At 36.0% G+C, this 115,343-nt stretch carries 110 protein-coding genes, 1 tRNA gene and 1 riboswitch (2 of these 112 running past the window's edge); of the genes, 95 read left to right on the forward strand and 16 right to left on the reverse strand.

Translation table 11 applies throughout. The features are described from left to right. The 7 genes from AC6R0T_RS04715 to AC6R0T_RS04745 all read left to right on the forward strand — a co-directional run. On the forward strand, positions 1 to 1,020 hold the 3' portion of the coding sequence (locus AC6R0T_RS04715; RefSeq protein ID WP_206903122.1) for a phospho-sugar mutase. It extends 708 nt beyond the left edge of the window; the window shows 1,020 of its 1,728 coding nt (coding positions 709-1,728); its start codon lies beyond the left edge, outside the window; its stop codon occupies positions 1,018 to 1,020. Between the two features lie 20 nt (positions 1,021 to 1,040). Beyond that, the gene (locus AC6R0T_RS04720) at positions 1,041 to 1,328 is read left to right on the forward strand and encodes an ArsR/SmtB family transcription factor (RefSeq protein ID WP_206903121.1); all 288 of its coding nucleotides are present in this window, start codon (positions 1,041 to 1,043) and stop codon (positions 1,326 to 1,328) included. A gap of 182 nt (positions 1,329 to 1,510) precedes the next feature. Next, positions 1,511 to 2,788: a homoserine dehydrogenase gene (locus tag AC6R0T_RS04725; protein ID WP_303754378.1), complete on the forward strand. Its 1,278-nt coding sequence runs from the start codon at positions 1,511 to 1,513 to the stop codon at positions 2,786 to 2,788. A gap of 2 nt (positions 2,789 to 2,790) precedes the next feature. After that, on the forward strand, positions 2,791 to 3,849 hold the full coding sequence (gene thrC, locus AC6R0T_RS04730) for a threonine synthase (protein ID WP_206903119.1): 1,059 nt from the start codon (positions 2,791 to 2,793) through the stop codon (positions 3,847 to 3,849). Next, positions 3,846 to 4,709, forward strand: a complete 864-nt coding sequence (gene thrB, locus AC6R0T_RS04735; RefSeq protein ID WP_230708839.1) for a homoserine kinase — start codon at positions 3,846 to 3,848, stop codon at positions 4,707 to 4,709. The genes thrC and thrB overlap by 4 nt, the downstream gene beginning before the upstream one ends. Before the next feature lie 124 nt (positions 4,710 to 4,833). Beyond that, the gene (locus AC6R0T_RS04740; RefSeq protein WP_303754375.1) at positions 4,834 to 6,105 is read left to right on the forward strand and encodes an O-acetylhomoserine aminocarboxypropyltransferase/cysteine synthase family protein; all 1,272 of its coding nucleotides are present in this window, start codon (positions 4,834 to 4,836) and stop codon (positions 6,103 to 6,105) included. Between the two features lie 2 nt (positions 6,106 to 6,107). Beyond that, positions 6,108 to 7,052 carry a homoserine O-succinyltransferase gene (locus tag AC6R0T_RS04745; protein WP_303754374.1) on the forward strand — a complete coding sequence of 315 codons (945 nt, stop codon included), beginning with the start codon at positions 6,108 to 6,110 and terminating at the stop codon, positions 7,050 to 7,052. Positions 7,053 to 7,129: 77 nt separating this feature from the next. On the opposite strand, the gene AC6R0T_RS04750 is transcribed toward AC6R0T_RS04745, so the two are convergent. Further along, entirely contained in the window at positions 7,130 to 7,978 is an 849-nt protein-coding gene (locus AC6R0T_RS04750) for a pyruvate, water dikinase regulatory protein (protein ID WP_206903115.1), read from the reverse strand. After that, complete coding sequence (locus tag AC6R0T_RS04755; protein WP_526159764.1) at positions 7,971 to 8,126, reverse strand: hypothetical protein; 156 nt, start codon at positions 8,124 to 8,126, stop codon at positions 7,971 to 7,973. The genes AC6R0T_RS04750 and AC6R0T_RS04755 overlap by 8 nt, the downstream gene beginning before the upstream one ends. A gap of 5 nt (positions 8,127 to 8,131) precedes the next feature. On the opposite strand from AC6R0T_RS04755, the gene AC6R0T_RS04760 reads away from it, so the two are divergent. From AC6R0T_RS04760 to glyS, 13 genes are all read left to right on the forward strand, one after another. Continuing rightward, on the forward strand, positions 8,132 to 8,551 hold the full coding sequence (locus tag AC6R0T_RS04760) for a Fur family transcriptional regulator (protein ID WP_206903166.1): 420 nt from the start codon (positions 8,132 to 8,134) through the stop codon (positions 8,549 to 8,551). Positions 8,552 to 8,725: 174 nt separating this feature from the next. After that, entirely contained in the window at positions 8,726 to 8,902 is a 177-nt protein-coding gene (gene rpsU, locus AC6R0T_RS04765; protein WP_002356740.1) for a 30S ribosomal protein S21, read from the forward strand. A gap of 26 nt (positions 8,903 to 8,928) precedes the next feature. Beyond that, entirely contained in the window at positions 8,929 to 9,375 is a 447-nt protein-coding gene (locus tag AC6R0T_RS04770) for a GatB/YqeY domain-containing protein (RefSeq protein WP_206903114.1), read from the forward strand. A gap of 104 nt (positions 9,376 to 9,479) precedes the next feature. Beyond that, the gene (locus AC6R0T_RS04775) at positions 9,480 to 10,472 is read left to right on the forward strand and encodes a PhoH family protein (protein WP_526159766.1); all 993 of its coding nucleotides are present in this window, start codon (positions 9,480 to 9,482) and stop codon (positions 10,470 to 10,472) included. 29 nt (positions 10,473 to 10,501) lie between these two features. Next, a complete protein-coding gene (locus tag AC6R0T_RS04780) occupies positions 10,502 to 12,700 on the forward strand; it encodes an HD family phosphohydrolase (protein WP_282461355.1) in 2,199 nt (732 codons plus the stop codon). Next, a complete protein-coding gene (gene ybeY, locus AC6R0T_RS04785) occupies positions 12,700 to 13,176 on the forward strand; it encodes an rRNA maturation RNase YbeY (RefSeq protein WP_206903111.1) in 477 nt (158 codons plus the stop codon). The genes AC6R0T_RS04780 and ybeY overlap by 1 nt, the downstream gene beginning before the upstream one ends. Then, a complete protein-coding gene (locus AC6R0T_RS04790; RefSeq protein ID WP_206903110.1) occupies positions 13,160 to 13,552 on the forward strand; it encodes a diacylglycerol kinase family protein in 393 nt (130 codons plus the stop codon). The genes ybeY and AC6R0T_RS04790 overlap by 17 nt, the downstream gene beginning before the upstream one ends. A 17-nt stretch (positions 13,553 to 13,569) precedes the next feature. Continuing rightward, the gene (gene era, locus AC6R0T_RS04795) at positions 13,570 to 14,469 is read left to right on the forward strand and encodes a GTPase Era (RefSeq protein WP_206903109.1); all 900 of its coding nucleotides are present in this window, start codon (positions 13,570 to 13,572) and stop codon (positions 14,467 to 14,469) included. A gap of 11 nt (positions 14,470 to 14,480) precedes the next feature. After that, complete coding sequence (recO, locus tag AC6R0T_RS04800) at positions 14,481 to 15,251, forward strand: DNA repair protein RecO (protein WP_282461354.1); 771 nt, start codon at positions 14,481 to 14,483, stop codon at positions 15,249 to 15,251. A gap of 289 nt (positions 15,252 to 15,540) precedes the next feature. Continuing rightward, entirely contained in the window at positions 15,541 to 17,163 is a 1,623-nt protein-coding gene (locus tag AC6R0T_RS04805) for a formate--tetrahydrofolate ligase (protein WP_526159873.1), read from the forward strand. A 335-nt stretch (positions 17,164 to 17,498) separates the two neighbouring features. Beyond that, positions 17,499 to 17,738 (forward strand): hypothetical protein, encoded by a 240-nt coding sequence (locus tag AC6R0T_RS04810; RefSeq protein ID WP_206903107.1) that lies wholly within the window; start codon positions 17,499 to 17,501, stop codon positions 17,736 to 17,738. A gap of 38 nt (positions 17,739 to 17,776) precedes the next feature. Beyond that, positions 17,777 to 18,691: a glycine--tRNA ligase subunit alpha gene (gene glyQ, locus AC6R0T_RS04815; RefSeq protein WP_303754327.1), complete on the forward strand. Its 915-nt coding sequence runs from the start codon at positions 17,777 to 17,779 to the stop codon at positions 18,689 to 18,691. Between the two features lies 1 nt (position 18,692). Further along, positions 18,693 to 20,768, forward strand: a complete 2,076-nt coding sequence (gene glyS, locus AC6R0T_RS04820; protein ID WP_303754326.1) for a glycine--tRNA ligase subunit beta — start codon at positions 18,693 to 18,695, stop codon at positions 20,766 to 20,768. A 48-nt stretch (positions 20,769 to 20,816) separates the two neighbouring features. Here the strand turns inward: glyS and AC6R0T_RS04825 are convergent, their stop codons facing one another. Then, entirely contained in the window at positions 20,817 to 21,761 is a 945-nt protein-coding gene (locus AC6R0T_RS04825; RefSeq protein ID WP_206903104.1) for a membrane protein insertase YidC, read from the reverse strand. A 149-nt stretch (positions 21,762 to 21,910) separates the two neighbouring features. Further along, positions 21,911 to 22,192 (reverse strand): acylphosphatase, encoded by a 282-nt coding sequence (locus AC6R0T_RS04830; RefSeq protein WP_303754325.1) that lies wholly within the window; start codon positions 22,190 to 22,192, stop codon positions 21,911 to 21,913. Between the two features lie 98 nt (positions 22,193 to 22,290). On the opposite strand from AC6R0T_RS04830, the gene AC6R0T_RS04835 reads away from it, so the two are divergent. Next, positions 22,291 to 23,049: a TrmH family RNA methyltransferase gene (locus AC6R0T_RS04835; protein ID WP_303754324.1), complete on the forward strand. Its 759-nt coding sequence runs from the start codon at positions 22,291 to 22,293 to the stop codon at positions 23,047 to 23,049. 117 nt (positions 23,050 to 23,166) lie between these two features. Next, complete coding sequence (locus tag AC6R0T_RS04840) at positions 23,167 to 23,670, forward strand: HD domain-containing protein (protein WP_206903101.1); 504 nt, start codon at positions 23,167 to 23,169, stop codon at positions 23,668 to 23,670. An 86-nt stretch (positions 23,671 to 23,756) separates the two neighbouring features. On the opposite strand, the gene AC6R0T_RS04845 is transcribed toward AC6R0T_RS04840, so the two are convergent. Further along, positions 23,757 to 24,959: a YdcF family protein gene (locus AC6R0T_RS04845; RefSeq protein ID WP_303754323.1), complete on the reverse strand. Its 1,203-nt coding sequence runs from the start codon at positions 24,957 to 24,959 to the stop codon at positions 23,757 to 23,759. A 128-nt stretch (positions 24,960 to 25,087) separates the two neighbouring features. Between AC6R0T_RS04845 and AC6R0T_RS04850 the strand changes: the two genes are divergently transcribed. After that, a complete protein-coding gene (locus AC6R0T_RS04850) occupies positions 25,088 to 25,582 on the forward strand; it encodes a GyrI-like domain-containing protein (RefSeq protein WP_303754322.1) in 495 nt (164 codons plus the stop codon). Between the two features lie 306 nt (positions 25,583 to 25,888). Here the strand turns inward: AC6R0T_RS04850 and AC6R0T_RS04855 are convergent, their stop codons facing one another. The 3 genes from AC6R0T_RS04855 to AC6R0T_RS04865 form a co-directional block, all read right to left on the reverse strand. Beyond that, positions 25,889 to 27,193 carry a serine hydrolase gene (locus AC6R0T_RS04855; protein ID WP_303754321.1) on the reverse strand — a complete coding sequence of 435 codons (1,305 nt, stop codon included), beginning with the start codon at positions 27,191 to 27,193 and terminating at the stop codon, positions 25,889 to 25,891. Positions 27,194 to 27,464: 271 nt separating this feature from the next. Further along, the gene (locus tag AC6R0T_RS04860; RefSeq protein ID WP_206903097.1) at positions 27,465 to 27,611 is read right to left on the reverse strand and encodes a hypothetical protein; all 147 of its coding nucleotides are present in this window, start codon (positions 27,609 to 27,611) and stop codon (positions 27,465 to 27,467) included. A gap of 82 nt (positions 27,612 to 27,693) precedes the next feature. Continuing rightward, positions 27,694 to 28,062 (reverse strand): DUF4828 domain-containing protein, encoded by a 369-nt coding sequence (locus AC6R0T_RS04865; RefSeq protein ID WP_303754320.1) that lies wholly within the window; start codon positions 28,060 to 28,062, stop codon positions 27,694 to 27,696. A gap of 126 nt (positions 28,063 to 28,188) precedes the next feature. On the opposite strand from AC6R0T_RS04865, the gene sfsA reads away from it, so the two are divergent. The 11 genes from sfsA to AC6R0T_RS04920 all read left to right on the forward strand — a co-directional run bounded on the left by sfsA (position 28,189) and on the right by AC6R0T_RS04920 (position 38,645). Then, entirely contained in the window at positions 28,189 to 28,932 is a 744-nt protein-coding gene (gene sfsA, locus AC6R0T_RS04870; protein WP_303754319.1) for a DNA/RNA nuclease SfsA, read from the forward strand. 30 nt (positions 28,933 to 28,962) lie between these two features. Continuing rightward, entirely contained in the window at positions 28,963 to 29,985 is a 1,023-nt protein-coding gene (locus AC6R0T_RS04875) for a Gfo/Idh/MocA family protein (protein ID WP_303754318.1), read from the forward strand. Next, the gene (locus AC6R0T_RS04880; protein WP_303754317.1) at positions 29,982 to 31,250 is read left to right on the forward strand and encodes a DEAD/DEAH box helicase; all 1,269 of its coding nucleotides are present in this window, start codon (positions 29,982 to 29,984) and stop codon (positions 31,248 to 31,250) included. Before AC6R0T_RS04875 ends, AC6R0T_RS04880 begins: the two co-directional genes overlap by 4 nt. A 54-nt stretch (positions 31,251 to 31,304) precedes the next feature. Further along, entirely contained in the window at positions 31,305 to 34,010 is a 2,706-nt protein-coding gene (locus AC6R0T_RS04885) for a sigma-54-dependent transcriptional regulator (RefSeq protein WP_303754316.1), read from the forward strand. A gap of 142 nt (positions 34,011 to 34,152) precedes the next feature. Continuing rightward, positions 34,153 to 34,476 (forward strand): PTS sugar transporter subunit IIB, encoded by a 324-nt coding sequence (locus tag AC6R0T_RS04890; RefSeq protein WP_016172413.1) that lies wholly within the window; start codon positions 34,153 to 34,155, stop codon positions 34,474 to 34,476. An 18-nt stretch (positions 34,477 to 34,494) separates the two neighbouring features. Next, positions 34,495 to 34,827 carry a PTS lactose/cellobiose transporter subunit IIA gene (locus AC6R0T_RS04895; protein ID WP_206903091.1) on the forward strand — a complete coding sequence of 111 codons (333 nt, stop codon included), beginning with the start codon at positions 34,495 to 34,497 and terminating at the stop codon, positions 34,825 to 34,827. A gap of 126 nt (positions 34,828 to 34,953) precedes the next feature. Then, entirely contained in the window at positions 34,954 to 36,375 is a 1,422-nt protein-coding gene (locus AC6R0T_RS04900; RefSeq protein WP_206903090.1) for a PTS sugar transporter subunit IIC, read from the forward strand. 173 nt (positions 36,376 to 36,548) lie between these two features. Then, positions 36,549 to 36,770: a hypothetical protein gene (locus AC6R0T_RS04905; RefSeq protein WP_206903089.1), complete on the forward strand. Its 222-nt coding sequence runs from the start codon at positions 36,549 to 36,551 to the stop codon at positions 36,768 to 36,770. Between the two features lie 30 nt (positions 36,771 to 36,800). After that, positions 36,801 to 37,028: a DUF3188 domain-containing protein gene (locus AC6R0T_RS04910; protein ID WP_407649797.1), complete on the forward strand. Its 228-nt coding sequence runs from the start codon at positions 36,801 to 36,803 to the stop codon at positions 37,026 to 37,028. Further along, positions 37,025 to 37,438 (forward strand): DUF3284 domain-containing protein, encoded by a 414-nt coding sequence (locus AC6R0T_RS04915; protein WP_303754315.1) that lies wholly within the window; start codon positions 37,025 to 37,027, stop codon positions 37,436 to 37,438. Before AC6R0T_RS04910 ends, AC6R0T_RS04915 begins: the two co-directional genes overlap by 4 nt. A 43-nt stretch (positions 37,439 to 37,481) precedes the next feature. After that, positions 37,482 to 38,645 carry a GNAT family N-acetyltransferase gene (locus tag AC6R0T_RS04920; protein ID WP_303754314.1) on the forward strand — a complete coding sequence of 388 codons (1,164 nt, stop codon included), beginning with the start codon at positions 37,482 to 37,484 and terminating at the stop codon, positions 38,643 to 38,645. 32 nt (positions 38,646 to 38,677) lie between these two features. On the opposite strand, the gene AC6R0T_RS04925 is transcribed toward AC6R0T_RS04920, so the two are convergent. After that, positions 38,678 to 38,751, reverse strand: a tRNA-Arg gene (locus tag AC6R0T_RS04925). Between the two features lie 66 nt (positions 38,752 to 38,817). Here AC6R0T_RS04925 and AC6R0T_RS04930 point away from each other — a divergent pair. Then, positions 38,818 to 39,750 (forward strand): DUF7916 family protein, encoded by a 933-nt coding sequence (locus AC6R0T_RS04930; RefSeq protein WP_303754313.1) that lies wholly within the window; start codon positions 38,818 to 38,820, stop codon positions 39,748 to 39,750. Between the two features lie 61 nt (positions 39,751 to 39,811). Here AC6R0T_RS04930 and AC6R0T_RS04935 read toward each other — a convergent pair whose 3' ends face one another. Beyond that, on the reverse strand, positions 39,812 to 41,146 hold the full coding sequence (locus tag AC6R0T_RS04935; RefSeq protein ID WP_206903164.1) for a Y-family DNA polymerase: 1,335 nt from the start codon (positions 41,144 to 41,146) through the stop codon (positions 39,812 to 39,814). Positions 41,147 to 41,323: 177 nt separating this feature from the next. On the opposite strand from AC6R0T_RS04935, the gene AC6R0T_RS04940 reads away from it, so the two are divergent. The 21 genes from AC6R0T_RS04940 (at position 41,324) to AC6R0T_RS05040 (ending at position 65,922) form a co-directional block, all read left to right on the forward strand. Beyond that, the gene (locus AC6R0T_RS04940) at positions 41,324 to 42,445 is read left to right on the forward strand and encodes a baeRF6 domain-containing protein (protein WP_303754312.1); all 1,122 of its coding nucleotides are present in this window, start codon (positions 41,324 to 41,326) and stop codon (positions 42,443 to 42,445) included. A gap of 274 nt (positions 42,446 to 42,719) precedes the next feature. Then, positions 42,720 to 42,920 carry a cold-shock protein gene (locus tag AC6R0T_RS04945; RefSeq protein WP_206903083.1) on the forward strand — a complete coding sequence of 67 codons (201 nt, stop codon included), beginning with the start codon at positions 42,720 to 42,722 and terminating at the stop codon, positions 42,918 to 42,920. Positions 42,921 to 43,136: 216 nt separating this feature from the next. Continuing rightward, on the forward strand, positions 43,137 to 45,887 hold the full coding sequence (dinG, locus tag AC6R0T_RS04950) for an ATP-dependent DNA helicase DinG, 3'-5' exoribonuclease type (protein ID WP_303754311.1): 2,751 nt from the start codon (positions 43,137 to 43,139) through the stop codon (positions 45,885 to 45,887). Between the two features lie 80 nt (positions 45,888 to 45,967). Next, the gene (locus AC6R0T_RS04955; protein ID WP_206903081.1) at positions 45,968 to 46,471 is read left to right on the forward strand and encodes a cell wall elongation regulator TseB-like domain-containing protein; all 504 of its coding nucleotides are present in this window, start codon (positions 45,968 to 45,970) and stop codon (positions 46,469 to 46,471) included. 88 nt (positions 46,472 to 46,559) lie between these two features. Continuing rightward, positions 46,560 to 47,753: a pyridoxal phosphate-dependent aminotransferase gene (locus AC6R0T_RS04960; RefSeq protein ID WP_206903080.1), complete on the forward strand. Its 1,194-nt coding sequence runs from the start codon at positions 46,560 to 46,562 to the stop codon at positions 47,751 to 47,753. Between the two features lie 59 nt (positions 47,754 to 47,812). Beyond that, positions 47,813 to 49,111: an asparagine--tRNA ligase gene (gene asnS, locus AC6R0T_RS04965; RefSeq protein ID WP_206903079.1), complete on the forward strand. Its 1,299-nt coding sequence runs from the start codon at positions 47,813 to 47,815 to the stop codon at positions 49,109 to 49,111. Between the two features lie 128 nt (positions 49,112 to 49,239). Then, the gene (locus AC6R0T_RS04970) at positions 49,240 to 49,587 is read left to right on the forward strand and encodes a hypothetical protein (RefSeq protein ID WP_242595794.1); all 348 of its coding nucleotides are present in this window, start codon (positions 49,240 to 49,242) and stop codon (positions 49,585 to 49,587) included. A 384-nt stretch (positions 49,588 to 49,971) separates the two neighbouring features. Continuing rightward, positions 49,972 to 51,111, forward strand: a complete 1,140-nt coding sequence (locus AC6R0T_RS04975) for a CDP-glycerol glycerophosphotransferase family protein (protein WP_303754310.1) — start codon at positions 49,972 to 49,974, stop codon at positions 51,109 to 51,111. Continuing rightward, a complete protein-coding gene (locus AC6R0T_RS04980; protein ID WP_303754309.1) occupies positions 51,108 to 51,842 on the forward strand; it encodes a WecB/TagA/CpsF family glycosyltransferase in 735 nt (244 codons plus the stop codon). Before AC6R0T_RS04975 ends, AC6R0T_RS04980 begins: the two co-directional genes overlap by 4 nt. A 15-nt stretch (positions 51,843 to 51,857) precedes the next feature. Continuing rightward, on the forward strand, positions 51,858 to 54,239 hold the full coding sequence (locus tag AC6R0T_RS04985; protein WP_282461335.1) for a CDP-glycerol glycerophosphotransferase family protein: 2,382 nt from the start codon (positions 51,858 to 51,860) through the stop codon (positions 54,237 to 54,239). Between the two features lie 60 nt (positions 54,240 to 54,299). Then, positions 54,300 to 56,669: a CDP-glycerol glycerophosphotransferase family protein gene (locus AC6R0T_RS04990; protein ID WP_282461334.1), complete on the forward strand. Its 2,370-nt coding sequence runs from the start codon at positions 54,300 to 54,302 to the stop codon at positions 56,667 to 56,669. After that, on the forward strand, positions 56,656 to 57,669 hold the full coding sequence (locus AC6R0T_RS04995; protein ID WP_303754307.1) for an XcbB/CpsF family capsular polysaccharide biosynthesis protein: 1,014 nt from the start codon (positions 56,656 to 56,658) through the stop codon (positions 57,667 to 57,669). Before AC6R0T_RS04990 ends, AC6R0T_RS04995 begins: the two co-directional genes overlap by 14 nt. A gap of 8 nt (positions 57,670 to 57,677) precedes the next feature. After that, positions 57,678 to 59,156 carry a glycosyltransferase family 39 protein gene (locus AC6R0T_RS05000; RefSeq protein WP_303754306.1) on the forward strand — a complete coding sequence of 493 codons (1,479 nt, stop codon included), beginning with the start codon at positions 57,678 to 57,680 and terminating at the stop codon, positions 59,154 to 59,156. Positions 59,157 to 59,232: 76 nt separating this feature from the next. Beyond that, positions 59,233 to 60,672 (forward strand): endolytic transglycosylase MltG, encoded by a 1,440-nt coding sequence (gene mltG, locus AC6R0T_RS05005; protein WP_303754305.1) that lies wholly within the window; start codon positions 59,233 to 59,235, stop codon positions 60,670 to 60,672. A 106-nt stretch (positions 60,673 to 60,778) separates the two neighbouring features. Beyond that, entirely contained in the window at positions 60,779 to 61,258 is a 480-nt protein-coding gene (gene greA / locus AC6R0T_RS05010; RefSeq protein ID WP_206905472.1) for a transcription elongation factor GreA, read from the forward strand. A 175-nt stretch (positions 61,259 to 61,433) separates the two neighbouring features. Next, positions 61,434 to 62,165 carry a cell wall-active antibiotics response protein LiaF gene (gene liaF, locus AC6R0T_RS05015; RefSeq protein ID WP_303754304.1) on the forward strand — a complete coding sequence of 244 codons (732 nt, stop codon included), beginning with the start codon at positions 61,434 to 61,436 and terminating at the stop codon, positions 62,163 to 62,165. Continuing rightward, complete coding sequence (locus AC6R0T_RS05020; protein ID WP_230708773.1) at positions 62,162 to 63,220, forward strand: sensor histidine kinase; 1,059 nt, start codon at positions 62,162 to 62,164, stop codon at positions 63,218 to 63,220. The genes liaF and AC6R0T_RS05020 overlap by 4 nt, the downstream gene beginning before the upstream one ends. 40 nt (positions 63,221 to 63,260) lie before the next feature. Continuing rightward, positions 63,261 to 63,890, forward strand: coding sequence for a response regulator transcription factor (locus AC6R0T_RS05025; protein ID WP_206905479.1), 630 nt, complete (start codon positions 63,261 to 63,263; stop codon positions 63,888 to 63,890). Positions 63,891 to 63,992: 102 nt separating this feature from the next. Next, the gene (locus tag AC6R0T_RS05030; RefSeq protein ID WP_206905481.1) at positions 63,993 to 64,658 is read left to right on the forward strand and encodes a potassium channel family protein; all 666 of its coding nucleotides are present in this window, start codon (positions 63,993 to 63,995) and stop codon (positions 64,656 to 64,658) included. A gap of 12 nt (positions 64,659 to 64,670) precedes the next feature. After that, on the forward strand, positions 64,671 to 64,964 hold the full coding sequence (locus AC6R0T_RS05035) for a HesB/YadR/YfhF family protein (protein ID WP_206905484.1): 294 nt from the start codon (positions 64,671 to 64,673) through the stop codon (positions 64,962 to 64,964). Positions 64,965 to 64,986: 22 nt separating this feature from the next. Further along, entirely contained in the window at positions 64,987 to 65,922 is a 936-nt protein-coding gene (locus AC6R0T_RS05040) for a glycosyltransferase family 2 protein (protein WP_303754303.1), read from the forward strand. Between the two features lie 92 nt (positions 65,923 to 66,014). On the opposite strand, the gene AC6R0T_RS05045 is transcribed toward AC6R0T_RS05040, so the two are convergent. Both AC6R0T_RS05045 and AC6R0T_RS05050 read right to left on the reverse strand, forming a co-directional pair. Beyond that, positions 66,015 to 66,959, reverse strand: coding sequence for a phosphoglycerate dehydrogenase (locus AC6R0T_RS05045; RefSeq protein WP_303754302.1), 945 nt, complete (start codon positions 66,957 to 66,959; stop codon positions 66,015 to 66,017). A 137-nt stretch (positions 66,960 to 67,096) separates the two neighbouring features. Continuing rightward, the gene (locus AC6R0T_RS05050) at positions 67,097 to 67,906 is read right to left on the reverse strand and encodes a DUF1189 domain-containing protein (RefSeq protein ID WP_206905496.1); all 810 of its coding nucleotides are present in this window, start codon (positions 67,904 to 67,906) and stop codon (positions 67,097 to 67,099) included. Positions 67,907 to 68,062: 156 nt separating this feature from the next. Here AC6R0T_RS05050 and AC6R0T_RS05055 point away from each other — a divergent pair, with 156 nt between their 5' ends. The 5 genes from AC6R0T_RS05055 to AC6R0T_RS05075 all read left to right on the forward strand — a co-directional run bounded on the left by AC6R0T_RS05055 (position 68,063) and on the right by AC6R0T_RS05075 (position 74,180). Further along, entirely contained in the window at positions 68,063 to 68,503 is a 441-nt protein-coding gene (locus tag AC6R0T_RS05055; RefSeq protein WP_303754301.1) for a GtrA family protein, read from the forward strand. A gap of 99 nt (positions 68,504 to 68,602) precedes the next feature. Continuing rightward, the gene (locus AC6R0T_RS05060; protein ID WP_303754300.1) at positions 68,603 to 69,208 is read left to right on the forward strand and encodes a superoxide dismutase; all 606 of its coding nucleotides are present in this window, start codon (positions 68,603 to 68,605) and stop codon (positions 69,206 to 69,208) included. Between the two features lie 64 nt (positions 69,209 to 69,272). Then, a complete protein-coding gene (locus tag AC6R0T_RS05065; protein ID WP_303754299.1) occupies positions 69,273 to 69,752 on the forward strand; it encodes a GNAT family N-acetyltransferase in 480 nt (159 codons plus the stop codon). Positions 69,753 to 69,816: 64 nt separating this feature from the next. Next, on the forward strand, positions 69,817 to 73,005 hold the full coding sequence (locus AC6R0T_RS05070) for a GW dipeptide domain-containing protein (RefSeq protein ID WP_526159783.1): 3,189 nt from the start codon (positions 69,817 to 69,819) through the stop codon (positions 73,003 to 73,005). A 233-nt stretch (positions 73,006 to 73,238) separates the two neighbouring features. Further along, positions 73,239 to 74,180: a glycosyltransferase family 2 protein gene (locus AC6R0T_RS05075; RefSeq protein WP_282461323.1), complete on the forward strand. Its 942-nt coding sequence runs from the start codon at positions 73,239 to 73,241 to the stop codon at positions 74,178 to 74,180. A 605-nt stretch (positions 74,181 to 74,785) separates the two neighbouring features. Here the strand turns inward: AC6R0T_RS05075 and AC6R0T_RS05080 are convergent. Then, positions 74,786 to 75,745, reverse strand: a complete 960-nt coding sequence (locus AC6R0T_RS05080) for an XcbB/CpsF family capsular polysaccharide biosynthesis protein (protein WP_282461322.1) — start codon at positions 75,743 to 75,745, stop codon at positions 74,786 to 74,788. A gap of 140 nt (positions 75,746 to 75,885) precedes the next feature. Between AC6R0T_RS05080 and AC6R0T_RS05085 the strand changes: the two genes are divergently transcribed. The 11 genes from AC6R0T_RS05085 to AC6R0T_RS05135 all read left to right on the forward strand — a co-directional run bounded on the left by AC6R0T_RS05085 (position 75,886) and on the right by AC6R0T_RS05135 (position 88,336). Further along, positions 75,886 to 76,086, forward strand: a complete 201-nt coding sequence (locus AC6R0T_RS05085; protein ID WP_206905513.1) for a cold-shock protein — start codon at positions 75,886 to 75,888, stop codon at positions 76,084 to 76,086. A 99-nt stretch (positions 76,087 to 76,185) separates the two neighbouring features. Further along, entirely contained in the window at positions 76,186 to 76,584 is a 399-nt protein-coding gene (gene tagD, locus AC6R0T_RS05090; protein ID WP_282461321.1) for a glycerol-3-phosphate cytidylyltransferase, read from the forward strand. Between the two features lie 128 nt (positions 76,585 to 76,712). Then, a complete protein-coding gene (locus AC6R0T_RS05095) occupies positions 76,713 to 77,777 on the forward strand; it encodes an ABC transporter ATP-binding protein (protein ID WP_282461320.1) in 1,065 nt (354 codons plus the stop codon). Positions 77,778 to 77,800: 23 nt separating this feature from the next. Next, entirely contained in the window at positions 77,801 to 78,610 is an 810-nt protein-coding gene (locus tag AC6R0T_RS05100) for an ABC transporter permease (protein WP_282461319.1), read from the forward strand. Positions 78,611 to 78,766: 156 nt separating this feature from the next. Further along, the gene (locus tag AC6R0T_RS05105) at positions 78,767 to 79,882 is read left to right on the forward strand and encodes an LCP family glycopolymer transferase (RefSeq protein WP_206905524.1); all 1,116 of its coding nucleotides are present in this window, start codon (positions 78,767 to 78,769) and stop codon (positions 79,880 to 79,882) included. A gap of 371 nt (positions 79,883 to 80,253) precedes the next feature. Beyond that, positions 80,254 to 82,389, forward strand: a complete 2,136-nt coding sequence (locus AC6R0T_RS05110) for a penicillin-binding transpeptidase domain-containing protein (RefSeq protein ID WP_303753500.1) — start codon at positions 80,254 to 80,256, stop codon at positions 82,387 to 82,389. Between the two features lie 127 nt (positions 82,390 to 82,516). After that, positions 82,517 to 82,798, forward strand: a complete 282-nt coding sequence (locus AC6R0T_RS05115) for an AAA family ATPase (protein WP_230708756.1) — start codon at positions 82,517 to 82,519, stop codon at positions 82,796 to 82,798. 3 nt (positions 82,799 to 82,801) lie between these two features. Beyond that, entirely contained in the window at positions 82,802 to 84,841 is a 2,040-nt protein-coding gene (locus AC6R0T_RS05120; RefSeq protein WP_303753502.1) for a cation:proton antiporter, read from the forward strand. Between the two features lie 157 nt (positions 84,842 to 84,998). Then, a complete protein-coding gene (locus AC6R0T_RS05125; protein ID WP_500559739.1) occupies positions 84,999 to 86,822 on the forward strand; it encodes an ABC-F family ATP-binding cassette domain-containing protein in 1,824 nt (607 codons plus the stop codon). 33 nt (positions 86,823 to 86,855) lie between these two features. After that, on the forward strand, positions 86,856 to 87,803 hold the full coding sequence (locus AC6R0T_RS05130; protein ID WP_206905532.1) for a thymidylate synthase: 948 nt from the start codon (positions 86,856 to 86,858) through the stop codon (positions 87,801 to 87,803). Positions 87,804 to 87,835: 32 nt separating this feature from the next. Continuing rightward, positions 87,836 to 88,336 (forward strand): dihydrofolate reductase, encoded by a 501-nt coding sequence (locus AC6R0T_RS05135; RefSeq protein ID WP_282461315.1) that lies wholly within the window; start codon positions 87,836 to 87,838, stop codon positions 88,334 to 88,336. A gap of 77 nt (positions 88,337 to 88,413) precedes the next feature. Here the strand turns inward: AC6R0T_RS05135 and trhA are convergent, their stop codons facing one another. Continuing rightward, positions 88,414 to 89,067 (reverse strand): PAQR family membrane homeostasis protein TrhA, encoded by a 654-nt coding sequence (gene trhA / locus AC6R0T_RS05140; RefSeq protein ID WP_303753505.1) that lies wholly within the window; start codon positions 89,065 to 89,067, stop codon positions 88,414 to 88,416. 137 nt (positions 89,068 to 89,204) lie between these two features. On the opposite strand from trhA, the gene fakB reads away from it, so the two are divergent. The 7 genes from fakB to lepB all read left to right on the forward strand — a co-directional run bounded on the left by fakB (position 89,205) and on the right by lepB (position 94,825). Continuing rightward, positions 89,205 to 90,050 (forward strand): fatty acid kinase binding subunit FakB, encoded by an 846-nt coding sequence (gene fakB, locus AC6R0T_RS05145; RefSeq protein WP_303753506.1) that lies wholly within the window; start codon positions 89,205 to 89,207, stop codon positions 90,048 to 90,050. A gap of 449 nt (positions 90,051 to 90,499) precedes the next feature. Next, entirely contained in the window at positions 90,500 to 91,399 is a 900-nt protein-coding gene (locus AC6R0T_RS05150; protein WP_303753508.1) for an SGNH/GDSL hydrolase family protein, read from the forward strand. A 31-nt stretch (positions 91,400 to 91,430) separates the two neighbouring features. Continuing rightward, a complete protein-coding gene (locus AC6R0T_RS05155) occupies positions 91,431 to 92,084 on the forward strand; it encodes a YpmS family protein (RefSeq protein WP_303753509.1) in 654 nt (217 codons plus the stop codon). 4 nt (positions 92,085 to 92,088) lie between these two features. Next, positions 92,089 to 92,610 (forward strand): peptide-methionine (S)-S-oxide reductase MsrA, encoded by a 522-nt coding sequence (gene msrA, locus AC6R0T_RS05160; protein ID WP_206905559.1) that lies wholly within the window; start codon positions 92,089 to 92,091, stop codon positions 92,608 to 92,610. Beyond that, the gene (locus AC6R0T_RS05165) at positions 92,603 to 92,824 is read left to right on the forward strand and encodes a YozE family protein (RefSeq protein WP_206905564.1); all 222 of its coding nucleotides are present in this window, start codon (positions 92,603 to 92,605) and stop codon (positions 92,822 to 92,824) included. Before msrA ends, AC6R0T_RS05165 begins: the two co-directional genes overlap by 8 nt. A 15-nt stretch (positions 92,825 to 92,839) precedes the next feature. Then, entirely contained in the window at positions 92,840 to 94,270 is a 1,431-nt protein-coding gene (locus tag AC6R0T_RS05170; protein ID WP_303753510.1) for a S41 family peptidase, read from the forward strand. Between the two features lie 15 nt (positions 94,271 to 94,285). Continuing rightward, entirely contained in the window at positions 94,286 to 94,825 is a 540-nt protein-coding gene (gene lepB / locus AC6R0T_RS05175) for a signal peptidase I (RefSeq protein WP_206905566.1), read from the forward strand. Between the two features lie 73 nt (positions 94,826 to 94,898). Here the strand turns inward: lepB and mprF are convergent, their stop codons facing one another. Both mprF and AC6R0T_RS05185 read right to left on the reverse strand, forming a co-directional pair. Next, the gene (mprF, locus tag AC6R0T_RS05180) at positions 94,899 to 97,475 is read right to left on the reverse strand and encodes a bifunctional lysylphosphatidylglycerol flippase/synthetase MprF (RefSeq protein WP_303753512.1); all 2,577 of its coding nucleotides are present in this window, start codon (positions 97,473 to 97,475) and stop codon (positions 94,899 to 94,901) included. A gap of 8 nt (positions 97,476 to 97,483) precedes the next feature. Beyond that, positions 97,484 to 98,236 (reverse strand): alpha/beta fold hydrolase, encoded by a 753-nt coding sequence (locus tag AC6R0T_RS05185; protein ID WP_230708737.1) that lies wholly within the window; start codon positions 98,234 to 98,236, stop codon positions 97,484 to 97,486. A 162-nt stretch (positions 98,237 to 98,398) separates the two neighbouring features. Between AC6R0T_RS05185 and AC6R0T_RS05190 the strand changes: the two genes are divergently transcribed. From AC6R0T_RS05190 to AC6R0T_RS05265, 16 genes are all read left to right on the forward strand, one after another. Beyond that, positions 98,399 to 99,019 carry a lysozyme family protein gene (locus tag AC6R0T_RS05190; protein WP_303753513.1) on the forward strand — a complete coding sequence of 207 codons (621 nt, stop codon included), beginning with the start codon at positions 98,399 to 98,401 and terminating at the stop codon, positions 99,017 to 99,019. Between the two features lie 95 nt (positions 99,020 to 99,114). Beyond that, the gene (locus AC6R0T_RS05195) at positions 99,115 to 99,957 is read left to right on the forward strand and encodes a DUF368 domain-containing protein (RefSeq protein ID WP_303753514.1); all 843 of its coding nucleotides are present in this window, start codon (positions 99,115 to 99,117) and stop codon (positions 99,955 to 99,957) included. A gap of 232 nt (positions 99,958 to 100,189) precedes the next feature. Then, positions 100,190 to 102,055: a DNA primase gene (gene dnaG, locus AC6R0T_RS05200; protein ID WP_303753516.1), complete on the forward strand. Its 1,866-nt coding sequence runs from the start codon at positions 100,190 to 100,192 to the stop codon at positions 102,053 to 102,055. A 24-nt stretch (positions 102,056 to 102,079) separates the two neighbouring features. Continuing rightward, positions 102,080 to 103,186: an RNA polymerase sigma factor RpoD gene (gene rpoD, locus AC6R0T_RS05205; RefSeq protein WP_206905576.1), complete on the forward strand. Its 1,107-nt coding sequence runs from the start codon at positions 102,080 to 102,082 to the stop codon at positions 103,184 to 103,186. A gap of 252 nt (positions 103,187 to 103,438) precedes the next feature. Beyond that, positions 103,439 to 105,370, forward strand: a complete 1,932-nt coding sequence (locus AC6R0T_RS05210; RefSeq protein WP_303753518.1) for a cell division site-positioning protein MapZ family protein — start codon at positions 103,439 to 103,441, stop codon at positions 105,368 to 105,370. A 60-nt stretch (positions 105,371 to 105,430) separates the two neighbouring features. Then, on the forward strand, positions 105,431 to 106,174 hold the full coding sequence (locus tag AC6R0T_RS05215) for an AzlC family ABC transporter permease (RefSeq protein ID WP_268990956.1): 744 nt from the start codon (positions 105,431 to 105,433) through the stop codon (positions 106,172 to 106,174). After that, positions 106,167 to 106,490, forward strand: a complete 324-nt coding sequence (locus AC6R0T_RS05220) for a branched-chain amino acid transport AzlD family protein (protein ID WP_206905777.1) — start codon at positions 106,167 to 106,169, stop codon at positions 106,488 to 106,490. The genes AC6R0T_RS05215 and AC6R0T_RS05220 overlap by 8 nt, the downstream gene beginning before the upstream one ends. A 33-nt stretch (positions 106,491 to 106,523) precedes the next feature. Further along, positions 106,524 to 107,393 carry a CvfB family protein gene (locus AC6R0T_RS05225; RefSeq protein ID WP_230708728.1) on the forward strand — a complete coding sequence of 290 codons (870 nt, stop codon included), beginning with the start codon at positions 106,524 to 106,526 and terminating at the stop codon, positions 107,391 to 107,393. Positions 107,394 to 107,482: 89 nt separating this feature from the next. Next, positions 107,483 to 107,929, forward strand: coding sequence for a ferric iron uptake transcriptional regulator (gene fur / locus AC6R0T_RS05230; protein ID WP_206905589.1), 447 nt, complete (start codon positions 107,483 to 107,485; stop codon positions 107,927 to 107,929). 113 nt (positions 107,930 to 108,042) lie between these two features. Further along, positions 108,043 to 108,933, forward strand: coding sequence for a site-specific tyrosine recombinase XerD (gene xerD / locus AC6R0T_RS05235; protein WP_230708726.1), 891 nt, complete (start codon positions 108,043 to 108,045; stop codon positions 108,931 to 108,933). Between the two features lie 13 nt (positions 108,934 to 108,946). After that, positions 108,947 to 109,702: a segregation/condensation protein A gene (locus AC6R0T_RS05240; RefSeq protein WP_230708724.1), complete on the forward strand. Its 756-nt coding sequence runs from the start codon at positions 108,947 to 108,949 to the stop codon at positions 109,700 to 109,702. After that, positions 109,689 to 110,273, forward strand: coding sequence for an SMC-Scp complex subunit ScpB (gene scpB, locus AC6R0T_RS05245; protein ID WP_303753520.1), 585 nt, complete (start codon positions 109,689 to 109,691; stop codon positions 110,271 to 110,273). Before AC6R0T_RS05240 ends, scpB begins: the two co-directional genes overlap by 14 nt. Beyond that, positions 110,273 to 110,992, forward strand: coding sequence for a pseudouridine synthase (locus tag AC6R0T_RS05250; RefSeq protein ID WP_230708997.1), 720 nt, complete (start codon positions 110,273 to 110,275; stop codon positions 110,990 to 110,992). The genes scpB and AC6R0T_RS05250 overlap by 1 nt, the downstream gene beginning before the upstream one ends. A 52-nt stretch (positions 110,993 to 111,044) precedes the next feature. Next, positions 111,045 to 111,167: riboswitch (FMN riboswitch) on the forward strand. 129 nt (positions 111,168 to 111,296) lie between these two features. Then, complete coding sequence (locus AC6R0T_RS05255; protein WP_303753521.1) at positions 111,297 to 111,902, forward strand: ECF transporter S component; 606 nt, start codon at positions 111,297 to 111,299, stop codon at positions 111,900 to 111,902. A gap of 626 nt (positions 111,903 to 112,528) precedes the next feature. Beyond that, positions 112,529 to 114,031: a YfcC family protein gene (locus AC6R0T_RS05260; RefSeq protein WP_230708718.1), complete on the forward strand. Its 1,503-nt coding sequence runs from the start codon at positions 112,529 to 112,531 to the stop codon at positions 114,029 to 114,031. Between the two features lie 180 nt (positions 114,032 to 114,211). After that, positions 114,212 to 115,343: the 5' portion of a M20 family metallopeptidase gene (locus tag AC6R0T_RS05265; protein ID WP_303753523.1), read on the forward strand. Its footprint extends 209 nt past the window's final position; the window shows 1,132 of its 1,341 coding nt (coding positions 1-1,132); the start codon lies at positions 114,212 to 114,214; its stop codon lies off the right edge, out of view.

Genomic DNA, 115,343 nt, shown 5'->3' on the forward strand with positions numbered 1-115,343 from the left:
ACGCCACTACACGGAACTGGCAAAATGTTGGGAGAAAAAGCTCTAAAACAAGCTGGCTTTGAAAAATTTGCTTTAGTGCCAGAACAAGCGGTCGCCGATCCTGACTTTTCTACCGTAAAATCACCAAATCCAGAAGAACATTCTGCTTTTGAATACGCAATTGCTTTAGGTAAAAAAGAAGATGCCGATCTTTTGATTGCCACAGATCCGGATGCTGATCGCCTTGGAGCAGCAGTACGCTTACCAAATGGTGAATATCAAGTCTTAACAGGTAATCAAATTGGTGCACTCTTTACGGAATATATTTTAGCCGCTCATAAACAAGCAGGGACACTCCCAAGCAATGCTGCTGTCTTAAAATCAATCGTTTCAAGCGAATTGCCAACTGCTATTGCAGCTAAATACGATGTTGCCATGCTCAATGTTTTAACTGGCTTTAAGTTTATTGCCGAAAAAATTAAACAATTTGAAACAGATCATAGCCAAACTTTTATGTTTGGGTTTGAAGAAAGCTACGGCTATTTAGTTAAACCTTTTGTTAGAGATAAAGACGCGATTCAAGCTTTAGTTTTATTGGCTGAGGTTGCAGCTTACTACAAAAAGCAAGACAAGACATTATTTGATGGTTTACAAGATATTTTTGAAACCTATGGCTATTATGCTGAAAAAACTATTTCTGTAACCTTAAGTGGTTTAGAAGGACCAGCTAAAATTAAAGCGATTATGAGTAAATTCCGCACCCAAGCGCCAAGTGAAATTGGTGGCGTAAAAGTCGTGCAGACAGAAGACTTCAAAGCGCGAACAATTATGGGTCTAGATGGCAATGAAGCAAAAATGACAACTCCTGCTTCTGATGTGTTGAAATACGTCTTAGAAGATGAAAGCTGGATTGCCGTCCGTCCGTCTGGTACAGAACCAAAAATCAAGTTCTATATTGGTGTAAAAGGTGAGAATCAAAAAGATGCGATCGAAAAAATTGCTGTCCTTGAAAAAGCAATTAACGAAATAACTGCGGATTAAGAAATAAAAGAGGTGTCTACATGGAGCAAGAAACAGAAATTCTGCAAGTTAGTCGTCTTTTTAAAGTTTTAGCAGATAAAACACGACTTAAAATTTTACTAGCGTTAAAAAAAGGTGAATTGAATGTGACAACTATCGGTGAAGTAGTTGAAATGGAACAGTCAGCAGTCTCCCACCAGTTAAAACTTTTACGAGATAATCGTGTAGTAAAGTCTCGCCGAGAAGGCAAAACTGTTTTATATAGTTTAGATGATCATCACGTATTGGATATATTAGAACAAACCTTTGAACATATTCATCATAGCTAATTATTAATGAAAGACTTTTTGCACAAAATTCATTATGTTTCTTGTCTTTACTGAAAAAAACTAGGACTTTCATTTACGAAAGTCCTAGTTTTTTTGCATCATTTTTGGTATGCTTAAAGAAATTTCTTTGAAAACAACGAATGTATTCTAATTCATTTGAATGACAACTTTTAGGAGGTAGTATGGAAAAGCGATTGAAAATTGGTCTATTAGGTTTAGGTGTGGTCGGTTCCGGAGTAGCAAAAGTGATAGCCCAAAATAGCACGAAAATCTTGTCTGCTACCGGTATTAAACTAGAAGTTGCGAAAGCTTTGGTACGAATCGGAGAAGATAAAAAAACTATTGCAGCTGAACATGGTTTTTCTTTAGTCCATGACATTAAAGACATCACCGATGATCCTGAAATTGATATTGTAGTAGAAGTCATGGGAAAAATTGAGCCAGCGAAATCTTTTATTTTAGCAGCTCTTAACAGCGGCAAGCATGTTGTTTCAGCAAATAAAGATTTGATTGCCCAACATGGCAATGAATTAGTTGCAACAGCCCAAGAAAATGGCTGTTACTTCTATTATGAAGCGAGTGTTGCCGGGGGGATTCCAATTTTACGAACACTCGTAAATAGCTTTTTAGCAGATGAAATCACTGAAGTTTTTGGTATTGTAAATGGGACAACCAACTATATGCTGACGCAAATGCTAGAAAATAATCTTTCTTATGAAGTTTCCTTACAACAAGCTCAAAAACTTGGCTTTGCAGAATCAGACCCAACCAATGATGTTGACGGAATTGATGCTGCTTATAAAGCCGTAATTTTAACCAGATTTGCATTTCATCAGGATTTAGGTATGAAGGATTTTGCTGTTACCGGGATTCGCGGAATGGATTTAGCAGATTTGAAATTGGCCCAACAGTTAGGCTATGAAGTTAAATTAATCGCGCAAACAAAAAACTCTGCTAATGGTGTTTATGCTGATGTCGCACCCAAATTAGTACCAAAGCGTCATCCTCTAGCAAGTATTTACAACGAATTAAATGGTGTCTTTATTAAAAGTTATGGTATCGGAAAGAGTATGTTTTACGGTCCAGGTGCCGGATCAATTCCAACAGCAACAAGTGTCGTAAATGATTTGGCTGTTATTGCCCAGCGCACGGCAGAAAAACTACCGGTAGCGCCTTTTACAGATTACAAAGCACAGGTAAACTTGCAAAATAAAGAAGATGTAACGGGTCGTTTTTATTTAGCTTTAAAAGCGGATACCAAGCAACAGCAAACTCAAATTGCGACAATTTTTTCTGAAATAAACTTGGCTGTTGAACTAGTAGAACAAAAGCAAACCGATGATTTTCGTTTTGTTTATTTAACGCAAAATATATCGTTAGAAAAACGTGATGAGGTAGTAAAAGCACTAGCTGACGTTGATGTAAAAGTAACGCAGATGATGGAAATATTGGAGGGATAAAGATGTACGAAGGCTTATTAAAAACTTTTAAAGAGTATTTACCTGTAACAGAAAAAACACCAATGATTTCACTAGCAGAGGGAAATACACCACTTATTCCTTTAAATAGCTTGTCAAAAGAGTTGAAAATTAACTTGTATGGCAAATATGAAGGCTTGAATCCGACTGGCTCATTTAAAGACCGCGGAATGGTAATGGCTGTAGCCAAAGCTGTTGAAGATGGGGCGAAAGCAATTATTTGTGCCTCAACAGGTAATACTAGTGCGGCAGCGGCAGCGTATGCAACTAGAGCAGGTATCAAAGCTTACGTGGTTATCCCAGATGGTAAAATTGCAATGGGAAAACTAGCCCAGGCAATTATTTATGGTGCTGATATTATTTCGATTCCAGGTAATTTTGATGAAGCTTTAAAAGCAGTCCGTGAAATTGCGGAAACAGAGGCGGTAGCATTGGTAAATTCTGTGAATCCGTATCGTTTAGAAGGACAAAAAACAGCTGCCTTTGAAGTGTGTCAACAATTAGAAAAAGCTCCCGATGTTTTAGCAATTCCGGTTGGGAACGCGGGAAATATTTCAGCTTACTGGAAAGGTTTTAAAGAATGGCATGACGTAAAAGGAACAACTTTGCCACGTATGCACGGTTTTGAAGCAGAAGGTGCAGCAGCGATTGTAAAAGGGGCAGTGATTGCGCAACCTGAAACAATTGCAACGGCAATTCGGATTGGTAATCCTGCAAGCTGGAAGTTAGCTGAAGCTGCCAGAGACGAGTCAAAAGGCTATATTGATTCTGTAACAGATGCAGAAATTTTGAATGCATATAAAAAAGTTGCAGCTCAAGATGGTGTTTTTGTGGAACCTGGTTCAGCAGCGTCTTTAGCCGGGGTAATTCAACATGTTAAAGCAGGCAAAATTAAAGCAGGTGAAACGGTCGTTTGCGTCTTTACCGGCAACGGATTAAAAGATCCTGATACGGCAATTAATGAAACTACAGTGGACATTCATAAAATGAGTGATTTAGAAGAGATGCGTAATCACTTACGTCAAGGAGTGGCAAAACTATGAGAATCCGCGTACCGGCCACTAGTGCCAACTTAGGTCCCGGTTTTGATTCTTGTGGAGTAGCGGTGAGCTGTTATTTGTTTGTGGAAGTTGTAAAGCCAGCTATAACGTGGCAAGTAGAGCATAGCTATGGCGATTTCATTTCATCTGATGCGAGCAATTTAATTGTTCAAACAGCTTTAAAGACAGCGCCAAATCTTTTACCCCATCATATTAAAGTGACGTCTGATATTCCGTTGACACGAGGATTGGGAAGTAGTTCTTCTGCAATTGTAGCCGGAATTGAATTGGCCAATCGTTTAGGAAATTTGGAATTAAGTGAAAGTGATAAAATCAAATTAGCTACTGAGATGGAAGGGCATCCAGATAATGTTGCGCCAGCAATTTGTGGTGATTTAGTTGTTGCAAGTTATCATGATGACAAAACGTACTATCTGAAACATTATTTTCCTGACTGTGATTTAATTGCTTTTATACCTAACACGGAACTGGCAACTAGTGAAAGTCGTGATGTTTTACCTACACAACTGTCTTATAGCCAAGCAGTAACTGCTAGTAGCATTGCCAATGTTATGGTGGCAGCTTTAATGGCAGGAAATTTAGCAGTGGCGGGCAAAATGATGGAACAAGATCAATTTCACGAACAATATCGTAGTCTTTTCGTGCCACATTTAGCGAAAATTCGAGAAATTAGTCATGCTCAAGGTGGCTTTGGCTGTTATTTAAGTGGAGCTGGTCCAACTGTTATTATTTTGGCACCAAAAAATAAAACAGCCCAAATAATACCACAACTAAAAATGCTTGATAAAAAAGCGACCATTGAAATTTTCCAAGTTGATCGTGAAGGTGTTCAAGTTTTTTAAAAGACGGAAAAGACTTTTAAAAGTCATTAATCAAATTAACCAGGACTCGCCTCAGTTGGCGAGTTTTTTGTAAATCAGATTAGTTCAATTATTCACAACTTGACAAAAAAAGGAGGCAGAAAAAATGAAATTTGAAACAAAATGTTTACATGCAGGTTATACGCCACAAAACGGTGAGCCGCGGGTCATGCCGATTGTGCAAAGTACAACGTATACTTATGACTCAACTGAAAGCATTGGCAAACTTTTTGATTTGGAAGAAGCGGGATACTTTTATACACGTTTGGCTAATCCTACCACCAATGCAGTAGAAGAAAAAATTGCCAATCTTGAAGGTGGTGTGGGGGCTTTGTGTACGTCTTCAGGACAAGCAGCAACCTTTTTGGCTCTTTTGAATATTCTTACGGCAGGGGATCATTTTATTTCTGCTGCTGCTATTTATGGTGGAACCTTTAATTTGTTTGCCCATACGTTAAAGAAAATGGGAATTGAAGTTACTTTTGTTGATCAGAATGCTTCGCTAGCTGAATTACAAAAAGCGATTAAAACAAATACCAAAGCAGTTTTTGCTGAAACAATTGCAAATCCAGCAATGAAAGTATTGGATATTGAAAAATTTGCGACTTTAGCTCATCAAAATGAAGTGCCGTTTTTAATTGATAATACTTTTGCCACACCATACTTTTGTCGACCAATTGAATTTGGCGCAGACGTTGTAATTCACAGTACCACAAAATATCTCGATGGACATGCTGTACAAACCGGTGGCGTGATTGTCGATAGTGGGAAATTTAATTGGGCTAACGGGAAGTTTCCGCAACTTGCTACACCAGATGAAACATACCAGGGTATTATCTATACGGAAACTTTTGGAGTCGCTGCTTATATTACCAAAGCCCGTGTGCAATTGATGCGGGATTTAGGTGCGACGCCTTCGCCTCAAAACTCATTTTTATTAAATCTTGGCATTGAAACATTGCCGGTGCGGATGGATCGGCATTTTGAAAATGCGATGAAGGTAGCCGAATTTTTAGCATCAGAAAAAAGCGTTACACAGATTACTTATCCAGGATTAAAGACAGATACTAATTATCAATTAATGCAAAAATATCTACCTAATGGTTTATGTGGTGTGATTTCCTTTGAGATTGGGAAGGATCGCAAAAGAGCTGCTCAATGGTTGGATGCTTTAAAATTGGTTTCTTTAGAGGTGCATGTGGCCGATATTCGTACGTGTGCGTTGCATCCTGCAAGTGCTACTCATCGCCAATTAACAAGTCAAGAGTTGCAACAAGCCGGCATTTCACCGGGTTTAATTCGTCTTTCTTGTGGCTTAGAAAATGCAGAGGATATCATTAAAGATTTAAAACAAGCATTTAGACAACTGGAGGGATAAGCATGCCAATTCGCTTACCAGATAGTTTTCCTGCCAAAGCCATTTTGGCTGCAGGGGATATTTTTGCCATTGATAACAAAAGAGCTAGGACACAAGATATCAGACCACTGGAAATTTTAATCGTTAATTTAATGCCGGATAAAATTACTACTGAAACGCAATTGTTGCGTTTAATTAGTCAAAGTCCTTTGCAAATCAATGTTGAGTTTTTACAAATGAATACCCATGCCCACAAAAATGTCGCAAAAAGCCATTTAGACCAATTTTATTTAAGTTTTAATGAGATTAAAGAACGCTTTTATGATGGCCTAATTATCACCGGAGCGCCGGTGGAAGAGCTTGATTTTGAAGAAGTTGATTATTGGCAGGAATTATGTTTTGTAATGGAGTGGAGTAAGCAAAATGTGACGTCGGTCATTCATATTTGCTGGGGAGCACAGGCGGGGCTTTTTTACCATTACGGGGTGAAAAAAGTGATGTATCAAGAAAAACTATTTGGTAATTTTTGCCAGTACACAATAGCAAATCGACGGCTTTTTCGTGGTTTTGACGATTATTTTTGGGGACCGCAATCTCGTTATACAGGGATTAATTGTGAAGATTTAACACAAGCACCAGTTGCAGTAGTTGCCAAAAGTAAGGAAATTGGGCCAACGATTTTGTTGAGTGATGATGAACATGATATCTTTTTATTAGGTCATTATGAATATGATACAGACACATTGCATCAGGAATTTTTACGGGATCAAAAAAGAGGGCTAAATCCCAAAGTACCTGAAAATTACTATCCTACTAATGATTACACTAAAAAACCGGTTAATAATTGGCGGGGGCATAGTCAGCTGCTGTGTCACAATTGGTTAAATGATGTTTATCAAATAACCCCTTATAATTTAGCTGATATCCCAAAGGAAAATCAGAGGCGTAAAAAAAATACTAAAAAATAAGCGATACCTAAGAAAAAAGCAAGGAGTACAGCAGGCTGTTGCCGCCAGTAATCCTTGCTTTTTTCTGGGTATTTTTCTTACTCTTCTTCCATTGTATAATAACTGTGGTCTTCTAAGTCTAAGGCATTCATAATCATTGAAGCTGTTTCTTCGATTGATAAGGAGGCCACGTTAATCACGACACAACCCAATTTTTCGTATAAGTCATTTGCAAATTCTAATTCAGCCCGAATTTTATCAATATCCGAGTAGGCCGTATCTGGATTCAAACCATAAGCAATCATTCGTTCTTTTCGAATCCCATTTAAAACGTTGGGATCATTCGTGAGACCAACGATTTTTTTCTTATCCACTTCCCAGAGCTGTTTGGGAATATGAGCTTGAGGCACAAGGGGCAAGTTGGCAACTTTTAAGTTTTTATTGGCTAAAAATAAGCTTAAAGGCGTTTTTGAAGTCCGCGAGACGCCTAACAGCACCACATCTGCCTCTAAAAAACCACGAGGATCTTTACCATCATCGTATTTAACGGCAAATTCCATTGCTTCAATGCGTTTGAAATAGTTTTTATTTAAGTGGTGCAGTGCACCTGGTTCACGTGTTGGAGCTACACCGGTTCGTTTTTCAATTTCCAAAACGGGGGCTGATAAAACGTCAAAGCCAAATAAATTACTTTCTTGGCAAAAATCACGAATTAATTGGACTAAATCTTCATTAATCATCGTGTATAAAATCAAGGCGTTGAGTTTTTTTGCTTCTTTTAAGGCTTTTAATAGTGTCTTTTTGTCGCTCATAAAAGTCTTGCGAAATAAATTAAACTCTACGGTGGGGTATTGGGCCATGGTGGCTTGCGCCAATTTTGTAGCCGTTTCTCCGGCAGAATCGGAAATGACAAAAATTGTTAAGATTTCTTCAGCAGCTTTACTCATCTTTTTCCCTCACTTGTAATTTGTTGTAGTTTATTATACCATATCCAAGTAAAACTAATTCGTAATCATTATGATTTGTCTGATACGATAAAGACAAAGTTGCTGTTTTTATCCAAGTAGATGTGTTAGGAGGTTTTTCTTGTGACAAGAGAAATGACAAAAATTGACCAGGCAATGGTAACTTTAAAAGAACATGGCTTTAAAAAAACTAATAAACGAGAAAAGTTGTTAACTTTTTTAGCCAAAAAAAATCGTTATGTGGCAGCTAAAGAAGTCCAAGAATATATGGAAGGCGAATTTGGAAGTATCAGTTTTGATACGATTTATCGCAATCTCCATGATTTTTCAGAAATTGGTTTATTAGAAGAAACAGACTTAAACGGTGAGATGAAATTCCGCTTTCACTGCTGTCAGGATAAAAATCATCATCATCATCATTTTATCTGCACGGTTTGTGGTAAAACCCAAGAATTAGATCTTTGCCCCATGGATTTTTTCAAAGGACAACTTCCCGGTTGCACCATCGAAGGCCATCGTTTTGAGATTTTAGGACGCTGTGCTGACTGTCAATAGTTATTTTTTCATCCTTTTCACGAATTTTCAGGCGAAAAAGATTTTTTTCTTTGCACCATACTCTTGACACTATTTTATTACTTAGCTATAATTTTTTAAGGACAGTGTTGTTTTTTGAAAATGTTTCGATTAACAAAAACGGTTACTTTTTAGGCTCGGAGGGAGGGAATTTACATGTCAAAAACAGTGGTTCGTAAAAATGAATCTCTTGACGACGCTCTTCGTCGCTTCAAACGTTCCGTTTCAAAAGCTGGGACTCTTCAAGAATCTCGTAAACGGGAATTTTATGAAAAACCAAGTGTGAAACGTAAGAAAAAATCTGAAGCTGCTAGAAAACGCAAAAAATTCTAGTTTGCAACAAGATTGGAGCTGGTAGTGTGTCACTACTAAGTACTTTGAACGATGATATGAAGACAGCGATGAAAGCTAAGGATAAAGAGTCTTTGCAGGTGATTCGCATGTTGAAGGCATCGTTGCAAAACGAACAAATCAAAAAAGGTGCAGAATTAACTGACGATGAAGAATTGACCGTTTTATCACGGGAAATGAAACAACGTCGTGATTCTTTAACTGAATTTGAAAAAGCAGGACGAGACGATTTGGCAACGCAAGTAAAAGCGGAAATCAAAGTCGTTGAAAAGTATTTACCAGCACAACTTTCTGAAGAAGAAATTCGTCAGATTGTAACAGATGCAATCAGTAAAACTGGCGCTACTTCACCAAGTGAGTTTGGTAAAGTGATGGGGGCTGTAATGCCTTTAGTCAAAGGGAAAGCTGATGGTAATCAGGTAAATGCCATCGTCAAAGAATTATTGAATAAATAGTTATTTAATCGCAGACTTCTGTCTGCGATTTTTTTTCTTTTAAGTTTTGAATGTGGTATGATAAAACAGAAAACTTACCCATTTAAAACGGGGCAAAAAGGGAAATGACAAGGAGATGTAACTTTTTGACAGAAGATAAAAAAGTCTTGGAATTAAAACTCAGTGCTAAAGATGATATCAGCATGTTGTTAGGTGCCCATGACAAACACTTAAAGTTGATTGAAGAAAATACACACGTTATCATTAACAGTCGCGGCGAAACAATTATGATTGAAGGCGAAGATAGTTTTGTAGCAGTGGCCCAACAAGTAATTACAGCCTTACAAGAGTTAATTAATCGCGGGGTACATATCAGCACCCCTGATGTTGCCCAAGCACTAAAAGCGATTCCGTTACAAGGCGTTAATGCTTTTTTAGCATTATACGAAGAAGAAATTGTAAAAGATCGTAATGGCAAGGCAATTCGGGTGAAAAATCGCGGACAAAAGCAATATTTAGAAGCCGTGAAAAAACACGATGTCGTTTTTGGGATTGGTCCGGCTGGAACCGGGAAAACATTTTTGGCGGTCGTTTTAGCCATTGCAGCTTTAAAAAAAGGTCAGGTGCAAAAAATCATTCTAACGCGTCCTGCTGTCGAAGCTGGGGAAAATTTGGGCTTTTTACCTGGGGATTTAAAAGAAAAGGTTGACCCTTACTTGCGTCCGGTTTATGATGCACTGTATCAAATATTTGGTGTGGAACATACCAATCGTTTGATGGATCGCGGTATCATTGAAATTGCACCCTTAGCTTATATGCGTGGTCGGACCTTAGAAGATGCTTTTGTCATTTTAGATGAAGCTCAAAATACAACGATTATGCAAATGAAGATGTTTTTGACACGACTAGGGTATAACTCAAAAATGATTGTCAATGGTGATACGAGTCAGATTGACTTACCTAAAGGCGTAGTCAGTGGTCTAGTGCATGCTGAACGAACACTAAGCAATATTTCACAAATTGCTTTTGTTAATTTTGAAGCCAGTGATGTCGTGCGCCATCCTGTGGTCGCAAGAATTATTGAAGCATATGACAAAGCTAGTTTAAAAAAAGATTAGTGGTGCTGTAAGAAATAGGGGGAAATAATTTGATTATTGAGCCGTTAAGAAAAATCCGTGAACGTCTGGGACGTTTTTATATTCCGCTGATACTTCTCGTGTTTTTTATCAGCTGTTTTGGTCTTTTATTTACGAGCGTAAAACAAAAAAGTGTCGATTATCACGAAGGTCAAGTTGCCAGTGAGAGTATTCGGGCGAATAAGACAGTCGAAAATAAGGCGGCAACAGATCAAAAACGTCAGCTTGCAGCCGAGGCTGTTGTACCGGAGTATACGTATCAAGAAGATATTTCAGAAACACAACACAGCCGCATTGAAACCATTTTTAACCTGATTGCACAAGTTAAAAAATCAGTTGATGATGAGCACGAGCAGCGTCAAAAACAAGCCAAAGATAAAGAAATTCCAGCGGTTACAACCGATGACTATATTGCCTCATTAAAAAAATCATTTGAAAAGGTAAATGATGAAGATGTTCAGTTTTATCAAGCAATTCCAGCTTCATTTTATGAAATTGCTTTTACTTTAAACAGTGCCGCCTTAAACACTGTGCGAGATAATAGTTTAAATATTTTAGCTGAACAGATGAAAAATCAAGTTCGTGAATCTAATTTAGCGGATTTCAAAAACAATGCTGAAAATGAAGTCGATGCATTAGCAATATCCAGTATGGCAAAAGATGCCATGAAAGAACTATTAAAAAACGCGATTGTCGTAAATGATTTTCCTAATGAGAAAAAGACCGAAGAACTAAAAGAACAAGCTCGGGCTAGTGTGGCACCAGTCATGATCATACAAGGGGAAGTCATCGTCAGAGAAGGCTCTCAAATTGATGCAAGTGCCATTCAAAAATTACAACTTTTGGGATTAACGAGTCAAAATACTTCTTTTTTCCCAATTGTCGCAATGGTGGCCGGGATAATCGTTCAAATTTTAGTCTTACTTTATTTTGCACGGCAATATGCAGACAAAAATAAACGACAAGAGTTTTTAACCTTTTATACATTGGCGATGATTACAAGCATTGCCATGATGAAATTTTTTCAACTCTTCCAAACGGAATTACTACCTTATATCCCGTTATTTTTCCCAGCAGCATTTGTGCCGTTGGTCTTGAATATTTTCGTCAATCGTCGCGCCGGAATTATTGCAGCCATGTTTCAAGTAATTGCAGCTGTATTTTGTTATTATGATGCACTTGGGACCAATCTGTTGACCATCGTCTTATTGACTTATTTATTTTCTGGTTTGATGGGGGCGATTGTTAGACGAGAAAGAATCTCCAAACAAGGTTTTTCAGCTGTCATGTGGTTAATCGTCTTTCCTTTTTTATTAAATATTGTTTTAGTAGTGTTCCAAGGTTTAACCCTAACAGATGCTAGAACATGGACGACGATTATTTGCGGCTTGGCTGGAACGCTTTTATCTTTTCTACTAACGATGGGCTTACATCAGTATATTGAACTTTTGGTGACCGATAATAGTGTGATTGTTTTAAATGAGTTGAGCAATCCCAACCATCCACTTTTGAAAAAATTGTTGGAAGAAGCACCGGGGACTTATCATCACAGCATGATGGTAGCAAACTTATCAGCAAATGCGGTAGCGCTGATTGGTGGTCACTCGCTCTTAACGCGGGTTGCCTGTTATTATCACGATATCGGAAAATTGAAACACGCGAATTTTTTCGTGGAGAATTTACCTGCTGGCGCTGAAAATCCGCATAATTTCTTATTGCCAGAAGATAGCAAGCAGATTATTTTTGGTCACGTTACCGATGGTGCTAAGGTGTTGAAGGAATATAAGATGCCTAAAATGGTAATTGATATTTGCTACCAGCATCACGGCACAACCTTAATGAAATATTTTTATGCTAAAGCAAAAGAACGTAATCCGGAAGTGACAGAAGCCGAATTTCGCTATCCAGGGCCAAAACCCCAGACAAAAGAAGCTGGCGTTGTGAATATTGCTGATAGTTGCGAAGCGGCAGTGCGGGCGATGGATCATCCTACGAATGAAAAAATTCGTCAATTTGTTCATAATTTAATTGTTGACCGTATCTTAGACGGACAATTAGATGATAGTGGCTTGACGTTAAAGGAAATTCATATTATTGAAGATTCTTTAGTCAATGGCTTGTGCAGTACTTTTCACTCCCGGATTAAATATCCGAAGATGAAATCAGAAGCAGAGAAAATGAAAGAAGAACAAGAAAGAAGCGATAAATAATGGATATTACTTTTATGGATGAAACCAATTCCCTTACACCTGAAAAGATGCAAGAAGTGGACGATTTGTTGCAATTTGCGGCAGATTATTTGAAATTACCGCAAGAAACAGAAATGTCTGTTACTTTTATGGACAATGATGCCATTCAAGTTATTAACCGCGATTATCGTGGTAAAGATCGCCCGACTGATGTTATTAGTTTTGCATTAGAAGAAGAAGGTGAAGGCGAGATTCCAGTTGTTTTTGCAGATGGGCAAAATCCACTGCCAAGAGAGCTGGGCGATTTGATGATTTCTTTGGATAAAACAAAAGAGCAGGCCCAAGAGTATGGTCATAGTTTTGAAAGAGAGTTAGGTTTTTTGGCGCTGCACGGTTTTTTGCATATTAATGGTTACGATCATATGACCAAAGAAGATGAAAAAGTGATGTTTGGACTACAAAAGGAAATTTTGGATGCTTATGGACTTAAAAGATAAGAATACAAAGAAAAATAAGTATTTTATTACTTCAGTAGAATTTGCTTTCACAGGTATTCAAACAGTCTTTAAAGAAGAGCGGAATATGCGCAAGCACGTCTTTTTTGGTATCTTAGCCATCATAGCGGGGGGGATTTTTCAGTTAAGTCGCTTTGAATGGTTATGGTTGTTACTCGCGGTCTTTTTAGTTTGGATTGTGGAAATTATCAATACGGTTTTTGAGAATGTCGTGGATATGTTTACGGATTTTCACTTTCATCCGATTGGTAAAAAAATTAAAGATATGGCAGCTGGCGCTGTTTTGTTAACATCCTTTTTTGCGGTAATTATTGGAGCAATTCTATTTTTACCAAAAATTTGGCAATTATTGTTTTAAAAGAAATGAGGAATATTATGTCAGAACATAAATCAGGTTTTGTCGCAATTGTAGGACGTCCCAATGTCGGCAAATCAACATTATTAAATCGAATTGTCGGGCAAAAAATTGCCATTATGAGTGATAAAGCCCAAACGACTCGGAATAAAATTCAAGGTGTTTATACAACCCCAGATGCTCAAATTATTTTTATTGATACACCTGGTATCCATAAACCTAAACATCGTTTAGGTGATTTCATGGTGGAAACAGCCTATAGCGCGCTAAAAGAAGTAGATGCTGTTTTATTTATGATCAGTGCGGATGAAAAACGCGGTCGTGGTGATGACTTTATCATGGAACGCTTGAAAACAAACGACACACCTGTTTTTTTAGTTATCAATAAAATTGATAAAGTACATCCAGATGATTTATTGGGAATTATTGAAGATTATACAAGCCAGATGGATTTTGCCGAAGTGGTTCCTATTTCTGCAACAGAAGGCAATAACTTTGAAACATTAATGAATACATTGATTAAACAAATGCCAGCAGGGCCACAATATTTCCCTGATGACCAAATCACCGATCACCCTGAATATTTTATTGTATCTGAGTTAGTCCGAGAAAAAGTTCTATTATTAACTCGCGATGAAGTTCCCCATTCCGTTGCAGTTGTGGTCGACAGCATGAAACGGAATGAAAACGATAAAGTGCATATTCAAGCCACGATTATTGTCGAACGTAATAGTCAAAAAGGGATCATTATCGGTAAAGGGGGCAAAATGCTAAAAGATATTGGCACTAAAGCTCGCCGTGATATTGAACAGTTATTAGGGGATAAAGTCTTTTTGGAACTTTGGGTTAAAGTTCAAAAGGATTGGCGTGATAAACAAACCTATTTGCAAGATTATGGCTACCGTCCGGATGATTACTAAGGAGTTTTTCCATGCAATTAGCTGAAAGCCGCGGATTGATTTTATTTTCCCGGGACTATAAGGAAAAAGACAAATTGGTAAAAATTTTTACTGAATCAGCTGGTAAGCAAATGTTTTATGTTAAAGGTGTGCATAAGAAAAATAACCCGTTAACTTCTGTATTGCAAAATTTTACCGAGGCGACTTTTATCATGAATTTAAAGGCAGAGGGGCTTTCTTTTTTGAATGGGGCTAAAGATGTTAAGCCACTGACAACAATTCAACAAGATATTTTTTTGGCGGGTTATAGCACTTATTTGTTGAATCTCGCCGATGCTGCGATTGAAGATAAGGTATATGATCCTAATCTCTATCAGTTTTTATCGTTGTCTTTAAATTTAATCAATGAAGGTTATGATGCGGAAATTATCACCAATATTTTTGAGGTACAAATACTGCAGCGTTTTGGTGTGGCACCAATTTTTGATCACTGTGTCATTTGCGGAAAAACTACCGGTCGTTTTGACTATTCGTCTAAATACGGGGGTGTTTTGTGTGAAGCGCATTTTTCAAGTGATGAACATCGGTATCATGCCGATCCTGCTGCCATGCACTTTATCCGCTTGTTTAATCAGATAGATTTAAGTAAGGTCAAGACAATAAACGTGAAACCAGCAGTAAAAAAAGAGATTCGTCGCGTAATTGACCAACTTTATGATGAATATGTTGGCATTCATTTGAAGAGTAAAAAATTTATTGACGACATGCATAATTGGCAAGACTTAATGAAACCAGAGTCTTAGTCTTACGCGGTATAGCTGTAAATTTATCCGAATATTATCGTGGTTTTTTACATAGAGCATTGTGATTGCTCTTTTGTGTGAAAATCACTGCGATAGTATTTGGATATTTTTGTATCTGTTTATTTCACGAACGATTTTAGCTTTATTCGAAATAATTAGTCGTATTAAAAAGACAATTTAAAGGAAATCAAGTAAAATGAAGATATCAAAATTGATTTTTACACAACCGGTGAATAAAGGGGAGAAAGATTTGACGTTATCAGATATTGAAATTGCACAGCAAGTAGAGATGAAAAATATTACAGAAATTGCTGCAACATTAGGGATTGCATCGACAGATTTAGAATTGTATGGAAATTATAAAGCCAAAATAAAACCAAATGCTAAAAAACCGCTAAAAGGAAAATTAATTTTGGTAACAGCTATTAGTCCCACGCCCGCCGGTGAGGGAAAAACCACCACGGCTGTAGGTTTAGCAGATGCTTTAGGCCATATTGGTAAAAAGGCTGCAATTGCATTGCGAGAACCTTCTTTAGGACCAGTGTTTGGTATTAAAGGAGGCGCAGCTGGTGGCGGCTATGCCCAAGTAGTGCCCATGGAAGATATTAATTTACATTTTACCGGTGATTTTCATGCGATTGGAGCTGCAAATAATTTATTAGCGGCTATGCTAGACAACCATATTCACCAAGGCAATGCATTGGAAATTGATAGCCGTCAAATTACTTGGAAACGCGCAGTTGATATGAATGATCGCCAATTGCGCCACATTGTAGACGGGTTGCAAGGACGTTTGAATGGTGTGCCTAGAGAAGACGGTTTTGAAATCACTGTTGCTTCTGAGATCATGGCAATTTTATGTTTAGCGGCTGATTTGGCAGATTTAAAAAAACGCTTGGAAAAAATTGTTGTTGCCTATCGTTTTGATGGCAATCCGGTTACTTGTGGTGATTTAAAAGCCGCTGGAGCAATGACAGCTTTATTAAAAGATGCTATTAAACCTAACTTAGTCCAAACATTAGAACAAACCCCGGCGTTTATTCACGGTGGACCTTTTGCCAATATTGCCCATGGCTGTAACAGTGTACAAGCGACCAAAATGGCTTTACAATATGCAGATTATGCGGTAACAGAAGCAGGATTTGGCGCAGATTTAGGAGCCGAAAAATTTATGGACATCAAATGCCGACTAGCAAAATTAAAACCGGATGCGGCTGTATTAGTTGCAACTATTCGGGCGTTGAAAATGCATGGTGGTGTCGCTAAAAATGATTTAACGAGTGAAAATGTAGCTGCTGTTGTAGCAGGTCTGCCAAACTTAGAACGCCATTTACACAATTTAAAAGATAATTTTGGTTTGCCGGTAGTTGTTTGTATTAACCAGTTTCCACAAGATACGCCAGCTGAATTAGCAGCTGTAAAAAAAGCGTGCGAAGAGCGTGGAGTAGAAGTAGTTCTTTCAGACGTTTGGGGTACTGGTGGTGCTGGTGGCGTAGAATTAGCCCAAAAAGTAGTCGAATTAGCAGATACACAAAGTGATATAACATTCGCTTATGAGACGAATCTTTCTTTAGTTGAAAAAATTGAAACGATAGCAAAAAAAATCTATGGTGCAAAGGGTGTTGAATTTACACCACAAGCCAAACGAGAATTGGCTAAACTAGCAGAACTTGGGTTTTCCGATTATCCAATTTGTATGGCAAAAACACAATATTCTTTCAGTGACAATCCCAATCTACTAGGTGCACCGAAGGATTTTACGATTACTATTCGCTCGGTTAAGGTTTCAGCTGGGGCAGGTTTTATTGTGGCATTAACAGGAAATATCATGACAATGCCAGGTTTACCGAAAAAACCTGCGGCAGAAAACATTGATGTTGATGAATTTGGTAATATTACCGGTTTGTTTTAATTTTTTAATTGACAAAACTTAGGGTAAACCGCTATGATAAACAAAGATTGATACGGTGAACAAGACGAAAAATAAGCAAATGAACAAGCGATTGCGGGAAAGTGGAAGCCGCAAGCAGGAACTTATTTGGGGGCAACTTGGGAGTATCCAGTTGAATATTTTAAAGCTGCTGAGCAATCAGAAGCAGGGTGGAACCGCGAAGAATTCGTCCCTGCATAGATGAAAATCTATGCAGGGCTTTTTGTTTTTCTTAGGGAAAACTTGAAAAATTTGAAACTGTGTCTTGCGACTATAAATTTAGTAAGCTTAAAAGTTGGTCTAAGGAGGGTGAACAAATGCAATTTGATATGGAAATTAATGCCAATGAATTTAAAGAAAAAAAATTAAAAGTTTTAGCTAATGTGCCGCTGAAAGTTGTGATTAGAGATGATAGTGGTCAACTGGTAGAAGAGTTTATTACCAAACCAAGTCAAATGCTTTATGACTTAGCTTTTCTAACGGAAAAAATGGTAGTGGAAGTTCATTTAATTCCTGGCAATCCAGTTGAATTTTATCCAGTGGTAAATGCTCTTTAAATAATTAAAGGAAATTGAAAATAGTAGGAGGAAATAAAATGAGTAAAAAAATGACTGTGCAAAATATTATTTTGACACTGCAACAATTTTGGTCTGGTAATGGCTGTATGTTAATGCAAGCTTATGATACCGAAAAAGGAGCCGGGACTATGAGTCCTTATACATTTTTGCGCGCAATTGGACCAGAACCTTGGAATGCAGCTTATGTAGAGCCTTCTCGCCGCCCTGCTGATGGTCGTTATGGTGAAAATCCGAATCGTTTATACCAACACCATCAATTTCAAGTTGTCATGAAACCATCTCCAGAAAATATTCAAGAGCTTTATTTAGAAAGCTTGAAATTATTAGGCATTGATCCTTTAGAACACGATATTCGTTTTGTAGAAGACAACTGGGAGAACCCCTCAATGGGCTGTGCTGGTCTTGGTTGGGAAGTTTGGCTTGATGGAATGGAAATTACCCAATTTACGTATTTCCAACAAGTGGGGGGCTTGCCTTGTAAACCAGTTACGTCAGAAATCACCTACGGTTTAGAACGTTTAGCTTCTTATATTCAAGAAGTTGAAAGTGTGTATGACTTAGAATGGGCTGACGGGGTTAAGTACGGAGAGATTTTCCGCCAACCAGAATATGAACATTCAAAATATTCTTTTGAAGTAAGTGACCAAGCGTTGTTATTGGGCAATTTTGACCGCTTTGAATCTGAGGCAAAACGTTGCATCGATCAAGATTTGGTTCATCCAGCCTACGACTATATTTTGAAATGTAGTCACACATTTAACTTATTAGATGCAAGAGGAGCTGTTTCTGTAACAGAGCGTGCGGGTTACTTAGCGCGTATTCGTAATATGGCTAGAGCGGTTGCTAAAATTTTTGTAGCGGAGCGGGCGAAATTAGGTTATCCGTTATTAGCACCTGAAGAAGCGGCAAAATTATTGAAGGAGGAAAACTAAGATGGCAAAAGATTTATTATTGGAGATTGGTTTAGAAGAAATGCCTGCTCATGTAGTAACTCAGAGTATGAAACAATTAGAAAAAAAAGTTAGTGAATTTTTAGCTCATGAAAAATTAGCTTTTTCTTCCATCAAGTCATTTAGTACGCCGCGGCGTTTAGCTGTTCTTATCAGTGAAGTGGCAGAAAAACAAGCTGACACAGAAGAAGAAGTGAAAGGGCCAGCTAAAAAAATCGCGTTAGATGGTGAAGGCAATTGGTCAAAAGCGGCAGAAGGTTTTGTTAGAGGTCAAGGATTGACAACAGAGGCTATTACTTTTAGAGAATTAAAAGGGGTAGAATATGTTTATGTAACAAAGTATGCCAAAGGTAAACCGGCTATTGAAGTATTGGCGGGTTTAAAAGAGGTAATTACAAGTCTAAGCTTTCCGGTGACGATGCATTGGAATAAATATGATTTTGAATATATTCGTCCGATTCACTGGATTGTGGCCTTATTAGGCGAAGAAGTAATTCCATTTTCAATTTTAGATGTTGAAACTGGCAATACAACCAGAGGGCATCGTTTCTTAGGCGATGATGTGACGATTGAAACGGCAAATTCATACGAAGAAAAATTAAATGAACAGTTTGTGATCGCAGATCCTTTAAAACGAAAAGCACTGATTGTGGAACAAATTAATGAAATTGCAACAAAAAATGATTGGCAAGTGGGCTTAGATGAAGATTTACTGGAAGAAGTAAACAACTTGGTGGAATACCCAACTGCTTTTGTTGGTAATTTTGAAGATCGTTTCTTATCAGTACCAGAAGAAGTTTTAGTAACTTCAATGAAAGAACATCAACGCTATTTTGATGTCCGTAATCAAGCTGGTTTACTGTTACCACATTTTATTTCCGCCCGTAATGGTAATGCTGTAAAATTGGATAACGTGATTAAAGGCAATGAAAAAGTATTGACGGCGCGTTTGGAAGATGCGGAATTCTTTTATAAAGAAGACCAAAAATTAACAATTGATGCCTGTGTGGAAAAATTAAAAAATGTGACCTTCCATGAAAAAATCGGTAGCATTTATGAAAAAATGCAACGAGTAGCTGAAATTGCCAAAATTGTTGGAAAAACAGTTGGTTTATCACAAGTACAGCTAGAAGATCTAGCTCGTGCAGCTGAAATTTATAAATTTGACCTTGTGACCAATATGGTGGGAGAATTTCCTGAATTACAAGGTGTAATGGGAGAAAAATATGCGTTATTACAAGGCGAAAAACCAGCAGTAGCAAAAGCTATTCGGGAACACTACTTGCCAATTGCCAGCGAAGGAGAACTTCCAGATTCTGAAATTGGAGCAGTGTTGGCGATTGCCGATAAATTAGATAGTTTATTGTCCTTCTTTGCAGTGGGGATGATTCCAAGTGGTTCAAATGACCCGTATGCATTGCGACGTCAAACCTATGGTATTGTGCGTATTATTGAAAATAAACACTGGGCTTTTCCACTGGTTGAATTGCAAGAGGAAATTAGCGCAGCGATTAGCTTAGATGAAAAACGTTATGGAATAAAATTAGCAAGTAGTCAAATTGAAGTCGTGAACTTTGTAAAAGCACGTTTGAAACAATTTTTATTGACGAAAAACTTGCGTCACGATGTGATTGACGCCGTGATTAATGCAGAACAAAGTAATTTAACTGCGCTATTTTCTTCGGCTAAAATTTTACGTCAACATTTAAATGACCCGGATTTTAAACCATCAATGGAAGCTTTGACCCGGGTAATTAACTTAGCGAAAAAAGCAGAAGTAGAAGACTTAAATGTCAAACCAGAACTTTTTGACAATGAGGCGGAAAAAGCATTATTTGAGGCTGTAACTGACTTAGAAAATCGGTTTGTACGTCAAACGATGGCCCAAAACTACGAGGACTTAACTGCTTTACGACCATTAATTGAAAATTATTTTGATCAAACTATGGTCATGGTTGATGACGATAAAGTTCGTCGTAATCGGTTAACACAATTAAATAAAATTGCTAAAATGGCATTGGCAGTTGCCAGTCTGGATGCATTGATTACAAAAAATTAAAAAAAAGCTACAAAGTTTGCTTAAAAGGCAGACTTTGTAGCTTTTTTGTTATTTACGTTTTTGCTTGCCGGCATTGCGACCTTGTTTGCCGCTGTTACGATTTTTATTTTTCTTCGTATAATCGGCTACGTTTTCTTTCACTTCTTTTGGTGTAACATCTTTTCTTGGTGGTGTTACGACTGTTTTTGGTGGATTTTTTTTCATTTCAGCTTGTACTTGTGCTTTAATTCGTGGCTTCATAATAACGTTAGTAATGAAGGTTTGTAGACAGCTGATTAGACCACCGACTACCCAGTACAAGGTTACCCCAGCTGGTGCACTCATGGACATGAAAACAATCATCAATGGTGAAACAATCAGCATAGAACGCATCGTTTTCTTTTGTTCTTCTGGAACGCCAATTTGTGAGATAAAACCTTGAACCAAATAAAATAGACCAGCGATAACAACGAGGGCAATACTAGGATTACCTAAGTTAATGCCCATGAAAGTAGCGCTTTTTATCCCAGGCGTGAAGCGGGCAGTATAATACAACGCGGAGAAAATCGGCATTTGAATTAATAAAGGTAAACAACCCATTCCACCAAACATGCTGACGTTATTTTCTTTATAGACAGCCTGCATTTCTTGTTGTGCTTTCATTTGTTCTTCTGGAGATGTTGCAGCCTTCAATTTAGCTTGGGCTTGATCGATTTGTGGTTTCAAAAATTGCATTTTTTCAGATTGCACCATCGTTTGTTTTGACTGGTGAATTCCCAAAGGCAATAAGATAATTCTAACAATAATCGTGACCATAATAATGGCTAGACCATAACCCCAGTTGAAGTCTTTTGCCAGGTATTGTAAAAATCCTCCTAGTGGTTCCACTAAAATACGGTAAATCATGCCATCTTTATCTGGGTTACCGTTCTTATCAACGGAAACACAGCCAGAAAGGGTAATCATAATTCCAATCAGACCAGATGCCAATAGCCAGTTTTTTAATTTTGTCATTTGCTTCGTCCTTTACTTTGTAAATTTACACAAAAGTAATCATACTAGAAAAACGGGCAACTGTAAACGTGCTTCACAAAATATTCAAGAATAAAGGCTATGATTCACATAAAAAAGTTAGCGTTATCATAAAAAAAGCGGCTTAGCCGCTAATAGCCAAAGGTCACTTCAAAAGTGTTCCGCTCTTTAATCATTGGATCATCGGTAATATCTAAATAAGTTACGTGACCGGCCGGAGAAGGAGAGGCTTTGACGCCTGCAATAAATTTCTCCATTGCCTCTTGTGGGCCAAAAGCTTCAATTCCCACTGAGCCATCTGCTTCATTCCAAACTGCACCATGAATGCCTAATCGATCTGCTAACATTTTAGTTGTATAACGAAAGCCAACTCCTTGCACTCGGCCTTGTACATTCATTCTTACTTTCCGCATGATAATCACCTCATTTTTATCTTAATTTAATGATAGCTTTTTTGCTGACATCCCACAAGCTTTCTGCTGAAAATGCTATAATAAGGCGAGGTGAAACCATGAAAGAAATTCAATCAAATAAAAATCCGTTAGTTAAAACGTTAAAAAAGCTCCATCAAAAAAAATACCGGGATCAACAAGCCCAATATCTGTTAGAAGGTTTCCACTTAGTTGAAGAGGCCCATAAAAGCGGCGCCCAAATTCAGACTATTTTAGTCAACGAACGTGGTCAAAAAGAATGGGGCGACTTTTTGGCAAATTATGAAGCAATTTGCTATTTGGTACCAGAAACCATTTTAAAAGAACTTTCAGAACAACCAACTCCTCAAGGGATTATTGCAGTGGTAGCCAAAATGAAATCACAAGTGCAATTAAAAAAAGGCGCTTGGATTTTATTAGATCGGGTGCAAGATCCAGGAAATGTGGGAACGATTATTCGAACCGCTGATGCAGCTGGTTACGATGGGGTAATTTTAGGAGAAGGTAGTGCGGATATTTACAGTACTAAAGTTTTGCGGAGTATGCAGGGAAGTAATTTTCACTTGCCGGTTATTCCCATGAATCTTGTTACAGCAATTGAAGCGTTAAAACAACTAGGGGTACCCGTTTATGGTACGCAATTAAATAAAGATGCCAAAAAATTCAATGAAGTACCAAAAGGTGATGTGGCTATTTTGGTTGGCAATGAAGGACAAGGTGTCACCCAAGAGTTGTTGGCGTTAACTGACCAAAATCTTTATATTCCAATTTTGGGACAAGCCGAGTCTTTAAACGTGGGAATTGCAGCGGGGATTTTATTATATTACTTTAAATTGTAGCAATTGAAATATTTTAAAGAACTGTTAAGCTTGAGTCCGCTTTCTTTAAATGTTTAAAAAAGGTGCTATACTTACACTTGTACGAAAAAAGATAAGCTAAAGGTGGCTATTTAATAAATGACTGAAAACTGGCGCAAAGATTCTGAATATATGTCTTATGTAGCAGATTTGCTGGCAACACCTGAAGTACAAAAGTTGAGCCAATACAAACAACACGTAAATTCGACACGTTTGGAACATTCATTAAGTGTTTCTTATTACAGTTATAAATTAGCAAAAAAATGGGGCGGTAATGCAAAAGCAACAGCTAGAGCAGGCCTTTTACATGATCTATTTTACTATGATTGGCGCACGACGAAATTTGACGAAGGTTCTCATGCTTATATGCATCCTAGAATTGCCGTTAAAAATGCGGAAAAAATCACTGAATTATCCCCGTTGGAAAAAGATATTATTTTGAAACATATGTGGGGGGCAACAATTGCGCCACCTAAATATAAAGAAAGTTATATCGTAACGATGGTCGATAAGTATTGTGCAATTAAAGAAGCAGCAGAACCAATGACCAAGTCAATGAAAGTCCGTTTCAATCAGTTGTTTGGACATAAAACTTCATTTTAAAGTAAAAAGGCAGAACAAAAGTTAACTAACTTTTGTTCTGCCTTTTTTGTAGTTCAATTAATGCAGCATTTAATCTTACTTAGCTCTTAACCGATAAAAAATGACATGACAGATAAGAAAATAAAAAGTGCCATAATTAAGCCGCAAATAATAAAATGCCGTTTTTTATGCAATGCGACAATTGCGATATATTCACGCAAAAAGGCATTTGGCAAGTAATAAAGGGCAGTTTTAGCTCCAATTCCATCTGCTTTTAAACCAGCTTGATGGGCATAAATTCCAGCACGAAAAATATGGTAATTGTTGGATGTGAAAATTACTTTATAAGGCAATGGCTGAAGTTGGTCCATGATTTTTTTAGAAAACTGCATGTTTTCTAAGGTGGTAGTAGACTTATCTTCAATTAATAAATCAGCAGCAGCTACACCTTTTGCTTGCGCATAGTTGGCCATTGCCACACCTTCTGGTAGTTTTTCATCTAACCCTTGACCACCAGACATTAAAATCTTTGCGTGTTTATCAGCTACTTTTATTTGATGCTGATAAAATTTAATCGCCACGTCAATGCGTTTGGCTAAAAGTGGGGATACGGTATCGCCGTTTAAAAGTCCTGCTCCAAGGACAATAATATAATCTTGATTTGGTTTAGGATGATTAAATTGATACAAAATAGAAACACTTAAAAAGTTAAAAAAGACTAAGGCAAAATAACCCATCATAAATGGTAGTGCAGCTAAAATCATGGTTAGCCATTCAGGTAAGCGTTGGGCGATGAAAAAATCGTAAATTAAGAAAATCGTTAAAAAGATAGCTAGTAACAAGGTTAGCATATTGGCCAATGAGTGAGATTCTTTGCGTAAAACAATCAGTGCATTCCAGTATAGAAAAATAAGTAAAGAAACAAAACCGAAAATTAAAACCGCCGCTAATAAGACAAGAGCGAGACCCAAAAGTCCAAAAGCAACTATGCTAGAGGTAATGCTGACGTTATAGATTAAATAAAAACCAAAGACAAAAATCAAAATATTAAACAAGACCCCGTTTAATAAGCGAGCTTTATTTTTAAAATAGCTCCATAAAAAAACAGCTAAATAAGCAAGGGGTAAGCTAAAAAAGTACCCGCCGTTCAACATTTCAATGCCCGCAAAATAGAAAATTAGACAAATACAGCTCCAGACGAGACAAAAAAAGATCGTATCAGGGTCTGGCTTTTTTTTACGCCATGAAATTGTTGCCAATACTCCCCCAACTAAAAAAATTGCTAATAAAATTTCTGGTAAAAAATTCATATGTTCAACTCCTTAATCATTTTTAGTATAGCGGATTGTAACTGTTTTGGCTTGTCAAAAAGCTATGATTTTTTAAAAAAGTTATTTTCTAGTACAATAAACATAAATGCGTGGAAAGAAGGGATGAAATGGAGTTAGGTGAAATAAGACGTGTGAGTCTACCAGCTTTTACTGTGATCGGCAAAGAAGGCAAAGGCTTAGCAGCAGAAGGTTCTTCTTGGGTACCATTATTATGGGATGGTGTAAATGAACATTTTGAAGAAATAGCAGCAAATGTGTTCGTGGAACCTGAGGAAATTCATTTGTGGGGACTTATGAGCGATCAAAGTGAGTGGTTGTATCCTTGGAGTGAAATCGGACGGTATTTGGCGGGAATGGCTGTACCCAATGATACAAAAGTACCACTGGGATGGCAAAAGTGGGAGATGCCAGCACTAGAGTATTTCGTAATTAAAACCAATGAGGCAAATTTAGCCGACATGACTGAAAAGATGTTGGTAGAAATTTTACCTCAAAATAATGTCACGTTAACAGCAGCCATTCAAGAACATTATTTACCTGATTTTGCACCAGGGGAAGTTGAGCTGTATTTTCCAATTTCAGCAGTTGTTTCAGCAATTTAAGTATAATCGTAATAATCTTAAATCCTATGATAAAATTTTTATGGCGTACTTTTAAGTGTGCCTGTAATAAAAATTACAACTTCAAAAAACAAGGAACTACCCGTTACAAAAAAAGTAGTACGCGTGACACTTTAAAAAGTGTTCCTCGTACTACTTTTTAACTAGCAGAAAGTGTAAAACTTTCTGCTGAATAAATCCCTCTAGGAAAAATAAGCAAAAAACTTTCAAATTTGAAGCAATTTCTGAAAACTGCATGGGTATTTTTCAAAAGTAGAGGGCGGCTTTGTAGCCATTTGTATGTTCATTTTAAAAAATTGATTGGAAAAAGTTCTCAATTTTGCGGCCGAAGATGACAAAGATATTGGCTTTTTCTACAGCTTTGTCAATTACAATAGAGACTTCATGGCTAGGCGCTTTTTCTAAGTAGCCTAGATTATCTCCTTTTAAGCTGACTGTAGCTTTTCCAATTACATCGCCCTTTTCAACAGGGGCTTTGACAGCACCGTCACTGACTTTTTTAGTGTCAAATTTTGGTGTAATGATTAATTCTTCTGTTAAGTCATCTCTGACCCATAATGTAACGGAATCTTTTAATAAAATAGTCGTTTTTAATTGCTTGCCATCTGTAATGGCAATATTTTTTTGTTTAGGCAGTTGACTACCAGCTTTTAAAACTTCTTTTTGCTGCCAGTGATCGTAACAATAGTCCATTAATTTACCTGTTTCGACAAAACGGGCACTGGGATTATTTTTGTGATCGGTCGCATTTAAAACAACGGTTATAATTCGCTGTCCATCTCTTTGAATCGTGCCAACAAAACAAGCACCGGCTAACTCGGTTGTACCTGTTTTAAGTCCGTCTACGCCTTCTTTGGCATTGATAAATCCTGGAAGCATCCAGTTCCAATTGACCATTTCTACGGGCGATTGGGTATTAGCGCCAAACATTTGGGTGGTAGTCGCAGAAACTTTTAAAACATCGGGATAGTCTTTAATTAAGTGGCTGGCAACAATTGCGACATCTCGTGGGGATAAAAGATTTTCTGCATCCGCCGCAGAGCCGGGATAGCGATTGTCACCCAAATACTGGTTATTTAAACCAGAAGCGTTATAAACTTTAGCATCTTCTATGCCCCAATCTTTTAATTGGACGCGCATTTGGTCGACAAATTTGGCCTCAGATCCAGCAATTTTTTCTGCTAATGCAACAATAGAAGCGTTGGCCGATTGGATAATAGCAGAGTCAAATAATTCTTTAACGGTATAAGTATTTTCTTTGTGTAAAGGAACATTGGAAAGATCTGGGGTGACGCTTAAATTAGCGGCATAATCAGAAATCGCAACAGTATCTTCCCAATTTAGTTTCTTTTCTTTGACAGCTTCTTCGACTAAATAAAGACTGATAATTTTAGTGATGGAGGCAATTCCCATCGGCGTGTCGCCAGCTTGACTATAAAGTATCTTGCCGGTTTTAAAATCAACGGCAATCGCTCCTTTGGCGTTGATTTTAAAATTATTATTAGTTTCCTCAGCGGCTACGACATTGGTGGCAAAGCCAAAGGTAAAACAAAAAAGCAAAAGAGTAAGCAGAATTTGCTGTATTTTTTTCATGATAAGCTCCTTTAATTAGACATTACAAGTTGTAATTCTATCAAAGACTAGCAGACAAAACAATTGTTCCCAATAAAGTTTCGTAAAAAATACAAGAAAAATTATCAAAGAAAATCTAAGGAGGAAAATAAGATAGCATAAGCAGATGAGGCTACGATGAAAATTTTAAAAGTGAAAAGCGAGTTCAATTAAAAAAGCCATCAAAATCAAGAGAGAAAATTAACAATTCTACCTTGATTTTGATGGCTTAATTTACTAGAAATAATGAACTTTAATTGCGGTGGTGATTTTTTACGCGAACAGGAACTTTCTCCATTTGATTTTCGTCATTGATATAACGAAAAACTGCATAGGCTGAAATGCCCAATAATACGACCAAACTAAACATTGTAAATAATGTAATCATCGTTGCAAGCATACTCAAAACCCTCTTTCTATAAGTTACTTTGGCTACGGTTACAAATCCTCACAATTAGTATAACAATAATTATGAAATCAAGCTACTGGAATGCCTTTATTTCTTTTTTGGGGGAAGTTGGCGATAAGATATGGCAGCTACCGTCAATTTCGGTTTCATCATAAAAATGAAGGCGTCCATCTTTTAAAACAAACGTTAACTTATAACCCAGTTCATCTAAAAGAATCAAGTGCTCAGGGGTCAATTCAACCAGAGTCGTTTGAATTGGTTTTAAATTTCTTGTGAGCTGCCAGTTGTCATTAATTGTAAAATGAACTTTTTCCAAAGGCGTCTGATAAAACCAACTTCCGATAAAAACTGAAGGTTGTTGTTTATTTTTATGCCAAAAAATAGTGCCCACCAATCCAGTTAATACAGAAATTCCAAGCAATAACGGAAAATGTTTTTTCATCAGGTATACCTCCTTAGCTAGCAGTGATTGCAGTATAGCACAGGGAATTTTTCTAGCCCTCGGTCTAAAGTTGGAGATTGCAGTATTTTTCTCTTTTATGATAAGATTTAGCCGGCAGGTGAGAAGATGCAATACGAAAATATTAGAATGGCGCATTTTATTGTCAGAGTCAACCGTTTTATTTGTCATTGTAAGTTAATTGAAACCGATGAAGTGGTAGTAGTCCACGTTAAAAATACTGGTCGCGGTAAGGAAGTCTTACTAGCAGGCGCTTTAGTGGCCTTAAATTATCAACCAAGTCCGAAACGAAAAACAGATTATGATCTCGTAGCGGTCAAAAAAGATGCGATGTGGATTAATATTGATAGCCAATTACCAAATGCTTTAGCCTATGAAGGTATTTTGACAGGGAAAATCAACTTACCTCATTTTCCTGGAAAGTTAGCTAGCTTAAAAAGAGAAGTTACTTATGGTAATTCCAAGTTTGATTTATTTGCTAAAAGCGATACGGATGCGAAAGCTTTTATAGAAGTAAAAGGAATGACATTGGAAAATAAAGGCATTGGCGCTTTTCCCGATGCTCCGACTTTACGGGGATTAAAACACGTGAAAGAATTGCAAGTGGCCCACGATGCAGGTTATTTTACCTACGTTTTATTTATTGTTCAATTTGAGAAAATTACAAAAGCGACGATTCATGCTGAGATGCAACCACAATTAGCTGAAAATTTCGCATTAGCAATGGCAGACGGCGTTGAAGTTTTAGCGTATAATTGTAAAGTAGAACCAAATCAGGTCATACTTAAAAAGCAAGTCCCCTTTGATTTGGCTTATCCTTTTATTGATCCCAATGAAGTTAACGACGGTTAAGAAGATTAAAAAAGTAAAGGAGCGAGAAATATGATTAATTTAGGTATTATTGGTACAAACTGGATTACCCATCAATTTGTGGAGGCAGCCCTTGCGACGAAAAAATATGATTTAGTCGCGGTTTATTCCCGTTCGTTGGAAAAAGCTCAAGAATTTGGTCGTCGCTACCATGAAGATATCGAGTATGCAACAGATTTGAAGACTTTTTTCAATTTAACCCATTTGCACACTATCTACATTGCTTCTCCCAATGCGCTCCATTTTGAGCAAGCCAAGGCTGCGATTATTGCAGGGAAAAATGTCATTGTTGAAAAACCAGCTTTTTCAACCCCACAAGAAATGGACGAAATTATCGAATTAGCTAATCTCCACAATGTCTTTTTCTTTGAAGCAGCACGCAATATTCATGAAAAAGCATTTGATACAATTAGTGAGTTTTTACCTTTGAAAGATCATATCATTGGTGCCAACTTTACTTTTATGAAATATTCTTCTCGTTATGATGCTGTTTTAGACGGCGAGGAACCCAATATTTTTTCACCGCAATTTTCAGGTGGCGCCATCATGGACTTAGGTGTTTATCCACTATATGCGGCGTTAGGTTGGTTTGGTGTGCCCCAAAAAGCCCATTACTTTGCCCGCAAAATTGCAACGGATGTCGATGGCATTGGCACGATTATTTTACGCTATGATTTATTTGACGTCACCATTTTACAAGGAAAAATTGGCGATTCGTTTTTACCATCTGAAATTTATTTTGACAATGGGACTTTGACTTTAAATGGCATCAATTCTTTTGAAAAAGCAGAGTTTTATGATCGGAATGCTAAAAAACGGCTTTTATTGCCAATTACCTTAAAAGAAAATCCAATGGAGGAAGAAGCACTGGCATTTGCCAATGTAATGAATCATCCAACCGATAAAAATCAAGGTGTTTTATATGAAGAATGGGTTGAATTAGCCCGAAATGTGAACCAATTAATTTACGATTTGCGGCAGCAAGCAGGGATTAGCTTTGCTGCTGATAAAAAAGATGAGGAAAAAAATTCATGATACCAGAAAGTTTACCGGCAACTCTTTTAGAGCAATGGAAAAAAGCCGGCTATGAAAATGCATCACTAATTCAAAAGCAAGTTTTTGAACCTTTAAAAACGCGACAAAATGTTGTAGGCGTGGCACCAACTGGTTCCGGCAAAACAGTTGCTTATTTACTACCAAGTCTAATGCAAGTAACTCCAGGTGGTGGTAATCAATTGCTGATTTTGACTGCTTCCCAAGAATTAGCGATGCAAGTGCTTGAGACGGCTCGTTTTTGGATAGAGAAAACGCAATTGAAGGTACAACCTTTAATTGGTGGTGCCAATACAAAGCGTCAACTAGAAAAGTTAAAAGAAAAACCAGAAATTTTAATCGGTACTGCTGGCCGTGTGTTGGAATTGATGAAAACTAAAAAAATTAAAAGTCATCAGTTACAAACAGTTATTTTTGACGAAGCCGACCAATTGTTAGCTGGCCAGGCCTTAGAAATTGCCAAAGGAATATTGCAACATCTAGATCGATCTTGTCAGTTGAATTTCTTTTCAGCAACTGCTTTAAGTGTCTTGCCAGAAATTAAAACGATTACCAAAGATGATTTTACACTGATTGATGTCACCAAAGAAGATAATAGTCAAGGTGAAGTTGCTCATCTTTATTTAATGACTTCAAAGCGTAAAAAAGCAGATACGTTAAAAAAATTATTACATGTGGCAGATTTTCGCAGTTTGATCTTCTTTAATGAAGTAGCAGAGCTTGGGGCAGTAGCAGAAAAATTGCAATATCACAACCTACCAGTAGCAACACTGGCCTCTGATCAAAATAAAATGTTACGCAAAACCGCGTTACAGGCTTTTAAAGCAGATAAAATTAAGGGATTATTGACTACCGATGTTGCTGCTCGCGGTCTTGATTTAGCTGATTTACCGATGATTGTCAATGTAGAAGTACCTATGGACGATGCTAGTTACCTCCACCGTGCTGGTCGTGTGGGGCGAATGGGTAAAAAAGGGACCGTTATTACGCTAGTGGCAGAAAATGATTTATCTTACTTAAAAAAAATGACGAAAAAAATGGCGTTGCCTTTAAAGGAAGTTTTTCTTTATGGCGGTCAGCTTGTTGACACGCGTCCTGTTATTAATGAAAATGAGAAAAAATCTCAGAAGATGCCGATTGAAAAAGAAAAGCCAAAGCCTAAATTGCACACTAAAGAGAGTATTGTCAAAAAGAAAAATAAGAAACGTCACAAGAAACAAAAAAATATTGGAAAAAGGCGCGTTTAGCGCCTTTTTTTGTGCTATTCTTAGAGTGTAAAAAAATTAGGCAAGGAGCTTGTCATGAATTCACGGAAAGAAGAAATCTTACACACATTAGAAATGCGCAAACAAGGAATGACGGCTGTTCAGATTGCGGAGTTATTAAATATTGATAGAACCAATGCCAGCCGCTATTTAAATGAATTGGCAAAAGAGCAACGGATTGTAAAAAATCCTGGTCGACCAGTAATCTATGAACCCTTATCAGAAGAACAAGTACATGTTGATAATTCTTCTGCAGTGACCTTTGATGCGTTAGTGGGGGAGACAGGTTCTTTAAAGGTAGCCATTCAACAAGCCAAAGCCGCAATTTTATATCCACCGCGGGGACTACATACTATTATTTTTGGTGATACTGGAACAGGGAAGTCACTTTTTGCCGAGTGTATGTATCAGTTTGCGTTAAAATCCCAAACCTTAAAAAAAGATGCTCCTTTTGTATCCTTTAATTGTGCGGATTACGCACAAAACCCGCAATTATTATTTGGTCACATTTTTGGGATTAAAAAAGGGGCTTATACGGGAGCTAATGAAGATAGCCCAGGTTTAATTGCTAAAGCTGACAATGGCATACTATTTTTAGATGAAATTCATCGCCTACCTCCAGAAGGACAAGAAATGCTCTTTACCTTTATTGATAAAGGGGTCTATCGTCCACTCGGAGAAAGTAATAAAACCTATGAGGCTGCAGTCCAAATTATTGGGGCGACAACAGAATCCTCAGAGAATTTTTTGACAACATTTAATCGCCGCATTCCAATGTCGATTACATTGCCAAGTATCAAGGCCCGCTCTTTGGATGAACGGTATGAAATCATTACGCTATTTATTAAACAAGAAGCTAACCGCTTAAAACAAAAGATTGAAGTAGAACAAGATGCGATTATTGCATTTATGTTATACCAAGCTGAAGGTAATATTGGGCAAATAAAGCGAGATTTAAAATTAGTCTGTGCCAAAGCATTCTTACATTACCGAACCAAACAACAAGACAGTCTGTTGGTCCGCAAGGAAGATTTATCTCTGCCGGTCCAAAAAGGGCTGTTAATGCGCAAAGACTACAGCGAAGATTTAAAACAGTTTTTGGAAGGCAAGGGAAACTTACTTAGCTTTGAGCCTGGTGCAACCGAAGTAGTATGGAGTCAAGATCCAGAACGGAATATGCAAGTTTACAATGCAATTGAAGAAAAAGTCACCACATTATCTGACCAAGAGTTAAACAACGTTGATTTAGAGCAATTGATTTTAGGAGATGTGGATGCTTATTTTGAAACATATGTTGAGGAATTAACGCAAAGTACATTGCACAAGGAATTGCTACCTAAAGAGATTTGGCAGTTGACCAGTGAACTTTATGAAGTGGCTGAAGAGCGCTTGGAGCGAAAATACAATGAAAAGGCCCGCTTTGCTTTTGCGCTCCATTTGCAAAGCACGATCGAACGTTTAAAAGATGGGCATACGATTATTCATCCGGATTTAAATAATATCCGAAAAAACTTTAAACAAGAATTTCAAGTGGCACTCGATTTGTCTACTATTATTGAAGAACGCTGTCACATTGAGATTCCTTTTGATGAGATCGGTTTTATTAGTATGTTTTTATCCATTCAAGTGGGACAAAATACCGCATTACCAGAAAAAAACGTTGAGGTTATCGTATTGATGCACGGTAAGCAAACGGCAACTTCAATGTTAGAAACAGCCCAAGAATTATTAGATACTACAACAGGTATCGCCTTTAACATGAGTTTGGATATGGAAGTCCAAACCATTTACAATCAATTGTTAAGCTATGTGCAACAAAATGAGGCAAAACTGACCGGCGGCATTTTACTTCTGACAGATATGGGGTCTTTGAATTCTTTTGGTGATCTAATTTATGAAGAGACCGGTATTCGAACAAAAGCAGTATCTATGACTAGTACGATGGTGGTTTTAGAAGCACTGCGGATGGTGGACATGGGAAGGACTTTAGAAGATATTTATCAAAATACATTGTTGTCTTTTAAAGCAATTGTAAAAGATGAGTTCAATCTTCATAAGAAAAAACAAAAGAAAGCCGTCGTTGTAACCTGTTTTACCGGCGAAGGTGTTGCTAGTAAATTATATGAGCGCATTACACCGGTAGTTGATAAATCTCAAACAGAAGTCATTCAAATGCAATTTATTGAAAAAAATGCTTTCTTACAACACATTGACGCACTAATGGCGGAATATGATATTAAAGCAATTGCCGGAACCGTAGAAATTGATTATCAAAATATTCCTTTCTTTTCAGCTTATGAAATATTTGATAACGAGCGATTGCGTGTATTAAAACAAATCGTAAACGATGATATCCCCCTTGAAAAAATTGGGAAGTCCCTCCAAGAAGCCTTAACGAGTGTGAGTGGGGTCGAACAGTTGATGATGCAATTGCAACAGCTTTTACATCATGTTGAAGGACAAATGCATGCAGTTTTAGAACCAAGTGTGGATGCGGGCATTATGATCCATCTTGCCTTTTTAATTGATAATTTGCGAAATGGCGGAACTTCACGACAATTTGATAATTTAACTAGTTTTCAAAAGAAATATCGCTTGGAGTGTGATTTACTGAGAACGAGCCTAATGCCAATTGCCAAAAATTATCAGGTCGAATTTAGTGATGATGAGATTGCCTATATCGTCCAAATGATCCAACAAAATAAAATCACCAGTACGTATCCGCTTACACAGAAAAATTAGTGTGTAATTTGTGTGTGTGTTCTGTGTATTAAAAAACAACGAGTAAAACGCTTTAATAACAGCGTTTTACTCGTTGTTTTATTTTGGCACACTTCTTGCATTATAGTTAAGTGTAAGATAAATGAAAAAGAGGTGAGATAAAATGGCAAAAGAAACAATTATGTTAGTTTGTTCAGCAGGGATGAGTACAAGTTTACTTGTGACCAAGATGGAAAAAGCAGCTGAAGAAAAAGGTATTGATGCCGACATCTTCGCAGTTTCAGCATCTGAAGCAGACAATATTTTGGAAGAAAAAAATGTTGATGTATTATTACTTGGCCCACAAGTTCGCTTTATGAAAGCGCAATTTGAACAAAAAGTTGCACCAAAAGGCATCAAATTAGATGTTATCAACATGGCAGATTACGGCATGATGAATGGTGAAAAAGTTTTGGCGCAAGCTGAAAAATTGATGAATGAAGAATAATCGTTAGGAGGGAATTTTGTGGAAGAACAACAAAGCTTGGAAGCCATCATGGGTTTGATCATGTATGGTGGGAATGCCAAAAGTGATGCGATGGAAGCAATTCAAGCCGCTAAAAAAGGTGATTTTGAATTAGCAGATAAAAAAATCGCAGACGCGGAAAATTCTCTGACTGAAGCACATCATTCACAAACCAATATGTTAACCCAAGAAGCACAAGGCAAACATGTTGCTGTAACACTTTTGACTGTTCACAGTCAGGATCATTTAATGACTGCCATTGCTGTCACTGATTTAGCAAAAGAAATTATTGATGTTTATCGCAAAATGGCAAAAATGGAAGCCGAAAAATAGGCTTGCTACAGGTTTATTAAATAATTAGCTTACTGCTAGGCAGGTGAGCAGTTTAAAACATCTTTTTTATACGTGGTTGTTTGTTAAAAGGATGATACCTGTAATTTTTTATTAGGAGGAAATAAAATGGATGCATTAACAGCGTGGTTAGAGAAGCACGTGCTTCCGATCGCAGCAAAAATTGGTTCCCAAAAACATTTGGTTGCTTTACGGGATGCCTTTATTGGCACGATGCCTGCTACTATGGCCGGTTCAGTAGCCGTTATGATCAACGCAATTATTCGTGATTTACCAGGGCAATTTATCTCAACTTGGGGTGCCAGCATTGCTGAAGGAAAAGGTATCTTTGCTCTTATTAGTACGATCATTACAATCAATGGTTACGTTTGGAATGGTACATTAGCAATCGCCGGGATTATCTTCGCCTTTTCATGGGGCTTTAACTTAGCTCGTGCTTATGGTGTTAATGATTTAGCCGGTGGTATCGTGTCTCTTGCGGCCGCTATTTCTGGTGTAACGTATTCTTACTCTGGTACATTAGCACAAAAAATGCCTGCAGACTTAGTTGATCAAATCAATGCGAATTCTGCAACAAGCGGTTGGTCTGCAACTGCTGATGGCATTACAGCAAATGCGTGGGGCTGGATTCCATTAAACAACATGGATGCAAACTTCTACTTTACCGCAATGATTGTTGGTTTTGTAGCAAGTATTATCTTCTGTAAATTAATGTTGGCTAATATTACTATCAAAATGCCAGAACAAGTGCCACCAGCAGTTTCAAAAGCTTTTGCCGCAATTATTCCTGCGACAGCTGCTTTATATGCAGTAGCACTTTTCTACTGGATCTTCTCTAAATTAGTTCCAGGTATGACATTATTGGCTTGGATTCAAGAAATGATTGCTAAACCATTGCTTGGTTTCTCTCAAGGTTACGGCGCCGTATTAATTGTGACTTTATTCGTACAATTATTCTGGTTCTTCGGGATTCATGGTACCAACGTATTAGCACCAATTTTAGAAGGTGTATTCTCTGTAGCACAACTTAAAAACGTTAACTTGTTCCAAGAAGGCGGTATGTCTGCCGTTATCGACGATGGTTACAAATGGGTTCGTGGTTCATTTGATATTTATGCATGGTTTGGCGGTGCCGGTGGTACCTTGATGCTTTTGATTGCGATTTTAATCTTCTCAAAACGCGCAGATTACCGTGCAGTTGGTACTTTGGGTGTTGGCCCTGGTATCTTCAATATTAACGAACCAGTTATGTTCGGGATGCCAATTGTATTAAACGCATTGTTATTCATTCCTTATATCTTAGCGCCACTAGTATCTGTTTCAATCGGTTTCTTTGCAACACAAGCTGGTTGGGTAAACCCAGTATCACAACAAGTTGTTTGGGTAACACCACCAATTCTAAATGCATTGTTAGCGACAGCAATGGACTGGCGTGCAGTAGTTGTTTCAATCATTTGTATGGCTGTAACATTTGTAATTTACACACCATTTGTTATTGCAGCAAATAAGATTCAACCAACTGATTTATAAAATGTCGAAGAACTGTTTTCGCTTCCCAAAGAGGTGGAAGCAGTTCTTTTCTTATGAAGGATTTTATGGGAAAATAAAACCGTCAAGGCAGTTTAACTAGGTATAGAAAGCTTTGCTGTAAAAAAGTTAAATGTGCAATCTAGGAGTAATAAATTTATTAAGGAGGAATTTTCATGATTAGTATTGCAAGTGCGATGCAACAAGAAGAAATAAAAAAATTATTGGCTGAGTATAATGAAGCTGGGATCAGCTATTCTTTCAAAGAAAAAAAAGGGATCAAATTATATTTTGAAGTAACTGGTGACCAGGAGCAAGCAGCAACTACTGCAAAACAATTAATTAAAGCACAGCCTTGGGGATCTGTTTTATATTTCCAAGCTGCAGTAGAAGCATAAATAAAAACATAAAGCAGCGCTTTAGAAAAAATGGATTTAACAACAGGTGTAAAAGTAGGAAGTAGGATGATAAATATGGTAAAAAATGGCTTGTTTTTATGTAGTATCGGCTTTTTAATCACTATTTATAGTTTTAGCGGACCATCGCAACAAATGAATGTAGGACGTTTGATAGTAGGGTTAGCGTTTATTTTGGTTGGTGGACTATTATTTCTAAAAGGCAAAACGCCAAAACGTGAAAGAGGCGATAAAGCATGAAAGTAGAAAAAAATTTGAATATTTCAGCAGAAAAATTTTTTGATAAGATGATGGACTCAGTTATTTTCGATGTCAGAAAAGCGACGGGGGAAAATATTACACGCAAACAATTAAAAAATCTTTCCTACGTGAAGCAATTTTCGAAAAATAGCAGTGCCAAAATTACAATTGAAGAATTGGTTGAAAATCAAATATATCAATTTAAAACCTCAACAAGCCGTAACGAATTTGTCGTCCGCTATGAAATTACACCAATTAACGACAAGACTTGTAAAGTCAGCTATAACGAAAATATGCAATCTTTTGGTTTTATGCAGCAAATGAATGATATGATTTTAGGCATTATGCTAGGATTTTTCCGCAAGCGCCAGTTTGGTAAGATGCTAGAAAATATGGCAAATGCCAATTAAAAAGGGGGCTATGGCCACCTTTTTTCGTTTGGAGGGAAAACCGGTGACAATTGTAAAGATGAAATCAGATTTTAATGACCAGATGTTTGACTTGGCGGCTTATGCTTTTGCTCGTGAGAAGAGCGCTACAAAAGTTGAACGTTTTGAATATCTGGCCCGAAATTCTAAAAACTATGGTTCTTTGGCTGAAAAGAAATTGGTTAGTCAAATTATGGCTACGCCTTTTTTAGTCAATTTTTGGAATCAGACGTTTGAAATGAGGGGAATTGGCTATGTTTCCAGTTATCCTGAATTCCGCAAACAAGGTCGTATTGATAAGCTTATGAAACAAGTGCTAGAAGACAGTTATGATGAGGGCGTACAGTTAGCTTATTTAGCACCGTTTTCCTATCCTTTTTATCGCCGCTATGGCTATGAGACAGCATTTTTGCAAATTCGTTATGAGGCTCCAGCAGAAAAATGGCCTTTTGGCGGTCAAAGTCACGGTAAAGTCAGCCGTGTTTCTTTTGAAGTAGCGCAAAAGAATATGGCAGAAATTTATCAAAAAAGTACTGAAAGTATGCGTGGGGGAATGTTGCGGGCTGAGTGGTGGTTTACCTACAAATTTTCTTTGCATAAAAATTTTAACTTTGCACTATATGAAGAAAACGGGGTAATGTGTGGTTACGTTGTTTATCAAATTAGCGTCGATAAATTGGAAATCATAGAATTAGTGGCCTTGTCAGAAAAAGGAAAAAGAAGTTTACATGATTTTATTGCAGCACATAGCGGCACGGTCAAAACAATTCATTGGACGCATCCGTTTGGCGGTACAACCAAATTACTGCAAGTTTTGGATCCACAAGTAGAAGTGAAGATTTTACCTTATATGATGGCGCGGGTTGTCAATGTGGCGACCTTTTTAAAATCATTTCCTTGGCAAGAAAAGATTCTGTCAGATTTCGCTATTGAAATTTATCAGGATAATTATTTGCCAGCTAATAATGGTATATACGAGATTTATCCAGATGGGAATGTTTCCAAGGTTAAAGAAAGTTTGCTGCCAAAGATTAAAGCCACGCCACAAAGCTTTACACAGTTGTTTTTAGGTAGTGTGAAGATCAAATCTTTACAGGCAGAAGAAAAAATTGATGTAACACCAGAGCTGGCTTATGCCTTAGAAAAATTGCTACCATCAGAAAAACCGCTGCTAGCGGACTATTTTTAAAATAAAAAAGAAGCCCTAAACGGACTTCAAAACGTTCCCGACTGGAATTGAACCAGCGGCCTGTCGCTTAGGAGGCGACCGCTCTATCCGACTGAGCTACGGGAACATACTGTTATATTTTAGCCTGAAGTGATAAAGGATGCAAGTCGTCCGTAAAGAAAGAGGAATACAAATGGTAAAACGATTAATTAGTGCTGATTATAGTGATGTAAAAAAAATGAGTGCCAAAGAATTGAAACAATCGATTAAAGCAAGTGAAGGTCGTGTAATTGTAACAGAAACGGTTGTGCAAACAATTCCACAAGCAATGGATGTGACCAATGCAGAGGTAGCATCATCATTTGGCGCTGACTTAATTTTATTAAATGGTTTTGATTGTTTTCGGCCAGTTGTTTTTGGGATGCCGGGCTTAACACCAGAAATGATTTTTGATGAAAAAACAGTGATTGAAAATCCAATCCCAACTTTAAAAAAATTAACAGGACGACCAATTGGCATTAATTTAGAGCCTATTGCCGCCGAGTTGGATTTGATGAGTGAGCAAGTTGTCATTTCTAAGGGACGAACAAGCTCCATTGAAACAATTCAAGAAGCAGAAAAATTAGGTGTTGATTTTATTTGTTTTACTGGAAACCCCGGCACCGGTGTAACCAACGCTGCAATTGCTGATGCTGTCAAAATTGCCAAAAAACATTTTTCAGGCCTAGTGATTGCTGGAAAAATGCACAGCGCAGGCTCAAGTGAACCGGTTGTGACCAAAGAGGCTGTAGCTGCTTATGCCAAGGCAGGAGCAGATATTTTATTACTACCAGCTGTTGGAACGATCCAAGGCTTTTTAGAGCAAGATTTAATTGAAGCGGTAAAATTGGCAAAAGAAAATGATCTGCTAACAATGACTGCCATCGGTACTAGCCAAGAAAGCGCACGTCCAGAAACGCTACGACAAATGGCGATCACTAATAAAATATGTGGCGTTGATTTGCAACATATTGGCGATGCTGGCTATGGCGGCATGGCACCCGCAGAAAATATTTTCGAAATGTCTATTGCAATTCGAGGGATGCGCCACACCATTAATCGTGTATCTCGTTCAATCAATCGCTAAAGTATAAATAAACTTAAAGCCACTATTTTGTAAGAAAACTTACAAAATAGTGGCTTTTTGTCTATAGACCATCTAAACCACCGGCACCGCCGTTATGCCCGCCGACCAAATGACTGCGGGCTAGACTGCGGGCACCATCTAATTTGCTTGTCGCGTGAATAATCGCAGAAAATCCATATTTTGTCCGAATTTTATCGATAATTTTATCTAAACGTTCATCGTTTATTTGAACTTCTGGGGAAGTAAATAAATTCAATTGCTTCGCATTTGTATAAATAAGTTTTCCATAACTAATTCCTATATGACGGACAACTTGCCCCGTATAATACTTACGAAAAATAGTTAGGCAGTAGTGGATTAATTCTTTTGTATTATCTGTGGCTGTAATTTTCATTTGATGAGAAAAGCTGTCTTTTTCACCACCACGACTAGTACCAATATATACAGATACACATTGGCTGAGACAATGGTGACGGCGAATGCGGGCAGCAACTTGTTCAGCCATCTCTTTTATTACAATTTCAATTTCTTTTTGATCTGTATAATCTTTTGGTAAAACTTGACTGTTGCCATAAGATTTCTCTTTGGTAGGAGGTGCTTTTTCGGCAATAATCGTGCGATCAATCCCGTTTGCATGATAGTAAAGTTGCAAACCTAAAATGCCAAAGTGACTTTTTAGGATGATGGGATCACTATTGGCCAATTGTCTAATCGTATCAATTCCTAAATTGTAAAGGCGTTTTTTCATACGGCGGCCGATGCCCCAAAAATCTGTTAGTTCGGGAATAGACCAAACTTTGGTTAAAACATCTTGGTAACGAATTTCAGCAATGAAATTAGGACTGTGTTTGGAAAAATTATCTAGTGCAAGTTTTGCCAGAAGTGGATTATCACCAATGCCAATGGACAAAATTAACCCCAACTTTTCTTTAACCTCATTTTGAATGTGGTGAGCCAAACGCATACGTTTCATATATCGCGATTCTGTCGGATCGGGATAAAATAAATTTAAAGAATGACTAACATCTAAAATAGATTCATCAATGGAATAAGGCAATAAATCTTCATCAGCCACGTATTGCTTGAAAATAGCGTTAAAACGCATATTTTCTTTAATGTACAAACTCATGCGCGGCGGCACTTTTAAAAGGTTGGGATGATCGGGTAAATTGTCAGCTCGGGTCACGTTTGTGATCCCTAATTTATTTTTTGCCGCCGGAGAAGAGGCGAGGATTAAACCGTTACCGGTATTATCTTCACTACTCATTACGACCAAAAGCGTGGTTAAGGGGTCTAAGTTGCGCATCACGCATTCCACGGTCGCATAAAAGGATTTCACATCAATAAATAAAATATCTTGAACAATTTCTTTACGATAATCGAAGTTTGCTTCCATCGAATCACCTTCTTTCATCTTTATTATACGAACGTGTGTTTGTTTTTGTAAAGCGAACAGAAAGTAAAAACTGGTTTGGCTTAGAAATGAACAGAGGCCTTATTACTTTATGTAAAAATGTAAGCGTGTTACACTTTTAATGTAGTGTTATTCATTATTTTTAGGAGGTAATGTTTTATGACCAAAGTTGGAAATGAAGTCTTGCGGCAATTAACTGCTGATCTTGAAAAAGGGCCTTTTGTCACGATTATGCTAAATACTCATGTTGCCCACCAAGATGTAGAAAAAGATCAAATCAAATTTAAAAACTTCGCCAAAGAAGCCAAAAAACGTTTTGAAAAGAAATATCCTGAAAAAGAATGGAAAAAAATTCAAGATAAAATTGATACGCTTTTAGCTGACGCTTCTTTCTGGCGTAGCGGAACAAAAAGTGTTGCCGTTTTCTTGACACCAGAAGAAACGCTTGTTCATCGCTTAAACATTGCTGTTGATGATCAGTATTATGTAGGGGACCTCCCTTACTTACTGGCTTTAATTAAGAATGGTCAGTTTAACTATACGTATTATTTATTGGCTTTAAATCGCGACTCAATGAAGTTATATTTTGTTGATAATAAAGAAATTACCGAAGTGATGTTGCCAGAAGATGCGCCAATTGATGTTAAAACAGCTCTCGGAGATGAATTAACTGGCGGGAGTTTAAATTATAGCTCCCAAGGTAGTCAAACAGGCTCAAAAGAAGGCGTTGCGTATCATGGTGTTAATGCCAAAGATGAAGAAGTAGAAATAGACTGGGTAAATTATTATCAAGCAGTCGATACTTTCTTTAAAGATAAATTTGACAACCCAGCAAATTATCCAATGTATTTATACGCCTTGCCAGAAAATCAAACTATGTTCAAAAAATACGCTAAAACACCGTATTACCAAGCTGATGCTGCTATTTCAGGTTCACCGGCTCAATTAGATATTAAGAAAATTAAAGAAGATTTAGGTGAAATTGCAGACACGTTGTCTCAAGCTGAAATTGCTTCTTATCAAAAATTATTAGACAAAAAATTTGTTGATCAATTGCCAGATGTTGCATTAGCGGCTAAAGAAGGACGCATTTCGGATTTATTTATTGCAACTTCTAATTTAGTGGACGGTTTTGGTGAAGATCCAGATACAGAATATGATCGACGACAAGTTTTGAATAATTTAGTTGCCGATGTTGTTAAAAACAGTGGCCAAGTTTTTGTTTTAGAGCAAAAAGATGCACCAGATGAAAAGAGTTTGACGGCTATCTTACGCTACTAATTCCTTTAACAGCTACGTTTTCTAGCGATTAATTTCGTAAAAAAAAGCTTTGTGCCAAAGAAATGAATTCTTTTGGCGCAAAGCTTTTTAAATTGTCTTAACAATTAGTAAAAATAAATTCGCTTTTATAAATTATTTGTGGTACAATTCTTTTTGTAGTTATTGTAAAGGTAATTAATGGCAAGCTTGTTTCATATTTAAACATCTTCCACTTTTTCACCGGATACAAGGAATTGCACAAATACGTGTGTTTCACACAAGGAGGATTTTTAATATGCAAACAGGTACAGTTAAATGGTTCAACGCAGACAAAGGTTTTGGTTTCATTACAGCAGAAGACGGTAACGATGTATTCGTTCACTTCTCAGCTATCCAAGGCGACGGCTTCAAAACTTTAGAAGAAGGCCAAGCAGTAACTTTCGACGTTGAAGAAGGTCAACGTGGCCCTCAAGCAACAAACGTTACTAAAGCTTAATTAAATCTAACGTATCAGCCTGACGATTTTATCGTCAGGCTTTTTTTTGTCTAAAAACTTTAATCGCCTATTCTTCTTTTGTTCACTTATGCTGGCCGCAAATTTTGCAACGGCCTTGTTAAAAAGCATGTTTTTATTTCGCGGTTATTGAAAAAATAGTATAATTTCAAAAGGGCCTTAGTTCCCATTACGAAATTTATTAGGAGATGGCTTAGGATGAACCAAAATACAACGTATGCCGTAGTGGATATCGAAACAACGGGCACAGATCCCAAGGTTGACCGCATTATCCAAATCGGCTGTGTTTTAATTAGAAATGGCCGTCTAATCAATCGTTTTGCGACAGATATTAATCCAGGAAGAAAAATTCCTAAACCAATTCAAAACCTAACGCATATTTCCAACAGCCGTGTTCAAAAAGCACCCTATTTTGAAGATGTAGCTTTTATTATTGCTGATCTATTGGCGGATACGGTTTTTGTGGCACATAATATCTTTTTTGATTACCAATTTTTAAATGCTGAACTTAAACGTTGTGGTGTGACGCCTTTAAAAATTCCCGGTATTGATACGGTTGAGTTAGCTCAAATTTTTCTGCCAGAAGAAAGCAGCTTTCGATTAAGTGATTTAGCTGAAAGTTTTGGCCTACAACATGACAATCCCCATCAAGCAGACAGTGATGCTGAAGTTACTGGTGCCTTGTTACTTTATATTGAAGCCGTGATGCGGCAGTTACCTTTAGTAACGTTAAAGACTATCAGTGAGCGGGCAACGCTTACTGCGATGCAGACAGGGGAATATATCGCCAATATCTACTTACAACAATTAAAAGAAAATCCACCTTTAGCTGCTGGCCTAGAAGTAATTGACGGAATTGCCCTAAGAAAAAAAGCAGTAACGTTATATGAAGATACTTATTATCAGACAAAGTATCCCCAAAAGAAAATACAAAAAGAAAAGCTTTATCAAAATGAACTATCGTTTCGCAAAGAACAAGCACGGCTCATGAATTTAGTTCATCAGCACTTTACTCAAGATGAAACAAAAGACTTGCTCATTGAGGCTGCTACAGGTATGGGAAAAACGATTGGTTATTTATTACCTGCTAGTTTTCTAGCCACGCCGGAAAAACCGGTGGTTGTTAGTACAGTCTCGTTATTATTGCAAGAGCAAATCATGAAAAAAGATATTCCCTTGTTAAACCGCTTTTTAGAACAAAAATTACAAGCTGTTGTGGTGAAAAGTAAACGACATTATTTGGATTTAGCGCGATTTAAACAAACGCTAAGTAAACCAGTTTCACAAAAACAATACGCTCTTTATCAAATGGCGGTCTTGGTTTGGTTAACCAAAACGACAACAGGAGATTTCGGCGAGTTGAATTTAATTAACTTAAATCATCTTTTCTTTCAAGATGTGGCGCATCGCGGCGTGAATTACTTGTCAAAAAAATCACCTTTTTATCAGCATGACTTTTTAAAGTTTTTAGATAGTCAAATGCAAGAAAGCAATTGTTTAATTGTAAATCATGCTTTTTTGGCACAAGAAAGTTTACGAAAAGAACCATTATTACCTGAATCGCCCTATCTTATTATTGATGAAGCCCATCATTTGCCGACAATTTGTGAAAAAATTGCAGCAGAGTCATTTAACACTTTCTCCTTTGAAAAGCAGGTACAATTAGCGCTTAGTGAAGAAGGGATTTTTGCCAAACTAGACGATTGGCTAGCAGAAGAAATGGCGGCCAAACACTTCATTGCATTACTGCAAGAAGAGTTAAAAGAATTAGTTGCTAGTTATGAAGTGCTGCGTGATTTATTACTACACAAATTAGCTCCAGAACAAGAAATTATAACGTCAGCAGATTTTTTAAAGTTTGATAAAAAGACTTTAAAATGTTTTAAGAAGATTGAACTCTTTTTAAAAGAAAGCAGCGAGATTAAAGCAAGCTGGCAACAATTTCTTGAAAAACGCGAATTTGCTTGGAGCACAGCGGCACAAATTGATTTTGCCACTTTAGCAGATTTGTTAGACGAATTAGAAAAACAAAAACGTATCATGCAACGATTTTGTCATGATTTTGCGCCGCGCTATACCCATTGGATTTTACGAAGAGAAAAACACCCAGGGTTAACTTTTCAAGTCACCGATTTTAACGCCGCAATTTTACCTCAAACAAAGTGGTACCCAAGGTTTGAAAAAATTGTTTACGTTGGTGGCGCGTTAAAACTTACAAAAGATCGCAACCTATTTGCCAAACGCTTAGGGATACCAACAGCAAGTTTAAAGATTGTCCCGGCTCCGTTTGATTACGCCAATCAAACGGAAATTTTAGTACCTACCAAAGCGGCCTATATACCTAAGCTTTCACCAAGTGAATACAGTGACTTTTTGGCCGAAAATTTAACGCTTTTATTAAAAGATTTTAAACGACCAGCCTTGGTATTGTTTACTTCTCACGATGTGCTACAAAAAGTATATGAGAAAATGCATCTAATATTTTTGGAAAACGGTCGAGAAATACTTGCCCAAGGTATAGGGGGCAGTCGAGATAAGTTGTTAAAACGCTTTAGTCAAAGTAATGCTGGGATTTTATTTGGGACAGATAGCTTTTGGGAAGGAATTGACTTACCAGGAGAGCAATTAGAATTAGTAATTGTGACGCGCTTGCCTTTTGAAAATCCCAAACGCCCGTTTATTCACGCGCGCTATGAGTTTCTAAATGCGATTGGCGTAGATCCTTTTAATGAAGAGTCATTACCTAATGCGATGTTGAAATTGCGACAAGCTTATGGACGGCTTATTCGTTCATCTACCGATCGGGGCGTGATGGTGGTATTAGATCGGCGTTTTGTTAACACCACTTATGGCAAAAAATTACGACAGGCAATTCCTAAAAAAGTTACAATCAGTGAAAAACCTATTTTAGAGATAGCTGCAGAGATTACAGAATTTTTAAAAGATTAGTGGATTTTTGATAATGAAAAACTTTTTACTTTGAAATCTGCTATAATTAAAAGCAATTATCACAAAAGGAGCGTCAACCTGTGAAAAAAAACTTGGCAAAAGAAGAGCGCCAGGAACTGATTTTATTTATTATTTCTGGTGTTTTAGTGGTTGTTATTGCTTTGGGTGTATTAGGCTATTTGAAGGCGCAAAGCCCCCTGCAACAAGCCAAAAAAGAAGCAACAACATTAGCAAAAAAACATACCAACTTGGTAAATGTCGACGAATTTTACTGGTACAATCGCAAGCAAACGTACTTTAGTTTAATTGGCAGTGATAAAGATGGAAAAGAAATTGCAGTCATTGTGCCAAAGTCAGGCGATAAAATTACCGTATTGCCGCAAAAAGAGGGCATTACAGCCGATAAGGCTAAAGCCTTGGTCAATAACACCTTTCATAGTCAGACGGCGAAGAAGGCTGAATTAGGCATGTATGATAAAAAACCAGTTTGGGAAGTAATGGCAACAGATAAAGAAGGCCAGATTACTTATTATTTATTGTCCTTTGAAAAAGGGGAAGAAGTAAAAGTTATTAAAGATGTGTAAGTTTTTAAAATTGTTTATTATTCCGAAAAGATTTCGGTTTAAATAACCGCTTCACGAATTTTTTAATTTTATTGAGGAGATGATGAGTATGAAATTATCGCAACGGGCCCAAAAATTAGAACCATCTGTAACGCTGGCAGCCGCAGCGAAAGCTAAAGCGCTAAAGGCAAAAGGAGTCGACGTTTTAAGTTTAACAGTAGGTGAGCCGGATTTTACTACGCCAAAAAATATTAAAGATGCGGCAATCACAGCGATTAATTCCGGTCAAGCTAGCTTTTACACGCAATCTGCTGGTATTCCAGAATTACGTCTGGCGATTGCAGACTATATGGAAAAGTACTACGACCGCAAGTATGCAATTGAAGAAATAATCGTGACCGATGGAGCAAAATATGCGCTGTACAATTTGTTTCAAGCAATTTTGGATAAAGGAGATGAGGTCATCATTCCGGTTCCATATTGGGTTAGTTATGGCGAACAAGTGAAATTGGCTGAAGGTGTTCCGGTGTATGTCGACGGTTTGTTTGAAAATGATTTTAAAGTAACTGTTGCTCAATTAGAGAAGGCAAAAACAAAAAATACCGTTGCATTAATTCTTAACTCACCATCAAATCCAACTGGGATGATTTATACAAAAGAAGAGTTAACGGCTATTGGCAATTGGGCGGTCAAAAATGATATTTTAATTGTTGCCGATGATATTTATGGCCGCTTAGTTTATGACGGAAATGAATTCACACCGATTGCGACACTATCTGAGGCGATTGCCAAACAAACGATAGTAATTAATGGCGTATCAAAGACATATGCTATGACCGGCTGGCGGATTGGTTTTGCAGTAGGGGACGAAAAAATTATTAAAGCTATGACGAACATTGCCTCGCAATCAACCAGTAATCCGACCGCTGCTAGCCAATATGCGGCTTTAGAAGCATTAAGCGGTGATCAGACTTCTGTTGAAAATATGCGGGCTGCTTTTGAAGCGCGCTTGAACAAATTATATCCGCTAGTGGCGGCAATTCCAGGTGTTGAGTTGAAAAAACCTCAAGGAGCCTTTTATCTATTTCCAAATGTTAAAAAGACAATGGAAATGTGTGGTTATGATGATGTGAATGTTTTTGTCGAAGATTTGCTGGAAGAAGGACACGTTGCCTTGGTGACAGGAGCCGGATTTGGTGCTCCAGAAAATGTTCGGATCAGTTACGCTGCTAGTTGGGATATTTTAGAAGAAGCAGTTAGACGAATGCATAAATTTGTTGAAAACAAACGCAATAAAGATTAGAATGCTAAGGGGAAATCCTTATACTAGTAATTATTGTAAATAGAATAGGAGAGACACAAGTGGAACAAATTCAAATTATTGACGCAAAAAACCACGTTGGTGAAATTGTCACAATTGGTGCTTGGGTTGCTAACAAACGTTCTAGTGGTAAGATTGCTTTCTTACAATTACGAGATGGAACAGCATACTTTCAAGGTGTGGTAGTGAAAAGTGAAGTGCCTGAAGAAGTTTTTCAAATGGCCAAAAATTTAAATCAAGAAACTGCTATTTTAGTAACTGGCGAAATTAGAGAAGATAGTCGTTCAAAATTTGGCTATGAAATTGGTGTGCAAAATGTGGAGATCATTGGTGAAAGTCATGACTATCCGATTACACCAAAAGAACATGGTACAGACTTTTTGATGGATCACCGCCATTTATGGTTACGTTCATCTCGTCAGCATGCTATCATGCAAATTCGTAACGAATTAATTCGGGCAAGTTATGAATTCTTTAATAAAGAAGGTTTTGTTAAAATTGATCCGCCAATTTTAACCGGTTCAGCACCAGAAGGAACGACCGATTTATTTGAAACAAATTATTTTGATCAAAAAGCCTACCTATCTCAATCGGGGCAACTTTATATGGAAGCTGCTGCCATGGCATTTGGGAAAGTATTTTCATTTGGGCCGACTTTTAGAGCAGAAAAATCTAAAACACGTCGCCATTTGATTGAATTTTGGATGCTAGAACCTGAAATGGCCTTTATGCATCAAGAAGAAAGTCTAGAAGTCCAAGAACAATATGTGGCTTACTTGGTACAAAGTGTATTAGACAATTGTGATTATGCATTACATGTGTTAAAACGCGACCGTGCGGTTTTAGAAAAATATACGCAATTACCATTTCCACGTATCACTTATGATGATGCAATCAAACTATTACAAGAAAATGGTTTTGATGATATTGAATGGGGCGATGATTTTGGTTCTCCTCACGAAACTTTTATCGCTAACTCCTTTGACCGACCTGTTTTCATTTTGAATTATCCAAAAGCAATCAAACCATTTTACATGAAACCACATCCAACTAGAGAAGATTTGGTAATTTGTGCGGATATGATTGCGCCAGAAGGCTATGGTGAAATTATCGGTGGTTCTGAACGGGCAACAGATTATGAATATTTACTTGAACAAATTCGCGCTCATGGTTTAGATGAAAAAGAATATTCTTGGTATTTGGATTTGCGCAAATATGGATCTGTGCCTCACGCAGGTTTTGGTTTAGGTTTAGAAAGAACCGTTACTTGGTTAGCCGGCATTGAACATGTCCGTGAAGCAATTCCATTTCCACGCTTGTTAAATCGAATTTATCCATAAAAATGAAACCGCCGCTAATTAAAAGCGGCGGTTTTTTTTTATCGGTTTGAAAAATCGTGTTTTTTAGAATTCATAAATTTATTCAAATGCAATTATTTTATTTAAGTATTTTAAACTTGAATTAAAAATTGGTATATAAGTATATACAAGTTAAAAATATTGATTTAAAGCTGATTTATCTTGATTTTAATCCAAAAGGTATGTTATCATGGGTGCAACGTAAGGAAAGAAGAGGGGTTATGAAAGTGATAGCAGAAAAATCAATCGTGTTAGGTAAACAATATATGGTACAGCCCAAAGGATTCCATCGTGCAATTTTAGCAACAGCAGCAAAAGTAGCAACAGACGGCATTGTTTTTAAAGTCGATTTTTGTGAGCTGTGTGACCGCGACCAAGTATCACAAGACAATCCCTATGTAACAGCTACTAGCTATGATGTGAAACGCGCTGTTGGTGAAAATTGTTTCTTTAGCTAATTTTATTGTGAGCTCAAACCACAGTCTTTTAGACTGTGGTTTTTTTGTAGCAAAAAAGTTGATGACCGGCAAAAGAAATTACAGCCTAACTTCAAGCAATTTCGTTGTTGAACTAAATTTTTGAAAAATCAAAAATATCATTTAATCAAAATCCTACCGGTATTAAAAAAGCTTTTTACCAGCTGCACATCTGCTAAGTTTTTTGCCCATGCTTTAAGTTTAATCTCCATTTTCATCAAATACAGGAATGAATTTGCTAGTTAGATGGATAAAAAAATTAATATTCCCCCAAAAGGGCAATCTTAATATGACAGTTTGTTTACAATTATTTTCAATCATTGGCTTTTCATGTACAATAGACCATAGTGTAAAAAAGGAGCAAATATGAAAACTATCAGTGCAACGGTAAAACATGGTTATCTAAAATTAATTCACGTATTAAGCCAAAGAAAAGTGGAAAAGAAGAAAATCGTTTTTTTACTTAGCTTTCCAACAACGAGCGGTATTATTTTAGAGCGCCTTGCACCTTACTTCAAAGGCGATTTAGTTATTGGTTATACGGATAATAGTGCGTCATTAGCACAAACGTATCAAAAATTTGGCTGTAAGATATATTCACTAGCGAAAAAGAAAATTTTTGCTAGCAAAATAATTGCTTTAACAAAAAACGCAGATGTCGTGTTATGTGATAATTATTTTGCTTTTTTAGCAGGACTTCAATTTTCTGAAAATACAGCGGTCTTACAACTATGGCATGCCGATGGCGCTGTGAAATCTTTTGGACTAGAGGCTAAATATGCACTAGCTGCAAGTAGTGAGGATAAAAAGCGTTATCAAGCTGTTTATGAACGTTTTACTCATTACGTGGTGGGATCAAAAAAAATGATGACTATTTTTAAAGACAGTTATCAAACAACTACGGCTGAGTTTTTACCCTTTGGTTATTTACCGACTGATATTTATTTTGATAAAAAAAGTAAACAATTAAATAAAAAAAAGTTTATTGAAAAATTTGGCACAAAAAAGACGCTACTGTATGCTCCGACTTATCGTGAAAATTATGAAACACCACTATTAGATTTTGAAACATTAGCAGCAAAATTAGGGAACCAATGGCAGCTGCTTGCGCATCCGCACCCACACGATAAAGTCTTACGAGCAAAACTTGCTACGTATAAAAACGTGGTGACAGATTTTGAGACACTTTCGCTGCAGGCACTATTGCAAAACGCTGATTGTCTAATATCTGATTACTCATCGGTTCCTTTTGAGTATGCATTGGCAAATCCTAAGGGAAAACTTATTTATTATTGTCCAGATTTTGATCAGTATAATGAAACAGTAGGACTGCAAAAAGATTTTAGTGAGTGGTTGCCAAAAGTTTTAACTACAGATGAAGCAGGGTTAATACAGCTAATCTCAGCGTACCCTTATGAAAATTTAGAGAATTTCAACAAACTTTGGAATACTTACAATAAAGGGGATGCTTGTAAACAATTGATAGAATGGATTGAAAATAGATGAGGGAAATGATTTTAGGGCTGCCCGTTGATCAAATTACGTATGAAGACATTTTAACAGATGTCCCTAAATTTTTAGAAGGTAACCAGAAAATGAGCATCATTAGTGTCAATCCGCAAATTGCGCTTGAAGCTAACAAATATCCCAGTGTAATTGATTTACTTGCCAAAAGTACACATCGCATTCCTGATGGCATCGGCGTTGTTTTAGTCTCAAAAATGACCGGTGGTAAAATTAAAGAACGCGTAGCCGGCTTTGACTTAATGGTAAAACTTTTGGAATATGCCAATAAGACACAAAAAAAGTGTTTTTTTTATGGTGCTAAACCAGAAATTTTACAAGATGCCATCAAAAATATTCAAAAAGACTATCCTAATTTGATCGTTTCAGGCAGCATTGATGGTTATACAAAAATGGATGATCATGAAATAGTGGCGGCGATGAATAAAGTAAAACCAGATTTTATATTTGTTGCTTTAGGTTTTCCCCGCCAAGAACTTTGGCTGGCAGAAAATATGGGTAGTGTCAACGCACACGTCTTTCAAGATGTCGGGGGAAGTTTTGATGTTTTAAGCGGACATGTTAAACGTGCACCAGATTTTTTTATTAAAACACATTTAGAATGGCTATATCGCTCATTAAGCAATCCGACGCGAATTGGTCGAATTGTACAGTTACCGATTTTTGTAGTAAAAAGTTTGTGGTGGAAGATGAGGAATGGGGGAAGAGACTAGTTATAGTCAGATACGATGAAAATTGGAATTATTGGTTATGATATTTTTGGCACCGGCGGAACTCGACGTAGTAATCTAAATTTGATCAATGAATTTTCTATGCATGGTGACGAGGTTATATTTTTTAACTTACTTCCATTCGGTAAAAAGCAGGTTAAAAATATTCAAAGCGAATTGGAGAAACCAAAAAATGTTTCATTCTATTTACTGCAGCAATTTCCCGATGTTGCTGCGTGTAGCAGCTATATATTAACTCGTGAAAGTTTATTCAGTTTTGCTCGATATATCAAGTTTAGGTGGCCTGAAGCAGTCGTTGTAGGAGAAGTGCATGCGCCACTAGATTTAATTGAGCCTGAACTAGACTTAGGTGTTGATGCGGTTGACGTTTATCGAGTCGCTACAGAAAAGATCAAAAAGAGATTTATTAAGCGGATTAAGCAGGATAATGTGATATCTTTTCCAATTAGCGGAAGACATATTGATTTTTCTGTAAAAAAAATTCAGAGTGATAAGCAATCTCTTAATTTTGTAGTGTATTCACGCTTTGATGAACGCCAAAAAGATATTAGCTATGCGATAAAGTTAATCGACTATCTGGTTCATGGTTTAGGAAATAATAAAATAAAACTATTTTTAAATGGAACTGGAAAGGGTGAAAACTTTTATCGTAATTTAGTTGCCTTCTATGAGCTAAAAGATCATATTTTTATTAATCAAACACTTCCGAAAGATTATATTTATCTTTCCACTGCACGATTTGAAACATTAGGGTACTCAATTATGGAAGCATTCGCATCCGGAAAACGAATAGCCTTATATCGCGGAGATGACGGTTCATTAGCGGAAATATATAAAGGTTTTGAGTCGGTATGCTGGTTAAACAAAAATTTGGCAGACGATTCACATGCGTTATTACAATTTTATAGTGAAGATATTTCAAAAGTGGAAGAGAATTTTTTGCATGATCTGACCTTGGCAAAAGAAATTCTTGATACGAAAAACTATGCTTCAGATTATATAGCTAAAATTATGAATGTTTCTTTTTTTAAAAAAGAAAGTCAAGAAAACGTTGATTTTAGTAGAGTTTTTGAGCAAGTTAAAAAGCAAAGTAGTTTCAGAGAAAATAGTTTTATAACAAATGTTTATGTGAAAATAAAAAATGCCCCGTTGTTAGGGAAAATAGTTGGAAATTCTATTGTTAAAGACTCTGCAAAAAAAGTTTTGCATTATTTACGTCCCGCAAATAAAATCGCTGATTTAAATGATATTTCTGGTGAGCTTATGGAAGATTTTTTCTTTATAGAGACTTTCCACGGTAAATCCTTTGCAGGAGATCCAAAATATATTGCATTAGAATTAAGGAAAAAATTTCCTGAAGCATATATTTATGTTAGTTCGGCAGATGAGTGGGTGGATATGGAAATTATGGATTATGGATTTAAGCCAGTACGTGTGGGCAGTGAACAGTATATCCATAAGTTTCGTAAGGCCGCGTACGTTTTTATGAATGGTAATTCTTTGGATAAATCTGGAAAAGTCAAAGGACAAAAATTTATTCAAACGTGGCATGGGTTTCCTTTGAAAAAAATGGTTGCGAATTTAAATGACTTAACTCAACGCCAAGTAGAAAGCCAAGCTTTTCTGCCTCGAATGAAAAAATGGGATTATCTACTTTCATCATCAAAGAAAAATACGGAGTTATTAAAAAGTGCTTTTATGTTAAATGAAAACCATAATTTAAAGATAATGGAGCACGGTGCTCCTAGAAATTCGTATCTTATTCAGCACAAAGATGATGAAACTGAGCGCATACGTCTAACTACTAAGTATTTTATTCGTCCATATGACCCATCAAAAAAATATGTGTTATATTGTCCGACATGGCGTAAAGAAAAGAGAGAAACAGTGGCTACAATGGATTTTAGAAAACTGATCTCACTATTACCAGATAATTATGAAATAATAATTAAGCTACATCCACTTGAGTCGAAGTTATTTGCTCAATATAGAAACTTAGATGAACGTATTCATTGTTTTCCGAATGAAATATCTGATATCCAAGAATTATTTTTATTAAGTGATGTGTTAATAACAGATTATTCATCGGCGATGTTTGATTATGCTCATTTGAATAAAAAAATAATTGTTTTTCAAGAAGATTTGAATGAATACAATAGACAAGTAGGATGGTATTTTGATATAGAAAATCTAACTGATATACGTCCTCAAGAATACAACGAAGTCTCATTATCCAGAGAAATTTTAATGTTGGATAATATGAAATTATATAACAAAAAAATTATTGAAACATTTCTTAATCAAGATACAAGTAGTTCTACCAATCAGTTGTTTGATGAACTCTTTGATTATAAAGGTAGTACTGTGTCTAAGTGTTAAGTTAGTTTAATTGATATTTGATATTAAATAGGGGGAGTGGCATTTTTTGCCAATATGAGTATGAAAATTGGAATAATTGGATTTAATATTTTTGGTGTGGGTGGCACTAGTCGTAGTAATATCAATTTGATTCAGGAACTACAACAGGAAGAGAGTGATATTGTTTTCTTTAATACTAGTAGTTTTTCAGAAGAAGACGTAAAGGAACTTGTTGATAGAGAGTCACTTAGAAAAAATGTATCATTTAGAAAACTAAATGACATTCTGATGGGGGAGGCATTAGATAGTTATATACTGACCAGAGAATCATTGTTTGTATTAGCAAGAGCACTAAAGAAGACGTATCCAAATAGTAAGATTATTGGAGAAGTTCATGCGCCAATCTATAATGTTGAAATAGGGCCAGATTTTGCTGCAGATGCTATCGATATTTATCGTGTTTCAACAATTAATACAGCTAAATTATTAAAACAAAAAATTGGTAAAAATAATGTTATTCCGTTTTCAATTAGTATTCGTCATGTGCTTTTTGTAAATGAAATAAAAAATAAACCAAGTAAGCCGACTAATTTTTTTATTTTTTCTCGGTTTGATGAAACCTCAAAAGATATCGCCTACGCGATATCATTAATGAGGTATTTGGTAAAAGAAAAGCGTATGACTAACTACAAGCTTTTTATTAATGGGCAAGGAATAGCAAGAGTTTTATATAAAAATCTTATTAATGCTTATGGTCTCAATGATAATGTCTTTATTAATTATGAACCACCAACTAATTATATATATTTGAGTACTTCAAGAGCAGAAACTTTTGGATATTCAATTATGGAAGCACTAGGTCAAGGGATGCCCGCAATTTTATACCCTGGTGACGATGGTGTTTTAAAAGAGGTTTATGGTAACCTTAAAAGTGTTGCATGGTTGACTAAAGATATTAAAGAAGACGCTCAAACTGTAATTCGATTTATTGAAGAACCTTGGTTGAACCAAGAGTATCAGTATGATTTACAATATATTAAAACAAATTGCATTACAGAAGGGTATGGACATGAGTATATTGATAAAGTAATAAAAAATGATTATAGTGTTAATTTTAACGGCGATGTAAATGCTTCTGAAATTGTAAATGAAATATACTCCTCACATTTAGGAAATCAAACTTTATGGGGAAAGATTGTTAAAAAAGGAAATCGAAATCGCTATTTTAGGAGAATTTCACAAAGTAAGAAAATACAAAAATATACTTCGAAAATTACTAATTTTTTTAAAAAATCAACCACTAATCCTGGAAATTCTATAATAGAGGAAACTATAAAAGATAATTATATCTTTATTGAATCTTTTCATGGCAAAAATTTTTCGGGAGATCCCAAATATATAGCACTCGCAATAAAGGAGCGTTATCCAGATGTTAAGATATTTGTTAGCTCTATCAATCAGTTGGTAGATATGGAGATATACCAACATCACTTTACTCCAATTAGAACAGGGAGTAACAAATATGTCTCTACTTTTCGTCAATCTCGTTTGATTATTGTAAATGGTAATACTCTTGATAAGGTAGGCAAGCGTGAGGGGCAAATTTTCTTCCAAACATGGCATGGATTCCCGCTGAAAAAAATGGTCGCTGATTTGGAGAACGAAAAAGAAAAGCAGACACAATTGAAAGCATTTCTACCGCGCATGATGAAATGGGATTATTTATTAAGTAGTTCCTCAAGGAATACGCGGTATATTACAAGTGCTTTCCAATTGGAAAAAAATCCAAATTTAAAGATTTTAGAAGTTGGTGCTCCTAAGAACACTTATTTAATAGAAAACAATATTAATTCTGATGAAATCGAACGCTTACATTTAAAATATTTTGGTACTGAACCAAGAGGATTTAAGTATGTTTTATATTGTCCGACTTGGCGTCAAGAAAAACGTGATGATCTATCTGCACTTGATTTGAAAAAAATAATTAATCTATTACCGATAAACTATCACTTAATTGTTAAACTTCATCCTAATGAAGCTTATTTACGACGACATTATGCTAATCTTGATTCACGTATTCATTGCTTTTATAATGACATTACAGATATTCAAGAACTTTATTTGCTTTCTGAAACACTAATTACAGATTATTCTTCTGCTATGTTTGATTTTGCTCATACTAGGAAAAAAATTATTGTTTTACAAGAAGATAAACAACAATATGTTCAGAAAGTCGGTTGGTATTTTGACTTAGAAGACTTAACCGGCTTAATTGGTAAATCTTATTCGGAAGAAGAATTGGTTAGAGAGATAATTGAACCTGAAATGGATTTCTATAATGAAATTATTTGTGATGTTTTAATGAGTAATGATACAGACAGTTCTACTAATGAGTTGATAGAAATTTTAGCAGAAGATATTTTTATGGAGGCGAAAAATGGAGATTGTTAAGAGTAATCAGAGTAATCAACTTTTTAATAAAATTTTTAAGCGTACGAAGATATATAGGATAGATGATAAAATTGATTTAACCCACGATAAAATTGGAGTTGAATTGGATGAATACCATAATTTGTTGAAAAGTGCAACGTTAAATCAAGAGTCTGCAGATTTACTTCGAAAGTTAAATGACAATGGCTATGTTTTGTATTGGTATAAAAAGAGAATAAGCTATTTTGTAAAAAAAGATAAAGTAAATACTATTTGGCAAAGAAATGATTTATTACAGCTTGGTGACTTTCTTTTTACGATAAACGAACCAGAACATTTTTGTAAGTCCGCAGATAATAATTTAATCGTTATTTTTTCTTCGTATCCTAGTAGACGTGCCGATATTCTAAGTTCGAAAATCACAAGAAGAGTATTTCCTGATTTTTTTTCTAATATAGATAATTACATTATAGGAGACTCAGTTGTACTGCGTATTATGGATAGTAGTGGTCTATACGGAAGTGCGTATATGGATACGGAAACTAATAAAGAAATAGAAATAAATGTTCAAAATATAATTTCTGAAGTTAAAGAACAATATGGAATAGCATCAAATAAAGTAATCTTGACGGGGAGCCATAAAGGAGCTTTAGCTGCGCTTTATCATTCGTATCTCGGTAATTATGCAAGTGTAGTTTGTGATCCTCAAGCAAAGTTTGAAACTTTATCCGAAAATAGCGAATTAGACACGTTAGTTGCATATATGCCGAAAATTGATGTTAAAAAGAAGTTTGGTGTTTTTGAAAAGCAAGAAAACAAGTATGTATTATATACAAAAAGTATAAAACCTAAAAAAACAGAAATTTTAAATTCCTATGTGTCGACCAAATTGATACCATATGATTATGAAGATGAAAATCAAAATCTCAATCGTAATATCTGCATAGGAATTAGTTTTTATATTAATCGCTGGTTATTTTCAAATATGAAGTTTTCAGAGAGTGAGTTGACTTGCTCTTGAATATATTCATGAAAAGTTTAAATAAAATCTTCTATTTTTTGACTTTTTTATTACTTATTTGGATTCTTATATTAAATTTGAATGTCAATCAATCATCTTTTTACTGGCTTAATAGCGTGATTACTGTTGTATCTATTCTTTCATTTTTAACTTTCTTTTTTATAAAATTGAAATTTTCAACTAAAGAAATAGATTTAGAAAAAGTATATCAAAAAAATTCTGTGATAAAAGTACTTTATTGGTTGGCTATTTTAATTCTAATTGGTGTTATGGGACAACTGATGCGAGTAAAGTTAAATTGGGATTTTGGTACAGTTCATATCAATGCGTTTTCAATTGCAAAGACAGGAAAGTATTTATCTATTGACTACTTTGCAAGATATCCCAATAATAATGTCATTCTGTTATTTTTAGTTTTTTGTTATAAAGTAATAATATTTTTTTTTAATACTTCCTCGATTGAAGAATCGTATACTTATATGATCTTTATAAATGCTTTTATTATTTGGTTAGGTATATTTTTTTCATATAGGATAATAAGAGAAAATTTTTCTCAAAATTATTCTTTTATAGCATTATTTTCCATGATTTTTACTCTTCCTACATTGTTTTACGCAAATATATTTTATACTGATACCGTTGGTTTTTTCTTTGTTGCTTTTGTTTTATGGCTTATGGGAAGGTATAGTTTTTCATGTGATCATAATAAGAAGATTATGTTACTAATAGTAATTGGTGTAATGATTGCAGTAGGGTATAAGATAAAAGCCTTTGTTGCAATTCTTTTAGTAGCATTTATCCTAAATGTTTTTTTTAATAGCAAGGACAGATGGTTAAGTCGCATTAGTAATATAATTTGTTTAATTATCTCTTTTTTGGCCACACTATTTTTGATTGGTCTGACTACAACTTCAATTATCCCTGTGTCGGAGTCTTTATCTAACGAGAATGAGCTTCCGCTAACACATTGGATTGCAATGGGGTTAAACGAAAAAACTAACGGTGGTTTTAATCAGATGGACTATAATAATATTAAAACATTTCCGAGTTATAAGAGTAAAAATGAAGAGGCACAACGTATTATTAAAAGGAGGATTGATAGTAGGGGAGTTATTGGAACTTCAAATTTTGTGTTGTTCTCAAAATGGACAAGAACATGGGCTGACGGAGATTTTGCAACAAAAGATTATGGATTGTGGGATCCCGCAAGAGATGGAATAATTCAACATTTGCTGAGAAATAGGAGTATTTCGTTTTTATTTCAGTTCACATGGTTTTTCATTTTAGTTTTGATTGCAGTGGGAACCCTTTTTTTTAATAAAAAAACAGATGTTGCGAATATTAGTTATTATTCTTTTTTTGGGTTTGTTATATTTTTAAGTATCTGGGAGTGTAATTCTCGTTACGTATATTGCTTTATACCAATCATTGTTGTTATGGTTATAACAGGTATACGAAATATTAAGTCAATCATTACCAGAAAATAATAAAAAGCATTTCACTCCTTCTTACTTTCGTGTATAATGGTACAAGCTAGTATCATGAAAGTAAGGAGGAGTTGTTTTGTCTAAACAACATCCGGAAGAAGAATCTTTTAAAGACAAGATTTTAAATTCGTTAAATAACTCAGATGAGGAAACTTCAAAGAATGAAAGAAGTTCAACTCGTCAAGGTCAACAAAATAGAAATAGTTCGTCAAATGGTCAACGAGATCGTTTGAATGTTTCCAAAGAATCAGTTGGCGCAAGAAGAAGTGGTGGAGCAAAAAGCAATTCACCAAGGGCTAAAAAAAATACGCCATCAAAAAAGGATGCAAAAGAAGTAAAAAAAGTGCCTGCTAAAAAGCAGCCTAAAAAAGAAAAAGCGGACACGAATACAAAAGTACCACTTAGCACGTCTTCAGATGAGATGCAGCGCAGAAAAATGCGTCAAAAAGAAGACCGCATCGTTAGTAAAATTGTGACGGTTGTTGTGGTTGCCTTATTAGTTATTGGTGGTATTTTAGGCTTTTCTGTTTATCGTTATGTTTCAAGTAGCTTACAACCATTAGATACTGATAGTAAAAAAACTATTGCAGTGGAAATTCCAAGTGGTTCATCGAATAAACTGATTGGTGAGATTTTGCAAGAAGACAAAGTGATTAAAAGCGGTATGGTATTTAATTACTATACAAAATTTAATAACTTGACTGGGTTTCAAGCGGGCAGTTATCATTTTTCTCCGTCTATGACATTAGAAGAAATTAGTAAAAATCTACAAGGTGGGGGCGCCGGAACTGCAGGTGCAGATGCGAAGTTAACCATTCCAGAAGGCGTTGATATTGATAAGATTGGCGATATTATTGCCAAAGATACGAAAATTAAGAAATCCGAATTTATCGATTTGATGAAAAATGAAGATTTCTTTAAGAAAACACAAGCGAAGTATCCTGATTTATTAGCGAGTGCGGCGAAAGCTAAGGGAGTTCGTTATCGCCTAGAAGGCTACTTATTCCCTGCAACGTATGATTATTATAAGACTTCGTCATTAGAAGATATCGTAACCCAAATGATTGACAAAACTAATACTGTAATGTCAGCATACTACGATACAATTAAGCAGAAAAATATGGATGTACAAGAGGTTCTGACCCTTGCTTCTTTAGTTGAAAAAGAAGGGGTAACAGAGACGGACCGTAAAAAAATTGCGCAAGTATTCTTTAATCGGATTGCCGCGGGGATGCCATTGCAATCAGATATTTCCATTTTATACGCTTTAGGCGAGCATAAAGAAAAAGTTTACAACAAAGATTTACAAGTAGACTCGCCTTATAATTTATATACTAATACTGGGTATGGTCCAGGACCGTTTGATAGTCCAAGCGAACAATCAATTAAAGCAGTCTTAGATCCAACACCAAATAATTACTATTACTTTGTTGCAGATATTAAAACTGGTAAAGTTTATTATGCTGAAACATATGAAGAACATTTGGCCTTAGTTGAAAAATATGTAAATAATTAAATAAATGACGTTTACATTTTAAAAAAAGCATGGTAACCTTTTCGATATTAATTGCGAAAAGGTTACTATTTGCGATTTTAGAGTTGAAAATGAAGGAGAAATTACCATGGTAGAAAAAGTTTATCCAATGACAGTTGAAGGTAAAGAAAAATTAGAACAAGAATTAGAAGAATTAAAGACTGTAAAACGAGGCGAAATTATTGAGCGAATTAAAATCGCACGTGGATTCGGTGACTTATCAGAGAACTCTGAATATGAGTCTGCTAAAGATGAACAAGCATTTGTGGAAGGTAGAATTACCACATTAGAAAATATGATTCGTTTTGCCCAAATTATTGACAACGATGGGGTCGATAACGATGAGGTCTCCCTTGGAAAAAAAGTAACGTTTGTAGAACAACCTGATGGTGACGAAGAAGAATATACAATCGTTGGTAGTGCTGAGTCAGATCCGTTTTCTGGCAAAATTTCTAACGATTCACCAATTGCACAAGCTTTAATTGGCAAAAAAGTTGGTGATGAAGTAACAATTCAAACTCCTGGTGGCGACATGTTAGTAAAAATTACAAAAGTTGCACAGGCCTAATTAAACTAATTAAAAAACTTCTGAAGCTTTTTGTTTCAGAAGTTTTTTTCATTCTCTAGACCGATTTTATTTATTCTGATTTTCGTTATGATAAAATAGAAATGTTGTAATGAAAGTTAATGAAATTGTAGGAGAGTTTCTTTATGAATAAAATGATTTATAGGAGGTGGAGAAGTTGAAAAATCCGTGGCGTTTTTTTCTTATAGTAGAGGCACTATTGCTTCTTTATGCTCTTTGGCAAGTTTTCAATAGTCCACCACTTTTTATGCTGCTACTTTTTGGTATCCTTTGTTTGTATTTTGCCAGTCGCGGAAAAAAACGAGGTCGAAGAACGAATTTTCGCTTGGTTGTGGGCTGTTTAGCTGTTTTTATTAGCTTGTTAAATAATCCAGCAGTCTGGTTGATGTTGGTGTTTGGTGTGTTGTTTATTGGTTTAAAAGGTGTAGAGTTAACAGGAATAGATCCGACTAAAAATGCTTTTTGGAAGAAAAAGCAGATGATAATGGTGGAAACAGAAGCTCCAGGGTTACATCCTGATAAGCGCCAACGACAAAATTTGTTTGGAAATGAAAGAATTGGTAATCAAGTTTTCGAGTGGGATGATATAAATATTAATATGATTTCTGGAGATACTATCATCGATTTAGGAAATACGATTTTACCAAAAAGAGATAATATTATTATGTTGCGAAAAGGTTTTGGCAGAACGCGAATTTTAGTGCCTTTAGGTATTGGTATTGCGTTAGAACATGGTGGCTTTATTGGTAATGTGACTTTTGTGGGAGAACAAACTCCGCTTCGCAGCGAGAGAATTACGGTATATAGTGAAGATTATGATACGAGTGAGCGCCGAATTAAGATTTTATCCAGTACGTTGATTGGGGATATTGAGGTGATTCGGGTATGATGGCAAAAATTTCCAAAGGGATGATTGCATTATATACCGGTATTGCAATTTTTATTACGCTGATTTTAGTTTTGTTTTCTTATCTTCATGCCAATAATGTAAAGAATTGGTGGTTGGTTTCCTTACAGACACGTATTTTCTTTTTACCTTTAATATTTTATATTTTAGCGATTTCAGTCGGTTTTGGGATTGTCACCTACATTTTGATTTCTTTATTTCGCAAGAGTTCTTACGGCGGCATCGAAGAAAAATTAAGGTTGTTAGTGGCCGGAAATTATGACTCTGACTTGTTAGGTGAACCATTATCACATTCTAAAGAAAATCATTATTTAACAGCGATTGATCAAGATATTACACAAATTGGCAAAAAAATGAATGAACTTTCAACGGAATTACAGGTGCTAAATAGTCGACCACAATTAATGGACGGCCAAACAAAAGAAGAAATTTTGGAAATTGAACGACACCGCTTAGCCCGGGAGTTGCATGATTCTGTTTCACAGCAACTTTTTGCAGCAATGATGATGTTATCTGCTTTGAATGAGCAGGCAAAAAAAATGGAGCTACCAACACCGCAACAAAAGCAGTTACAAATGGTATCTGATATTATCAACGCTTCCCAGTCGGAAATGCGGGCCTTACTGCTACACTTGCGCCCGGTTAATCTTGAAGGGAAAAGTTTGAAACAAGGTATTGAACAATTATTAAAAGAATTACAATCCAAAATAAAAATCAAGCTAAAATGGGAGGCAGAAGAGATAACTTTGGCGCCGACTATTGAAGATCAGCTTTTTCGGATTGTTCAAGAATTATTATCGAATACATTACGTCATGCCAAAGCAGATGAGTTAGAAGTTTATTTGCACAAAGTTGGTCAAAATGTTTTATTGCGGGTAGTTGATGATGGTGTGGGATTTGATACAAGCGAGCAAAATGCTGGAAGTTATGGTTTAATGAATATTAAAGAGCGTGTCGCCAGTGTTGGTGGAACATGTAAAATTATCAGTTTTAAAGGACAGGGAACCAGTGTGGAAATAAAAATTCCAATTGTCTAATTTTTTATCGTTACGGGTTTCTTTAAAGGAGGATGTTGGTGTGATTAAAGTTTTACTTGTGGATGACCACGAGATGGTGCGTTTAGGTGTATCTTCTTATTTATCCATTCAAGATGATATAGAAGTTGTAGGTGAAGCTGAAAATGGCCAAATTGGTTATGAAAAGGCGTTATCTTTAAAACCAGATGTAATTTTGATGGATTTAGTGATGGATGTCATGGATGGTATTGCGTCAACTAAAGCTATTTTAAAAACATGGCCAGAAGCCAAAATTTTAATTGTTACCAGTTTTATTGACGATGAAAAAGTTTATCCTGCTATTGAAGCAGGTGCGTCTGGTTATTTACTGAAAACATCTACGGCCCATGAAATAGCCGATGCAATTCGAGCGACTTACCGGGGCGAACGAATTTTAGAGCCAGAAGTTACAAGCAAAATGATGAATCGTTTAACGAATAAAACGCCAATTTTACACGAAGATTTAACAAATCGGGAAAGAGAAATTTTATTATTAATTGCACAAGGAAAAAGTAATCAAGAAATTGCTGATGAATTATTCATCACCTTAAAGACTGTGAAAACACATGTCTCGAATATTTTATCAAAATTGGAAGTTGAAGACCGAACGCAAGCGGCTATTTATGCCTTTAAACATGGACTAGCCAAATAAAACAAAACCTCTTCGATAGCACAACGAAGGGGTCTTTGTTATACTAGCTACATAAGTTACGATAGCTGTTTTAAATAAAGTGTACGAATGAAGGAGAATAGAATGAAACAAAATTATGCCATTATTGGTTTAGGGCGTTTTGGAGGCAGTATTTGTCGAACTTTGATTGAATCTGGTCAAGAGGTTTTAGCGATTGATAGTAGTGAAGATCGTGTAAATGAATATATGAATATCGCAACTCATGCTGTCGTGGGAAATGCGCAAGACGAAATGACTTTACGCTCATTAGGCATTCGTAATTTTGATCATGTGATTGTCGCAATTGGAGAAGATATTCAAGCAAGCATTTTAGTTACGTTAATGGTAAAAGAAATGGGCGTGCCAAATGTTTTGGCTAAAGCGCAAAACGAATATCACGCCCGGGTATTAGAAAAAATCGGTGCCGATCGTGTTGTGCATCCAGAAAGGGATATGGGGGTAAGAATAGCCCATAATCTCGTTTCTAAAAATATTTTAGATTATGTCGAATTATCAGATGACTATTCATTGGCAGAAATACGTGTGACCAATCCCAAATTTTATGATAAGACATTGGCAAACTTGAATTTCCGCCAAAATTTTGGTTTAACGGTAGTCGGTATTCGTCGGGTTAACGGCAAAGTTGTTGTTTCTCCTACCGCCGATGAAATCGTTTTAAAAAATGATAATCTTTTGGTGATTGGTGAAACAGACGACGTGGATATTTTAGATGAAAAAATGAATGATTAGTGAGGGATATTAATGAAAATAACAATAACACCAGCAGCGGCAAAATGGTTTAAAACAGAATTAACAGTTGACGAGGGGATGGGCGTTCGTTTTTACGGTAAAGTTTACGGTAAAACGCAAGTGCACGAAGGTTTTTCAGTTGGGATGTCTGTTGATACACCAGAAAATCCAATTGCAAAAGCAACCGCTGATGGGATTTTATTTTATGCCGATGAAGCAGATGAATGGTTTTTCAAAGGCTATGATTTAACCGTCGACTTGGATGAAAAGTTAAATGAACCTAAGTATTTATTTACAGAAGACTAAACTATTATAGGAGTTTAAGCAAATGCTTTTGTCGGTTATTGTACCGTGTTTTAATGAAGAAAAAAGTTTGCCTTACTTCTTTGCTGAAATGGCAAAAATTGAAAAAGTGTTGCCATTAGATGTGGAATACATTTTAATCGATGATGGATCTACTGATAAGACTTTGAAGCTGATGAAAGAATTGTCAGTAAAGAGTGGTGGAAAGGTTCATTATTTTTCATTTTCTCGTAATTTCGGCAAGGAGGCTGCAATATATGCGGGGTTACAAAATGCCAAAGGAGACTATGTGACATTAATGGATGCTGATTTGCAAGATCCACCGCAATTATTAGTGGAGATGTATGATTTATTAGTAGCCCATGATTTAGATAGTGTCGCTACCAGAAGAAAAAACCGCGCTGGTGAACCTAAGCTTAGGAGTTTATTTGCGCGCTTATTTTATTATTTGATGAATAAAATTGGCGAGACTGAACTCGTGTCTGGTGTCCGTGATTTCCGAATTATGACAAGGCAAATGGTAGATGCTGTTTTGAAAATAACTGAATATAACCGTTTTTCTAAAGGTATTTTTAGTTGGGTTGGTTTTAAAACAGAGTACATTGCTTATGAAAATGTCGCACGTGTTGCGGGTAAAACTTCTTGGTCTTTTTGGCAACTTTTAAAATACTCGATTGATGGGATCGTGAATTTTTCTGACTTACCACTAAACATCGCTTCTTTTGTAGGTGCTTTGTCGTGTTTTGGCTCTGGTATTGCCTTGATTTTTATTGTTGTACGGGCCTTATTGTTTGGCGACCCTACCAGTGGCTGGCCTTCTATGGTTTCCATTTTTCTATTTGTGGGGGGCTTACAGTTACTTTGCTTAGGGATTATCGGGAAATATATTGGCAAAATATTTTTGGAAACAAAAAAGCGACCCCATTACTTAATAAAGGAGTCAGATAAAAATAGACCGTAAAACCTTGTTGAAAAACTGACAGTTCGTTAGCTTTTCAACAAGGTTTTTTGCTTTTTAATTGAGCACGAAGACAATACAACTATAAAAAATTTTTAGTAACCTTTTGTAAGATCAACTTGATTTTGGCTGACAGCTTGCGTTTTAACAAAGGAGTCAAGATTTTTCAAAAAGATCCTCATGAATTTTTGCTGGAAATGTGGTACCATGCCAGCAATATGGGGAGTAATCAAAATGTTATCTAGCTCCCATAGGGGACTAGTAGAAGCAAGCGGCTCTTCTTCAAAGACATCTAATGCGGCATAGGCAATTGTTTGTTCTTGTAGGGCTTTAACTAGGGCAGGTGTATCCACGCTGGCACCTCTTCCGACGTTAATAAAAGTAGCACTTGGACGGAGTAGATTAAAAAATTCTGTGTCATACAGATGATACGTTTCAGCGGTGAGGGGAAGAATGTTGACAATGAAATCAAATTGTTGAGCTATTGTTTTTAGTTCTGAAATTGCATGTGTATTCGTGAAATTTTGGGCACTGTGGCCAGAAGTATTAATTCCGGTGGGATGATTACCAAGTATATTCAAAGTTCCAGCGAGTTCTTGGCCAATTTGACCAGTACCAACAATCAAAATTTTTTGTTCTTCTAATTTGCCATAAAAAATAGTTTGTTGCCATTTTTTATGACGTTGGCCAACAGCTGCTTCATTAAAACCTCTAAGGCGCATCAAAATTGTCGTTAAAACGTGTTTACTAATCGCTTCTTTGTGAATACCTTTTGCATTCGTCAACAAAATATTTTGCTTTTTAAAATCTTGAAGTGGAAGATAATCAACTCCAGCGGAAATACTTTGTACCCACTTTAAGTTGGAATTAGGTGCTAGTAATTTATCCCATTTTTTTTGCCAACCGATGGTAATTTCCACTTGTTGCCAAGCTGCAGTTGTAGCGATTTCGGTAACAAAATCATATTCTGGCGCAATTTTTTTTATTTCATTAATCAATTCTGGTTTAAAAGGGCGACTGGATAAGATATATTTCGTCATAAAACTTCCTCCTTTTTGTACATACTTTTATTGTAGCAAAGGAAATTAAAAAAGACGCTTTTCAAGTTTTGTAGGACTCTAAAAGCTAGATTTTTAAGCTAACTTTTAGAGTCACTACATTGAAAGGCGTCTTTTATTTAATTTGATTTTTGTTCTTCTTGCGGGATTTTTTTAATGACTTGATTAAAGATAAATAAAGTTGCAATCAAAATGAACATGGTAGCATCGAAATTCATTGTCACAAAATGGATAATTGCAGTTAAGATCACAGGTAAAGTTGCAGCGAAAACTACAATTTTAAAATTCTCAAAGCTACTTAGTTTTAGCCGTCGCATTTTTGTTTGCAGTGTTGCACCAAGTGTTGCAAACAATAAGGTGACAAGTAAATTCACAACGCTAGGGTAAAGTGAAACTAAAAAAGCAATCAGATACATCCACCAAGGAATCTTAGTGTCTTGTAAATAATCTCGGATATGACTACCAGATAAAGAAGCAAGGGATGCTTCAGAATAAGGTATAACTATTTGATTGTCACCAAGTAGTGCAGAACTTGCGCCGGTACTTGGCATTGCTACAACTAAATCATCTTTTAAAAGACCGATACTAAGAAAGTTTCCCACCATATCTGTTGTAATATCTTTGGCAGTTCGTTTACCTTGCGGATCAAAGGTGAAAATAATCGAATCAGTTTGGTAGATAAATCCTTTTTCTTTTGCATCTGCTGGTTGTAACTGGTTCTTTTCAATTGTAAAATCAGGTAGCTTAGCGGCAATTTTTTGGCCATCATGTTGAATATCGTGAAAAACACTGCTAACCTTATAGGCCAGAGGTAATGTAAGAATAGCGCCTAAGATAAAAATATAGCCAATCACTTTACCAAAGGCTAATTTCTTTGCTGCAAGTAACTCCCGAAACTGGAAAAAAGAACTTTTCATTAAGTGTAACATTCAGAGCAGGACTCCTTTTTATAAGTATTCAATCCATTCTATCGAAGGTCTGGGGCTTTTACAAGGAGAATTGATTAAATATCTTTGAAATTAGTAGAAGAAAAGCTCACATTTGTGTATGATGGAAAACGAAATGAAAAGTAAAGGAGTAATTTTGTGAATTTCTATTTAAAATTTAAACATGAACTAGAAAAAAGGCATTTATGGGAAGTTTTTATCTATCTTTTTTTTGGCGGACTAACAACGTTAGTAAACATAATTATTTATTTCATATTTAGAGAGTGGATAAAGACCAATTATATAATTGCAAATATAATTGCAAATATGATTGCAATTTTATTTGCGTTTATAACTAATAAAGTTTGGGTATTTCATTCGAGAACTGAGAACATTAAAGAATTAATTGTAGAATTTAGTAAATTTGTATTTTATAGATTATTATCTTTCGGGCTAGATATGATTTCTATGATGATTTGCATTGACATGTTACAGACTGGTGATTTATTCGCAAAATTATTTACTCAAGTCTTAGTTGTCATTGCTAACTATCTTTTTAGCAAATTGTTTATTTTTAAATCAAAAGATAAAGTGGTTTAAATGTTGCTCAAATTAATTAAATTGAGGCATATTTTTTGAATAATTGACTTTTCTCTGATAGTGTTTACATTGTAAATAACATTTAGGAGGATTTCGAAAATGGCTTATACTTTACCAGAATTACCTTACGCATATGACGCATTGGAACCTTATATTGACGTGGAAACAATGCACTTGCATCATGACAAACACCACAATACTTATGTGACAAATTTAAATGCGGCTTTAGAAAAATATCCAGAATTAGCAGAAAAAAGTGTGGAAGAATTGATTGCTTATATGGATGAAATTCCGGCTGATATTCGTACCGCAGTTCAAAATAATGGCGGTGGACATGCCAATCATACTTTCTTTTGGGAAATTATGGCACCGAATGCTGGCGGGGCGCCAACGGGTTCTTTAAAGGATGCCATTGATGAAACTTTTGGCTCTTTTGAAGATTTTAAAAATGAATTTAAAACAGCCGCTACAGGACGTTTTGGTTCTGGTTGGGCTTGGTTAGTAGTAGATAATGGTAAATTGGCGATTATATCAACAGCCAATCAAGACTCTCCCTTAATGGAAGGTAAAACACCAATTATCGGTTTAGATGTATGGGAACATGCTTATTATTTAAAATATAAAAATGTACGACCAGATTACATTGCAGCTTTCTGGGAAGTTGTAAACTGGGACAAAGCAAACGAACACTTTGAAAAAGCATAGTAAGTAGTCTAAAATGTGATGAAGGGAAACTTTCGTCACATTTTTTTATTTTGGGGGCGTTGAAGTGGAGAAAAAGAAGGTTGAAACACAAAATGATATTCAGGCTTTATATCCTGTCGTGGTCGAAATTTGGCAAGAATGGTTTACGCCGATAATTGGCGCAAAACAAGTTGATTTTATGTTGCATAACTATCAATCAGAAAAAAATATTGCGGATGAAATTAAAAGCGGTGTGCACTATTTTGCATTAATACAGGAAAATGAAATAATTGGCTACACTGCATATGAAATAAAAAGTGAAGTTATTTATATCAGCAAACTTTACATCAAAAAGCAATTTCGCGGGCAAGGGTTAATGCGTCATATCTTTGATTGGTATGATAGCCTAAGTAAGGCACTAAACTTGAGGCAACAATTGCGGGTAAATCGGGATAACGCACAGTCTGTGGCAATCTATAAGCATCGCGGCTTTAATATTGTTGGCACCAAAGACGATGAAATTGGTCAAGGCTTTATTATGAATGATTATATTTTGGAAAAATAAATCATTTTTTTGTGGCTTACTCATGATAAAATGAAGTATCAATTATGAAGTTTGGAGAATAAAAATGAAAAAAAATTTTTTTAGTTTATTGTTTTTTTGCAGTGTATTTATTTTTTTTGTAACGGGTAAGCATGTCTATGCAGAGAATTTTGGATTGGGAATTGAAAGTGATCCAATTCAACAACGGCTTGATAAATCAAACAAGGAAATGAACCAGCAATCAATAGCATTGCCGAAATTACTTAATACACAAGCCACATACTATTGGGCAACAGACAATTCTTTACCTAATAAAGATTTTATTGATGTGTCATCATGGAATGAATATATTTCAGTAGCGCAGTATCAACAGATGAAAAGGTATGGCTTACGTGGCGTGGTAGTAAAATTAAGCGAAGGGACTTATTATCAAAATAAAACTTATATGTTTTCACAAATAAACAATGCAAAGGCTGCAGGTTTAACTGTTTCTGTTTATCATTATAGTAAGTTTAAAAATAGTAAGGAAGCTGTTTCCGAAGCAAATTTTTTTGCAAATATTGCAGATTCTTTAGAGCTTTCAAAGAATACTGTCATGGTCAATGACATTGAAGATTATACTGTTTTAGGAACAGCGATTACTAATAATTCGCAAACTTTTGCAAAGCAATTGAATTCAAGAGGATACAAAAACGTCATTCATTACACTTCTGCAAGTTGGGTGTGGGGTGCATCTCCACTACTCGATCCTAAAAAAATTGGTAACAATAATTTATGGATTGCACAATATCCAGTAAACCCTAATAAAAATAATTTGTTAAATTCTGCTTATTCGGCTTGGCAATGGGCTTCTACCTTAAAATATCCCAATATAAATACAGGAATAGGAACTTTTGATATAAATATTGACTATAGAGGGCGGTTTACTGGAAAAATATATGATTCTATTAATAAATCATATACAACTGATTTTCCTGTTCAGGTTAAGGGAAAAAATTTATCTTCCAAGCATGGTGTATGGTCGGATGTTTATAATACCAGAGAAGGAATAATAAATTATGGCAATGCTGGACAATATGCGGACAAAATAGGGTTTGTAACTGAAGTAGCAAGTACCAATCGTTCAACATACTGGAAAATAAATTTTAATCAGAAAGATGTATGGATTGATAAAGACGCATTTATTTTGAATCTTGATAGAGTAGTCAGTGATAGCCAGATTGATTATCACTTATGTATTAAAGATAAGTCTATATCGAATCAGTTTACTCTTTGGTCTGAACCATATCGAACTTCTTCTTCGAGTGAATACTTGGGTGAGGCTGGAAATTACGAAAATATAAAATTTAGATCTACCAATGTGGTTAAAACTAATAGTGGCGGAACTTTTTATAAAATTCATTTAAATGGTAATAAGGTTGCCTGGTTAGATTCGAAAGCATTTTATGAGCCAATTATAGCGAATGATAGTACAAGCTATCGGGCTGAGATTCGAAATGATGCAAACAAACAAGGGGTTTGGAGTGCACCATATAATACTGAAAATAATATTAAGTACTATGGTAATGGCGGACAATACGTTGGGCAAACAGTAAGTATTACAAAAGTAGCGAAAACCCCACGCTCAACTTATTTACAATTCACTTTAAATGGTAAGACAATGTGGATGGATAAGGCTGGATTTAACGAGCAACTGTATCCAATTATCGAAAATGAGAATATGCAAGTAACTGGGACGATAAAAACAGATACTGTAGCGAAATCTCAAGGAATATGGCAGGCACCGTGGAATACACAAATAACAAATCAATATTATGGAAATGCAAGTGGGTACGCAGGTAAAACAGTTCAGATAACAAAGCGAGTGAAGTTATCAACGGGAACAGTTTATTATCAATTTAGTCAGGCTGGTAAAAATATTGGTTGGTTAGATTCGAAAGCATTTTATGAGCCAATTATAGCGAATGATAGTACAAGCTATCGGGCTGAGATTCGAAATGATGCAAACAAACAAGGGGTTTGGAGTGCACCATATAATACTGAAAATAATATTAAGTACTATGGTAATGGCGGACAATACGTTGGGCAAACAGTAAGTATTACAAAAGTAGCGAAAACCCCACGCTCAACTTATTTACAATTCACTTTAAATGGTAAGACAATGTGGATGGATAAGGCTGGATTTAACGAGCAACTGTATCCAATTATCGAAAATGAGAATATGCAAGTAACTGGGACGATAAAAACAGATACTGTAGCGAAATCTCAAGGAATATGGCAGGCACCGTGGAATACACAAATAACAAATCAATATTATGGAAATGCAAGTGGGTACGCAGGTAAAACAGTTCAGATAACAAAGCGAGTGAAGTTATCAACGGGAACAGTTTATTATCAATTTAGTCAGGCTGGTAAAAATATTGGTTGGTTAGATTCGAAAGCATTTTATGAGCCAATTATAGCGAATGATAGTACAAGCTATCGGGCTGAGATTCGAAATGATGCAAACAAACAAGGGGTTTGGAGTGCACCATATAATACTGAAAATAATATTAAGTACTATGGTAATGGCGGACAATACGTTGGGCAAACAGTAAGTATTACAAAAGTAGCGAAAACCCCACGCTCAACTTATTTACAATTCACTTTAAATGGTAAGACAATGTGGATGGATAAGGCTGGATTTAACGAGCAACTGTATCCAATTATCGAAAATGAGAATATGCAAGTAACTGGGACGATAAAAACAGATACTGTAGCGAAATCTCAAGGAATATGGCAGGCACCGTGGAATACACAAATAACAAATCAATATTATGGAAATGCAAGTGGGTACGCAGGTAAAACAGTTCAGATAACAAAGCGAGTGAAGTTATCAACGGGAACAGTTTATTATCAATTTAGTCAGGCTGGTAAAAATATTGGTTGGTTAGATTCGAAAGCATTTTATGAATTGGTCTTAAAAGAGGAAAATTATCAGAAAAAGTTTGTAATTAATAGTACTGCAATAAAAACAGATGTGTGGTCAGCACCTTATAATATTCATTCTGGGATAAGAAAAATTGGTACTGGAGAACAGTTTGTTAATCAAGAAGTTCTTGTGCTAAAAAAAGTGATAACAACAAAAGCTGTCTATCTACAATTTAAATATGGAGAAAACAACTACTGGATGGACGAAAATGCTTTTGTAGATATAGTGAGCAAAAAAAATGAAGAAATACCAAATTCTACAAAAACTACTCCTGATAGTATGGAGTCTAATATTATTGATTAATAAATGAGATCACTCTAACCTAGATATTTTTATACATTTGGGAAATATCTGTCAGTATCTTTTCTATTTTATTGATAGATATTTTCTTTTTGATCTTTCTATTTTTTAGTATAATTATGTATTATGATAAAAAATACTGGCTAGTAAAGTTTTAAAAATCAAAAAAAACTTGTGTATCTTCCGTTCTCGGTATATCTTAGAATAGATACTGATAAAAAAGAGGGAAATTATTAATGAAGCAGAAAATTTCAATTGTTGTACCTTGTTATAACGAAGAAGAAGTTCTACCTATTTCTAGTAAAGCATTGTTGACCTTACTAGAAGATATGGTTGAGGAAGGGCTAATTAGTGATGAAAGTAATATTACTTTCGTAGATGATGGAAGCAAAGATAAAACATGGGCTATTATCAATAAATTATCAGAAAGTAATCCACATTTTAAAGGAATCAAATTTAGCCGTAATTTTGGTCATCAAAATGCACTTTTAGCTGGAATGACGGTTATGAATGAGAAATCTGATGCAATTGTAACGATTGATGCTGATTTACAAGATGATGTTAATGCAATTCGAGAAATGGTATCAGCTTTTTTATCTGGATACGATGTTGTTTATGGTGTTCGTAATAATAGAGATAGCGATACTCCTTTTAAAAGAAAGACAGCAAACTTATTCTATTCTTTAATGAATAAGTTAGGTGTAAATACGATACCAAACCATGCTGATTTCAGATTAATGAGTAAACGTGCTACAAAGGTCTTACTAGAATTTAAAGAAGAAAATCTATTTTTGAGAGGAATGGTACCTCTTGTTGGGTTTAGCAGTACAAAAGTATATTATTCTCGTAAAGAGCGAGCTGCAGGAGAATCTAAGTATCCACTGAAAAAAATGGTTAACTTTGCTTTAGAAGGAATTACGTCATTTTCAATTGTTCCTATACGGTTTTTACGTAATTTGGGGATTGGAGTTTTCTTTGTAGGAATTATTTATATGTTGTATATTTTCATACAACACCTTATTGGAGATGTTGTCTCTGGGTGGTCATCGATTATTATTAGTATTTGGCTATTGGGTGGATTACAGTTAATTGGTATGTCAATTGTGGGAGAGTATATTGGCAAAATATATTTTGAAGTGAAACGGCGTCCAAGATTCATTATAGAAGAAACTATATAGTATATAGAGTTTAATAATGAAAATTTTTTACTATATTTAATTACTATGATAGTTATTTATCTGAATAATAAAGTGTTACAAGTATAACATAAGTGAAAATAAAAAAATCAGCTATATCAGTTATTAAACTGAGATTTTTTCTTATCAAGAATCAGTATAAAAATTTGATTATTGTGTAATAAACAGTTATTTACTAATATTTTTTTGAAAGCATTGTATTTTGTAGAGATTATTTTTAAAATATTAGACTGACTTGTTTAGTTGCACATAAAAAATATTCAAGTATATTGTTTGAATAGACTTTCAATCATATTTATCAGTTTTGATTTTCTACAATACTAATAGGACACAAAAAGAAAAACTCCTTTGATTTCATTTTACAGAATTCAAAGGGGTTCTTTTTATATTTAATTTGTTTTGTGGATATTTTCCATTTTATAGGCTAAAACATTTTTTTCCTAATTTGTTAAGTTAATTCCCAAATTATTTTTATATAAAAAATGTTGAAAGAACTTAACAACATCTCCTGGTATAAAAATAATTGTGTTGTATAGGTACTGAAAAATGTATTTATTCTCTAATAATCAAAGCTTAGAAAGTAAATACTATTCTTCCATAAAAAGCTTGTTAATATAATAAATCTGTTCAACTGTTGAGTTTGCTGAAATATCAGGATGAGTGTGTATATGGTTGTCTCTAATGTCCAGTATTGTGATACGATCTTTTTTAAAACTTTGAAATTGTTTAAATGTAAAGGGAACTTGGGCCGAACCTATGATATATTTTGGCTCTTGGTTGATATTTAAAGTGTTAATATCCTTTTCTATCGATAAAGGCCGCACATCTTTTAAGTACATTAAATCATTTTTATTATTATGTTCTTCCAATGTAATAATCGGATCTACAATGCACGCTTTATAGTTACCTAAAAAGCTATGATAGGTTGCACCAGTACCACCTTTAGAGCCTCCGTAAAAAACTACATTCTTTTTGTCAATTTCATATTGTCCCATTATAAAATTAATTGCCCCTTGTACATCTTCTTCAAATTCTGGATAATTTGGTGTGTTAAGATACATACTACCGGTATTCATATTCACATCCATAATTCGCATAATAAGAGTGTTTTTTATGATATGCTTTTGAATGGACGGATAGTTTTGTGTGAAGCATCTATTGGCTATGTTAGGAGACATATAATTATTTCCGTCTGGCATAGATGAAAACATTACTAATAAGTGTAATGGTGCCAAAGTATTAACTTTGTTGTCAGGTACTTTCTGAATTGTATAAAATAACTCTCCGTATTTTATCAAATCAGTCCGTTTCCAGATAGTTTGAATAAGCTTTCGTTTTATAAAGAATGATTGTTTATTTGCATAATAATAGAACATGTAGTCATTTTCCATCAATTTGCGATAAAATGCGTGGGCAGATGAGTCGATTCTTGAAAACTGGATAATATTTTTGTCATTAGGCATTCGAATGATAATTTTATCAATAGTAAAATCAATATCAGTATCACCATATGAATATGTTTCATAGGAAAGATTAATATTTTCCACAAAGTCATCTCCTTTTTTTATTAATTATATCAATTTATCTAACATTTACAATAAAATAAAGTTTGCTACCGCTTTCAAATTTCGTTATAATTAAGTGACGGAATATCCGTTAATTATAATTTTTGGAGGCTACACGAAACATGGAACAAGGAAAAGTGAAATGGTTTAACAACGAAAAAGGGTTTGGCTTTATTACAACTGAAGGTGGCGATGATGTATTCGTACACTTTTCAGCAATTCAAGGGGATGGCTTTAAAGCATTAGAAGAAGGCCAAGATGTTGAATTTACCATCGTTGAAGGCGCTCGTGGCCCACAAGCTGCGGAAGTAACTAAATTATAATTTAGTTTTTAACCGGATTTTGATCCGGTTTTTTATTTGGTTGCCTTTTTAAAGCTTTTTTGCTATCTTCGTTATAAGAAAAAGAAACGAGGGAAAGACATGAAACGTGTTATTACTTATGGAACTTTTGACTTATTACATTATGGGCATATTAATTTATTGCGCCGTGCGAAAGAGCAAGGGGACTATTTAGTAGTTGCTTTGTCAACAGACGAATTTAACTGGGATGAAAAGCAAAAAAAATGTTATTTCAGTTATGAAAAACGCAAACAATTACTAGAAGCAATTCGTTATGTGGACTTGGTTATCCCAGAAGAAGGTTGGAATCAAAAATCAAGTGATATCAAATTGTATCACATTGATAAATTTGTGATGGGAGACGATTGGGCTGGTAAATTTGATTTTCTACAAGAAGAAACAGATGCAGAAGTTATTTACTTACCACGTACGCCAGAAGTTTCTACGACACAGATAAAAAATGATTTAAAACTAAAATAAACAAAAAAGTCGAGATTCTTCTCGACTTTTTCATATTTTTGTTCTATTTTATTAGAGGCAGTTTTGCCCAACAACTAAAATATGGTATGATGTAGCGTGAACTATTTCAAGTCAATATCTGGTAAAGGATGAAGATTTTGGAAAATAATATTAAAGTAAGAAGCACTCTTGTCACCAAAGAGTACGATTTGTACAAAAAGAAATCCGATAAAGTAAAAGCGTTGTTCAAATTTTATCACCGAAATGTCCCACGGTTTTGGGCACTAAAAGGCGTCAGTTTTGAAGTGAAAGCCGGCGAATCAGTAGGGATAATCGGGATAAATGGTTCAGGTAAGTCAACTTTATCCAATATCATTAGTGGAATTATTCCACCAACATCAGGCACAATGGAGGTAAATGGTGATACTTCTATTATAGCTATTGGTGCCGGTTTAAAGCCACAATTAACTGGTATTGAAAATATTCGATTAAAAGCATTAATGACCGGAATGACTAATAAAGAAATCGATGCAAAGATGGAGAAAATTGTTACTTTTGCCGACTTAGGTGATTTTGTAAATCAACCGGTAAAAAGTTATTCTAGCGGGATGAAATCCCGGTTAGGTTTTGCAATTGCCGTTCATAATGATCCTGATATTCTTATTATTGATGAGGCTCTATCCGTGGGGGATGAAACTTTTTATCAAAAATGTGTCGATAAAATTATGGAATTTAAAGAACAAGGGAAGACTATCTTCTTTGTTAGTCACTCACTTTCTCAAGTGGAAAAACTTTGTGATAAGACAATTTGGATGCATTATGGAACTTTAAGAATGTTTGATACTACTGAAAAAGTCATGAAAGAATACCAAGCATTTATTGATTGGTTTAAGAAACAACCGAAAGAAGATCAAAAAAGTTATCAAGATAAATGTAAAGAAGATCAAAAAAGCTTTAGTCTTGAAAAGTTAAATAAATTGCTACCAAAAGATACAGAATTGAACAAGCAGCATCTAGATAAAAATCAGTTGGAAAAAAATCTGAAAAGAATTCCTTTAGGAGATCGGATGACTATCCCAACCAAAATGATTTTGATTAGTAGTTTTATTTTGCTTATGTTTTTATCTTTGGTGTCATTTAGCGGACATTCTGTCACGTGGGCAGTGCGGCACCCATTAGAAATTTTAGCGCGCTATTTCCATTTTTTAAAATAAGTGACTGGTAAAGGAAGATTCAAGTGAAAGAGATATTTGAAGTAATAAAAGAGCAATTTCGCCATTTAGGCATGATTATTAGAATGTCACGTTATGAAGATAAAGCTACATATCAAAGTCATTATCTGGGACTTGCGTGGCAAATCTTAAATCCTGCTATTCAGGTGGCAATCTATTATTTAATTTTTGGTGTTGGGATTAGCGCCAATCGGAAAATCGATGGTGTTCCTTTTTTTGGTTGGATGTTAATAGGTATCACAGCATGGTTTTACATGAATTCGGGTGTTTTAGGAGCGTCAAACTCTATCCATCGACAAGTGGGTATGGTCGCCAAAATGAAGTTTCCTGTAAGTATTTTACCAACGGTTAATATTGTTAGTAATCTGTCTTCTTATTTCCCAATGCTAGCGATTGTAGTTGGAACAATGTTTATTTTTAAAGTTCCGGTGACAATATATTGGTTGCAATATTTTTATTATTTTATTTGTATGATTATCTTTTTGTTTGCTTTTGGCTTGTTAAATGCAACGATAACAGTTTTGATAAGGGATTATCATATTTTTCTTCAATCTGTGTTACGTTTACTCTTTTACGTGTCTGGTCCAATTTGGGATATAAATAATAAAAATTTGCCTATACCATTAGTCAAACTTTTAAAACTTAATCCTTTTTATTATATTATTGAAGGATTTCGGGATTCCTTCTTGAGTAGATCTTGGTTTTGGGAGAAAACGACTTATGGCTTAATTTTTTGGCTTATAACTTTAATTTTATTAATCCTTGGCAGTCATCTGCATATGAAATTCAGAGCACGTTTTGTCGATTATATTTAGTACAAGGAGCGATCATTTTTGGTCGCTTCTTTTCATTTGTGTTGCAAAAATATTAAGTTTGAGTAATAAACGTAAACTTAGATTGCTGAAATAAAAGAAGTGTGGCAAAATTTATACGATATTCAACAAATGAAAAAGTTAACTAAGAGGTGTCCAATGCGTTTATATCAAAAAATTATTTTGGGAATTGTAGGTCTAATTACGGTTGCAGTTTTAGGCGCTACTGCTTATGGCATTAAAATGTATCACGATGCGAATAGTTCGTTTAATGCGATTGTTGAAAAAATTGATCGAAAAAATAGTCGCCACGTTTCAAAAGCTAATATCGATAATACGGAGCCGTTTTCAATTTTATTAATGGGAATTGATACGGGAGCTCTAGGACGAACAGAACAAGGGCGTTCTGATTCTATGATGGTCGTAACGGTGAATCCTGCAAAAAAACAATCAACGATTGTTAGTCTAGACCGTGATATCTATACGCAAATTGTTGGCTATGGTACGATGGATAAATTGAATCACGCCTACGCTTTTGGTGGTGTAGAGATGGCAATGGATTCTGTTGAGAATTTGTTAGATGTTCCATTAGATCATTACGTATCTATCAACATGCAGGGGTTAAGAGATTTAATTGATGCTGTTGGTGGTATAACAGTTGATAATAAAATTGATTTTACGTTAGAAGGAGTCCATGTTCCCAAGGGGAAAATTAAACTCAATGGTAAAACGGGTTTAGCTTATGCCAGAATGCGGAAACAAGATCCTCAAGGGGATATCGGACGACAAAAGCGACAACGTGAAGTTATTACTAAAATTGTCAATAAAGTAATGAGTCTTGATAGTGTCGCAAACTATCAAAAGATTTTAAAAGCGGTAGAAAAAAATACAAAAACAGATCTTTCTTGGGAAGATATGTTAGATATCGCCAATAACTATATTCCAGCCTTTAAAACAATCAAACAAGATCAACTCGAAGGTGAAGGACAAATGATCAATGGCATTTATTATCAAATGCTGGGTCTTAATCAAGTCTTGGAAATGCAAAATAAATTAAAAACGGAATTGAATTTACCGACAAGTGAAACTTTGCCAACTGGTGATGAATATACAAGCGGCTATGCTCAAGGTCAATTTTACGATGATACAAACCAAACTGCAGAAGCTGATGGTTCTGTTCAAAATGTGACCGGAACAGAAAATTATGGTGATGGTAGCCAAGATGGAAGTAATACTGGTTATGATCAAAATTACGATGAGCAAGCGGCCTATTAATTAAACTTAAAGATAATGTGAAGGCAATCCTTTGAAATAGGATTGTCTTTTTTATGTGTAGAGCAATTAGTGGGGGCAGCAGTGATAGGCCTGCTTTGAAAATATAATTATTTTTACTTACCCACAATTTTATAAAAATAAAAGCTTACTAAAAGTAATGTTTCACGCTTTATGAGAAATGATTTGATACTAAAGTCTGAAATTCATGCATTTTGTTTAGATAAAATTAAAAATATAATTATTCTTGTGGAACATTTTAAAAATACTTAGAAAACAAGCTTAAGGTTTTATTTATTTAGTGAATAAAACTGTATTATCAATGTTTTTTTGGTAAAATAAGACGGTACTGATGTTTTGGAAGGATTTGACACATGAAAGATCTTAAAAATAAATTAACACGAGCCCATATTGAAAAAAAATTAAAAGATGGACGAGCACCTTCAAAAACGGCGCCTCGTTCTCATGTTCCGTTTCGCTTGAATTTCCTTTTCTTTATTATTTTCGCATTGTTTATTGCTTTAATTGCGCAATTAGGTTATTTGCAAATTGTGAATGGCGATAATATTGCAACGCAACTAAGAGCCTCGTCGACAATTAAGATTAAAGGAAGTACACCACGGGGCATGATTTATGATGCAACGGGAAAACCATTGGTATCAAACGAAGCAAATCCTGCGATTACCTTTACCCGGGGTAATACTATGTCAGCTGAAGATTTACTAAAAATCGCCAATCGCTTAAATGAATTAATCGACGTTCCAATTGAAAAAACATTGCAAGAGCGCGATTTAAAAGATTATTGGCTGGCGAATCCTGAAAATCTAAAAAAAGCCAATAGTCGTTTGAGTGCAAGTCAAAAGTTGATCACCGATCAAAGTAAACGTTACGCCTTGTTAGTTGATAAAGTTTCGGATAAAGAAATTCAATTTGATACAAAACAAAAGAAAGCTGCGATGATTTTCAAAAAAATGAACAGTGCATCGGCACTAAATACTGTTTATATTAAAAATCGCGATGTTACTGATGAAGAACTTGCTATTGTAGCAGAACGGGCAAGTGAGTTATCTGGAGTTTCTACAGGTACGGATTGGAGCAGAGACTATGCTCAAAAAGGCTCGCTGCGTAGTATTTTAGGCAATGTATCAACTGAGACAACGGGGTTGCCAGCAGAAGATTTAGAGAAATATCTAGCAAAAGGCTATGCTAGAAATGACCGGGTTGGGACAAGCTTTTTAGAAAAGCAATACGAGGATGTTTTACAAGGAACAAAATCTCAATATGAAGTGATATTAGATCGACAAGGTAATATTTCCAGTCAAAAAGAAGTCTCGCCGGGAGCAAAAGGGGATAACTTAGTGTTGTCGCTAAATGCAGAATTTCAAAAACGGGTTGAGAATATTTTGAAAAAAAATTACCAAGGATTAATCGATGCCGGAAAAGCAGACTATTCACCGGGAGCTTATGCTGTGGCGATGGATCCCAATACTGGTGGTGTATTGGCGATGGCGGGTTTCTTACACAAAGAAAAAAGTGATGATTTAGAAGAGCATGCCCTAGGAACTGTGCAGTCAGCTTTTGTACCAGGGTCTGTTGTTAAAGCGGGAACGCTAACGGCAGGTTGGCAAAATGGTGTCTTAGATGGCAATGAAGTTTTGTATGATGAACCTATCAAAGTTAACGGTACCGAAATAAAGGCTTCTATTTACAATAAAGACGGCAGTGGCAGTCGTAATTTGTCTGCCCGTAAAGCATTGGAAATTTCCTCTAATGCTTATATGATGAAAGTAACCTTTAAATTACTGAATATGAATTATCAGTATAATGTTTCAATGCCTTTAATTGATAAACAGGTGAAAGCTTATGATGCGTTACGCAAAGCATTCTCAGAATATGGGATGGGCGTAAAAACAGGAATTGATATTCCCAATGAAGAAGATGGTATTTCTACACCAATTCGTTATTTGGATTCACAAAACAATGGTGGTAGTGTGCTAGATTTGTCTTTTGGACAGTTTGATACGTATACGCCGATGCAACTGGCCCAATATGCAGCAACTGTTGCAAATGGCGGCAAAAGAATTCAACCTCATCTCGTGAGTGGTATTTATGGTAATGATACAAATGGTGGACTAGGTAACTTGAAAAAAGCCATTCAACCGAAAGTTTTAAATACAGTTAATCTTTCGAAAAACCAAATGGATATTATTCAAGGTGGTTTTTACGATGCCGTTCATGGTAACGATCCTTTTACTACGGCTACTGCCTTAGCTGGAGCAAAAATGACGGCCTCTGCTAAAACAGGTACCGCCGAAACGGCTGTTTATAAAGATGGCAAAAAAATTACCGATACCATTAATAGCAATATTGTGGCCTATGGTCCGTCTAATGATGCAAAAGTAGCAATCAGTGTCATGCTACCAAATTTAAAAAATGATGATGACCATGTCAATGTAACAACCGCTAAAGAAATTATGGATGCTTACTATGATCTTTACATGAACAACTAAAAAGTAAGGGGTGTGACAATTTTTGTCAGGCCTCTTATTTTTTTGTTGCCTTATTTGTTGTTGTTACTTGTCAAGTACAGATGTTTGCGCTACTGTTAGGGAGACATTTTTAAAGGGAGTAAAAATCATGAGTAAAGACTTTGAAACACAGCTGAATTTATTACGGACAAAATATGGTAGTTTAACAATGGCAGAAAGACGGCGTATTTTGGAAAAAGTGCGACGTAAAAATCTTTTCAGCTATCGAAAATTGGAACGCTTAAAGCATGAACTCCTACGCTTAGAAGCAAAAAGAGCACAATTGGAGCTTGAAGAAGAACCAGGTGAGTTAACGGAGCTTGAACAAAAAATTGTGGCGCGTAAAGAAATCTTTTTAAAATTATTATGTGAATTTAAACAAAAGGAGTAAGGCATGGAATTAGTTGAATTAATTATTTTAATTGCTGTTGCAATTACTTTTTCAAATATTTTTGCCAAAATTATTCCCACCATTCCTATTTTTTTCATTCAAATATTTTTTGGAATTCTCGTTGGTTTATCGAGTTACGGTCGGACGTTAAATTTTAGGCCGGAAATCTTTCTGGTTTTAATTATTGCTCCGTTGCTATTTCGCGAAGGGGAGCACGCAGATTTGCCGGTAATTTTTAAAAACTTTGGTACCATCTTGTCTTTGGCTTTTGGTGGTGTGTTGGTAACACTTGTGGCAGTAGGTTTGACATTGCATACATTGATGCCGACGATCCCTTTAGCTGCTTGTATGGCTTTTGGTGCTGCATTAGGACCTACAGATGCAGTAGCAGTCACTTCGATTACCAAATCGCTGAAAATTTCTGATCGCGTTATGCGGATATTAGAAGGCGAAGGACTTTTAAATGATGCTTCTGGCGTTACGGCTTTTCAATTTGCAACAGTTGCCCTTATTACGGGGAGTTTTTCATTGTGGCAAGGTTCTTGGCGTTTATTATTTGCCAGTGTCGGTGGGGCTTTAGTCGGGATGATAGTAGTCTGGGGAAAAAGAAAATTAATTCGCTTAATTGAACAACTATCCGCACAAGACGTTACGGCTTATCTACTCATTGAGCTATTGCTTCCTTTTGTAGCCTATGTTTTTTCTGAAATTATCGGTGTGTCGGGAATTATTGCGGCAGTTGTCGCTGGTGTTATGCAAGCTACTGGGCGTCAAAAAGTGACATTGTTTCAAGCAGAACTTGCTAATGTCTCTACTGCAACATGGAATACCATCGTATTTACCTTAAATGGGTTAGTCTTTATCTTTTTAGGAATTGAGATTTCGCAAGTTTTCTCACCGATCTGGGAAAGTGATGTCTATGCAAACTGGCTACTCCTTTTAGTTATTGTGGCAGTTACGGCGATTTTGTTTTTTATCCGTTTCATTTTTTTACTTCTTTTAAATCTTTTTAGTACCAAAAAAGGAAAAGCCAAAACGTGGCAGGAAATCTTACTTTTAACATTTGGTGGTGTGAAAGGAACCGTCAGTTTAGCTACAATTTTTATTTTGCCTACAAGTCTTCATGGTGAAATCTTTCCTGAACGTAGTGTTTTGCTATTTTTGACAGCTGGTGTCATTTTATTAAGCCTCGTCATTAGTTTAGCTGTTTTACCGCAATTAGCTGATGGTGAAGCGGAGGTTCCCGTGGATGAAAAAGGATTGGCTATTTTAGCTGAAGTCAAAAAAGAATTACGGATAGACCAAAAAGAGACAACCTTAACTGAAAGTGAACAAATTGCCTTAAAAGCGGTTATCCAAAGTTATGAAAATCGCATGTGGGATACGTATACTGCCGCAATGACTGAAAGTGAACGTCAAGAAGTGCAAGAAATTCAAGCTTTGATTATTGGGATTGAGCGAGATGGATTAGATGAAAGTTTTCGCCGCCATGAAATTGACGTGAACACCTATCGCTTTTATTCGCGGTTTATTGCAAATTTCCAACATTCTGTAGGGCAACAAATTTTATCTTTTCTAGCGTTTTGGCTATTGGTTGTACGCCGAATTATTCGCGTAATTTTACATCCAAAATTATTTTTTGAACGAAGACAAACTACACCAAAACAAATGCAGCCAAATGACTTAAGTCAGATAAAAAAAGTTTATTTGCGTAATACTAAATTAATTAAGCAAAGCTTGACCAGTTTAGATGGTGTTTATGATGAAAAAATTATTGCTCATTTCTTGGAACAACGGCAAAATATGATGGGACGGCTAGAATTAAATGATTTTATGGCTGCGGTCATGATTCGCCAAGATCCAGCTTATATTAAAGAAATGCTACGGGGCTATTATTTAGAGCGAAAAGTAATTGATACATTTGAAACGGCAGGTACAATTACCACTTTTGCGGCAAATGAATACCGACGTAAAGTAAATTTATTAGAATCATATGCGATGGGCCAGACGGGGAATTTACCCAAAATTCCTTTTTTTAGATGAATTTAAATTAAGCAGATAGGTATTTTGCCTACCTGCTTTTTTTTACAAATAATGGTACAATGTGTGAGATATTGGAGGGGAACAAATGAAAGAATTAAAAGTAGTAGGCTTAAATAAAACTTACGGCGAAAAGACCTTGTTTTGTGATTTAAACTTTATGATCCATGAAAAAGATCGAATTGGTTTAATCGGAATTAACGGAACTGGTAAAAGTAGTTTGTTAAAAATTATTGCCGGCATTGAAAGTGGCGACGGTGATTTGAATCCTCTAGAATATTCCAAAGATTATCGCATTGCCTATTTAGCCCAAGAAAGTGATTTTGCGGGTGATCAGACGGTTTTACAAGCAGTTTTTGAAAGTGATAGTTTAAAAGTTCAAGTCGTTAAAGAATACGAACAGGCCTTGCAGCAACTGACAGAAGATGGTACGAATGAACAAGCTCAAAAACGTTTTGTAAAAGCCGAAGCGGCTATGAATGAGCAAGACGCCTGGCAAACAGATACCAATGCCAAAATTATTTTACAAAAATTGGGTATCCAACAACTAAATGAACCGATTAAAAATTTATCTGGGGGCCAACAAAAACGGGTCGGATTGGCACAAGTTTTAATTGATGAACCTGATTTGCTTTTATTAGATGAACCGACAAACCACTTAGATTATGATGCGATTACTTGGCTGGAAAATTATTTGAAAAATTACCAAGGATCGCTTTTGATGGTCACCCACGACAGGTATTTCTTGGACCGTGTGACTAACCGGATTTTTGAACTAGCAGACGGTGCATTACAAGAATTTAATGGTAATTATGAAAACTATTTAGCCGCAAAAGCGGAAAGAGAACGGGTAAACGCTGAAGCAGAGCAAAAGAAAAAGCAGCTTTATAAACAAGAACTGGCTTGGATGCGTGCTGGTGCAAAGGCAAGAACGACTAAGCAACAAGCTCGTATAAATCGTTTTGAAGATTTAAAAGAGAGTATGGGGCAAAATAAAGGTGATGACCAAGTAAGTATTGAAATTGCGACAAAGCGTCTTGGTAAAAAGGTCGTTGAATTAAAAAAAGCAAATTATGCTTTTGAAAATAAAGTGATTGTAAAAGATTTTGATTTATTAATTCAAGCGCGAGAACGAATTGGTATTACAGGTGAAAATGGTGCAGGTAAGTCGACGCTGCTAAACATTATTGCGGGTAGAATCCCTTTGCAAAGCGGAATTTTAGCAATTGGTGAGACCGTAAGAATGGCCTACTACACCCAACAAAACGATGCCATGGACCCGAATCAGCGAATGATTAGTTATTTACAAGAAGTAGCCGAAATGGTCAAAAAAAATGATGGTACCACAGTTAGTGTAACTGAAATGCTGGAGCGCTTTTTATTTCCGCGTCATACCCATGGGACACCCATTGGAAAACTATCTGGGGGTGAAAAACGGCGCTTGTTTTTATTGAAATTATTGATGAGTCAACCAAATGTCTTGTTGTTAGATGAACCAACCAATGATTTGGATATTGCGACTTTAACGGTTTTAGAAGATTATTTAGATACATTTGCCGGTGCTGTTTTAACAGTTTCCCATGATCGATATTTCTTAGACAAAGTAGCAGAAAAATTACTAATTTTTAATGGCAATGGAAATATCACTTCTTATTTTGGCAGTATCACCGATTATTTAACCAACAGATTAGAAGAAGATATGCTACCAAATGCAACAAAGAAGGTAAGTGTAGAAACTACGCATACAAAAGAAGCTGCGATTAAGAAAAAGCTAACCTATATGGAACAAAAAGAGTGGGAAACAATTGAAGAAGACATTACTGCGTTGGAAGAAAAAATTGCAGCATTAACTGAAGAAATGAATCATCAAGGAGCAGACTTTACGAAATTACAAGAATTACAAAAACAAATTAGTTCATCTGAAAAAAACTTAGAAGACAAAATGCAACGTTGGGAATATTTAAGCGAATTTGTAGTGGAATAAAGAATTTATCAGTGAAATTTGAGGGGGATATTCATGGAACAAGCATATTTAGATTTAGGGAAAAAACTATTAGAAGAAGGCCACGATAAAGGGGACCGGACAGGGACCGGAACTAAAAGTCTATTTGGCTATCAGATGCGTTTTGATTTAAATGAAGGCTTTCCACTGTTAACGACCAAGCGGGTACCATTTGGCTTAATCAAAAGCGAACTATTGTGGTTTTTAAAAGGGGATACCAATATCCGTTACTTATTGCAACACAATAACCATATTTGGGATGAATGGGCTTTTGAACGCTACATTAAAAGTACAGATTATAAAGGGCCGGATATGACTGATTTTGGTCGGCGCTCACTGGTTGATGAAAAATTCAATGAAGAATATCAAAAACAGTTAAAAGATTTTTGTGAAAAAATTGTTGCCGATGAAAAATTTGCCGCAAAACATGGAGACTTAGGTCACATTTATGGATATCAATGGCGTCATTGGGAAAAACAAGATGGGACGTTTATCGATCAAATTAAAGATGTCATTGAAATGATCAAAAAAAATCCCGATTCACGTCGCTTAATCGTGACTGCCTGGAATCCAGAAGATGTACCTTCAATGGCTTTACCACCATGTCATACAATGTTTCAATTTTATGTCTATGATGGCAAATTAAGTTGCCAGCTCTATCAAAGAAGTGCTGATGTATTTTTAGGTGTTCCCTTTAATATTGCCAGTTATGCATTATTAACACATTTAATTGCCCATGAAACAGGTCTTGGCGTGGGAGAATTTGTGCATACTTTAGGGGATGCGCATTTGTATCAAAATCATATTGAACAAATGAAAGAACAACTATCGCGCGAGGTGAGAAGTGCACCAACATTAGTTTTAAACCAAGAAAAAGCCTCTGTTTTTGATTTTGAGATGGAAGATATTAAAGTAGAAAATTATAATCCTCATCCAACAATTAAAGCGCCAATCGCGGTTTAAGTTTTAGTCAAAAATTTTAAAAGGAGGTAGCCATGCTAGCAGCAATTTGGGCACAAGATCAAAATGGTTTAATTGGTAAAAATGAAGTTCTACCTTGGTATTTACCAGATGATCTAAAATTTTTTAAAGAGATGACATTGGGTAAAACCCTCGTCATGGGGAGAAAAACTTTTGAAGGTATGGGGGGGCGCCCTTTGCCTGGACGAAGGACAATCATTTTAACCCGTAATGAAAATTACCAAGCACCAGTGGGCGTACTTGTTATGAATGATATTAAGCAAGTTATCGCCTATGCAAAAGCAAGTGATCACACGGTTTTTATCGCTGGTGGTGGGGCAATTTATGCGACGTTATTGCCGGCTTGTGACTATATTTTTCGAACGGTGATTGAAAATTCCTTTGAAGGGGATACGTATTTTCCTGAAGTTAAGTGGGAAAATTGGCGCTTAGTCAAAAAAGTTGCGGGAAAAGTTGATGAAAAAAATAAATTCCCCCACTCTTTTGAAGAATATGAACGCATCCATTTAGACTAAACAAAAAGTGCAATCAAAAGTTAACTTTTGATTGCACTTTTTAACTATATGGAAAGTATAAATTTTTAGATAATTTATTATGTGTAAAGTAAGATGGAAAAGTACATGAGACCAGCCCCTAACATGACAAACAAATGCCAGACAACATGCATGAAGCGAATATTTTTAAGACTGTAAAAAAGTGCGCCAACAGAATACGCAACACCGCCTGAAACTAAAAGGGCAGTACCGACATTGCCTAAAGAAAGCCATAAATCTTTAGCTGCAATTAAGCAAAGCCATCCCATAAATAAATATATGAAAGTTGAGACTTTCGAGACGGTGTCTTTTTTATGCAGCGTCAAGGATTTATAGACAATGCCGCTGATAGCTAAAAGCCAAATTAACGCAAATAATGTCCAACCAAGCCAGCCTTTAACACTTAGTAGGCAAAATGGTGTATAACTACCGGCAATTAAAAGAAAAATTGAATCGTGATCGAAAACTTGGAAGACTTTTTTTGCTTTGGTGAAAATTAAACTATGAAATAAGGTGGAAGATAAAAATAATAAAATCATCATTGAACCATAAATTGCATACGAGACGACGTGAAGAGCTGAGTCTAAACGGGCTCCTTTAACTAATAAGATAACTAAACCAGCTACTGCTAAACCAAAACCGATACCGTGGGTCACAGCGTTTAAGACTTCGTTGACGATTAAATATTTACGAGAAAATTGCGGTTTGTCCACGTATTTACAGCCTCCTTTTAGGGAATGTTCCAAAATTAATGAAAAAACAAAATGTCTCTGTTATACTTAGTGACAGAGCATGTTTAGCTGTATTTTAACATGAAGATGAGCAATGTTAAAGGAAGAGTGAAGGAACCATGGCAAAACTTAAAATAGTTACCGATTCATCGTGTACGATGGAAAAAGCGTTACAAGAAAAATTAGATATTCAAATCGTTCCCTTATCGGTTATGATTGATGGCGTTTTATATAAAGATGATGAAACGTTACCTGGGGAAAAGTTCATGAGTATGATGGCCAGTGCCAAAGAACTGCCTAAAACGAGTCAGCCGCCGATTGGGGAGTTTGTCGAACTTTTTGATGAACTGGGAGCAGATGGCAGTCAGATTTTATCAATTCATATGACGAAAGGCTTAAGCGGGACCGTTGAAGCTGCCCGACAAGCCAGCAACTTGTCAAAAAGTGATGTGACTGTCATCGACAGTGATACAACTGACCAAGGATTATCTTTCCAAGTCATCAAAGCCGCTGAAATGGCACAAGCTGGGAATTCTTTAGCAGAAGTTTTGGTAGCGGTTGAAAAAGTACGGGAAAATACGAAGCTTTATATTGGTGTTTCCACTTTGGATAATTTGGTGAAAGGTGGCCGAATTAGTCGTGCTACTGGCATTTTATCGAATTTATTAAATATGCGCGTTGTAATGGACTTTGATCATTCAGAGTTAATTCCTGTGATTAAAGGGCGCGGCACTAAAACATTTACCAAGTGGTTTGACGGTTTGAAAAAAGAATTGCAACAAAAAACAAATGTTAAAAGTATTGGGATTTCCCATGCTGATGGGTTAGCATTATGTGAAGAATTTAAAAAGGAACTGCAAGAACTATTTCCAGAAATGCATATTCCTTTGTTGCACACCACGCCAATTATTGCGACCCATACAGGTAAAGGCGCTTTTGCCATCACCTATTATACCGAAGACTAATAATTTGAAGTTGAGACAAAGATAAGTTGGCAAAGTGCCAAAATAAGATAGAAAAGTGCTTTAAAGCTCTTAAGGTTAGTAGTTTTTAAGAGCTTAGCATTTCACTAGACGATTTTGGCAGTTAGCGTCAACTTGTGGTTTTTGTTTCAACTTTTTTATTTTTGCAGCAATAATAAAAAAGACTGCAATAAAAATTGTAGAAAAGTAAAGCTTTATAGGAAAGCGGTGGGCAAACTACCCATTTCATGTTTTTTTTGCTAAAATAAGCGGTGCTATAGCTTTTGCTACTAGTCCAGTAAAAGTGTGACAAGGCTGGAAGTTTCGTTGTCAAAAAAAGCGCATGGTTTAATCTTTTTGTTAAGGAATAGAAATTATTTTGCCCAAATTCGTAACAGGATGTTTTTTTAATCATCAATAATAGTTTATTTAATTAAAGGGAGGTTTAGCTTTTGAAATTTTTTAAACCCCTGATTACTCTTTTAAGCGTAGGAATTGGAGCATTGCTTATTTATATCGTATTAAATCAGACGATTCCGCAGGCAAAACCAATTTTAAAGCCTGCCCAAGTTAGTGAAGTGGTAAAAAATCAAAAGGAAAAACTTCACTTTGTCGCCATTGGGGATTCCCTAACTGAAGGAATCGGCGATGAAACAAAACGGGGTGGTTTTGTACCGATAGTAACCAGTGATATTACAGAACGTTATCGTTTAACGAGTGTGGAAGTGGAAAACTATGGTGTTGCTGGTGAACGCAGTGATCAGATTTTAACGCGCATGAAAAAAGAGGAGTCAATTTTAGCAAATGTAGCTACTGCCGACATTCTAACGTTAACGGTGGGGGGCAACGATTTAATGAAGGTCATCCAAGATAACTTCTTTGGTTTATCGATTAAGACTTTTAAAAGACCACAAGAAAAGTATCAAAAAAGAGTGGCTGAAATTATTGCGCTAATGCAAAAACAAAATAAAAATGCTCCAATCTATGTCTTTGGTATTTATAATCCTTTTTATTTAAACTTTCCTGAAATTACCGATATGCAAAAAATTGTTGATAACTGGAATTTAGCGACTGAAGAAACCACGAAAACATTCAAAAACGTCTACTTTATTCCTATTAATGACCTGTTATATCGGGGTTTAGATAATGAGGTAGGTATTGATAGTACTCTGGATTCTTCAACCGAAGATGAGATAAAAAGTTCTAATAGTAGTGATTTAAATATTGTAGACAACAACGCTTTGTATGATCAAGATAAATTTCACCCCAATAATTTAGGCTATCAGTTAATGGCAAATGCATTGCGGGATGAATTAATCAAAACACGAGCACAATGGCTAATTAAAAAGTAGACCAGAAAATAAAGACGAGGAGCAGTCACATATGACAGAGAATAAATCAACGCAAACTCGCGAAGAAAAACAAGCATCAAAAAAATTTGACCTAAAAAAAATGAACGGCTGGAAGATTGCCTTTTTGTGTTTAATTGCTTTTGTTTTAGGAACAGGTGTGTTTTTTGGGACACGAATTTTTTCCATTCGTGAACCCGATTATAGTAAAACAACAAAAGTATTAGACAAAAAAGGACAAGAAGTAACGACGATCTCCATGAATAAAAGTCAATTGAATGCTTTGATTGATTACTATTTAACCGATTTTCAAAAAGATAGTAGTGTGAAGTATCAATTTGCTTTGGAAAATGAAGCAATGCTTTCAGGGGAAACCAAAATATTAAATTTTCCTGTACATTTTTATTTGTATTTTGATCCTTTTGTGATGGAAAATGGCAATATCCAATTACGGGCGAAAAGCATGTCGATTGGCACACTTGGTTTACCGATTGAAGAAGTAATGAAATTGGTAAAACGTGGTTATGATTTTCCAGAATGGATTGAGGTAAAACCAAAAGATAAATCGATCACGTTGCGCTTGGATCAATTTCAATTACCTACGGGACTTTTCGTCAAAGCAAAAAAAATCAATTTGATTGACGATGAGATTCAGGTAGGCTTATATTTACCGGAAAGAAAGGACTGATTTGATGGAACGAGCAATTTTTGCTGGTGGATGCTTTTGGTGCATGGTGCAACCTTTTGATGAGCAACCTGGTATTTATACAGTAACTTCTGGTTATACTGGGGGGCATGTTAAAAATCCAACTTATGAACAAGTTTTGACCCACACAACAGGTCATACCGAAGCTGTTGAAATTATTTTTGATCCAGCAGTGATCCGTTATACTGATTTATTGCAAATTTATTGGCAACAAACAGATCCAACGGACGCCTTTGGTCAATTTCAAGATCGTGGTGATAATTATCGGCCGGTAATTTTTTATTTGAACGAAGAACAAAAAGTTGCAGCTTTAAAAAGTCGTCAAGCTTTAGCTGACAGCGGTATTTTTAAAGAACCAATTGTCACGCAAATTGAGCCTGCGCAACCTTTTTATGAAGCAGAGGGGTATCATCAAGATTATTATAAAAAAAATCCCCAAAACTTTGCTCTAAATCACCAAAGAAGAGCAGAATTTATCAAAGAGCATTGGGAGGATTTTGATGCGTAGAAGTTTTTATCACTATGTTCTCACCTTAAAAGGTCCCAATCACTTAAGTGAAGAGCAAGTTTTTGCCAATCATGTTAGTTGTGATATTCAATTTCCAAAACATACTAGTGATTATGATGAATTATCGAGTTATTTAGAAATGAATGTTGATTATTTATCTAGCATGGATATTTTTGACCGTATTTATGAACAATACGTGGAAAACAATCGTTAAGAAAGTAGGCCAGGGATGAAAAAAATATCCATAAAATTATACCTCATCTCTTTACTTGCAGCGGCACTTTTATTTGGTGGTGGCGGTTATTTATACGGTACGCTGCACGAGTTGCAAAAAGAATCCCGTAGCCCTCAGACAGATGAGCTGGCTAAAGTACATCAATTATACGACGAAATAAAAAGTAGCTATTATCGGGATGTTGATTCTAAAACTTTAGTAAATGGTGCTCTTAAAGGTATGACAGAGGCTTTAGGTGACCCGTATACAACATTTTTAGATGAAGAAGGTTCTAGTCAGCTCAACCAATCACTATCCGATAGTTTTGAAGGAATTGGTGCTACTTTGCAAATAAAAAATGATTATCCTGAAATAGCGCAAGCACCAATTAAAGATACACCGGCTGCTAAAAAAGGTTTGAGGGCAAAAGATATCATTTTAAAAGTAGATGATATGGCAACTAAAGGTAAAAAATTAGATGAGGTTGTTAGTAAAATTCGAGGTAAAAAAGGAACTGAGGTAACTTTAGAAATTAGGCGGGGGCATGAAACGTTTACCACGAGTCTAAAAAGAGCAAAAATTTCCATACACACCGTAACAGATAAAATCAGCGTAGATGACAAACAAATTGGTGTCATTCAAATTGCTAGCTTTGGTGAAAATACTGCCAAAGAATTAAAGGATGCCATTGTTTCATTGCGCAAACAAGGCGCAAAGTCATTTATTTTAGATGTACGACAAAATCCTGGGGGCTTATTAGATCAAGTTGAGGAAATGGCGAGCATGTTTTTAAAAGATGGTCAAACAATTGTTGAATTTAAAGACAATCATCGAACCGTGTCAAAAGCGGTGGCGGAAGAAAAGTTTGATCAAGGTTTTAAAGTCAGTGAACCAAGTGTCGTATTAGTTGACGGTGGTTCTGCTTCGGCGGCAGAAATCTTTGCAGCGGCTTTAAACGAGTCTGCTAATATACCAATTATTGGGACGACAACTTTTGGTAAAGGAACGGTTCAAACGATTAGCCCAATTGATGACAAGAGTAGTTTAAAACTAACCGTAAGTAAATGGCTAACGCCAAAAGGCCATTGGATTCACGAAAAAGGATTAACGCCAACCATAAAAGCTGATTTTCCCGATTACGCTTATCTTGCGCCTTTGCCGCGGGATAAAGAATTAAAAGAAGGACAAACATCAGCAGAGGTTAAACGCTTGAATCGCTTTTTAGCGGCGCTGGGGTATGATACAAAAGAAGATGTTTTTACCGCAGAAACGACAAATGCTTTAAAAGATTTTCAAAGTAAACATAAATTGTCTGTAACCGGCAGTTTAAATAAAGAAACAGCTGATGCAATTGAAAATGAATTGGCACTACAAATCAGGGCCCATGATGCAGCTTACAACAGGGGAATTACTGAATTAAAAAAAGAAATGACAGCAAAGAAGTGATGCAGGAGAAATGGTATGAAAAAATTTAAAGATTATTTTTGGATGACAATAAAATATGCCATTATTGCACTTTCACTTGCTATTTTAGTTCGTGGTTTTTTGTTAATTCCAGTACCGGTTGAGGGAAATTCGATGGAGACAACTTTGAAGCAAGGGGATATGGTTGTCATGGAAAAGATTTCTAAAATTAAACGTTTTGATGTGGTTGTTTTTCAACTTGCAAGTGGTACAACGTATATTAAACGTGTCATCGCATTACCTGGAGATGAGTTGCGTTATGATAATGACAATCTTTATATTAACGGTAAAAAAGTCCCAGAAAAATTTTTAGTTGCAAATAAGCGGCACTTGGCAGATGAAGGTTCATTTACCAATGACTTTTCTTTAGAGGAGTTGACGGGGACTAAAAAACTGGCACGAGACAGTTATTTTGTTATGGGAGATAACCGGCGTATTTCAAAGGACAGTCGCTCTTTTGGTGCCATTAAGTCCCAAGATATTTTAGGCAAAGCTCGTTTTGTTTATTATCCTTTGAAACATTGGCGTATTATTTAAAAAGACCGGAGCAATTTAATTGCTTCGGTTTTTTTGCGTAGTTTTTTACGCTTAATTTAAGTCTGAAAGTTGTTTAACGTTTCAAGAAACGCTTAACACCGTGAAGGGGCGTATTTTTGCCAACGGCGCGATTGTCAATAAATAAAATAGCTAACATAACGTAAGCTATCCAGCTGTCTCTGGAATACAAGGTGTAGCGAGAACGCCATTGACTGGCATATTTTTCTTTATAGTCTCGTAAACCTTGGAAAGAATAAAATCGGGAACCAAACTCATAAACTAAATAGGCAATTCGTTCTTGAATAAAACTTTTGCGGGATTGTCCAACATTTGAAAGTGGGGCCATGCCTAGATCAAAATATTGAATACCTTCGTTTTGCATATAAGCAAATAAATTAACAAATAGAAAATCCATACTACCAGATGGGGCTTTGTCAGCATGGTGTCGCATTAAATCAATCGTTCCAATTTCTTTTGTATAAGTTGGAATAATATTTGCAAAAGAGACGATTTCTCCTGCGCTATTTTTCACTACAGCCATTGGTCCGCGTTGTAAATAATCTTCATCAAAAAAGCCAAGGGAGAAGCCTTTTTCCTTGCGGCCATCTAACCAACTATCGGAAATTTCTTTAAAAGTAGCCATGGTTTCAGTTGAATAAGGCGGTTGGATAACTTCAAAGGTAAAACCATTTTTCTCAATTTTGTTTAAGACCGCTCGTGTCCCCTTCATTTTCTTACCTGAAGTTGTAAAAGTATCCAACTCAACTAAAGCTTCTTCACCCATTTTGATAAAGTCGTATCCTAATTCATGCAAAATCATAACGGTGTCTTCGTCTGTTTCATAAAAGACAGGCAAGTAACCTAACACATCGGCATCGCGGATAAATTGCGCAATAGCTGCTTCAAAATCTGATTTTTTACCATTAGGACTACCCATCACGATATTTTTATTGTTATAGGTAGCAAATTGTAAAAAGACAGTGTCATCAGTACCATCGTTATAAACATAAATATTTTTGTCTTTTAAATAAACTAATTGAGAATCTGAATTTCCACCGTAAGTGTTTAATATATGACTGACTTTGGCTTCGTTGAACGTTTCGCCAGGCTGCTTTTTCTTTCCTTGCAAGTAGCGGACAAAAAGTAAAATAAACAACGCGATTACTAAAATAGCAATAAAGCCTGAAAACCATAATTTTTCAGATGGAAACAAGAAAAAGCTAATGATTTTTTTGTGGTGATGGGGAAATGTTGGTAAATTGTAAATCCCAATAATTAAATACAATAAAGTTAATCCACCAATAATTATGCCATCAATGGTCAACTGCTCAAAAGAATAAACCAATTGTTCGCGGAATAATTCTGTTTTTGATAAAAGTGTAATGAGTAGAATCAGGCTTAAAAAGATAACCGCAACAAGACTAAAATCAATTAAAAAGGTGTAAATAATGGCAGCTACAAGCAACATGATCGTAGGAAAGTAAGCTCGTTTTACCCTTGAGGCAATCGCGCGCCCCATAATCAATAAGCTAAATCCTAAAATGATACTAGGAAACTGAACGATAATATGAAAACGAAATGGATTGACATGTTGCAGCCATTTGAATTCTGAAAAAGCTTGGGGAACAGTCGCCATTAAGACCATCATAATGCCAGAAAAATATAACATGGCTACTTCAATTTTATGGAAAACCTCTAATGTCAACTGTTTAGGAATACCAGAGTAGCGGGTATCCACTTTGGTCCATAAATTTTTGAAAAACAGCACTAATCCAATTGCAAAAGGAATCAAGTAATAAAAAATGCGGTACAATAGCAGCCATGCAATAACTGTTTCACGATTAATTCCCAGATTGGATAATCCTAAGATCATCATAATATCAAAACTGCCTAGTGCACCTGGAATCATGGAAACAATCCCAATGACTGAAGCAGCGATGTAAAGGGGTAAAACTTGCCATAATGGAAACGGAACTTCCATTAGATAGCCAATTGCTAAAAATGAACCGGCAACACCTGTCCACTCAAGAAAAGAACTGGCAATTAATTCCAAGCGATACTGTGGCTTTAAGCCGCCTAACAAGCCGGTTTTTTTGAAGTGGGTGATAAGTAAAACAACGGGAAAATATAAGCCACCACCGATTAACCAAATCCAATATTGTTTTAAATAAGGATTGATATCTGTGAACATCACTAAGAAAAACGAAATAAGACTATAAATAGAAAGACCAGACATTAAAAAGATTAAAATCTTGGATAAGGCACTTGCGACATCTTTGCCTTTTTGTCCTTTGCCAAAAAATTCAGAGCGTAAACCGATACTAACAAATCCGCCAAAGCCTGCGATATTATTAATCGTGTTGATTAACCAACTCGTTTCAAAAATATAACTTTTTTTATGGTCTAAATTTAACATTTTATTTAAGGTGAAGTCATAACCTACCATCGGCAAGACCGCTACAAGACCAATTACAAGCATTAAAAAGACTTTATAGATAGGTACATCAACTAATGTCATCTTTAATTGATCAATATTAATGGTTTTACTGATGGAGATTAATTCACCGGCGACAATTACGATAACAGCAAATAGAAAAATTGTTTTTAAAATACTTTCATAGCTTTTTACTTTGGTAATAATTTTTTGCATACCAACACCTACTTTTCTTGTAAAAATTTGTAAACAACATGGTTGAAATATTCTGGGTGACGTTGTGCAGCTGTGTGACCAGCTCTTTTTATCAAAATTAACGTACTATTCGCTAAAAGAGCGGCAATTTTTTTGGTGTGACTAGTCTTAATGACATCTTGTGTGCCCGCGATTACTAAAGTAGGCGCGACAATTTGCTTTAAATCGGCTTCTGTTAGGGGTAAGTCATCTATCATTAAGCCGAGCATATTTTTTTGGCGATAAAAATAGTGACTGAAAAGGCCTAAAAAGGCAGAGGCAAAATAACCGAATTGGGTGGCAATTTTTGGTGGCCATTTTTCTCCGCTTAAGCGATAATTGCCGGAATTTAAAATTAGCTTTTCTATTTTATCAGGAAAAATATGGGCAAAAACCATGGCGAGATTAGCACCGTCGCTGAAACCTAATATACTTGCTTTACTGAGCTTTAGTTGCTCCATGACTTCGGCTAAGTCACCAGCTAAAAGTCGAAAATTAAGTTCATTGGCTTTGTTGTCAGAACGGCCGTGACCGCGGGTGTCAAGTACGATGCAGTCAAAATAAGCAGCAAAAAAAGGAATTTGCTCTTTGAAGTAGCGCCCACTGCTGTTATTACCATGTAAAAAAATTAAAGGCTTCCCTGCACCGTAGCGCTCATAATAAAGCTTTGTTTGATCGTTTAAAAAAATATAGCCGTTTGTCATGGACATCCCCTCAATTTCATTATAACGATTGTTTAACATTCTGAACAATGATACGGGTAACAATGAACAAACAATACTGTAAGTTAGCGGCACGAAATCTTTTGTTTTTCTAAAATTATTCCAAAGAATCTAGTTAGACATAGTCACAGGAATTTAGAAATAGTAGTATAGAAAAATACTCAGAAGATTTGGATGGTTTATATGTTTAAAAAGATTAGCAAGTTCTTATTGAAAATTATCGTTTTGATCATTTTAATCGGTGTCATGGTGACAGGATATCGCAATTATCAAATACTAAAACGGGTGCATCAATATGATGCTATCGTGGCACAAACAGTAAAAAAATATCAAATTCAAGATCAAAAACAATTGGCACAAGCGATTATTTTTACAGAGTCAAAAGGTCGGGGCTCTGATATTATGCAAAGCTCTGAAAGCAGCTATGGCCAGCAAAATAAAATTGCCACTTCTTATGAAAGCATTGATGCAGGAGTAAATTTTCTGGCACAAGCTATTAAAAAGGCAAAAGATGCCGATTGTGACATTTGGACGGCGGTTCAGGCTTATAACTTTGGTCTCGACTATGTTGATTACGTTGCAAAAAATGGTGGTAAAAATACATTAAAGTTGGCGGAAAGCTATTCTAAAAATGTTTTGTCACCAATTTTAGGGAATGAAGAGCAAACAAAATATCGCTATTGGGGACTGCAGTCTATTTTTTACAATGGAGGATTTTTATATCACAATGGCGGCAATTTATTTTATGCTGACGTGGTAAAGATGAATGAAAAGAAAATCAATTGGACAAACTTTCTATTTTAACTTGCAAGCCAAGGCAAGTATGCTAAACTTTAAAAGGGAATTTTCATTAGCTATGTTGTTTAATTTGAATTTATGATGAGGAGTGTTTAGTTGTAATGGAAAAATCAATGTCAAAAGAGGCGAAAACCAAAGATTGGCTATTGCGTTTTGTCAAAGGGATGTTTATTGGCTCTGGCTTTATTTTACCTGGGGTTTCTGGCGGAGCGTTAGCAGCGATTTTTGGTATTTATGAACGGATTATTTCTTTTTTAGCTCATATTACCCGCAACTTTAAAGAAAATGTTTTGTTTTTTATCCCAGTTGGACTAGGCGGTGTTACGGGAGTATTTTTGTTATCTTTTGTCGTTAGTTTTTTACTGGGAACTTATGAAACAATTATTTTATGGTTTTTTGTAGGCTGTATTATTGGAACTGTACCGGCTTTATGGCAAGAAGCAGGAAAAAAAGGGAGGAGTACGCGAGAAATTATCATCTTAGCAGTCAGCTTTGTTTTGGGCTTTTTGTTCTTATGGAAAGGTTCTGGCTTATTCTCACATGTGGATCAAAACTTTTTCACCTGGGTTATTGCTGGTGGCTTAATTGGTCTGGGAATGATCGTGCCTGGGCTTAGTCCTTCTAACTTTTTAGTTTATATGGGAATGTATAAGGCTATGTCTGACGGCATTAAAGATTTGAATTTCAGTGTGATTATTCCAATTGGCATTGGTGGGATTGTGACCGTTTTAGGCTTATCAAAAGTAATGGATTATATTTTTAGTAAAGCGTATCCGCAATTATTCCATTTTATTTTAGGAATTGTTTTTGCTTCAACCGTGATGATTGTCCCAACAAATTACAGTGGTTTTAATCTCGGTAGTTATGCAGGCTGCTTTGTCTTGTGTGTGTTAGGTATATTATTAGGAGCTTGGATGAGTAAACTAGAAGATCAATACAAATAAAAAGTATTTGAACATTCAATATGAAAGATTAACAAATTATTTTTTTGCAACCACTATTTTTTCGTTTTTTTCAATTACGACACTTTGGGGCGTAACACTTGAAAAACAATAAGAATATGTTAGAATATAGTTTGTATTATTGGGTCTTTTTTGAAGTCGCGCTGATTTTTAATTAGTGCGATTTTTTACCGATAACAATTATTTAATAATTTGCAGGCTGGAGGTGAGTGAAGTGGCAAGAATACCTCAGAATGTAATTGATGAGATTCGTGAAAAAAGCAATATCGTCGAAGTCATCGGCCAATACGTTCAGCTTAAAAAAGCCGGCAAAAACTATGTAGGCTTATGTCCTTTTCACGAAGAAAAAACACCTTCTTTTTCTGTTGCTGAAGATAAGCAGATTTTCCATTGTTTTGGTTGTGGTCGTGGCGGCAATGTTTTTGGTTTTGTGGAAGAATTGGAAGGGTTAACTTTTCCAGAAGCAGTGGCTAAGGTGGCTGAGATTGAACAAATTCCTTTTGCCCCTGAGTACAAAATTGATACGCAAGCATACACGCTAAACTCGCCGCAGCAAGGGCTAATTAAGCTCCACGAAAAAGCAAAAGAAGTATATCATCATATGTTGGTAAATACTGCTGCTGGACAAGCTGCGCTAGATTATTTGTTAAACCGCGGCTTAACAGAAGAGCTGATTGCAGAATTTGAGATTGGCTTTGCTCCAAATGAAAGACAGTTTTTACGGCAAGTTTTTGCAAACGAGAAAGTTGAGACTGCACTTCTAGCACAGACGGGACTTTTTGTTGAGCGGGAAAATGGAGAATTGGCTGATCGTTTTTACCAGCGGATTATGTTTCCAATCCATGATGCAAAGGGTAAGACAATTGGTTTTTCCGGCAGAATTTTAACAACAGAAGAATTCAAAGGAGAAAATCAACCGAAATATTTGAACTCGCCGGAAACTGAATTATTCAACAAACGGCAAGTACTCTTTAACTTTGATAAAGCCAGACCAACTATTCGTAAAGAAAATACGGTGTTTTTATTTGAAGGGTTTATGGATGTTATCGCGGCATGGCAGTCTGGTGTGAAAAACGGAATTGCCAGCATGGGAACGAGTTTAACTAGTCAGCAAATCGCTGCAATTGAACGCGTTGCTGGTGAAATTGTCATTAGCTATGATGGAGATAAAGCAGGATTAGCTGCTACTGATCGTGCGATTGGCTTATTGGCTGAACACAGTAATTTGGATTTGGCAATTTTACAATTACCAGAAAAACTCGATCCAGATGAATATGTAAGAAAATATGGTAGTGCGGCGTTTTATGATTTGGCGTATCACGGGCGTGAGACGGTTTTTGGTTTTAAAATGGCCTACTTGCGCCAAAATCGCAATTTAGGTAATGAAAAGGAACAATTGGATTATGTTACGGAGCTGTTGCAAGAATTGGCAAAAGTCGATTCTTTGTTAGCACAAGATCGTTATTTAACCCAAATTGCAATGGAGTTTCATTTAAGTCGTGAAACATTGCAACAACAACTAAGTGAATTTAAACAAGCGCGTCGGCAAGCAGAAAAAAAGCCAACCCAACCAAAGGCTGACTATGAACAAGCAAGTCATGATGTGAGTGGCGACTCATCAAGCACTGTATTGCCTCAGACACCAAAACGAGCGTTAACACAGGTGGAACGTGGTGAGCAGTTGGTCTTATATCGACTTTTCAACGACAGTTCATTACTGGCACGCCTACAGCAAGCGCAATTAGTTTTTATTCACGACGAGTACCAAACAATTTATTTTATGTATGAAAACTTTATTGAGAGTTTTGGTAGTTTTTCGCTACCGGATTTTCTCGATTATTTGACGGAGACGTCAATAAAAAATAAAGTGATTGAAATTGCCTATCTCACTGTGCCACAAGATTCTTCAGAAGAAGAAATAAAAAGCATTTTGCGTTTATTCCAAAAGGCGCGCATTGCTGAAAAAATTAATCAAAAGAAATTTCTGCAGCAAGAAGCAAGTCAATTGGGCAATATGCAACAGGCATTGGAGTTGGCAGTTGAAATAATAGATTTAACAAAAAAATTGCAGCAAGCTTAACTACACAAAGGGGGCCTTCTTTTCATGGCAAAAGAACAAAACACAGAATATGATAAAGCGGTAAATGCTTTTATCAAAGAAAATAAACCCAATGGCCAAGTCGTATACGACGAGTTGTCCAATAAATTGGCCACACCTTTTTCATTAGATGCTGATGCAATGGACAAATTAATCCAAAAAGTCGAAGATGCTGGTATCAGTGTTGTTGATGAAAATGGTGAACCGTCTGTTCACAGCTTAAAGAGCAATGAAAAAAAAGCAGAAGCAGCTAAACAAGAAGATTTATCTGCCCCGACAGGCGTTAAAATCAACGATCCTGTGCGGATGTATCTAAAAGAAATTGGCCGGGTTCCGCTTTTAACAGCTGAAGAAGAAGTTGAACTAGCTTTAAAAATTGAAGAAGGCGATCAAGAAGCAAAACAACGCTTGGCAGAGGCTAATTTGCGTTTAGTTGTTTCGATTGCAAAACGATATGTTGGGCGCGGAATGCAATTTTTGGATTTAATTCAAGAAGGCAATATGGGCTTGATGAAAGCCGTTGAAAAATTTGATTATCGTAAAGGCTTCAAATTTTCAACATATGCGACGTGGTGGATTCGTCAAGCAATTACACGGGCTATCGCTGACCAAGCCCGGACGATTCGTATTCCTGTGCACATGGTTGAAACTATCAATAAATTAATTCGAATTCAGCGGCAATTGCTACAAGATTTAGGTCGGGAACCAACGCCTGAAGAAATTGGAGCTGAAATGGATTTGCCAACTGAAAAAGTTCGCGAAATTTTAAAAATTGCACAAGAACCTGTTTCATTGGAAACGCCAATTGGTGAAGAAGATGATTCACATTTGGGTGATTTTATTGAAGATCAAGAAGCAACAAGTCCTGCTGAACATGCAGCTTATGAATTATTAAAAGAACAACTTGAAGATGTTTTAGATACTTTAACAGACCGAGAAGAAAATGTCTTACGTCTCCGGTTTGGTCTTGATGATGGACGTACTAGAACCCTTGAGGAAGTCGGAAAAGTCTTTGGTGTTACCAGAGAACGGATTCGCCAAATCGAGGCAAAAGCACTACGAAAATTGCGCCATCCATCTCGTTCTAAACAATTAAAAGATTTCTTAGAATAAAAAAACTGTTGCGCTATAAAAATGGCGCAACAGTTTTTTTATGCGGCTAATTTTTAGTAAACGTTTTGCACCTGTAATTTTCTTAATAAAATCCTAACTTCCTATCCTAAGCCGAAACGTTTATAATAGACTAGATAGTCTGGCAGTTTTTTAGCTGGCTAATGTGAAATCAAAGTTTTATGCAGAAAGGAAGCAAGAAAAACAGTGATTAACAAATGTCCCCACTGTGGGTTTGAACCTCTTGAGGGTAAAATGGTTTGTCCGCGTTGTGGTGAAGAAATAAAAGAAAATATTGCCGGGAAACTTGCAACGATTAAAGAAAACAATCGCGAAAATAATGATTCCGTTAAATGGTCGGATTTTAAAGATGTTTCAATTGGTTCTGTGATGGAAGAGTCTTTAAATGAAGCAACAAAAGAAGATGATTTGGCTGATGTGAATCCAATTTTAGCTGATTATATTAAAAAGCATAAAGATGACTATGAAGAAGACGAATCGACACCAGCAGTTAAACAAACCAAAGCTGAGGATAAAGACGAGAAAATTATAGCGGGCAACGAAGAGGCTAAAGAGGCTAAAGAAGAGTTATCTAACTTTCAGTCAAAGAATGAAGAAATTGACGAAAGTAAAAAGGATTCCAGAACGTACGAAAAAGACACTGCCGCCAGTGAAGAGCCAAATGAGGAACAAAGTGAAGCACCAAGTGAAGCGCTAAACGAAGAGCCAAGTGAAAAATCGCAAAAAGAAGCAAAAACAATACGTGAAACGACGGTGTCAAAAGCGGCTTCAGTCACAAAGAAGACAACTACAGCTACAGATGAAATAAAAGTTGCCACAAGCAAAGGCGAAGAAACTGAAGCTGACCATATGCTGCCAAAATCAACTTTACCAACAAAAGAGCAAACAGATGTAGACCAGGATAAAAAAGAAGACGCCGTTTTACCATCTGAAGCAAGCAAAATACCTAAGGAAACTGAAAAAAATGAAATTGATCCTGCGGCACTTAATGATAATAACAAGCCAACAACGTCTAAAGCACCGAAAAAGAAATGGCCATATGTTCTTTTAGCCGCAGTACTTGTCTTAGGTGGAGGAGTTGGCTATTATGGTTATGATCAAAGTGTAAAAGCTACGGCGCAAAAAGAGCAACAACAAATTGAAAAACAAGAAACAGTTATCCAAAACCAACTGGCTGACTTTTATACTGATAAGCAGCAACAATTTGTTAAAGCGGATAAAACAAGTGATGAACTAACGGATTTAACCGCGCAAGTTAAAGAGTTAACAAAAAAAGCTAGCAATACTGAAACGAAAGATCGCGCTCACCATTTAACCAATGAAATTGGCCGTATCAAAGAAAAAATTGCCACTGTTACACGTGTAAATAATCTGTTTGAAAGTCCGATTATAAGTGGTGACCAAGTGAAAAAAGATATCGCAATCAAAGGTGACGCAATAAATGTTGAAGTATTAACTGCAGAAGATGAATTTGCAAAAACAATCAACGGCGTGATTAGTGAAGCTAAGTCTCAGTTTAATGATTTAACAAGCGCCCAAAAAGCCGTGGCTGTTGTGTATGCAGACAATAAGGTTAAAGATAAAGCGACGCGCACACAATATCAAGCTGCCCAAAAAGCAGTAGCAAAACTGGTCGACGGCAATCAAAAACAAACTTTAGTAGCTAATTTAAAAAAAGTTGATGCGAAATTAGGCAAGGAAGAAGCAGCTGCGGCTAAGAAAAAGCAAGAGCAAGCAGAAGCAGAAGCTGCTGCTAATGCCGCCAAAAAAGCGCAGAGTACTACTAGCAGCCAAAATTCACAAGCAGGTAGTTTACCAGCAGAAGCATCACCAAATATGCGACCCAATACAGACAATGCACCAATTATGGCCACAAATCCAAGTGCTGTAGCAGATAGTGCAAATCCTGCCTGGGTCTGGAATTCTGGTATCCAAGAAAAAGTTATTCAAACCTGTATTGATCGAGGTTATATTGTTGCTGGTGGTTATTATTTAGAACCTGTTACGATTGAAAATGGCGAAGGGTATTATAACTTGTATGCTACTAATACGCAGTCTTCTTTACTAAAAGGAATTTCGGCAAAAGCTTTACCATATTACATTGTCACAATTAATTGTAAAACAGGTTATTTCCGTGGTAACGGCAATGACCATACCATTCGATAGTAAAAAAACGAATATTATTTATTTTCTGATAATTGCTTGTCTTGCCCTCTTTTTTTCGTTATGATTAAAAGCAAACGAAAAGAAGGGGGCATTTTTGTGGAAGAAGTACAGCGTTATGAAAGCTTTTCAGATGGTGTGAAAGCTTGTGTGCCCACAATGTTAGGCTATATTGGAATTGGTTTTGCTGCAGGTGTTGTGGAAAAAGGTGTGGGACTTTCCCTTTTAGAAATTTTATTGTTATCGTTATTTGTTTATGCAGGTAGCGGTCAATTTATTATTTGTGGTTTATTAGCAATTCAAGCGCCGATTTCGACTATTATTTTAACGGTCTTTTTAGTTAATTCGCGGCATTTTTTGATGAGTTTATCTGTAACTAGCTATTTTAAACCCTACTCAATTTTAAATAATATCGGCATTGGTACACTTTTAACTGACGAATCTTATGGTGTTTTAACAACAGCGCTACAAGAAAAACGACCGTTGACTGCAAAATGGATGCACGGACTAAATGTTGCTGCCTATTTGACTTGGACTTTAGCCAATGTGTGCGGAGGCCTTTTAGGTCAATTTATTCCTGATCCAAATCGATTTGGCTTGGATTTTGCATTAACCGCGATGTTTTTAGGCTTATGTTTATTTCAAATTGAGTTACCATTAAAAAAAAGAACGAAACAAACACTACAAGTGCTTGCTAGTGTCGTTATCGCCTTAGTTTTATTTATGCGGTTTACTTCGGCTGAAATTGCAGTAATTGCGGCAACTTTGATTGGTTGTTTAGTAGGGACGGTGACTCATGATGCTTAATTTGAATATCTTGATTTTAATTTTAGGCTGTAGTATCGTCACTTGGATTCCACGAATTCTACCTTTTGCCTTTGCGCAAAAATTGAAATTTCCTCCTAGAGCGGAAATATTTTTATCGTATTTACCCCTTTGCATTTTATTTGCCCTTTTAATACAGAGTCTGCTGAACTTTAGATCAGGAAATTGGCCTACTATTAAAGGACCAGAAGTACTTGCCAGCATCCCTGCTTTAATGGTAGGTTACTATACGAAGGACTTAATGAAAATTGTGATTGTCGGCATTGTAGCGATTGCTTTAATCCGGCTAGTCATCTAGTTAGGCGCATGTGCGCAACAAGGAGAAAAAATTATGAATGAATTATTAGCTACTATTATTAGTGGGATGGTAACAGATGAAAACGAAACGGCCTATTTTGTCCAAAAAAACGGTGTGACGTTTCGTTTACCAAAAAGTGAAGGGGAGCACCAATTAGGCGAAAGTGTCACTGGTTTTGCTTATCAAAATCAACGGCATGAAAATGCTTTAACAACCAATATTCCGAAAAGTCGTAAAGGACACTATGCCTTTGCAACGGTTATTGCCACTAGACGAGACTTAGGTGTCTTTGTAGATATTGGTTTACCAGACAAAGAAGTTGCGGTTTCTTTAGATGAATTACCAACACTAACGGAATTATGGCCTAAAAAAGGTGATCGTTTGCTTGTCGCTTTACGCGTCGATCAAAAAGACCGTATTTGGGGTACGCTGGCAGAAGAAAAAGTTTTTCGCTCTATGAGTAAAAAGGGCAAGGAAGAACAAAAAAATCAAAATATTACCGGAACTGTTTTTCGCTTGAAAATTGCTGGAACGTATCTTTTAACAGAAGATTTTTATCTTGGCTTTATTCATCCTAGCGAGCGGTACCAAGAACCACGCTTAGGAGAAATCGTCTCAGGACGCGTCATTGGGGTGAGACCAGATGGTGTATTGAATGTTTCTCTTAAACCACGGGCCTATGAGGCAATTAGTGATGATGCAGAAATGTTATTGGCGTATTTGCGTCGTGCTAAAGAAAATAAAATGCCGTATACCGACAAATCTGATCCCCAAAGCATTCAAGAGATGTTTGGGATTAGTAAAGGACAATTTAAACGGGCGATGGGACATTTGCTAAAAGCAAAATTAGTGATGCAAAAAGATGGATTTACCTATCTAATTGAGAAAACAGACCTTGTATAATTCTTGCTTTTTCCTTATAATAAGTATAATCTAGGGTTTGTAATTAAAGGCTAGTTTAGAATTATTATAAAGAAGGTTGCGGAGGATATATGGATACAACAACTACAATGAAAAAAGTGAAACAACAACTTCACGAAGCCGGATTCAAATTAACTCCGCAGCGAGAAGCAACGTTGTTAGTTTTATTAGAAAATGAAAAAGATCATCTCTCTGCTGAAGAAGTGTTCTTTTTTGTAAAACGAAAAAGTCCTGAAATTGGCTTAGCTACTGTTTATCGCACTTTAGAAATTTTAACAGAATTACACGTGGTGGATAAGGTTAGCTTTAATGATGGTGTTTCGCGCTATGATTTAAGAAAAGAAGGAGCACAACATTTTCATCATCACTTGTTGTGTATTGAATGTGGCAATATTGAGGAAATTGAAGAAGATTTATTAGGTGACGTGGAAGAAATAGTCGAAAATAAATATCATTTTGTTGTCAAAGATCATCGTTTAACTTTTCACGGATTATGTCAAAATTGTCAAAAAAAATAAAGTTATGCCAGAGTCAATTGAAGGCTTTGGCGTAGCTTATTTTTTTATCTGTTATAAATGGGTTTCATTTGGTATGATGATAAAGGTGCAATTGAAGAAGGCAAGGGAGAATTATGCAAGAACAAATTACAGATTATTTACATTATTTGACAATTGAAAGAGGTCTGTCTGAAAATACAAAGAAAAGTTATCAACGAGATCTTTTACAATACCTCTCCTTTTTAGAAAAACAAAAGATAACTGACTGGCAAGAAGTCGATCGTTTTACAGTTGTTAGTTTTTTACAGGAACTAAAAGAAGGCGGAAAATCTAGTGCAACGATTGCTCGAATGATTACGAGTTTACGACGATTTCACCAGTTTTTACGGCAAGAACGCATTACAGATCATGATCCCATGCAACATATTGATTCTCCTAAAAAACAGCAAAAATTGCCAGATACATTAAGTTTAGGCGAAGTTGAACAATTGCTTGGCACACCTGATACCAAAGAAACATTGGGCTTAAGAGATCGAGCAATTTTAGAAGTGATGTATGCAACGGGCTTAAGGGTCAGTGAATTGATTAATTTAAAATTAAACGATGTCCACTTAGAAATGGGATTGTTGCAAACTTTGGGCAAAGGCGATAAGGAGCGGATTGTACCTTTGGGTGATATCGCTATAAAATGGGTGCGTCGTTATCTCGCTGATGCCAGACCTTATTTGACTCGTAAAAATCCAGCAGAATCCCACCTATTTGTGAATAATCACGGTAGTGGACTTAGTCGGCAGGGAATTTGGAAAAATTTAAAGGCGATTGTACAAAAAGCCGGTATTTATAAAACGGTAACGCCTCATACATTACGCCACAGTTTTGCTACCCATCTGTTAGAAAATGGTGCTGATTTAAGAACGGTGCAAGAACTATTAGGTCATGCCGATATTTCCACAACCCAAATTTATACCCATATTACAAAAAAACGCATGACGGATGTCTATAAGCAATATTTCCCGCGTGCATAAAAGTTGGTGAATTATGAGTGAGATTAATGTTAAACTGGATGTTTTCGAAGGTCCATTGGATTTATTGCTGCATTTGATTCAAAAATTGGAAATTGATATTTACGATATTCCCATTGCAGCAATTACAGAGCAATATATGCAATACATTCATGCCATGCAGACTTTAGAGTTAGAAGTTGCGGGGGATTATCTGGTTATGGCAGCAACCCTTATGGCAATTAAGTCCAAAATGCTTTTGCCTAAACAGGAATTTGTGGCAGAAGAAGATGCTTATGAAGAAGATCCAAGAGAAGTTTTGGTCAGCCAACTACTGGAATACCGCAAATTTAAATATGCAGCTGAAATCTTGTCAGATAAAGCCAAAGAACGCAGCGATTACTTTACCAAAGAACCTATGGATGTGGACGAGTATAAAGAGGATAGCCCACTTTTACCTGCGAATCAATTAAATACCATCGACTTGTTTTTGGCTTTTCATAATATGCTGGAAAAAAAGAAAAAGCGTCAGGTAATCGAAACGACTATTACTTCTGATGAAACCACCATTGAAGACAAGATGTCTGTTATAAAAATTGGATTAGCAAATTTAAAACCTCACGAGGGGAAAAATTTGGCTGATTTTTTACAAAACTATACAAAAAGTGAAGTTGTCACTACCTTTTTAGCGTTATTGGAACTGATGAAAAATGGAAGTGTGGCAATTGTTCAATCAGAAAACTATGGTGAGATTACCTTATATGCAACAGGAGAAAAAGATGAAGATCAGTGATTTAGAAGCGATTTTATTCGTAGTTGGAGACGAAGGAATTGGCTTAGAAGAATTAAGCTACTTATTAAATACCAAAACAGCAGAAACTTATGAAATGATTCAATTATTGCAAGGGTGCTATGACGAAGATGAAAACTCCGCATTGCATATTTTAGAAGTAGGGAATCATTTTGTTTTAACGACAAAAAAGAAATTTGCTCCGCTGCTAAAAAAATATGCGCAATCGCCTCTGTCAAATACCTTATCGCAAGCTGCGCTTGAAACGCTTGCAATTATTGCTTATAAACAGCCCCTCACTAGAATGGAAGTCGATGAGATTCGCGGCGTTCAATCTAGCGGCTCTGTTCAAAAATTAGTCGCCCGACAATTGATTGAAGAAAAAGGCCGAGTTAATGGACCAGGACGGGCAATTTTATATGGAACAACCGATTATTTCATGGACTACTTTGGTCTTAAAACATTAGGTGAATTGCCGGATATAGAAGCGATGGAAGACGAATTAACAGAAGATGTCCCGATGGATTTATTTTTTGATCGTTTCAAGGAAACAGAAAATGGAGGACAAGAATGATGGAGAGACTACAAAAAGTAATTGCCCATGCAGGCATTGCATCACGCCGTAAAGCAGAGGAATTAATCACGCAAAAAAGAGTCAAAGTTAATGGCACAACGGTAACAGAACTAGGAATTAAAGTCAGTCCCAAAGATCAAATTGAAGTAGATAACGTTCCAATTAATCAAGAAGAACCTGTTTATTTTATGTTTTATAAACCTCGTGGAGTCATATCTGCGGTTAGTGATGATAAGGGACGCAAAGTGGTAACGGATTACTTTATGGGAATTTCTGAACGAATTTATCCGGTCGGTCGTCTGGATTATGATACGTCAGGATTATTATTATTAACAAATGATGGTGCGTTTGCCCAAAAACTAACTCACCCCAAACACGAAGTCGATAAAGTCTATGTGGCTAAAGTAAAAGGCGTGCCAGAAAAACAACAATTACGGCCATTAAGTCGCGGCTTGTATTTTGAAGGTGTCAAATATGCGCCAGCACGCTATGATGTTTTATCTGCTGATACAAAGGCACAAACTTCAATTATTCAACTAACGATCCACGAAGGTCGCAATCATCAAGTTAAAAAAATGTTGCAAGCAGTAGGTCTACCTGTGCAAAAGTTGAAGCGGGAAAAATATGGCAATTTAACCTTAGAAAACTTACGCCCCGGGGAGTATCGTCCTTTGCACAAAAAAGAGGTTAGCCAACTTTTAAATTTAGCCAAGAATTAATACTTGTAATTTTTCTCTTTTCTTATATAATGTAAGTGTAATTAAATACAAGGTTCGTCTTCAGGGGCAGGGTGTGATTCCCGACCGGTGGTAATAGTCCACGAACTGCATTAAGTTGCGGTTGAATCGGTGTAATTCCGATACCGACAGTATAGTCTGGATAAAGAAGATAGGGCTTATTTGAAGTAGCTTATTTCAGATAACTCTAACTCTATTTTCCCTGCATGGAAAATAGAGTTTTTTTATTGGAAAAGTTATTTCAAAAGGTTCGATTGAAGATGGGTCCTTACCTAGGAGGATTTCAATGAAGAACACAAAGGTACAAAAAATGGTGGCTGTCGCATTATTTGCGGCAATGGGAGTTATTTTACAGTATGTTGCGTTTCCACTTTTACCGGCTTTCTCTTTTATGAAAGTTGACTTTAGCGACATACCCGTAATGTTGAGCATGTTTTTATTCGGGCCGATGGCAGGGATTGCGACTGCTTTTATCCGCTCCTTATTACACCTACTTACAACCGGCTTAGAGTTGAGTAATTTAATTGGCGATGCTGCAAGCTTTTTTGCTAGTGTACTCTTTACTTTACCAATGTATTATTTCTTTAACGGGAATAAAGATGGTAATAAAAAAATTGCCAGAAAAGTTTTAGGGGTAACAAGTGGCGTTTTAGCTATGACGATTTTCATGAGTATTGCTAACTATTTTGTTATCACACCTGTCTATTTAAATGTACTAGGTCTGACAGCTGATAAAATGTTAGGCATGTCACTGGCTCAATACGTTGCAATTGGGGTTGTACCCTTTAATTTATTAAAAGGTGCGATTGTCAGTGCAGCATTCTTAGTCATTTATACCAAATTGCTTCCATTTTTAGAGCAAAAACGACGTAAACAACAACACATTGGTTAAAATTGAAAAGATGGCACAAATGTTGAGCAGACATTTGTGCCATCTTTTTTTGATAAGAATTTTTTAGCAATCGGTCAATCACTATCTCAAAACGTATCCTTCAAAAATAAAAAAACTTTTAAAAAATTAACAGTGGCTAAAAAACTTCCCACAAATTTAACTTATTGCGGAAAATTGTGTGTTTTGTGCCCAAATTTTCTAGCTAACTAGGATTATTAAAATACGAAATCTTTAATTCAAAAAAACATTGCTTTTTTTTAATGAAATAAAATACAAAAAGAAGCAAAATGATAAAGCGTTTTCATCTCGTTGGGTTTTTATATGCAATGAATTGTATAATAATCAAAAAGGTATTGTATAAAGAGAAATCCATCACGTTTTCAAGTGGGTATTTTTCATATTAGTAAAAAAATCTAGCGTTACAATTATTGTAGGAGTGGAACAAAGACCGTGGCAATCCGTTCTACTTACAAATTCGTACACTATAAAATGAATATGCATAATAACAAAAAGAAAAAGACGATAAAAAAACTTGTGTAATTATTTCCCAGATCGTCTTATCTTTGATAAAATAACTATGTAATCTATTTTATAGTTACAATATAGAAAAGAGAGGAAGAGAAAAAATGGAAAATACGCAAACGAAGAAAAAATTCCAGATGCCTTCAGCGTACACGGTATTATTCATTATCATTGCATTCATCGCCATTTTGACTTGGTTCATTCCAGCCGGTCATTATAAAGTGGACGATGCTGGTAACATTTTAGCAGGAACCTATGAACGGGTTGCTCAAAATCCACAAGGGTTCTACGATGTTATGATGGCACCAGTTTTAGGGATGTTAGGTTCTGATACAACAGATCCAGCTATCTCGATTTCATTTTTCATCTTAATCGTTGGGGGATTTCTTGGAATCGTTAACAAAACCGGCGCATTAGATGCAGGTATCGGCTCAATCGTAAAACGCTTTAAAGGCCGTGAAAAGAACTTAATCTTTATCTTATTACCAATTTTTGCTTTGGGCGGTTCAACTTATGGGATGGCCGAAGAAACAATTCCGTTTTATTCATTACTGATTCCAGTTATGATGGCGGTTGGTTTTGACTCTATCGTTGCTGTATCAATCGTGCTAATTGGTTCTCAAGTTGGCTGTTTAGCATCAACAGTTAACCCATTTGCCACAGGGGTTGCTTCTGATGCGGTTGGTATTTCAATGGCAGACGGTATGTTATTACGTATTATCATGTGGGTTGTCTTGGTGGGTATTTCAATTGCTTACGTTTATCGTTATGCAGCAAAAATTGAAAAAGATCCAACGCAATCAATCGTTTACAGCCAAAGAGAAGAAGACGCAAAACATTTCGATATTGAAGCAATTAACCGTCAAGAAGGCGTAACGAAAAAACAACGTAACGTAAATATCTTGTTTATCTTGACATTCTTCTTGATGATTTTGAGTTTAATTCCTTGGGAAGAATTTGGGATTAATATTTTTGCCAACTTTACTAAATGGTTATCTGGTCTTCCAGGTTTAGGCATGGTGTTAGGAAAAGATATGCTACCATTTGGTCAATGGTACTTCCCAGAAATTACAATGTTATTCTTATTGATGTCAATTATTGTTGCAATTGTTTACGGCTTTAAAGAATCAGACTTTATTTCTGAATTTTTAACGGGTGCTTCTGATTTAATCGGGGTTGCCATCGTCGTAGCTGTTGCCCGTGGTATTCAAGTTGTGATGAACAACGGGATGATCACCGATACCATCTTAAACTGGGGTGAAAAAGGACTTTCAGGTCTTTCATCTATCGTCTTTATCATTTTGACATTTATTTTCTACATTCCAATGTCATTTTTAATTCCATCAACATCTGGTCTTGCCGCAGCAACAATGGGTATTATTGGACCAATGGGCGAATTTGCTGGTGTTGGTAAAGATTTAGTTATCACAGCTTACCAATCAGCTTCAGGTTTGGTAAACTTAATTACACCAACTTCTGCTATTGTTATGGGTGCTGTTGCGATTGCCCGCATTGATATTGGTAAATGGTGGAAATACATCACCAAATTAATTGCCATTTTATTTGTGGCAATTTGTATCTTGCTTGCAATTGGGACAATACTATAAGATAGACAAATTTTCATAATTTGGCTAAGATGAAGTTAACTTTATATCTATAACTGAGTTTCTCAGTTTTAAAAAGAGAGTTTCGGTTATTCTTGAAGCTCTCTTTTTCTTATTTTTGGTAATTTGTAAAAAAGTTATGCAACTTTACTTTTTTACTTTTAAAATTTAGGAGGTAGTACAATGAAACAATTCGTTACCCAAAAGCATCACGAAGAAGCAGTCGAAGCATTAAAAAAATTAATCCAGGTTCCTTCAGTTTTAGATGAATCTGACAGTGGTGAAGGCCATCCATTCGGGAAAAACGTAGTGAAAGCTTTAGATCAAGTTTTAGAAATTTGTGATAGCATTGGTTTTCGGACGTTTAAAGATCCAGAAGGTTACTATGCCTATGCTGAAGTCGGTCAAGGAGACGATTTATTTGCGATTTTATGTCACATGGATGTAGTGCCAGCCGCCGAACAAAAAGGTTGGAATACTGATCCGTTTGATCCAGTCATTAAAGATGGTATTATCTACGGTCGTGGTTCCCAAGATGATAAAGGTCCTTCAATGGCTGCGTTATATGCTGTTAAAGCATTAATGGATGATGGTGTTGAATTTAACCAACGCATTCGTTTTATCTTTGGTTCTGATGAAGAAAACTTATGGCGTTGTATGGAAAAATATAACGAAAAAGAAGAAAGTGCAACAGCTGGAATCGCGCCAGACCACAGCTTCCCGTTAACATTTGCTGAAAAAGGTTTGCTACAAGCTTATCTTGTTGGCCCAGGAACGGATAAAATTGCTGTTAATGCTGGTGGTGCGCTAAACGTTGTGCCAGATACAGCCCCTTATGAAGGTGAACACGTAAATGCAGTCAAAGCTGCTTTAGACAAATTAGGCTTCCCTTATGAAATGGAAGGGGAGACAGTTGTTGTTCAAGGTAAGAGCGTTCACGCAAAAGACGCACCAGAAGGAATTAACGCAATTACGCGTTTAGCTATGGCATTAAGTGAAGTGGTCGACTTTGCTCCTTTGAATTTCTTAGGCAAACTAGTTAAGGAAAATGCAACAGGCGAAAATGTTGTTGGTAAAACACAAGATGCGCAATCAGGTGAGTTGACAATGAACTTTGCCAGTTTAACTATTTCGCCAAAAGAAACTAAAATTGGTGTAGATATGCGCTTACCAGTAACAGTTAAAAAAGAAGAATTAGAAGAAAAAATTGCCGCAAAAGTGAAGGAATACGATTTGACTTATCAAGAATTTGATTGGTTAGATTCTTTATATGTCCCTCAAGATTCTACTTTAGTCAAAACATTATTAGCAACTT

It is taken from the genome of Enterococcus sp. S86.2, assembly GCF_059834485.2.

What these genes read in the sequence shown, in the direction of transcription:
- AC6R0T_RS04720 (WP_206903121.1), top strand. Translation starts at nt 1,041, where the DNA reads ATGGAGCAAGAAACAGAAATTCTGCAAGTTAGTCGTCTTTTTAAAGTT.
- AC6R0T_RS04725 (WP_303754378.1), top strand. Translation starts at nt 1,511, where the DNA reads ATGGAAAAGCGATTGAAAATTGGTCTATTAGGTTTAGGTGTGGTCGGT.
- thrC (WP_206903119.1), top strand. Translation starts at nt 2,791, where the DNA reads ATGTACGAAGGCTTATTAAAAACTTTTAAAGAGTATTTACCTGTAACA.
- thrB (WP_230708839.1), top strand. Translation starts at nt 3,846, where the DNA reads ATGAGAATCCGCGTACCGGCCACTAGTGCCAACTTAGGTCCCGGTTTT.
- AC6R0T_RS04740 (WP_303754375.1), top strand. Translation starts at nt 4,834, where the DNA reads ATGAAATTTGAAACAAAATGTTTACATGCAGGTTATACGCCACAAAAC.
- AC6R0T_RS04745 (WP_303754374.1), top strand. Translation starts at nt 6,108, where the DNA reads ATGCCAATTCGCTTACCAGATAGTTTTCCTGCCAAAGCCATTTTGGCT.
- AC6R0T_RS04750 (WP_206903115.1), bottom strand. Translation starts at nt 7,978, where the DNA reads ATGAGTAAAGCTGCTGAAGAAATCTTAACAATTTTTGTCATTTCCGAT.
- AC6R0T_RS04760 (WP_206903166.1), top strand. Translation starts at nt 8,132, where the DNA reads ATGACAAAAATTGACCAGGCAATGGTAACTTTAAAAGAACATGGCTTT.
- rpsU (WP_002356740.1), top strand. Translation starts at nt 8,726, where the DNA reads ATGTCAAAAACAGTGGTTCGTAAAAATGAATCTCTTGACGACGCTCTT.
- AC6R0T_RS04775 (WP_526159766.1), top strand. Translation starts at nt 9,480, where the DNA reads ATGACAAGGAGATGTAACTTTTTGACAGAAGATAAAAAAGTCTTGGAA.
- ybeY (WP_206903111.1), top strand. Translation starts at nt 12,700, where the DNA reads ATGGATATTACTTTTATGGATGAAACCAATTCCCTTACACCTGAAAAG.
- AC6R0T_RS04790 (WP_206903110.1), top strand. Translation starts at nt 13,160, where the DNA reads ATGGACTTAAAAGATAAGAATACAAAGAAAAATAAGTATTTTATTACT.
- era (WP_206903109.1), top strand. Translation starts at nt 13,570, where the DNA reads ATGTCAGAACATAAATCAGGTTTTGTCGCAATTGTAGGACGTCCCAAT.
- recO (WP_282461354.1), top strand. Translation starts at nt 14,481, where the DNA reads ATGCAATTAGCTGAAAGCCGCGGATTGATTTTATTTTCCCGGGACTAT.
- AC6R0T_RS04805 (WP_526159873.1), top strand. Translation starts at nt 15,541, where the DNA reads ATGAAAAATATTACAGAAATTGCTGCAACATTAGGGATTGCATCGACA.
- AC6R0T_RS04810 (WP_206903107.1), top strand. Translation starts at nt 17,499, where the DNA reads ATGCAATTTGATATGGAAATTAATGCCAATGAATTTAAAGAAAAAAAA.
- glyQ (WP_303754327.1), top strand. Translation starts at nt 17,777, where the DNA reads ATGAGTAAAAAAATGACTGTGCAAAATATTATTTTGACACTGCAACAA.
- glyS (WP_303754326.1), top strand. Translation starts at nt 18,693, where the DNA reads ATGGCAAAAGATTTATTATTGGAGATTGGTTTAGAAGAAATGCCTGCT.
- AC6R0T_RS04825 (WP_206903104.1), bottom strand. Translation starts at nt 21,761, where the DNA reads ATGACAAAATTAAAAAACTGGCTATTGGCATCTGGTCTGATTGGAATT.
- AC6R0T_RS04830 (WP_303754325.1), bottom strand. Translation starts at nt 22,192, where the DNA reads ATGCGGAAAGTAAGAATGAATGTACAAGGCCGAGTGCAAGGAGTTGGC.
- AC6R0T_RS04835 (WP_303754324.1), top strand. Translation starts at nt 22,291, where the DNA reads ATGAAAGAAATTCAATCAAATAAAAATCCGTTAGTTAAAACGTTAAAA.
- AC6R0T_RS04840 (WP_206903101.1), top strand. Translation starts at nt 23,167, where the DNA reads ATGACTGAAAACTGGCGCAAAGATTCTGAATATATGTCTTATGTAGCA.
- AC6R0T_RS04845 (WP_303754323.1), bottom strand. Translation starts at nt 24,959, where the DNA reads ATGAATTTTTTACCAGAAATTTTATTAGCAATTTTTTTAGTTGGGGGA.
- AC6R0T_RS04850 (WP_303754322.1), top strand. Translation starts at nt 25,088, where the DNA reads ATGGAGTTAGGTGAAATAAGACGTGTGAGTCTACCAGCTTTTACTGTG.
- AC6R0T_RS04855 (WP_303754321.1), bottom strand. Translation starts at nt 27,193, where the DNA reads ATGAAAAAAATACAGCAAATTCTGCTTACTCTTTTGCTTTTTTGTTTT.
- AC6R0T_RS04860 (WP_206903097.1), bottom strand. Translation starts at nt 27,611, where the DNA reads ATGCTTGCAACGATGATTACATTATTTACAATGTTTAGTTTGGTCGTA.
- AC6R0T_RS04865 (WP_303754320.1), bottom strand. Translation starts at nt 28,062, where the DNA reads ATGAAAAAACATTTTCCGTTATTGCTTGGAATTTCTGTATTAACTGGA.
- sfsA (WP_303754319.1), top strand. Translation starts at nt 28,189, where the DNA reads ATGCAATACGAAAATATTAGAATGGCGCATTTTATTGTCAGAGTCAAC.
- AC6R0T_RS04875 (WP_303754318.1), top strand. Translation starts at nt 28,963, where the DNA reads ATGATTAATTTAGGTATTATTGGTACAAACTGGATTACCCATCAATTT.
- AC6R0T_RS04880 (WP_303754317.1), top strand. Translation starts at nt 29,982, where the DNA reads ATGATACCAGAAAGTTTACCGGCAACTCTTTTAGAGCAATGGAAAAAA.
- AC6R0T_RS04885 (WP_303754316.1), top strand. Translation starts at nt 31,305, where the DNA reads ATGAATTCACGGAAAGAAGAAATCTTACACACATTAGAAATGCGCAAA.
- AC6R0T_RS04890 (WP_016172413.1), top strand. Translation starts at nt 34,153, where the DNA reads ATGGCAAAAGAAACAATTATGTTAGTTTGTTCAGCAGGGATGAGTACA.
- AC6R0T_RS04900 (WP_206903090.1), top strand. Translation starts at nt 34,954, where the DNA reads ATGGATGCATTAACAGCGTGGTTAGAGAAGCACGTGCTTCCGATCGCA.
- AC6R0T_RS04905 (WP_206903089.1), top strand. Translation starts at nt 36,549, where the DNA reads ATGATTAGTATTGCAAGTGCGATGCAACAAGAAGAAATAAAAAAATTA.
- AC6R0T_RS04910 (WP_407649797.1), top strand. Translation starts at nt 36,801, where the DNA reads ATGGATTTAACAACAGGTGTAAAAGTAGGAAGTAGGATGATAAATATG.
- AC6R0T_RS04915 (WP_303754315.1), top strand. Translation starts at nt 37,025, where the DNA reads ATGAAAGTAGAAAAAAATTTGAATATTTCAGCAGAAAAATTTTTTGAT.
- AC6R0T_RS04930 (WP_303754313.1), top strand. Translation starts at nt 38,818, where the DNA reads ATGGTAAAACGATTAATTAGTGCTGATTATAGTGATGTAAAAAAAATG.
- AC6R0T_RS04935 (WP_206903164.1), bottom strand. Translation starts at nt 41,146, where the DNA reads ATGGAAGCAAACTTCGATTATCGTAAAGAAATTGTTCAAGATATTTTA.
- AC6R0T_RS04940 (WP_303754312.1), top strand. Translation starts at nt 41,324, where the DNA reads ATGACCAAAGTTGGAAATGAAGTCTTGCGGCAATTAACTGCTGATCTT.
- AC6R0T_RS04945 (WP_206903083.1), top strand. Translation starts at nt 42,720, where the DNA reads ATGCAAACAGGTACAGTTAAATGGTTCAACGCAGACAAAGGTTTTGGT.
- dinG (WP_303754311.1), top strand. Translation starts at nt 43,137, where the DNA reads ATGAACCAAAATACAACGTATGCCGTAGTGGATATCGAAACAACGGGC.
- AC6R0T_RS04960 (WP_206903080.1), top strand. Translation starts at nt 46,560, where the DNA reads ATGAAATTATCGCAACGGGCCCAAAAATTAGAACCATCTGTAACGCTG.
- AC6R0T_RS04975 (WP_303754310.1), top strand. Translation starts at nt 49,972, where the DNA reads ATGAAAACTATCAGTGCAACGGTAAAACATGGTTATCTAAAATTAATT.
- AC6R0T_RS04980 (WP_303754309.1), top strand. Translation starts at nt 51,108, where the DNA reads ATGAGGGAAATGATTTTAGGGCTGCCCGTTGATCAAATTACGTATGAA.
- AC6R0T_RS04985 (WP_282461335.1), top strand. Translation starts at nt 51,858, where the DNA reads ATGAAAATTGGAATTATTGGTTATGATATTTTTGGCACCGGCGGAACT.
- AC6R0T_RS04990 (WP_282461334.1), top strand. Translation starts at nt 54,300, where the DNA reads ATGAAAATTGGAATAATTGGATTTAATATTTTTGGTGTGGGTGGCACT.
- AC6R0T_RS04995 (WP_303754307.1), top strand. Translation starts at nt 56,656, where the DNA reads ATGGAGATTGTTAAGAGTAATCAGAGTAATCAACTTTTTAATAAAATT.
- AC6R0T_RS05000 (WP_303754306.1), top strand. Translation starts at nt 57,678, where the DNA reads ATGAAAAGTTTAAATAAAATCTTCTATTTTTTGACTTTTTTATTACTT.
- greA (WP_206905472.1), top strand. Translation starts at nt 60,779, where the DNA reads ATGGTAGAAAAAGTTTATCCAATGACAGTTGAAGGTAAAGAAAAATTA.
- AC6R0T_RS05020 (WP_230708773.1), top strand. Translation starts at nt 62,162, where the DNA reads ATGATGGCAAAAATTTCCAAAGGGATGATTGCATTATATACCGGTATT.
- AC6R0T_RS05030 (WP_206905481.1), top strand. Translation starts at nt 63,993, where the DNA reads ATGAAACAAAATTATGCCATTATTGGTTTAGGGCGTTTTGGAGGCAGT.
- AC6R0T_RS05035 (WP_206905484.1), top strand. Translation starts at nt 64,671, where the DNA reads ATGAAAATAACAATAACACCAGCAGCGGCAAAATGGTTTAAAACAGAA.
- AC6R0T_RS05040 (WP_303754303.1), top strand. Translation starts at nt 64,987, where the DNA reads ATGCTTTTGTCGGTTATTGTACCGTGTTTTAATGAAGAAAAAAGTTTG.
- AC6R0T_RS05045 (WP_303754302.1), bottom strand. Translation starts at nt 66,959, where the DNA reads ATGACGAAATATATCTTATCCAGTCGCCCTTTTAAACCAGAATTGATT.
- AC6R0T_RS05050 (WP_206905496.1), bottom strand. Translation starts at nt 67,906, where the DNA reads ATGTTACACTTAATGAAAAGTTCTTTTTTCCAGTTTCGGGAGTTACTT.
- AC6R0T_RS05060 (WP_303754300.1), top strand. Translation starts at nt 68,603, where the DNA reads ATGGCTTATACTTTACCAGAATTACCTTACGCATATGACGCATTGGAA.
- AC6R0T_RS05070 (WP_526159783.1), top strand. Translation starts at nt 69,817, where the DNA reads ATGAAAAAAAATTTTTTTAGTTTATTGTTTTTTTGCAGTGTATTTATT.
- AC6R0T_RS05075 (WP_282461323.1), top strand. Translation starts at nt 73,239, where the DNA reads ATGAAGCAGAAAATTTCAATTGTTGTACCTTGTTATAACGAAGAAGAA.
- AC6R0T_RS05085 (WP_206905513.1), top strand. Translation starts at nt 75,886, where the DNA reads ATGGAACAAGGAAAAGTGAAATGGTTTAACAACGAAAAAGGGTTTGGC.
- tagD (WP_282461321.1), top strand. Translation starts at nt 76,186, where the DNA reads ATGAAACGTGTTATTACTTATGGAACTTTTGACTTATTACATTATGGG.
- AC6R0T_RS05095 (WP_282461320.1), top strand. Translation starts at nt 76,713, where the DNA reads ATGAAGATTTTGGAAAATAATATTAAAGTAAGAAGCACTCTTGTCACC.
- AC6R0T_RS05105 (WP_206905524.1), top strand. Translation starts at nt 78,767, where the DNA reads ATGCGTTTATATCAAAAAATTATTTTGGGAATTGTAGGTCTAATTACG.
- AC6R0T_RS05110 (WP_303753500.1), top strand. Translation starts at nt 80,254, where the DNA reads ATGAAAGATCTTAAAAATAAATTAACACGAGCCCATATTGAAAAAAAA.
- AC6R0T_RS05115 (WP_230708756.1), top strand. Translation starts at nt 82,517, where the DNA reads ATGAGTAAAGACTTTGAAACACAGCTGAATTTATTACGGACAAAATAT.
- AC6R0T_RS05120 (WP_303753502.1), top strand. Translation starts at nt 82,802, where the DNA reads ATGGAATTAGTTGAATTAATTATTTTAATTGCTGTTGCAATTACTTTT.
- AC6R0T_RS05125 (WP_500559739.1), top strand. Translation starts at nt 84,999, where the DNA reads ATGATCCATGAAAAAGATCGAATTGGTTTAATCGGAATTAACGGAACT.
- AC6R0T_RS05130 (WP_206905532.1), top strand. Translation starts at nt 86,856, where the DNA reads ATGGAACAAGCATATTTAGATTTAGGGAAAAAACTATTAGAAGAAGGC.
- AC6R0T_RS05135 (WP_282461315.1), top strand. Translation starts at nt 87,836, where the DNA reads ATGCTAGCAGCAATTTGGGCACAAGATCAAAATGGTTTAATTGGTAAA.
- fakB (WP_303753506.1), top strand. Translation starts at nt 89,205, where the DNA reads ATGGCAAAACTTAAAATAGTTACCGATTCATCGTGTACGATGGAAAAA.
- AC6R0T_RS05155 (WP_303753509.1), top strand. Translation starts at nt 91,431, where the DNA reads ATGACAGAGAATAAATCAACGCAAACTCGCGAAGAAAAACAAGCATCA.
- msrA (WP_206905559.1), top strand. Translation starts at nt 92,089, where the DNA reads ATGGAACGAGCAATTTTTGCTGGTGGATGCTTTTGGTGCATGGTGCAA.
- AC6R0T_RS05165 (WP_206905564.1), top strand. Translation starts at nt 92,603, where the DNA reads ATGCGTAGAAGTTTTTATCACTATGTTCTCACCTTAAAAGGTCCCAAT.
- AC6R0T_RS05170 (WP_303753510.1), top strand. Translation starts at nt 92,840, where the DNA reads ATGAAAAAAATATCCATAAAATTATACCTCATCTCTTTACTTGCAGCG.
- lepB (WP_206905566.1), top strand. Translation starts at nt 94,286, where the DNA reads ATGAAAAAATTTAAAGATTATTTTTGGATGACAATAAAATATGCCATT.
- mprF (WP_303753512.1), bottom strand. Translation starts at nt 97,475, where the DNA reads ATGCAAAAAATTATTACCAAAGTAAAAAGCTATGAAAGTATTTTAAAA.
- AC6R0T_RS05185 (WP_230708737.1), bottom strand. Translation starts at nt 98,236, where the DNA reads ATGTTAAACAATCGTTATAATGAAATTGAGGGGATGTCCATGACAAAC.
- AC6R0T_RS05190 (WP_303753513.1), top strand. Translation starts at nt 98,399, where the DNA reads ATGTTTAAAAAGATTAGCAAGTTCTTATTGAAAATTATCGTTTTGATC.
- AC6R0T_RS05195 (WP_303753514.1), top strand. Translation starts at nt 99,115, where the DNA reads ATGGAAAAATCAATGTCAAAAGAGGCGAAAACCAAAGATTGGCTATTG.
- rpoD (WP_206905576.1), top strand. Translation starts at nt 102,080, where the DNA reads ATGGCAAAAGAACAAAACACAGAATATGATAAAGCGGTAAATGCTTTT.
- AC6R0T_RS05210 (WP_303753518.1), top strand. Translation starts at nt 103,439, where the DNA reads ATGGTTTGTCCGCGTTGTGGTGAAGAAATAAAAGAAAATATTGCCGGG.
- AC6R0T_RS05215 (WP_268990956.1), top strand. Translation starts at nt 105,431, where the DNA reads ATGATTAAAAGCAAACGAAAAGAAGGGGGCATTTTTGTGGAAGAAGTA.
- AC6R0T_RS05220 (WP_206905777.1), top strand. Translation starts at nt 106,167, where the DNA reads ATGCTTAATTTGAATATCTTGATTTTAATTTTAGGCTGTAGTATCGTC.
- AC6R0T_RS05225 (WP_230708728.1), top strand. Translation starts at nt 106,524, where the DNA reads ATGAATGAATTATTAGCTACTATTATTAGTGGGATGGTAACAGATGAA.
- fur (WP_206905589.1), top strand. Translation starts at nt 107,483, where the DNA reads ATGGATACAACAACTACAATGAAAAAAGTGAAACAACAACTTCACGAA.
- xerD (WP_230708726.1), top strand. Translation starts at nt 108,043, where the DNA reads ATGCAAGAACAAATTACAGATTATTTACATTATTTGACAATTGAAAGA.
- AC6R0T_RS05240 (WP_230708724.1), top strand. Translation starts at nt 108,947, where the DNA reads ATGAGTGAGATTAATGTTAAACTGGATGTTTTCGAAGGTCCATTGGAT.
- scpB (WP_303753520.1), top strand. Translation starts at nt 109,689, where the DNA reads ATGAAGATCAGTGATTTAGAAGCGATTTTATTCGTAGTTGGAGACGAA.
- AC6R0T_RS05250 (WP_230708997.1), top strand. Translation starts at nt 110,273, where the DNA reads ATGGAGAGACTACAAAAAGTAATTGCCCATGCAGGCATTGCATCACGC.
- AC6R0T_RS05255 (WP_303753521.1), top strand. Translation starts at nt 111,297, where the DNA reads ATGAAGAACACAAAGGTACAAAAAATGGTGGCTGTCGCATTATTTGCG.
- AC6R0T_RS05260 (WP_230708718.1), top strand. Translation starts at nt 112,529, where the DNA reads ATGGAAAATACGCAAACGAAGAAAAAATTCCAGATGCCTTCAGCGTAC.